Genomic DNA, 84,918 nt, shown 5'->3' with positions numbered 1-84,918 from the left:
CATCTGAATTCGTAGCAGAGGCGAAATGGTTTAGTTTGGCAATATCGATGCCGACATAGATCATAAGATCAACTCCTTTGTTAAAATTCACTGTGATTGTCCACCTAGTTTTATCATCATAAACTTGCGTGAGATGAAAACTCTAAGGCTTATCCAACTATAAATGATTCAGATAAAACTGTGGCAATACTCTCCTTAAAATAGTCAAAGCTATAGGAAATCATAAAAAGTCCACAGTGTTAAATTGATTATATCAAAATTGAAGAAAGAAAGGAGAGTATGCATGTATTTGGACTCAAATACATCATACAAGTTGTTATGAAAAGAGGTTCAAGGTTAGTTTCTAATACGTTAGTTTTGTTATTGACGGTTTTAGTTTTTTTGATGTTTGCATTTGTTGGAACGAAAACTGGGGCTGCTACATTATCTAAGCCTACCCATGTTTCTTGCTATGCAAAAACCTATAATTCAGTATCTCTAAAGTGGAATAAAGTAAAGAGTGCCAAGAGTTATGTGGTTTATAAGTATAACGATAGTGCTAAGGAGTATGATAAAATATCGGTCACCAGAAAGTCCAGTTATAAAATAACAGGACTGAAAAAAGGCACATCGTATCTTTTCGTAGTAAAGTCAGCAAAGACTACAGGGGGAACTGTTTTAAGTAAGCCATCACAGTCATTGTCCGTAACTACTTATTATCCTAAATCATATACGATCACAACATCGTCCTTACCGTGCAATAAGAAAATGCTGAAATATTCATATTATACAGCCCAGACAAAATCCTACTATACGATACGATCATATATGGAGTTGTTTGAAAAATGCGGTGGCGGTACATTGAGATTAACTTCAGGCGTTTATAGTGTGACGAATACTATTTTTGTTCCTTCAAATGTGACCATAATACTTGACAATGGAGCAAAGATTGTCAAATCTAAAAAGACGGGGTCAGGTCTTTCGCCTTCTCACTCGATTTTTCATCTTATCAGACCTAGCAAAGGAAAGAAATCAGGCGTGGTTGGCGGATATGGCGGAGAAAAGAATATAGTATTTAAAGGTAGCGGAAATGCTACGATGGATATGAAAAGCGAAACGGATTCCAACTGTATAGAGACTGGACACAATACTGATATAACCATTACCGGTATAGCCTTTAAGAATGCTAAACATGGACATTTTATCGAACTGGACGCATGCAAATCTGTAACGATAACTGACTGTAACTTCACAGGAATAGTAGGAGATGATGTTAGAGAGGCGATAAATCTGGATACGCCTGACAAGGCTACCGGAGGGTATACCGCTGTCTGGAGTAAATTTGACAAGACCGCAGATTACAATGTTAGTATCAGTGATTGTACTTTCTCGAATATGGGCAGATCTGTGGGCACTCATAACTACAGTTATGGACATCCACACAGACATATAACAATTACCAATTGTACTATGACAGGCATGCGCTCTTATGGTATCGGTCTGATGTATTGGGAGGATAGTTCAATAACAGGAAACAGTATAACAGGTTCGGATACAGCTATGAAGAGCAAGGCGGCGGGCATACTTGGAAAAGGTGTGACAAGTTGCACGATAAAAAATAATACTATAGATAATTATTACTATGGCATGTTATTTAAATCCGAGAAAAGTTCAGGATATCCAGAAATAAGCAATCATCTTACCCAAGATGAAATCAGCAATCTTAACCACAACACTGCAGACACGACGGGTTTTTATTATGATAATAACGATAGTGATCCAATAAGACTATATTTTAACAGATAAGACAACTTACTATTCAATATTGCCTTGCCTTGACAATAATCATTACCGGTTCTATACTTATTATCAGTGCAAAATATTGATTTGTTATGTTGTTGCGTGTAGTATCAAGTATGTTTACCTATACCAGACCAAGGCAATATGAGGGAGTAGGGATGAGTGTTAGATCGAATTTTTTAAAAATCGCTTTTTTTTCAATGGTCATGATCATGACTGTATTTTTATGTGCTTTTGGCAGTAATGAAGTCAGTGCGGCTTCTATTGCAAGACCTGCAGGTGTTAGTTGCTATAATAAAACTTACAATTCAGTTTCAATCAAATGGAACAAGGTCAAGAAGGCTAAGAGTTACGTCGTATATAAATATGACAGCTATACTAACCACTTTAAAAGAATATCTATTGTAAAAGGTAACACTAATGTAAAGTATACTGTCAAAGGTTTGACTAAGGGGACAGAATACAAATTTATGATCAAGTCGGCTAAGACTATTAAAGGAACTGGTGTCAGTAAATCTTCAGAAGTTGTTACCGAAACTACATATAAGCCGGAATCGTATGCAATAACACCGGATTCTTTACCTTGTAATAGCAATATGCTGAATTACAGTCATTATAATTCGCAAACCAGACTGTACTATACTATAAGATCATATATGGAATTGTTTGAGAAATGTGGAGGTGGTACGCTGGAATTGAGCGCAGGCACATATTATATCACCAATACGATATTTATCCCTTCTAATGTTACGATAATACTGGATGATGGTGTGGAAATGATTAAGGAAGAAAATACAGGCTGCGATATGGCACCTTCGCATTCAATGTTTCACTTAATAAGGCCAAGTAAAGGAAAGAAAGCGAATTCTGTAGGTGGATACAACGGTGAAAGAAACATTAAGCTAATAGGAAATGGATCGGCTACTATTGACATGAAGAGTTATGATAATTCCAATTGCATAGAAACGGGTCATAATTACAGGTTATCTATCGCGGGAATCAGTTTTAAAAATATAATGCATGGGCATTTTATTGAGATGGATGCATGTAAGTCAGTGACAGTAAAGAACTGTAATTTTTCCGGTATTACCGGTGATGATATAAGAGAAGCTATTAATCTGGACACACCTGATGAGGCTACAGGTGGGTATACAGCTGTGTGGAGTAAATTCGATAAAACAGCTAATTATAAAGTGAACATAAGCAATTGTACTTTTTCTGATATGGGCAGGTCTGTTGGAACTCATAATTATAGTTATGGACATCCACACAGATATATAAGTATCACTAATTGCACCATGACGGGCATGAGATCTTACGGAATAGATATGATGTATTGGCAGGATTCAACGATCACCGGTAATAAAATCACTGGATCAGATGATGCTATGATCAAGGGCGCCGGCATACTTGGTAAAGGTATTACCAGGTGTACAATCAAGGATAATATCATAGATAAATTTTACTATGGAATGCTGTTTAAATCAGAACAAAGTTCGGGGTATGCTGAAATCACTAACGACCTTTCTGATTCTAATATTTCGGATTTAAGTCATAATTATACGGGAGTTATAGGTGTTGATTTAAAGGGTAAAAATTATTCTGGCCTTTACTGTTCAGATGACTCTTCTAGTTGGATTCGTTTGCGCTTTAACAGATAATTTAAAATGAAATCACGAATCAATCGAGCCAAACAAGAGCTCCTTGCCTATGAAACAGCAGCAAGAAGCTCTTTTGATGATAAGTCATAAGTATTTGTATTTATACCCCTTGCATGGTATAATAAATAGATATATTTTTGTATAAGGATATGAAAGGTAAGAAATGAAAAGAGTAATAACATACGGTACTTTCGACTTGTTGCATTATGGTCATGTAAATCTTTTGCAAAGAGCCAAAGCGTTAGGCGATTATTTGATTGTAGCCGTTTCTACAGATGAATTCAATATGGATTCAAAAAATAAAAAGAGTTATTTCAATTATGAGGAACGTAAGCATTTAGTTGAAGCTATCAGATATGTAGATCTGGTAATACCTGAAAGAAGCTGGGATCAGAAAATAACTGATATTAAGGAATATAAAATAGACACCTTCGTAATTGGCGATGACTGGACCGGAAAATTTGATTACCTGAAAGAGTATTGCAATGTAGTCTACCTTGCCAGAACACCTGAAATCTCGACTACACAAATAAAGGCAAATCTGAAAAAGTAATCAACAGCAGGAGGAAATAATGTCACCGGAACAAAAAAGATTATTGAGTCTTTTCAAAGAAATAAATGATATATGTAACAGACACAACATCGTGTATTATATGGCTGGTGGTACCCTTATAGGTGCCATTCGTCATAAGGGATTCATACCATGGGATGATGATATGGATATACTTATGACCAGGGACAACTGGGAGAAGTTCATTGAGGTTACCAGAACTGATATACCTGAGAACAGAGTGCTCGAATGCCAGGAATTGGATAGAAACTATCCTAATATGTTTGGCAGATATACCGATGTAACTTCTACAGCAATTCATAATAATCAGGTCCTGGGAGATGGTATCTGCGGTTATGTAGTCGACATTCTTGTGCTAGATCCTATACCTGATAAGGAACATCATGAGAAATATACGGCTGATCTTATGTTATATTCTGATCTTGTTAATCCATCATTAAACTATAGTTATAGATTTGATGTTAACCAGAATCGATTTATGAAATATTACAAGCGAATGCAAAAAGAAGGAAAAGACAAAGTCCTTACAGAACTTGAAGATAAAATGTTCAGATATAATGAGGAAGATTGCCAGTATTACGTAATGAGATGGGGCGGAGCACCGTTTCTTTTTGATAAGGATATGTACGGTTCTTCCAGGTGGGGAGTTTTCGAGGGAGTTAAGTGTAGAATACCAGACAGAACTGCCGATTATCTGACATGGCATTACGGAGATGACTGGATGTATATACCACCTCATGGCGAACATGAATCTCATGATGCTATTTTTAGTTTTACAACCCAGTATAAAACCATACAAAATGATTATATGAGATATATTGATGTCCATAAGGTGCGCAAATCACTTATTAAAAGGAAGATGTTCTTTTTCAAGCATATGGATTCAAGACTCAGAATGAAGGATATGGAGGTTACTGCTATTGGGGTATCTGTTAAGATGGATACGCTGAAAGCAGTGGAAAACTGTGGCTTTGACATTTATGAGGCTTTGGATAATTGCGAATACGAAAAGATAAGCGAGTTATTCTCCGATTACTACAGTAAACAATTAAGCCGAAAAGTTATAGGGCGCGAGGACTATACAGGTATAAACAGATTCAGAAAACCGGGGTACTGCGATATAGGAGATGAACTTTTGTATCCGGCAGTAATGGTACTGATTCACACAGGACGTATAGCAAAGGCTGCCAGACTTTTGGATGTCAGAGAAATCAACAAAGGACCTTTAGACGATAAGCTTGCATCTGCAAGACAGTTGATAATGGACTTCAGAAAGGCTGTATCAGATGACGACCTTGGGCATAAAGACGAGTCCTTCGAACAAATGAAGTCGTTATATGAAAAATACAGTCATAATGATAATATCAATATGTTTTATATTGAACAGCTTTTAGAGCGTAATGATGTTATACTGGCCGAAAAGCTCTCAAAAAGGGCTCTGGACCTGTTCCCCAATAATGGAGTCTATATGAAGTATTTGGGCGATTGTATTTATGGCCAAGATGAGATGAAAGCCTTGAATATATATGCTGATGCGGTGAGCAATACAACGAATGGCGTTGTTTTGCTACAGATATCAGAAAGAGTAGAATCAAGAAAGACAGAACTTATGAGCAAAGCCGCTGCGGACCTTGATTTAGAATTGGCTAAATTGCTCACATTGCTTTCGCCTGATGATGTAGATCTGGTCAAACTGAAATATGATATCATGACAGAGACTACAAGCGATGGTTCAGAACTCGCCACAATCATTACTGAATTAAAGGATGAGTTGATTAAATTTGATATGGCTTCACCTATCAGGTCAGCTTTGAGCAACGCCTATATCAAACGTGGCGAGAGTGAGGCAACTGCCTCATTGAGAGTCTCTTTGGTTATGGCTTCGACTATAGACGAATACCATGAAATAAAAGATAAGGCTATTGAAATATGTCAGCAGCAACCGGATAGCCACGCATACAGGCTTCTGAGCGATGTGTATAATACATTGGGAATGACGACTGATGCAGACGCCTCTATGTCAGAGGCAGATAGGATGGAGAATTGATTGTATGAATGTTATCCAAAAGAAATCGTACGAATTGTTGAAAGAGGTAGACGACATATGCAATGAAAACGATATAGAGCACTATCTCGGGCCAACAGCTTTAGGCCTAGCAGCAACATATCAGGGTCATTCTGCCGATTCAATAAACCTGGATGTTATTATCCCAGCAAGTGAAATGCAGGCATTTGTAGATGCTGTCAATAAAGAAAACCGAACTGACAGAACGATAGATTATATGGGAAATTATAAGAACCACCTGTCATTCACTATAGAATATGTTGATAAAACCACTACTTTCCTTAATATGAAACAGGGAACAGATGTTTCATGTTATGGAGTAAAGGTGACGCTTTTACCTCTGCGTCGTGATGTTAAAGGCTTTAGCGGCACATGGGCAGGTGTTCTGGAAACAGGATGGGAATGTAATGGCTATCGGTTTACAAAGAACATCACTGTCAAGAGAATAATTGCTACAGGCATAGTGAGAATTGCAATGATAGTAGGCAAAGGAAGATTGGCCAGACATTTGTTCAAAAAACTTTGTAAGGTATATTCCGGAAGAAGTGAACTGGTCGCCTTCAAGAGACCAAAACAAAAACAATTCTTGGTAGATGGAAAATATTATGATTATCCAGTAAATGTCACATTTGAGGGCCGACAGTTCAAAGCTCCTTCTGATTTTGAGGCTATACTGAAGGCATTTTACGGTCCATTATGGAGAGAAAAACTGCTTTCTATGAATAAGGCATACAGTTCAACGATTATATCAAGCAGAGTACCGTACGAGGATTATTTGAGGGAATGCAGAGATAGTGGTCATGATATACGTGATTTGTTCGATGGAAATCGAAGGAATATGATAGATGGAGCTTTCGTATTGAAGGATTTCAAGGCTATGAAGCAAGCTATTTTAATAGCTAAAAGAAGTGGTGACAGGTTAAATTTTTACGAAGAATTTCAGCAAAAACGTGAAATAATACAAAACTTGTATTCGAATAAGAATTATGATAAACTAGCCTTAATTTTTGCTGAACACGAAGAAAAGACATTGTTCTATCTCAATAAAAAACTTGGCTTTTGTGTCAGTAAAGAGTACTTTGATATACAGTGCGATATTTTCAGATACGAGGGCAGAGGCTATATCATAGATAAGTTGACAAAGCTTATACCGGAAGAGCATTATAAACCAATCGTATAAATATAATTATACTTGATATAACGGAGGTAACAATGAAAACTAGTGACTATATTGCCGATTTTATGGTTGAACATGGCATAAGACATTGCTATGGATTTCAGGGTACAATGATAGCCCATTTGGTAGATTCAATTTGCAGAAACAAAAATTTAGAAAATCATGTTTGTTACAATGAACAGGGAGCAGCCTTTGCAGCTGTTGGTCAGGCAAAGGTCACCGGACAGGTGACATTCGCTTATTCGACCAGCGGGCCGGGAGCTGCTAATTTAATTTCAGGGATAGCAGACGCATATTATGACAGCACACCGGTAATATTCATTACCGGCCAATTGAATACATATGAGTATCTAAACGTACCTGGAATCAAACAACATGGATTTCAGGAGATGGATGTTATTGATACTGTCAGACCTGTTGTCAAGTATTGCGAAAAGGTAGAGGACGAACATGACCTCAGGCGCATACTGGAGCAGGCATATTATATGGCAACAGAGGGAAGAAAAGGTCCTGTACTCATAGATCTTCCTATGGATATGCAGAGAATGGAAATAGAGCCTTCACAGCTACCAGGCTTTGTTCCATGTGAAAATACAGATAAAACTCTGGATAGTGACGCTATAGCAGAAGATATAGTTAAGGCTCTGCACGAGGCTAAACGGCCGGTCATAGCTCTAGGCAATGGCGTAACCAAAGGAGACAGAGCAACAGTGCTGGCCATGATAGACAAGCTGGGAGTACCAGTGGTTACGAGCATGCTTGGCAGGGATATAATGTCTTATGATCATCCTTTGAACTTTGGATTCATAGGCGCAGGTTATGGCCACAGATATGCCAATATGATAGTACATAAGAAAGCAGACCTTATCATATCCCTGGGATGCAGTCTGTGCAAAAGGCAGACGGGTATGAAAACTGAGAACTTCGCAAGAAATGCCAGGATAATCAGGGTGGATATAGATCAGCATGAACTGGACAGAAAAATTCACCAGAATGAAGATTCATATCTGGGCGATTGCTGCTCAGTAATAGACGCTCTTAAAAACCAGAGTGTGTCGAAACTGGCTTCTGAAGAGTGGTTACAGGTATGCAATGATATAAGGACAGAACTCGAGGACTTTGACGACAGCTGTGATGAGCGTGAGCCAAATAAAGTTCTGGAACTCATAAGTGATTATACGGCAGATGCTAAAGTTATATGTTGCGACGTAGGCCAGCATCAGGTCTGGGGAGCGCAGTCATATAAAGTCAGAGACGACCAGAGATTGCTTTTCTCAGGTGGGCACGGTGCCATGGGGTTCTCGTTGCCTGCAGCTATCGGTGCGCATTACGCCTGCGATGCTCCTGTTGTGGCCATAGCCGGTGACGGCGCCATTCAGATGAATATCCAGGAATTACAGTGGGTATATCGCGAGCAGCTTCCTATAACAATATTTGTAATGAATAACAGGTCATTGGGACTCATTCAGCAGCAGCAGGATGATATCTTCGATGGGAGATATTACTCATCAGTTGCTGAAGGAGGTTATCTGACACCGGACTTCTGTGAAATAGGAAAGGCGTATAAACTCAATTCATATAAGGCCAAAGGCAGGGAAGAACTTGAAGCAGTATTGAAGAAACTTGATTTAAGTAAGCCTAATCTGGTTGATGTAGAATTGGATGTGAAATCACGGGCTTACCCTAAGACGTTCTTTGGTGAAGAAATGCATAATCAGAAACCGTATATGCCAGAGGAATTATTAAAGAGCATATTGGCAGAATAGGAGAAGAAGATGTCGAACATAACGGTGCTGACGTCCGGAACTTCCGGTATCGGCAGAGCTATAGCAGAAAAAATAATAAGCGAAGCCTCTGAAGGAGATAAGCTGATCATCAATTATGGTCATAATGACAAGGCTGCGGAGGAAATGAAGGAGAGTTTTCCGGAAAATAAACGTAGTATGGTGGACTTCATTAAGGCAGATATGTCAGACTATGATGAAATGCTGAAATTGGCCGAAAAAATCAAGAAGAAATATGACCACGTAGATTGGCTGGTCTTAAATACGGGCATAAGCACATATTTACCCTTTGATGAATACACATATGAACTCTGGGATAAGATAATGCGTACTAATGTAAACATCCCTGCGTTTCTTGTTAAGGAATTAAAGCCTATGATGGCAGAAAATGGAAACATTTTATTCATGGGTTCTCATGCAGGGCAGGCGCCGTATTCCTCGTCAATAGTATACGGAGTATCCAAGGCGGCAGTTATGTTTATGGCAAGAGATCTGGTTAAAGTTTTTGATGAACAAAAGGTATCTGTTAACGCTATTGCACCCGGCTTTATTGAAACAAGATGGCAGGACAACAGAAGCGATGAAAGCAGAGACCGTATCAATAGAAAAATCGCAGCACACAGATTTGGAACGCCTGAAGAAGTGGCAGAGTTGTGCTATACGGTATTGTCAAACGACTACCTTAACGGCAGCATTTATGATGTTCACGGTGGGTATGACTACTTTTAATCAGAAAATAGGAGGGGATTCACAATGAAAACTGTAATTACATACGGCACATTTGATTTATTTCATAAAGGTCATTACAACATTTTGAAGAGAGCTAAAGAAGAAGGCGATTATCTCATAGTAGGTGTGACCGGAGAACGATATGACACAGAGAGAGGTAAACTTTCTGTTAAAGACAGTCTGGCTACCAGAATAGAAAATGTCAGAAAGACCGGATTTGCTGATAAGATCATAGTTGAAGAATACCTGGGTCAGAAAATCCCGGATATAATCAAATACAATGTAGATGTACTGGTAATAGGATCAGACTGGAAGGGGAAATTTGATCACCTCAATAAATATTGTCAGGTAAAGTATCTTGAGAGAACCAAGGACATTTCCAGCACTCAGTTACGGGAAGAAATGCAGACATTTAAATTTGGTATCGCCACAGATGATCTATACGATAATGATAATGTTACAGAGCCTAAACACGTCAGTGGAATCCACGTAGAAAGCGTATTTTCTCCTGATAAGAAAACAGCTGATGAATTCTGCTCAGAATATGAATTATATAAGGGCTATACGGATTACGATGAATTCCTTAAAAGTGTCGATATAGTTTATGTTAAGGTAAAGAGAGAAGAACGTGCTAAATACGTTGAACGTGCGCTCTTACAGGGCAAGCATATAGTTGTTGATCCGCCTTGTACTTTAAGCCTTGAGGAAGATCACAGATTAAATAAACTGGCAGCTGAGCATCATGTGTTACTCTTGAATAATCTGCCAACGATTTATCTTCAGGCTTTTGGTCAGCTGTTATGGATGGCCAGAGGAAATCTTATCGGTGATCTGGTAAGCATCAAGATGAGCATAGCGAAAGAATCCTTCGATCCAAGATATGATCTGGATTTTTATGATATTGCATATTATCCTATGTGCGTAGCTGTTAAAATACTTGGTTATGATTATACCAGCTGCGATAAAAAATTAGTAAGGGATGAAGACGGTAATATCAATTATGCCATGATCAATGTCAATTATGAAAATGCTGTCGCTTCTGCAGAAATCAGCATGGATCCTGAAGTTACCGGAGGCATGACAATAATAGGTACCACAGGTACTATAATCGTCCCTGAGGATTGGTGGAGAGTCGGTTATTTCAAGTTGAAAACCAATGGCGAAAACAGTTACAAGCGCTATTGCTTCAATTTCGAAGGAAACGGATTCAGATATCTGATACAGGCGCTTCTTGGTATGATCAGATCAGATGAACCAAATTCAGAACGTATCACTGATGAAGAATCAGATGCTATAATCGAACTTTTGAATGATATCAGGTAGGGAATAGTGAAGAAAATCTTACTTAGAATATTTGTTCTGATGATGAATTTCATATATCTTTTCTTCAAGCCTTTGAAGCAAAAGAATAAAGTTACATTTGTCAGCAGACAGAGCAATACGGAAACTCTTGATTTTCGTATGCTCAGAGAAAATATAGAAAATAATAGTTCATTGCAGGTAGATGTACTGTGCAAAAAGCTGGACAAAGGTGTGGGAAATACTTTCGGGTATTTCCTGCATATGTTTTCACAGATGCACAGTTTCGCCACATCCAAGGTCATTGTGACGGATTCATACTGCATACTTCTTAGCATACTCAGGCACAAAAAGAACACTGCATGCATTCAGACATGGCATGCTCTCAGCGCTGTCAAAAAGTTTGGCTGTGAGACTGTTGGCAGAGAGGATGGATCTTCAGAAGTAGTTGCAACAGAAATGAAAATGCATCATAACTACGATTACGTTCTTTGTTCAAGCGATGTTACGGCTGAGTATTTCTGCAAAGGCTTTGGTTGTACCAAAGATAAAATCACCAAGATTGGTTTACCGAGAATAGATTATATTAATCAAAGAAAACCCGATATAAGGAAGGCGATATTCAGGAAATACCCTGAACTTGAAGATAAGAATAAGAAAAACATTATTTATGTGCCGACTATGAGACGTGGTAGAGGCGTAGACGTAAATGGGATAATAGACCGGCTTGATTTTAACAGGTTTAATCTGGTTGTACGTCTTCATCCACTTGAAATCGACAATGAGAGTTATGAGAAAAGAGAAGGAGTCATTTATGATAATGACTTTTTGTCATATGATATGCTGGAAGTAGCGGATATCGTTATAAGCGACTATTCGTCTTTTGTAGTTGAATCCAGTTTAAGAGATATTCCATTATTTCTGTATATTTATGATGTTAATGAATATGGAAAGTACAATGGACTCAATATGGATTTTGAGTCTGAAGCCATCGGGAAATATGCTTTCAGAAATTGCGATGAAATGATAAGCAGTTTCGATTCAGCGTATGATATGGATGCGCTTAGGATTTTCCGTAAGAAGTATGTTGATATAGATATGGCAGACTGTACTAAACAGCTTTCAGAATTTATCGAAAGGTTAGTCTATGAAAATTAAAAAAATAATAATGGATATTGCCAAAAGGAATACAACTTTCAGGAAATTCGCAAGAGGGGCCAGAGATAGGTTTGAACGGAACAAATTCGTCAGGATCAGGGATAAAACTACTACTGACAACAAACTGATATATTTTCAGACATTCAGTGGCAGGAGCTATGGAGATTCGCCTAAGGCTATATATAAAGAAATGCTCAAGGATGACCGATTCAGCGATTATTGTTTCGTATGGAGCTTTCTGGAGCCTGAAAAATACTCTTTCCTGGAAAATAACAGGAATACTAAGGTAATTAGCTCGAAAAGCGAAGAAGAACGAAAATATCTTGCAAGAGCAGGTTACTGGATATCAAACTATAGAATGCTTGATTACTACTGGCCTAAGAAGGACCAGATCTATGTCCAATGCTGGCATGGTACCCCGTTAAAGAGACTGGGTTATGACCTTGTCAAATCAGACAATGTAATGAATTCTATAGAAGAAATCAGAGAAAAATACAGAACAGATACTGAAAGATTTACTTACTTTTTGTCACCGTCTGCCTACGCCAGCGATAAATTCATAAGCGCATGGAATATGAAGGCTGCAGGTAAGGAAAATGCCATCATAGAAGAGGGCTATCCTCGCAATGATGAACTTTATACTGCCACTGAGGACGATATCAAGGCTCTGAAACGGGAAATGGGCATAGATGATATAGGCAATAAGAAGGTAATACTATATGCTCCTACATGGAGAGATAATCAGCATGTCAGTGGTGTAGGCTACACATATCAGCTTAATGTTGATTTTGATTATCTAAGGGAAAAACTGTCAGATGATTACATCATATTGTTCAGAGCCCACTACCTTGTGGCTAATAATTTCGATTTCGAGAAATACAAAGGATTCGTGTATAATGTTTCGGATCATGATGATGTGAATGGGGCTTTTCTTGTATCTGATATGCTTGTTACGGATTACTCAAGTGTATTCTTTGACTACGCCAATCTGAGGAGACCCGAAATATTCTATATGTACGACATGGAAGAATACAGAGATTCATTGAGAGGCTTTTACATAAGTACCGATGAATTACCTGGACCTATAGTAAAAAATGAATCAGCATTAGTAGATGCAATCAAATCAGCAAAGACAACGCCGGACGCAAAATACGAGGCATTTGTTAAAAAGTACGACTATAAGGATGATGGACATGCAGCAGAGAGAGTCATAGAAAAGTTATTCTTTGAAGACAGCAGAGAGTGAGGCCGATATGGGCGACAGGTTAGTGATAATAGACGGCAACAGCCTTATTAACAGGGCTTATTACGCTATGCAGAGACCAATGATAACCAAGGAGGGTATATATACTCAGGGTATCTTTGGGTTTTTGAATATGCTCGGCAAAATCATGGATGATTATGATCCTGACTATATGGCCGTCGCCTGGGACAAAAAAACGCCTACGTTCAGGCATAAGGCGTACGCTGACTACAAGGCCGGCAGGAAAAAAATGCCTACGGAACTTGCTATGGAGTTACCTTTGATGAAGGATATCCTTAATGCCATGAACATAGAAAACCTTGAAATCGACGGTTTCGAGGCTGATGATATTATAGGGACGGTGGCCAGGGCCGGCGAAGAAGAAGGGCTGGAGCCGCTTATTATAACAGGTGATAAGGATGCTCTTCAATTAGCGACTGATAAGACACATATACTCATAACCAGAAAGGGTATATCAGAATTTGACTTATATGACCGCGATAAAATGATAGAAAGATATGAACTTACGCCTGAGCAGTTTATCGACCTGAAAGGACTCATGGGCGATCAGTCAGACAATATACCCGGAATACCTGGAGTGGGTGAGAAGACGGGCATAAAACTGCTGAAGGAGTTTGGATCAGTGGCTGAACTACTGGCCAACACTGATAATATCAAGAATGAGAAGTTGAAGGCCAAAGTAGAGGATAACGCACAGCTTGCTGCCATGAGCAGAAAACTTGCTGAGATCAATACCAACGTGCCCATAGATTTCGATATCAAGGATATGAAGGTCACTGAACCGGATTACAAGTCCCTTGTAGAGATCTATAAGAAGCTGGAATTCAACAGTTTCCTGAAGAGACTGAATGTTACTTCAGAAGATCTTGGCGTGGAACCTGAAATGGACAGCAATACTGATAACTATAATAAACATGAAATCAACAGTGCAGATGCAGTAACAGAACTGGATATTATTCCCGACGATTCAGAAGTGGCAATAAAGATCTTTGGAGATCATAATCACGTAAGCGCTCCGTTGATCGAAGGTATCGCCATACTCTATGATAAAGAATACTATTACATATCTTCAGGCGGCGATACTGTCAAGGCGCTGGCAGAACTGTTGAACAGGAAAAAGTTCAGATTTATCGGCCATGACCTGGTAAAGGATTATTATGATTTATATAGTTGCGGAGCGGAAGATATAACCACAGCCTTTGATACAGCTGTTGCACAGTATGTTCTGGATCCGTCAAAGTCAACCTACGACATTAAAACCATGGCCCTTGAAGAGTTGCATTTTGATATTAAATCAGAGAAAGAAATGATGGAAGCCAGCGGCCAGACAGACCTGCTGGGCCAATCGGAAGCAGATTATGAAGACTACGGCCTGGACTGGTGCAGAGTTTGCATTGCTTTGTCACATAAACAGAAAGAAAGACTTGAGGCAAATAATCTCTCGCAACTATGCAATGAAATTGAATTCCCGCTGATACGGGCGCTGGCGTCTATGGAAAACTGCGGAGTTACAGTGGACAAGAGCATGCTCAGTGAAACGGGAATAAAACTTAAAGAAGAAATAGCAAAACTGGAATCTGCTATTTTTGAGATCTGCGGTGAGGAATTCAACATCAATTCGCCTGCTCAGCTGGGAGTCATACTTTTCGAGAAACTGGGTTTGCCTTCCGGAAAGAAGACTAAGCGAGGATACAGTACCAGCGCAGACGTATTAGAAAAGTTAAAAGATAAAAACTCCGTAGTGTCGATGATTCTGCAATACAGGACGATGACCAAACTCAACAGTACCTATGTGGAAGGTCTGAGTGGGCTTATAGGGAAAGACGGTAAGATCCACGCTCATTTCCAGCAAACAGTAGCGGCTACAGGAAGATTGAGCTGTACTGAGCCGAACCTGCAGAATATACCTGTACGTTATGAAATAGGAAGACAACTGAGGAAGGCCTTTGTTGCAGAGGAAGGGCACACCCTGATAGGCGCTGACTACTCACAGATCGAATTGAGAATAATGGCACACCTTTCAGGTGATGAAAATCTCATAAGCGCATTTAACAGCGGTGAGGACATACATAGAAAGACTGCTGCCCGTGTATTTGATATTGACTATGACAAGGTTACTTCTTTAGACAGAAGCAGGGCTAAAGCCGTTAATTTTGGCGTAATATATGGTATGAGCAGCTTCGGTCTTTCCGAGGAACTTCACATTACCAGAAAAGATGCGGAAAACTATATATCCGAGTACTTCGAAAAGCATGAAGCAGTAAAAAAATATCTGGATGATCAGGTAAAATCGGGGAAAGAGAAGGGGTATTCCCTTACCCTCTGTGGCCGCAGACGGTACATACCTGAAATAAATTCTTCGAATTATATGACGAGACAGTTCGGCGAGAGGCTGGCCATGAACAGCCCGATACAGGGCAGTGCTGCCGATATAATAAAGATAGCCATGAATGATGTCTATAAGGAATTGAAAGATAAGCGTATGAAGTCCACATTGATCCTGCAGATACATGATGAATTGATAATCAACGCTGTAGATGATGAATTAGACGCGGTGAAGGAGTTGCTGGTGAGGAATATGGAAAATGCCATGAAACTTAAAGTGAAACTCACCTGCGATCTTAACACAGGTAAGACCTGGTATGATTTGAAGGATTGATATATGAAAGTCATTGGTATAACAGGCGGGATCGGAACGGGAAAATCTACGGTCTCGGATTATTTAAAAGAAAAAGGATACTATGTTATAGACGCTGACCAACGGGCCAGGGACATGACTACGGCAAACACCCCCGCCACTGAGCGGATACTGGACGCCTTCGGCGCAGAATTTGTCGACAAAGACGGAAACCTGGACCGCGGAAAGCTGGCAAGGCTTGTTTTTGTTGATGCGGACAAAAAAAGACTCCTTGAGTCCATAGTCACTAAAGGTGTCATAGATTCTGTAAATGCTGAAATTAAGCATTTACGTTGCAGTGGTACTTATGATATAATATTTCTCGATGCACCGATACTTTTCGAGACCGGCGCTGAGGAAAGCGTAGATGCCGTATGGCTCGTAACCGCAGATATAGACACCAGAATAGAAAGAGTAATGGTCAGAGACGATGCTTTGAAAGATGACATATTAAACAGGATAAGCAGTCAGATGCCCGAGGATAAGAAGAGGGCCATGTCTCAGGAAATAATAGATAATTCGAAAGGGAAGGATGAGCTCTATCATCAGGTAGACGCCCTTATAAGTAAGTATGTTGAAACCGCCTAAAGATAATATAATATTGAGGACATTAGATTTTCTGCACAGTCACATCATTATTGTGATAATTGTTGTAGTGGTGCTGATCAGCGGTATTTCGGTCATAATTATGGCTAACTCAGATAGTACGACTACTTCAGACACTACATCGAGCGGCACTTCTGACTCCAAATATGTTACCAGCAACACGGTATACATCCCTATGCACAGGATAAGCTCTTTGAACCCACTATCCTCTAAGGATGATGATACATACTATATAACGCAGATGATATACAGTAGTTTGTTCGAGCTTGACAGTGATCTTAACATAAAGAAGGACTTGGTGTCGTCTTACACAACCCACTCGGGCAGTGTGTCAATAAAGTTAAAAAATGCTGATTTCAGCGATGGTTCGTCTTTGACTGCGGAGGATGTCATATATACAGTCAGAGAGATAAAAAGCATAGGCAGCAAAAGTCCATACTATGTTTATGCGAACAAAATAGACTCTGTTACTGGGTCAGGCAATAGCGTAACGGTTAGCTTTAAGAGCAGTAAAGATGCAGCTTTGGATAACCTAACTTTTCCTATAGTGTCAAGCAGTGATTATTCGAAGGATTCAGGATATAAACCAATGGGTAGCGGTCAGTATAAGTATTCTTCTTATGATAAAAAATCCTATCTGAAGCTGGTTCCGAATGAAGATTACTATGGAGATACAGCCAAGAATAAAATCAATTTCAAACTGTTGAGATACTATTCGAAGGCTATGTCTTTTGTTACTACAGACGCTATAACAGGCTATGTAAGCACCTCGAACACGGCTAAATCCGATGCTGAAGATAAGAACCTTAAATGTGCCGAGATCAAGTCTAACGAAGGAGAATATCTGGGATTCAACTTTAAAAACAGTGTTTTGTCACAGAAGAACATACGTAAAGCCATTGCCTACGCCGTAGATACTAAATCTTTGGTGAAGGATAATTACGGTGGAGATGCAATTACCACGGATACGATATTCTATCCGGGCTTTCTTGGAACAAAAAATAAAGGCGATCAGTACAAATATGATCAGTCTAAGGCTGTTAAAATGCTTAAGTCAGCAGGATATGCCGACAGTGATGATGACGGTATCCTGGAAGACAGTAAGGGTAAAGAACTTTCTCTGACATTGATCGTGAACAGTAACGACAATTCCAGAGCAGATGCGGCTGCAACTATCGGAGAAGAATTAACTAACATCGGAATTAAAATCAATCTTAAGAAAATCGGCTGGAGTGCCTATAAATCAGCCATTAAAAGCGGTGATTTTGATTTAGTAGTAGGAGGTTTTTCTTTCGATAAATCATATAATTTACGAGATTTGTTTGACAAAGGCAACGATTTGAATTATAGTAATAGTGTTGTCGTTTCGGCAGTAGATAAATTAGAGACGACACTTACTGCGGATGAACAGAAGTCAGCTTATGAAGACCTCAGAAAAGAGCTGGTCGATGACATCCCATATTATTGCTTGTGTTATAAGGAGTATTCTTTTATCACTGTGAGCAGGTTTACTTCCGATGTGAAGCCAACGTTCTTTGACCACTACCGTGGTATAAGCACATGGCAGTGGAAGAAGACAGTTACGCCGGATAAGGCTTCTGATACATATGAAGACAGCAATTAAGTAATGGCGCAAGGGCGCTGTTAAATGTGCGGCTGTGGCGGAATGGCAGACGCGCACGCTTGAGGGGCGTGTGGGCAACCGTGCTGGTTCGAGTCCAGTCAGCCGCACCATTTATTTTTTTATGCCGGCGTGATGGAATTGGCAGACGTGCAGGATTCAAAATCCTGTGGTGGTGACACCGTATGGGTTCGACCCCCATCGCCGGCACCATTAAGAATGATAGTTCACTTTTAGGAGGATTTTTATGAAGTTAGGTACTATTTTGTTAGCAACGAAGAGCACCACTGGATTCGCTTTCCAGATGCTTATCCTGGTTGCCTTTATTATCCTTATGTACTTCTTGCTGGTAAGACCGCAGAAGAAGAAGGAAAAGACTGTTAAAGCCATGAGAGATGCCATTAGAGTTGGTGATGAAGTAATCACTATAGGCGGTATCTGTGGTAAGATCGTTAAGACTAAGGATGAAACACTTATCATTCAAGTCGGTGCTGATAAGCTCAAGTTTGAAGTAATGAGATGGGCTGTATCTTCGGTAGTGTCCAAGAGCAACAGACCTGCTGAGTCAACAGCTAAGGAAGATTTCGACGATGATGAAGAAGAGACATCGCGTAAATCTGCTCCAAGAAGACTGAAGAAGGTTTCAAGCGATAAAGAAGAGTCGTCTGACGATGCGAAGAAGAGCGAATAGTAATTAATAGAGAAAGCAAATATTTAGAAAATCTCCTAAAGTTGGAGATTTTCTATTTTTTAGGTCAAAAAGAATACTATAAAACTTGAAGAAACGTTGAAAATGTAGTAAAATAAAGATTAATGTAATCATTTTTCCAGATAGGAAAAAATGAGAAAAAAAACGGAAGGTGAGAATGACAAAATGAATTCAAAAGTAAAAAAAGTCCTGAGTATCATCATAGTGATCCTCGTTGTCTTCGGTGCTTATGTGTCGGTATTCGGCATAGGCTCTGTGAAGAACATAAAGGATGAATTGACCTATGGTCTGGATATCAACGGCGGAGTATACGTTGTTATGCAGGCGAATACAGGGACACAGTCAGGTACAGCACTTACAGAAACTATGGATCGTACCAAGGAAGTACTTAACAGACGTGTAGACTCCATGGGCGTATCAAATGCGAATGTAAGTGTAGAAGGAAATAATAGATTAAGAATAGAAATGCCGGGCGTCAAGGACGCCAAGACAGCTATAGACAGAATCGGTCAGACAGCGAAACTGAGATTCACACTGGCAGACGGTACTGAGTACCTGACAGGTGATGACATAAAGAATGCATCGGCCGAATCAGATTCAGAAAACGGAGGATATAAGGTTGTCTTAGACTTTACATCCAAAGGACAGAGCAAATTTGCTGAAGCAACGTCACGATCTTCATCAGGAGATGTATCTGCAACAGTAACTGATACAGATGGAAATACAGTTGATAAAACTGCTATCGTGATATGGTTGGATAATAAAGTAATAAGCGCTCCAACGACAAGTAGTGAAATCAATAACGATTCATGTGAAATAACCTACGGAAGCGGCGGAGCCACTAAGGCAGAAGCAACAGAAACTGCAGCATTGATCAAGGGCGGAGCTCTTCCTGTATCACTTAAAGAGGTTTCATCATCAGTGCAGACTGCCACTATAGGCGCCAATGCTCTGAATAAGAGTATAGTGGCAGGAGCTATAGGCTTAGGTCTGGTATTTATACTGATGCTGCTGATGTATAACCTGTTAGGTCTGTTTGCAGATATAGCACTTACATTGTACATAATGCTCGTGCTTTGGATAATGTCGGCAATGGGCGCCGTTCTTACCTTACCGGGTATAGCCGGTATCGTACTTGGAATAGGTATGGCCGTAGATGCTAATGTAATCATATTCTCGCGAATAAAGGAGGAAATCGGCCTCGGCCGATCCATCCGGGTAGCCGTGGATCAGGGATTCAAGCATGCCTTGACTACGGTATTGGATGCCCAGATAACCACGCTGATCGCCACCGTAGTATTGTACGAACTGGGATCGACTACAGTTAAGGGATTTGCTGTAACATTGATGATAAGTATAGTAGTCAGCATCTTTACAGCTGTTGTTATTACACAGTTGTTCGTAGGTGCTCTGGCAGACAGTAAATTCGCAAGGAACGCATTCTTCGGATGCAAACCGGATGGAACTCCTAAGAAACTGGTAAAGAAGGAATTCCATTTCATAGAGAAGAGAAAGATATTCTATTGCATAAGTGCGGTAGTTATAATTGCAGGCCTCGTAACGCTGGGATTCAAGGGATTCAATTACGGAATCGACTTTACCGGCGGTACTATGATCCAGATGGATCTGGGACAAAAGGTAGCCATCAGTGAGGTTGAAAAAACAATCAAATCTTATGATTTGAATCCTGAAATAGTATATTCAGGCGCTGACAAGCATGAGGTCATCATCAAGACTACTAAAGCTCTTGATGCCGCGGGCCGTGACAAAGTACAGAAGACTATAGAAGAAAAATACAGCTTGAATGATGATTCTGTAGTGGCCTCAGAAGAATTTGGAGGCACCATAGGCAAGGAAATCAAGAATAACGCCGTCAAATCCATAATAATAGCGGCATTGGGCATGTTGCTCTATATTATATTCAGATTCAGATCATGGAAATACGGAGTTGCCGCTATAGCAGGTATATTACATGATGTACTGGTCATGATAGCGGTCTATGCCATATTTGGAATAACTGTGAACAACCCATTCATAGCAGCCATACTTACGGTAGTAGGATATTCTATAAACGATACTATAGTAATATTCGATCGAGTCCGAGAGAATTCGCATCTGATGCGAGGAAAGCCGACTATGCAGATACTGGATCACAGTATAAATCAGACCTTAGACAGATCGGTAATGACATCTATGACGACACTGATTTCCATTGTACCGTTACTGGTATTGGTATCTACACAGTTGTCGCAGTTCATACTTCCGTTGATGGTCGGAGTTGCTACAGGTACTTATTCTTCAATATTCCTGTGCAGTCCACTGTACTACGAGTTCAATAAGAAGGCGGAAGCTTCCAAGTATATGGCTCAGCAGAAAGCTAAGCAGAGAATAGAAGCTAAGAAAGCGGCCAAGGCTATGAAACTGGAGAAACCGCCAACGGAGGCCCAGATCGAAGCGCAGGTAGATGTTGAATCTACTGAAAAGAAAACAGAAACTGTAAAATCTGAAAAAGCTAACAAACCGGCGAGCAATTCCAAGAAAGGAACCGGCGGCAGCAAGAGCAAGAATAAGAAAAAAAAGAAAAAACACTGATAATTATTACCGGGAGCGGTCCTGATGGAGACAAAAGCAAAATTTTTACAAGAAATATCACAATATAAGGACTATGATACCGAACTTATTGGGAAGGCCTTCGATAAAGCTAAAGAGCTTCACGAAGGCCAGCTCCGTAAGAGCGGAGAACCTTATTTGATACATCCTATTGCCGTGGCGATTATCCTGGCCCAATTGGGTATGGATGATGCCACACTGGTAGGTGGACTTTTGCATGATGTCGTTGAGGATACGGAATACACAAGAGAGCAGTTAGTTGATGATTTCAGCGAAGAAATCGCTCTATTGGTTGATGGGGTCACTAAGTTGGGCGCCATCAAATTTGATAATAAGGAAGAAGCTCAGGCAGAGAACCTCAGGAAGATGTTTTTGGCCATGTCCAAGGATATTAGAGTACTGATAATAAAATTAGCAGACAGATTGCATAATATGAGAACCATCGAGTATATGCGGCCTGAGAAGATAATAGAAAAATCCAAAGAAACATTGGACATTTATGCGCCTTTGGCAAGCAGACTGGGAATTTATACGATTAAATTTGAACTGGAGGATATTTCACTGAAGTATCTTCATCCCCAGGAGTATGCTACTTTGAAAGCAGAAGTAACTGAGAAGAAGGAACAGCGAGAGAAGTTTATAAACGATGTCATTGAAGAAATCAAAGATGCTTTAGACACTATGGATATGCACTATGATATCATGGGCAGATCCAAGCATTTATACAGCGTTTATAAGAAAATGGTCCTGCAGCATAAACAACTTGACGAGATATTCGATCTTACGGCTATACGCGTTATTGTAGATAACGTACGCGATTGCTATGCAGTACTGGGACAAGTACACACTATGTGGAAACCTATTCCGGGAAGATTTAAGGATTACATAGCAATGCCTAAGCCGAACATGTATCAGTCACTGCATACTACAGTTCTTGGAGACCATGGGGAACCATTCGAGATACAGATACGGACCTATGAAATGCATAGGGTAGCTGAATATGGTATCGCTGCTCACTGGAAGTACAAGGAAGGTGACACATCCGGCAATCAGAACAATGAAGATATGAAACTGGCGTGGTTACGTCAGACCCTGGAGTGGCAGAAGGATCTTAATGATCCTAAGGAGTTTATGGAAACACTGAAAATGGATCTCTTTGCTTCTCAGGTTTTCGTATTTACACCAAAGGGAGAAGTAATAGATCTTCCGGCAGGGTCAACTCCGTTGGACTTCGCATTCAAGATACATACAGATGTAGGTTGTCGTTGCGTAGGAGCTAAAGTCAATGGAAAGATGGTAACCATAGACCATGAACTGAATAATGGCGATATAGTTGAAATAGTGACATCATCAAATTCCTCAGGTCCAAGCATAGACTGGTTGAAAATAGCCAGGAGTTCTACTGCCAGAAACAAGATACGCCAATGGCTTAAGAAACAGAACAAGGGCGATGACGTAGCTAAGGGCAAGGATGCCTTGGATAAATTCATAAGGAAGAAGGGCTATGATCCGCAACTGGTAGCTAAATCAGCTTATCTTAACAGTGCTACTAAAGAAATGAAGTTTGCTACCCTGGAAGAAGCATATACACAGATTTCACAGGGAGGAACACTGCTGAGCAAATTCGCAAACATTTTGTTCGGTTACTTTGACGAGGATGTTAAGAAAGAACAGAAACGTCAGGCTGAAAAAGAAGAAGCTCTTCAGGTGAATAACGCCAAAAAAGAAAGAGCTGAGAGACAGAGGAGAGAAAACCCTGGCATAATTGTCAAGGGCTCCACATATAAGAATCTTATGATCAGAATATCCAAGTGCTGCAATCCTGTGCCGGGAGATGAGATAATAGGATTTATTACAAAGGGCAGAGGAATATCAGTTCACCGCAAGGATTGTTCTAACATACAGGCTTTGCCGGAACATGAACAGGCAAGATTCATAGATGTAGAATGGGAAGATCTAAAGGTGGGCAAGTCATATGCTGCCGATATAACTGTACTGGGAAATGACAGAAAGGGCATATTCTCCGATATATCCAGGGCTTGTGAAAATCTGGATATAAATATCGAGGGTGTGAATGCTAAGTCAGATAAGGACGACAGAGTGCGTATAACATTGACGTTATCTATTACCAGTACTCAGCAAATGCAGAAAGTGCAGAGAACACTTAGAAATGTACCTGGGGTAACCAGCGTCTATAGATCTAAGTCATAAGGAGGATACATGAAAGTATTCAGATATACGACGGGACCTATAATGGTCAATACATACTTGGTATATGATGAGACAGGCAAAGGATTTATCGTCGATCCCGGCGGCTACAGCAAACAACTAGCCGAGAAGATCAGAGAGGAAAGACTGGATGTTGAGTACATCATAATTACTCATGGACATGGAGATCATATGGGTGGAGTCGACGAATTCAAGGCTGAGTTTCCACAGTTGAAGGTCATAGCTTACTGTGGAGAAAAGGATTTCCTGGAAAACGCTGACCTAAACAGTTCCATAGAATTATTCGGAAGGCCGATAACTGTTAAGGCTGATAAATTTGTTAAGGATAGAGAACAGTTGGAAGTAGGCAGCATGGAACTTACATTTGCTTTTACGCCAGGTCATACACCAGGTGGAATGAGCATAATCATGGAAGGCTATGTCTTCAGCGGAGACACGCTGTTTAATTCTTCTGTGGGAAGAACGGATTTTTACGGCGGTGATTTCGGAGCTTTGATAAAGTCCATCAGGGAAAGGCTATTCGTACTTCCTGATAACACGGTGGTATTGCCGGGACATATGGAAAAAACTACGATTGGATATGAGAAGGAGAACAACCCATTTGTCAGATAATGGATTTAAAATAAAAATTAAGATTCACGGATTCAGCAAGCTTAGCCTCATGCGAGAACTGATAGATGAGTTCGTATCGCCGACTAACTATGAATTGCTTGAAGACGATGGATTTCTAACGGATTCGGCTCTTCATGTCAATCTTGAGGGAAGCCATGATAAGGATGAAATAAAGAGGGAATTGTTCAGTAAGTTATCAGCAATCACAGGAAAGAGGCCTGACTGGGGAATATTGACAGGCGTCAGACCGGTAAAACTAGCCGGAGAAATAATACACAACAGTTCTCGAGAGGAAGCATTGGACGTGCTTGTTCGAGAGTACTTTCTCACTGAAGAGAAAGCAAAACTCATTGTAGATACATATAGTCACCAATATAATAGTTATGGTAACCCGAGCAAGAACACAGTGGGAATATATATAGGAATACCATTTTGTCCTACCAGATGTCTCTATTGCTCCTTTGCATCTAACCAGGTGCCGGGGTCAGAAATCGAGAGGTATATGCCCGCCCTATTACATGAGATAGATTACGTGGGTAATGCTATGAAAGCCAAGGGCGACAGACCTGAGACCATATATATTGGCGGTGGAACCCCTACGACATTGACGGCTGAGCAACTTGACAGAATGCTGGTTGCGGTGGAAAAGAATATGGATCTGTCAGAACTGAAGGAGTTCACTATAGAAGCGGGCAGGCCGGATACTATTACTGAAGATAAACTTATGGTCATGAAAGACCATGGAGTGGGCAGGATAAGTATCAATCCACAGTCAATGAAGGCGAGGACTCTTGAATTAATAGGCCGAAGCCATAGCCCGGAGGATATAGTAAAAGCCTTTGACCTGGCTAAATCAATAGGCTTTGGATCTATAAATGCAGACCTTATTGCAGGTTTGCCGGAAGAAGACAGCCATGACTTCAGTGAAACTCTTGACAAGGTCATAAAGATGGGAGCAGATAACATAACAATCCACACTCTGGCCGTAAAGAGAGCTTCAAGATTGAAAGATATAGATGAAGATTACCACTACAGAGTGGCGGAAACAGTTGGGAAGATGCTGGCGGAAGCACGGCAGAAACTCAATAAGGAAGGTTTTGGGCCTTATTATTTATACAGGCAAAAGCACATGGCCGGATTCTTCGAGAACACCGGATACTGCAGAGAAGGCAGCGACTGCCTCTACAATATCAGGATAATGGATGAACATCAGACCATACTTGCTTTAGGAGCGGGAGGTATTTCCAAGGTTTATTATCCATCGACAGATAAGCTGGAGCGTATACCTAACGTCACTAATTATGAACAGTATATAGATCGCATAGACGAAATGTGCGAACGTAAAGATAATAAATTTTTTACACAGGAGGTAATATAAATGTTAACAAACGCGCCAAAAGGCACCAAGGACATAATGCCGGATCAGGTCTACAGATGGCATTATGTAGAGAAGAAGTTTGCTGAGATCTGCGCAAGATACGGCTTTAAAGAAATAAGGACGCCGGTATTCGAGCATACAGAACTTCTCACCAGAGGCGTTGGTGATACTACAGATATCGTACAAAAGGAAATGTATACTTTCAACGATTTTGGCGGCAGAAGTCTGACTCTTAAGCCAGAGGGGACTTCACCGGCAGTCAGGGCTTTCATTGAACGCAAAGCATACGCTGAAGTTCAGCCTACTAAGATATACTACGTAACGCCTTGCTTCAGATATGAAAAACCTCAGTCGGGCCGACTTCGCGAGTTCCATCAGTTCGGAGTGGAAATATTCGGAACTCCTAATATGCTTGCTGATACAGATGTTATCTGCATCGGAAATGATTTCCTGGCGGAAATGGGTATCAAGGACGTAAAACTTGAGATCAACAGCGTAGGCTGCCCTAAATGCAGAGCTAAACACAGAGAGGCGTTGCGGGAATTTCTGAAGCCTCATTACGATGAACTTTGTGATACATGCAAGGACAGATATGAGAGAAATCCTATGAGGATAATCGACTGCAAATCTGAGATATGCCAGGACATAGTAAAGGATGCGCCTATGATGGTTGATTTCCTTTGCGACGACTGTAAGAAGGCTTTCGAAGACGTGCAGAAAAACCTGGATTCCATGGGAATCGAATACACAATCAATCCAAGAATCGTAAGAGGTCTGGACTACTACACTAAAACTGCTTTCGAATTTGTTTCTACGAGCATCGGCTCGCAGGGAACTGTTTGCGGTGGCGGACGTTATGATGACCTGGTTGAGGAACTTGGAGGACCACCGATCCCGGGAGTAGGATTCGGATTGGGCATTGAGCGGCTACTTATGCTGATGGATGCTAACGGAGTAGAGATCCCTAAACCTGAACCTGTGGAAGTCTTCATCGTTACTATGGGCGAGGCGGCCAAGGCAGAAGGGCTTAACATACTGAGAAAACTACACCAGAAGGGTCTCAAGGCTGAAATGGACGACTTGGAAAGAAATGTAAAAGGTCAGTTCAAATATGCAGCAAGACTGGATTCCAAATATACAGTAGTTATCGGAGATGACGAAATAGCCAAGGGAATAGTACAGGTCAAGGATATGGCCAGTCATGAACAAAAGGAAGTTAAGTTGTCAGACCTGGTAAACGAGTTGACTAAATAGATTATAGGAGAGCGTGAGAAATGTCACAATTATATAAAAGGACACACATGTGCGGCGTCCTTAACATGAACAATATCGGAGAAGAAGTCGTACTCAATGGATGGGTAGCTAAGCAGAGAAGCTTGGGAGGGCTTATATTCGTTGATCTCAGAGATAAAACAGGAATCGTTCAGATAACATTCGACGATACTATTCCAAAGAATATCTTTGATCTTGCAGAAGGTCTGCGAGGCGAATATGTAATAGGTGTAAAAGGTAAAGTAAGAGAAAGGGCTTCCAAGAATCCCGATCTGCCAACAGGAGATATAGAGGTCATAGCAAGTAATCTGGTCATTTATTCTGAGGCCGAAACTCCGCCTATTTATATTAAAGATGACGATAATGTTGATGAAAATCTCAGGCTCAAGTATAGATATCTGGATTTGAGGAAGACTCATATGCAGAGAAATCTTACATTCAGACATAAGATAACCAAACTTGCTCGGGATTATTTCGATGAGCAGGGCTTTACAGATGTTGAAACTCCAATGCTGGAAAGATCAACACCTGAAGGCGCCAGAGACTATCTGGTACCAAGTAGAGTCAGCCCCGGACAGTTCTACGCTCTGCCTCAGTCACCACAGCTGTTCAAGCAGTTGCTTATGGTTGGCGGAACAGATCGCTACTTCCAGATCGCTAAATGCTTCAGAGATGAAGATCTGCGCGCAGACAGACAGCCTGAATTCACACAGATAGACTTGGAAATGTCCTTCGTAGACGTAGATGACGTTTTGGCTATCCAGGAGGGATTCCTTAAGAGATTGTTTAAGGAATTAATGGACACAGACATTGAACTTCCTCTAAGGCGAATACCTTATGATGAAGCTATGGAAAGATATGGTTCAGACAAGCCTGATACGAGATTTGGATTCGAACTCGTGGATCTGAGCAATAATGAAGCTATTAAAAATACAGAGTTTAAAGTATTCGCAGATGTTCTGGCCAAGGGTGACGATATCAGAGGTATCTGCATTGACGGCGGCTCTGAGAAATTCAGCAGGAAAGACCTTGATAAGCTGGCGGATTCTCTGAAGTCATATGGCGCAAAAGGCATGGTATGGCTCCGCGTGGAGGCTGATGAGTATAAGTCATCGGTGAATAAATTCTTCGACCAGGCCCAGTTGGGTTCAGTCGCAGGCGAATTCAATGCTAAAGCAGGTGACCTGATCCTGATCGTATCAGATAGATCAAAGGTTGTCTTTGACAGTCTTGGATTCCTGCGTCGTCATATTGCAGGCCGTATGGGATTATTAGATGACAAAAAGTTCAACCTGCTTTGGGTCACGGATTTTCCGATGTTTGAGAAAGACGATGAGACAGGCGTTGTTAAGGCTATGCATCATCCATTCACTCATCCAAAAGATGAGGACATACCTAAACTTGACACTGATCCAATGAGTGTTAAAGCAGACGCCTATGATATAGTATTGAACGGCGTTGAACTTGGAGGAGGAAGCATCAGAATCCACGATAGAGATCTGCAAGCTAAGATGTTCGATATTCTTGGTATATCCAAGGAGGAAAGTCAGCGTAAGTTTGGATTCCTTCTGGAAGCCTTCAAATATGGAACACCGCCTCATGGCGGATTGGCCTACGGCTTGGATAGGATGGTAATGCTCCTGGCTGGTGAAAGCAGTATCAGAGACGTAATGGCATTCCCGAAAAATCAGAATGCACAGTGTATGGTCAGTGATGCACCTAACACAGTAGATGAAGCTCAGTTAGATGAATTAGGAATCAAATTAAAGTAGATATGAATGAAATAGGCATTTTAGGCGGCAGCTTTGACCCATTCCATTTGGGACATCTGTCTATAGCTGAAGCAGCCATAGAAGAACTGAATCTGACTAAAGTGATTCTGATACCTACCAAGGTAAGCCCATTTAAACTAGGAAAAAAAATGGCTAGTGAGAAGGACAGAGTTGCAATGACTCGTCTAGCCGCTCAGGAAGATGAGAAATTTGAAGTATCTACTATAGAAACTGACAGGAGCAGCGTTTCCTATACATATAAAACGCTGGAATTGCTTCAGAAATCAATGGAAGATACTAAAATCTGGTTTATGATGGGAACGGATTCATTTGTAAGCCTGGAAAGCTGGTACAAGGGACATGAACTTCTTGAGGAGTATTCCTTTGCAGTCGCAGCAAGACCGAGGTTCGATGTTTCTGTAGTAGAATACAAGGCTGATAAATACAGTGAGAAATATGGAGCAGAAGTAAAGATCCTTCATAACAGAATGCTGGATATTTCTTCAACAGAAATAAAAGAAGCAATCAAGGAGGGCAGATCCATAGGCGAATATGTTCCTCAGAGAATCGAAAGGTATATCGATGAACACGGACTCTATAAATGAATATATTGAAAAGCATTTCTCTGAAAAGCGGAGAGTACACACGGAAGGTGTGAGAACTACAGCTATCAGACTTGCTGAAAAATACGGAGCAGATCCGAAAAAAGCGGAAATTGCAGCTCTGTACCATGATATGTTCCGCGGTGTAGATAAGGAAACACTGAATAGAAAAATTGACGAGTTGGGGCTTCCTGACAGATATAGAGATAATCCCAATCTGGCCCATGGCAAACTCGCAGCTTTGATCATGGAGAGAGATTTCGACATAAAAGATCAGGACATACTCAATGCCGTCAGCTTTCATACCACAGGAAGGCCAGGAATGTCTCCTCTGGAAAAAGTAGTTTTCATAGCGGATGCCATTGAACCGGGGCGAGATTACCCCGGTGTCGAAGAACTGAGAAAGCTCGCAGACGAAGACATAGACAAAGCCTGCCTTTTGTCCCTGACCAGAACAGCCGAATACGTTTTGGATCAAGGTAATTACCTTGACGAGGACACATTGCACGCTAAGGAATATTTTGAGAAAATTTTAAAGGAGAAAGTAATGGACAATAAAAGTCTGGCCATGGAAGCAGCTCATGTACTTGACGCTAAGCAGGCCATAGATATCACTATAATCGATGTATCCGAGAAGTCATCATTCGCAGACTATCTGATAATTGCCAGCGGTGGTTCAGAAAGACAGGTAGGAGCGCTGGCCGACTCGGTTGAAGATAAATTTGCAGAAAGCGGCATATTGCCGAAGAGTATAGAAGGAAAACAGAATTCCGGTTGGATGTTGATGGACTATGGCGACATAATAGTTAATATTTTCAGCCAGGAAATGAGAGAGAAGTATAATATCGAAAAGGTGTGGGGAGACTGCAACTTTTTAGATATAGAGTAATATAGTCAAGGAGAAGAAAATGGAAGAAAAGTATAATCACAAGGTGATTGAAAGCAAATGGCAGAAGTACTGGAAAGACAATGAGAGTTTTAACACTCTTGATGATGAGACCAAAGAAAAATACTATGTGTTGGAAATGTTTCCTTATCCTTCGGGTAAGCTTCACATGGGTCATGTGAGAAACTATTCCATAGGTGATATAGTTGCCAGATTCAAGAAAATGCAGGGCTTTAACGTACTTCATCCGATGGGTTTCGACTCTTTTGGACTACCGGCAGAGAATGCTGCCATCAAACATGGCGTGGAGCCATCTAAATGGACATGGGACAATATCCATGAAATGGAAGACCAGCTTAGAACACTGGGACTTTCCTATGACTGGGACAGGGAAGTGCAGACTTGCAACCCTGACTATTACAAGTGGATGCAGTGGATCTTTATCCAGTTTTATAATAAAGGTCTTGCATATAAAAAAGAGAATCCGGTGAACTGGTGCCCGAGCTGTCAGACGGTGCTGGCAAATGAACAGGTAGTTGACGGTTGCTGCGAACGCTGTCATACACCTGTTGGAAAGAAGAATCTTTCCCAGTGGTATTTCAAGATCACGGATTACGCAGACAGGCTGCTTGAAAACCTGGATAAATTACCTGGATGGCCAAACAAAGTGAAGACCATGCAGAAGAACTGGATAGGTAAATCTATCGGAGCCAACATCGATTTCAAGATCGACGGCACTGATAAAGAGATGCGTGTCTTCACCACACGTGCGGACACACTCTTTGGCTGTACCTATATGGTAATGGCCCCGGAGCACCCTTATGTTATGGAACTGGTAAAGGGTACTGAATACGAGAAACCTGTTAAGGAGTATCTTGAAAAAGTTCAGCATATGAACGAAATCGAGCGTACTTCAACTTCTAATGAAAAGACAGGCGTATTCATCGGTAAATATGCCATAAATCCGGTCAACGAGAAAAAAGTTCCGATTTTTATTTCAGACTACGTTCTCATGGGATATGGTACAGGAGCTATTATGGCCGTACCTGCTCATGACCAGAGAGACTTTGATTTTGCTAAGAAATTCGATCTGGACATAATACCGGTTGTAGATTCCAAGGATCCTGACATAGATGTCAATGACCTTAAGTGCGCTTTCGCAGCAGAAGGAACTATGATCAATTCAGCTCAATTCAACGGTATGAACAATCGCAAGGCAATCTCTGCCATGATAGATTGGCTCGATGAAAAGGGTATAGGACAAAAGACAGTTAATTATAAACTTCGTGACTGGCTCATTTCGAGACAGAGATATTGGGGCACACCGATCCCGATGATCGAATGCGAAGACTGTGGATGGGTTCCAGAGAAAATAGAGAACCTTCCGGTTATGCTGCCTACAGATGTTGAATTCACAGGTAAAGGAGAATCTCCGCTTACTACTTCTAAAACATTTGCAGAATGTACTTGCCCAAGGTGTGGCAAGAAGGCCAGACGTGAGATGGACACAATGGATACCTTCCTTGATTCATCATGGTACTTCCTCAGATACTGTGATCCCAAGAACGATAAAGAAGCGTTCAATAAGAAAAAGACTGATTACTGGATGAGCGTAGACCAGTATATCGGTGGAGTAGAGCATGCAATACTTCATTTGATGTATTCCAGATTCTTTATGATGGCTTTACATGATCTCGGTCTGGTTAGAGACGAGGAACCATTCCAGAACCTGCTTACACAAGGAATGGTAAACAAAGACGGAAAGAAAATGAGTAAATCTCTGGGCAATGTCGTTAGCCCCGAGGAAATCATAGAAAAGTACGGAGCTGACACAGCCAGGCTTTTCATTTTGTTCGCAGCACCTCCCGACAGGGAGTTGGATTGGTCAGACGCAGGCGTTGAAGGAAGTTACAGGTTCCTCAACAGAGTATGGCGTCTGGTTTATGAATTTGTTACTAAGTATGATGTCAAGGAAGATACATATGAAGTGATAAGTGAAGACGACAAGAAGTTAAATTATATGTTGAATACGACAATCAAGAAAATTACCGATGATGTTAGCGGACGCTTCAGCTTTAATACGGCTATAAGCTCCATTATGGAATTGGTAAATGAACTTTACAAGTATAAGGAATTAAAGAATATCAACCAACCATTACTTGCAGATGCTATCAATAAACTGGTGATAGTATTGAATCCATTCACGCCTCATATATGCGAGGAAATGTGGCAGGAATTAGGTCACAAAGGTTCCCTGGCAGATGTTTCATGGCCTGAGTATGATGATAGCGCACTGGTACAGGATACTATCGAGATCATAGTTCAGGTAAATGGAAAACTCAAAGGTAAGATGGATGTGCCAAGCGGTTTGGATAGAGCAGCCTTAGAGAAGGCTGTAAATGATAACTTGGAGATCAAAGCGTTGTTAGAAGGTAAGAACATCGTCAAGACTATAGTGGTTCCTGAGAAGCTTGTAAATTACGTTGTCAAGTAAGGGGAATCTATGAGAGATTTTAACAGTAAAAAGCCTGATAATCCAACGCCGACTCCAAGAAGATCGGGTGGCTCAGGCAATAATAACCAAAACAGGCCAAAACCCAGAGTGAATAATCAGGGCAATGGCAATGGTAATAACAATAATCGTGGTCGTAACCATAATGGTAATGGTCACAATCAGAATAATAGTAACCGTAGATCCGTAAATCACAGAAATACTAATGTGAAGGATATAGGTGCAGAGCTTGGACTCACTGAACGTAAAAACGTTCCTATGAAAAAGAAACTGGAAAAAAGTGAAAGAAAGCCTGTTAAGAAAGCCGAGAACATTAAGATAATACCTATAGGTGGACTTAATGAAATAGGCAAGAATATGACCATCCTGGAGTACAAAGATCAGATACTGGTCATTGACTGCGGAATGTCTTTCCCGGAAGATGAGATGCTTGGAATAGATGTGGTCATACCGGATTTCAGTTATCTGGTAAAGAATGCTAAGAAGGTCAAGGGTGTTGTAATAACCCATGGCCATGAGGATCATATTGGCGGTGTGCCTTATCTGTTAAAACAGATAAACGTGCCTATTTATGGGACCAAGCTTCCTTTAGGACTGATAAAGAACAAACTTGATGAACATGGACTCAAGGGCGACTTGAGGCCTATAAACGCAGGAGATAAGTTTAATGTCGGTGAATTCAAGGTAGAGGCAATTAGAACGACTCATTCAATTGCAGATGCCATATGCCTCTGCATAGAAACGCCGGCAGCCAGAATATTCCATACGGGAGATTTTAAGATAGACTATACACCTGTAGATGGCGAACCTATAGACTTTGCTAAACTTGCTGAACTAGGCAAGAAGGGCGTTGATCTTATGATGGCGGACAGCACTAATGTGCTGAGGCCAGGGTTTACGCCGTCAGAGAAGGTAGTTGGCGAGACTCTTGATGGTATATTCAGGGAAGCAAAGAATAGAATACTGATAGCCACTTTCTCTTCTAACGTACATCGTGTACAGAAGATCATAGAATTGGCTGCAAAATACGGCAGAAAGTTTGCAGTTTCCGGGAGAAGTATGGAAAACGTAGTAACTTTGGCCGTAGAACTTGGTTATCTGAAGATACCGCCGGGATCATATGTGGATCTTAACAAGACCAAGAACATACCGGATAATGAACTGGTAATAATAACCACAGGAAGTCAGGGAGAGCCAATGTCCGCATTATCAAGGATGGCTGCTGACGAACATAGAAATGTCAAGCTCAAGAAAGGTGACATGGTAATATTATCGTCAACACCCGTACCTGGAAACGAGAAGACTGTTTCAAATGTAGTGAATAAGCTTTATGAAAAAGAAGTTGAAGTTATTTACAATGATATAGCTGACATACATGTTTCCGGACACGCTTGTCAGGAAGATCTGAAGTTGATGCATTCACTGATCAAACCGAAGTTTTTCATGCCGGTACATGGTGAGCATAGACATCTGGTAAGACATGCCAAGCTGGCTCAGGAATTAGGTATGAAGAAGGATAATATCTTCGTTTTGGACAATGGAGATCAGCTTACAGTCGATAGAAAGAAAGCCATTCAGTTTAAGAATGTTGTCAGCGCCGAGGACATCCTGGTAGATGGACTTGGAGTAGGTGATGTAGGAAATATCGTTCTGAGAGACAGAAAGCTTCTTTCAGAATCAGGACTCATAATAGTGGCTGCTGCCGTAGATCGCAGCAATGGTACTATAGTATCCGGTCCGGAAATAGTATCCAGAGGATTCGTCTATGTTAAAGAAAACGAAGACCTTATGGATAACATGAGGAAAGTCGCTTATGATTCTATAGAAAAGAATCTGAAGGGCGGTTTCAAGGACTGGAGCACTATTAAAAATGGAGTTAGAGATGATATGCGTAAGCATATATTCAGTAAAACTAAGAGAAGCCCAATTATTCTTCCGATTTTCCTGGAAGCGTAGTTGGCGGAATGGAGTAAATTATGAACGTATATGAACAGGCGCACGGACTTGCTCAGTCCATAAGAGAATCAGAAGAATATAAGCAATATCAGGCATTAAAAGTCAAGATCGACCAGAACCCAGAGATATCATCTATGATCAAAGATTTCGAAAGAAAGAACATGGAACAGCAGACTAAGCAGATGATGGGTGAAGAAATGCCTCAGGACATGGCTCAGCAGGTTCAGGACCTGTATAGCATACTGATGAAAGATCCTTCTGCAGCTGAGTATTTGCAGGCTGAGATGAGGTTTTCTCTTATGATGAGCGATGTGTATAAAGTGCTGGCAGAAGCTGTAGGACTTGGCAACGAGTAAGATTTTTGATATAATGTAAGACTAGGAACGTTAATTAATTGATTTAAATATAGAAGGAGATAAGAAACCAATGATCAGTGCAGGAGATTTTAGAAAAGGTATTACCTTTGAATTAAACGGAGAGCCCCATGTAGTGCTGGATTTTCAGCATGTTAAACCTGGCAAGGGAGCAGCTTTCGTAAGGACTAAGTATAAGAATATCCTTACAGGAGCAACCAGAGAGGATGCATTTAATCCTGATGATAAATTCCCTAAGGCTCATATAGACACCAAACAGATGCAGTATCTGTATAATGACGGTGAACTTTATTATTTCATGGATCAGGAGACATTCGAACAGGTACCTATTTCTAAAGAGGATGTTGAAGATGCAATCAAGTATCTGAGAGAAAATGATGAAGCAACTATTAAGTTCTATAATGGAAATCCTTTCCAGGTAGAGGCTCCGAATTTTGTTGACCTGTTAGTAACAGATACGGAACCGGGTGTTAAGGGCAATACTGCCACAAACGTAACGAAAGCAGCTACTGTTGAGACAGGAGCAGTCGTTCAGGTACCTATTTTCATAGAGACCGGAGAGAAAATACAGATAGATACAAGGACAGACGAATATCTCGGAAGATCCAAGTAAGGAACAAGAAGGGACGTATTCTTACGTCCCTTTAGATATTTCTACTATTTGTATGATTGAGAGGGTTATATGAGTAAAAGGACCACAGTGCTTAAGAATCCGACAGTCAAACTCTTTGCTATTATCTTAATATTAGTAGTGTTTGCCTTTGTTGGTTGTCTTATTGCCTTGAATCAAATGGCTAAGGCATACGATCCAAGTGATAAAACAGTAGTGACTGTTACGATCCCATCGGGTTCTACTACAGAATCCATAGGCCAGATACTGGTCAAGAAAGGCGTTATAGAGTCAGCAGATGCCTTCAAATACTATTCCAAATTCAAAAGCTATGATGGCAATTATAAGGCAGGGAGCTATGCACTGTCTGCTTCGTATTCCATGGATAAGATAGCTAAGATAATTGAAAGCGGAAAGACAAATGATATTACATTCACTATACCTGAAGGGTATACAGAGTACGACGTAGCTAAGAAACTATCCAAACTTGGCATAGTTAATAAGACTGAATTCACCTCATTATTGGAAGGCGGTAGCTTTACAGGTAAGTATTCATTCCTGAAAGGTGCTCAGAGCGGGAGTCATAATCTTGAAGGTTATCTTTTCCCAAGCACTTATTCAGTAGCTGCTAATGCTGATGGAAGTACTATAATCAATGCTATGTTGAAAAAGTATGATTCCATATTTACAGCTAAGTATAAAGCCAGAGCTAAGAAACTTGGCTACACAGAAAATGAAATAATCATAGTAGCTTCCATTATCGAGAAGGAAAGCGGTGTTGATAAAGACAGGGCTAAAATAGCCAGCGTCATATACAACAGACTAGATGATGGTATGCCATTACAGATGGATTCAACGGTACAATATGTGCTGGGACTAGATAATAACAGGAAGAAAGACCTTTCCAATGATGATACAGAGGTAAATTCGCCTTACAATACTTATCAGAATACAGGACTTCCACCGGGACCTATTTGTTGTCCCGGCGAAGCTTCTATAAAGGCCGCTTTATATCCTGCTGACACTAAATATATGTATTTTATCCTCAGCGATAAACTAGATGATTCAATGTCATTTTCAGTTACTTATAAACAGTTTCTTAAGGATAAAGATGCTTACTATGAAGCAAGAGATAAGTCAGAGAAGGATAACGATTAGTTGATGGATATTACAGATACACAGGTCAGAGATTATTTCAACAGTTTCTATACTCCCATAGATGACAGGCTGATTTCATTTCGCCAGGTTGGCGAGAGGGGAATGGTGCCTATCATCCTCAAGGAGACAGAATCAGTTTTGAAAATGCTTTTGGATATGAAAAAACCCGAGAAGATTTTGGAAATAGGCACAGCCATCGGGTATTCGTCTACTTTTTTCGCGTTATATTGTCCTGAGGCCAGAATCTATACCATAGAAAAAGACGAGTATGCTCACAAGGCGGCTGTTTCCAATATAAGCAAAAGTGCCTTGGATGACAGAGTGACATTGCTTATGGGTGACGGTCAGGAACAAACAGAAAAACTCAGAGATGAGGGGGTTGATGGCTTTGATTTCGTATTTATAGATGCGGCAAAAAGTCATTACAGGAGATTCCTGGAAAGTGCCGTTACAGTATGCAAACCAGGAGCAGTTCTGGTTTCTGACAATATACTAATGCATGGCATGACGGTTACGGAAGACTGTGATCCTAGGGATAAACATAAGTCCAACATAAGAAAAATGCGGGAATACGTTGAATTTATATGCAGGGATAAAAGGTTCCATACTACGCTTTTTTCTGTAGGTGATGGTTTGGCAGTGTCGATATATATGGGGAAAAATGAATAAGATAGAATTACTGGCGCCGGCAGGCGACCTTGAAAAACTTAAGATAGCTATAGTCTATGGTGCTGATGCTGTGTACTTTGGCGGTGAGATGTTCTCCCTGAGAGCCGGGGCCGGCAACTTTTCTGTAGAAGAAATGAAAGAAGGTGTAACCTTCGCACATGAACGTGGAAAGAAGTGTTACCTGACTGTAAATATTTTCGCTCACAATGAAGACATTGAACCATTGGGGAAATATTTAAATACCATAAAGGATATTGGAATAGACGCCTTTCTGGTATCTGATCCGGGAGTATTCGATCTGATAAGAGAGCATGATCCCGATGCAGTGATACATCTTTCTACTCAAGCCAATATGACAAACTATAAGACGGCAGGATTCTGGTACAGAATGGGAGTCAAGAGACTGGTCACAGCAAGAGAACTTACTTTTGAAGAAATAAGACTACTTCGCAGCCATATACCTGAAGACATGGAACTTGAATCATTTGTTCACGGAGCTATGTGCATATCTTATTCGGGCAGATGCCTCCTCAGTAATTTTATGACGGAGAGAGACGCTAACAGAGGACAGTGCGCTCATCCTTGCAGATGGCAGTATAGCCTGATGGAAGAGAAACGGCCGGGGGAATATTACCCTATCGAGGAAGATGACCGTGGCACATATATAATGAACTCAAGAGATCTATGTATGATCGAACATATACCTGAGTTGATACAGGCGGGCATATGCAGTGCCAAAATAGAAGGTCGTATGAAGAGCATATATTATGTGGCTACAGTTGTACATGCCTATAGACAGGCAATAGATGCGTATTACGCTGACCCAGATAACTATGAATTCAATGAGGAATGGTTGACAGAATTAAAGAAAGCCAGCCATAGAGAATTCACTACGGGTTTTTACTTCAATCAACCTACAAATCTGGATCAGAATTATCAAACGAGCGCTTATAACAGAGAGTATTCATTTGTTGGCATAGTGAAGAGTTATGATGAAAGCACAGGTTACGCCATAGTCGAACAGAGAAATAAAATGACTGTAGGTGAAGAAATAGAGGTATTCGGGCCGGATATCAGTTATTTTAAACAAAAGGTAACTGAGATGTACGACTTTGAAAGCGGTGAGGCAATAGAATCAGCACCTCATCCACAGGAAATATTGAAATTTAAAATGAACAAACCGGTAAGGCCGGACTATATTTTGAGAAAAAGAATCACTAAATAATGATAATTAAGGAGTGTGATCATTAATGAACCCTGACCCCAGCAATTTAACATTGTTACTGTTAACAATTGCATTAATAATTGTGCTTAATGCCATCGTAGTTCTTTCGAACTCTTCGATGAAAGCAGTAAGCCGGAGTAAAGTAAGACATATGCTCGAGGATAAGTCTGAACCAAGAGCGGTCAGACTTGAGAAATTACTTGAAAAACCGTATAAATACAAATACACCAATCGCACTATGAACTATGTTCTTGCTGCCATGGGTCTGTTGCTTGTCTTGTATCTGCCTTATAACAAGATAGCATCAGTAGCAATATACCTGGCTTTGCTGATATCTTTAAGTGAGATATTACCAAGGAAACTGGCTCGTCAGCACAGCGATACTCTGTCGCTGAAGTTTGCCGGTATACAGACATTTATGTGCATAATACTAACACCTGTTACAGGATTGCTTCTGGTATTTGCGAACCTGTTTCTTAAACTTTTCAGGCAGAAGACAGATGTTGACGATAAGGACTTTTCAGAAGATGAAGTTATGTCAATGCTGGAAGTTGGACAGGAAAGCGGAGTCATTAAAGAAGAAGGAAAGAAAATGATAGGCAGCATATTTCAATTCGATGATGAGCTTGCCTACGAGATAATGACACCTAGAACGGATGTTTTTCTTATAGATATCAATGATCCTCCGGAAGAATATCTGGATGAATTGATGCAATTACGCTATTCCAGGATACCTGTGTGTGAAAATGAGCCGGATAATATAATAGGCATACTGCATATCAAGGATTATCTGATAAAAGCCAGGGAAGAAGGTTTCGATAAGGTCGATATTAAGTCTATATTGAGAAGGCCCTATTTCGTCCCTGAGACTAAGAATATTGATGCCCTGTTTTTCGAACTACAGAAGGAAAAACAGCATATAGCTATTCTTATAGATGAGTACGGCGGGTTTAGCGGTATTGCTACTATGGAGGATATCATAGAGGAAATCGTAGGTGATATCGACGATGAATATGATGAGGAAGACGAGATAATAGAAAAACTCGACGAATCCAACTATCTGGTAGACGGTAATGTGGATCTGGATGATATAAACGAAGAACTCGGAACACATCTTGAGTCTGAAAACAGTGAGACTATCGGAGGTTTCCTGATAGACATAATAGGAGAAATACCTCAGGATGGATATGTAAACCGAGCTATCAAATATGAGAACTATGTATTCACTATCCTATCAGTCAAAGAACGCAGGATAGAAAAAGTACGGCTTCACATAGATGAGCCTGATAAAGAAGAAAGTTCTGATAAAATAAGTGATAAGGATGAACAGTAATGTCTGACAGCAATAGACCTACAGAAGAAGAACTGATGAATATAGCCGTTAAGGCCGCTACTAGTGTAGACGGAGTAAGCGGAATGGGCGTTACACTGACAAATACCCTGAAGAGCATACCGGTAATCGGTACGCCGGTCAAAGGAGTTAAATTTTCGGTTGTAGATGAGAAGCTTGTTGTTGACCTATACATAAAAGTGATTTACAAGGTCAAAATACCACAATTAGCTTGGGACATACAGAGCACAGTTAAAAAGGCTCTGGAGGAAGTCATAGGAAGTAAGATTAAAGAAATCAATATTCACGTCCAAGGCGTGGATCTACCTGAGGAGGAAGATAAATAATGAATAGGACAGACGCCAGAGAATTCATGATGAAAGTTTTTTATCAGATGGACATGAACAATGATTACGATGAATTGTCTTCAGAGAAGTATCTATCAGAAGGAAAAATCGGTGTTCAGCGTGAATACTGCGAGAGGCTGTGTAAACTAATCTGCGAAAACAGAGAAGCCATAGACACGGAAATAGAGAAATACAGTATCGGCTGGTCAATAGACAGAATGCCTAAGACAGACATTGCCATCTTGCGGCTGGCAGCATGTGAGATATCCTATATTGATGATGTTCCACCAGCCGTAGCTATTAATGAGGCCGTGGATCTTGCCAAGAAATACGGTACGGATCAGTCACCGAAGTTTGTCAATGCTATTCTTGGAAATATTGTTAAAGAAGGATAACAATGAGAGAGGAAACAGTTTGGTATAGTCTGGGAATAGATACCAGCAACTATAGAACATCTATGGCTTTAACCGATAACAGGGGTAATATCATATCAAATGTACGAAAGCTATTGGAAGTGCCAAAGGGGAAAAGGGGTCTGAGACAGTCAGAAGCCCTTTTTCAGCATATTATCAATCTACAGTATATAAGCGAAGAAGTCCTGGGAAATCTGAATGATGACATGAGAAAAAATATAGTCTGCGTATCTGCTTCCAGTAGGCCGAGGCCTGTAGAAGGATCATATATGCCTGTATTCAATGGCGGCGTAAGCCTTGGAAAATCACTGGCTGCCGCTTTAGGAGTGGCTTATTATGAGTTTTCACATCAGGAGGGGCACATCGAGGCAATACGACATTATTCGGCATTTAAGGACGTAGACAGATTCGTTTCCTTTCATTTTTCCGGAGGTACTACAGAAGCGATTCTGGTGGATACTACCATGGATCCTGTGAACTATGAAATAGTAGGAGGCAGTAAAGATATCGCTTTAGGCCAGCTTATAGACAGAGTAGGCGTATCCTTAGGCATGAAATTTCCCTGTGGAGAAGAGATGGACACGAGAGCATGCACATACAATGGCAAAATGGTGGAACTGCCTAAAATCAAGACAGATACTGGATTTTTCAATCTTTCCGGTATAGAAACAAAATGTCAGCAACTTGTAGGGAAAGTCGACAGTGACAGTTTGATAACTTCGATTTTTAATAGTATAGTGACTGTTATAAGCGATGTGACTGAAGAAATAGGGAATGAATACGATATAAATGATTTCATATATGCAGGTGGCGTTTCGTCAAGTGATTATTTAAGGAAGCATTTAAATGAAAGATGCAGTCGCAATATATGTTTTGGTAATAAAGAGCTATCCGGAGATAATGCAGTTGGAGTAGCTTTACTCGGAGGGAATACTTATGGCCATAAAGCCTATCAGTGTAACACAGTTAAATGAATACATTTCGCGTGTATTAAGCACAGATCCTCTGCTTACTAATGTCACAGTCCATGGAGAGGCATCAGGTGTCAAATACCACTCAAATGGATTCATCTATTTTTCTCTGGTAGATCAGTCGGCCAAAGTAAATTGTGCTTTGCCGGGAGAGTACGCAAGAGACTTGAAATATGAATTGCAGGACGGTATGGATCTGAACATAAACGGCTCCTTACGCCTTTACAAAAAGAATGGTTCCTATTCGATATTCGTAAGAAATGTGGAAATCTGTGGCGAGGGAAGCCTGGCTATAGCCTTTGAGCAGATGAAAAACAAACTGCAAAATGAAGGACTTTTTGATAAATCTCACAAAAAGCAATTGCCTGCATTCCCATATAAAGTCGGCGTAATTACTTCTGCCACCGGAGCTGCGGTAAGAGATATACTTAAGATAATAAAGAGCCGGAACAATGTGGTAGATATAGTAGTTTTCCCGGTCTTAGTACAGGGGGACGGAGCAGCGCCTCAGATATCTCACGCAATAGATATAGCAAACGAGAAATTTGATGACATTGATGTCCTTATTGTTGGACGTGGCGGTGGCGCCGCAGAAGACCTGTGGGCGTTTAACGAGGAAATCGTAGCTCACAGCATATACGATTCACGCATACCTGTAATATCTGCAGTGGGCCATGAGATAGATTTCACCATATCTGATATGGTGGCAGATGTAAGAGCTGAGACGCCTACGGCAGCAGCACAGATAGCAGTGCCGGATACGACTGAATTACAGAATAATATTGATGATATGAAGAGACAGATGAGTCTGGAACTCAATAACAGAGTCATGTTCAATGCTATGAAAGTTGAAAACATGATGAAAGACATCAGAGATTCATTCAATAACAGAATAGAGATGGCGCGCAATCAGGTAGGAAGCCTGAAAATGCTCTTAACCGAGAATGATCCCCGCAGGATATTGGAAAATGGCTATTCCATAGTGGAAAGCAGCGGAGGAAAAGTCATCACTGATGCGAAAGCTATAGATAAATCGGATAAATTTAAGTTGATTTTCCACAAAGGATGGGCATATTGTACTATAATAGAGACAGGAAGTGATAAAGATGGCGATTAATGGCGAGAGTTTTGAGACTTCTCTTGAAAAACTGAGGGAGATGTCAGAAAAAATCAAATCACCGGAGACCGATCTTGAGGGATCTATCAGGTGCTATGAAGAAGGAATGAAATATTACAAGAATTGTGAAAAGATCTTGGCGGAAGCCAAACAGAAAATCGAGACCTTTGAGTTAGAACAATAAGGACGGTGTATGATGAGAGAGAATTATGATGAATATAAACAGATGATAGATGAGCATCTGTTAGATTTTATGCCTAATATCAACAATATGAGTAATCCCTTATATGAGTCAATGAAGTATAGCCTTACGGCCGGTGGGAAAAGGCTGAGGCCGGTTCTACTACTGGCTTCCTGTGAATTTGCCGGAGGCGATTCCAAAGACGCCCTGACATTTGCGTGCGCTATGGAGTATATACAGACGTATTCTTTGATCCACGATGATCTTCCCGCTATGGATAATGATGATTTTCGGCGGGGTGTACCAACGAATCATAAGATATACGGGGCAGGCATAGCCACTCTGGCAGGCGACGGCCTTCTAAACACAGCCTTTGAGATAATGTATAAGAACATGTTGCTTTATTTCGACAGTCAGCTGGAGCTTAAGAAGCGTATAAATGCGGCATATGTCATTGCTAAAGGAGCAGGTGTAGGCGGTATGATAGCCGGTCAGGTCAGCGATGTGGAGTCTGAGAGTAAAGAACCGTCTAATGAAATGCTTGAATATATACACGTGAACAAAACAGCTGCTTTGATTGTCGCGGCAGTGAAAGCCGGTCTTTATATCGGCGGCGCTGATGACGCGATGATGGAAAAGATGACCATTTATGCTGAAAATCTCGGTTTGGCTTATCAGGTGGCAGACGATATTCTCGATGTGAGAGGCAACGCGGAGGAGATGGGCAAGGGTACCGGCGAAGATGAGAAGAACGCAAAACTCACATATGTTTCCCTTTGCGGTATGGAAGCTGCAGAGAAGAAATTACACGAATTGACTGAGAATGCTGTTAACGCTATAGCCGATTACTATGATAATGCAGAATTTTTCCGCGATCTGGTTCTGAAACTAGAAAGCCGTACGAAATAGAGGGACCTTAATGAAAAGAAATTTGGCAGAATATAATTTTCCCGAAGATCTGAAGAATATGTCGGGAGAGGAACTTGAGTTGCTTTCCTACGCCATACGTGATTTTCTTGTAGATAAGATATCGCTTACCGGCGGACATTTAGCTTCTAATCTTGGCGTGGTGGAGTTGACTATAGCGTTACATCGCTTTTATGATTGCCCGAAAGATAAGATAATATGGGATGTAGGTCATCAGTCATATGTTCATAAGATATTGACAGGCAGAGCGAACAGATTCGATACCCTGAGACAGACAGGAGGCATGAGTGGTTTCCCTAAATCAGGAGAGAGCGAATACGACGCCTATGATACCGGCCATTCGAGTACATCGCTGTCAGCAGCAGCAGGAATGGCAGCCGCAAGAGACATCAAGAATGAGGATTATAATGTAGTTGCGGTGATTGGCGATGGTTCACTGACAGGGGGTATGGCTTATGAAGCTCTCAATAATATCGGGGCTTCCAAATCCAAAGTTATCGTTATATTAAACGATAACGGAATGTCCATATCACGCAACATAGGCGGAATATCTAAACATCTTGGCAAACTCAGGACTTCTAACAAGTACTTGGATGCCAAGAAAAACATAAAGGAAAACATCAGCAGGATACCGGCTGTAGGTGAAGGCCTTGCCAAGGGGCTCTCCGGAGCAAAAGACTGGCTGAAGTATGCCTTGCTCTCCGGAGGAGTAATGTTTGAGGAGCTTGGTTTCACTTATCTGGGACCTATAGATGGCAATGACATACCTTCTGTCCTGGGAATTCTGGAACAGGCGCAAAACGTGCGCGGGCCTGTATTTATCCATGTCATGACCAAGAAGGGCAAGGGCTACAGGAACGCTGAGCTGAATCCCAATAAATACCATGGTATAGGCCCATTTGACCCTGAAACGGGTGCAGAAAAGTTCCCTGCAGGAGTCACATCGTCTAAGGTTATGGGTGAAACACTTGTTAAACTGGCAGATGATGACGATAGAATAGTTGCAATTACGGCGGCTATGGGTACGGCTACAGGACTCGCTGAGTTTGCAGAAAAATACCCCAAACGGTATTTTGACGTGGGCATAGCAGAAGCCCACGCGGTTACCTTTGCTGCAGGACTTGCCAAGTCAGACATGAAGCCGCTGGTGGCAATATACTCATCCTTTTTACAGAGAGCATACGACCAGATTGTTGAAGACGTTTGCCTTCAGAATCTGCCGGTAGTTTTTGCTATAGACAGAGCAGGGCTTGTCGGTGCAGACGGTGAGACTCATCATGGACTACTGGATATAAGCTATCTGTCGTCTATACCAAATCTTACTATATTATCGCCTTCAGATGGAAACGATTTAAAGGCAATGCTCAGTTATGCATTTTCTCTGAATTCTCCCGTGGCCATCAGATATCCGAGAGGTAATTGTGATTATGACGAGAACAGAGAGGAAACATTCAATGGCAGGAATGTCAGGCTATCATCCGGCAAGGATGTGGATATTTGGGCAGTAGGTTCTATGTTGAAAAGAGCAGAAAAAGCCAAGGAATTATTGGAATTAAGAGGAATACATGCCGGAGTAGTCAGCGTGCGCACTATTAAACCTATAGATATGTCAGTTATAAGCAGCAACTGCAGAAACATAGTTACCATAGAAGATGGCACAGCCCTTGGCGGATTTGGTGAGAAACTGAGCGCTCTGGTGCCCGCTTCCATCAAGGTGACAAACTTTGGTTGGCCGGATAAGTTCATTGAACACGGTTCATGTGATGATCTTTATAAGTTATATAAACTTGATGGAGAATCAATTGCGGAAAGGATAAGTGACCGGTTTGAAGGAAAGGCTTGATGTGCTTCTGGTGGAAAGAGGCTATTACCAGTCAAGAGAACGAGCCAAAGCTTCAATTATGGCTGGCGTTGTATTTGTAGAAGGCCAGAGAAGCGACAAGGCAGGCACTAAGATAGATACAGAAGCCACTATTGAGGTCCGTGAGGATTCATGCCCATATGTAAGCAGAGGCGGCCTTAAACTTGAAAAATCCATAGAGACATTTGATCTGGATCTGAAAGATAAGATATGCATGGATATAGGCGCGTCTACGGGCGGGTTTACCGACTGCATGCTTCAGAACGGCGCATCCAAGGTTTATTCTATAGATGTTGGATATGGACAGCTGGCATGGAAACTGCGTACGGATCCTCGTGTAGTCAATATCGAGAAATGCAATGTCCGATATCTGGATCCTGCACTTATAGAGGATCCTATAGATTTCATCAGTATAGATGTGTCCTTTATTTCTCTGAAACTGATACTTCCTGTAGCAGCCAGAGTGCTGTCAGAGGAAGGGACTCTCGTGTGCCTTGTAAAACCTCAGTTTGAAGCAGGCAAGGAGGAAGTGGACAAGGGATCCGGTATTATAAGAGATGAAAAAATACATGAACAGGTCATAGAAAAATGCGTAGGATATGCTGAGGAGAACGGCTTCGTTCCTTATGGACTGACATTTTCTCCTGTTAAAGGAGCAAAAGGTAACAGAGAATTCCTTTTATATGTTGGCAAAAATGAAAATATGCGTTATAATTTATCTTGTATACAAAGGGTCGTTAAATGCTCTCATGAAGAGCTAAAGTAAAGTTTTATAAATAAAAAGGAGACTGAGAGAAATGAAACTATCAAAGAAAGTTGAATCGATGCAATTTTCACCGATCAGAAGATTTAATCCATTTGGTTTTAAAGCCGAAGCAGATGGCAAGAAGGTATACCATCTGAACATTGGACAGCCGGACGTAGAAACACCAGAATGTTTCATGGACGCTATCAGAGCATATGACAAGAAAGTCATCGCTTACGCTGAATCAGGCGGAATCAATGACCTTCGTGATGCTGTATGTGACTACTTTAAAGGTTACAATATGGACTTCGCACCTGAAGATATCATGGTAACTACAGGTGGTTCTGAGGCTTTGAACATGACTTTCCTTACTATACTAAATGAGGGAGAAGAAGTTCTTATTCCTGAACCATTCTATACTAACTATCATACATTTGCTACAGCTGCAGGTGGAAAGGTAGTTCCTATCACTACCAAGACTGAAGATGGATATCATTATGCTGACAAAGATCAGATCGAATCCTGCATCACACCTAAGACAAGAGCTATCTGCTGCCTGAATCCGGGAAATCCTACAGGAACAGTACTTACTCTTGACGAGATGAAACTAATCTGCGAGATCGCTAAGAAACATGATCTTTGGATAATCGCTGATGAAGTATACAGAGAGTTCGTATATGATGGCAGAGAGATGGCTTCCTTCGGTATGCTTCCTGAGTATTCCGACAGAGTTATCATCATAGACTCAGTATCCAAGAGATATTCCGCATGCGGAGCAAGAATCGGATTCGCTATCTGCAAGAATAAGGAATTCAATTCTGGAATGATGAAGATTGCTCAGGGAAGACTGTGCGTTTCAACTATCGATCAGGTAGGAGCTGCAGCTCTGTTCAGAATGCCTAAATCATATTATGATGAAGTCAAGGCTGAATACTGCGGAAGAAGAGACGTAGTTTACGAAGAACTCATGAAGATCCCTGGAGTTGTTTGCCAGAAACCAGGCGGAGCTTTCTATCTGACAGCCAAATTGCCGGTAGATGATGTTGAGGATTTCCTGATGTTCCTGCTGACTGAATTCGATGATCACGGCGAAACAGTTATGTTCGCACCGGCTGCAGGATTCTATGCAACACCGGGTCTGGGCAAAAACGAGATGAGAATAGCATACGTTCTGAATCAGAAAGATATGAAGAGAGGAACTGAGCTTATCAAGTTAGGCCTGGAGGCATATAATAAGAAACTCGGAAAATAATACTAATCTGAAGGAGCAGAAAATAAGATGAAGTTATCCCCGATGATGGAACAGTATAAAGGAATAAAAGAACAGTATAACGACTGTATATTATTCTTTAGACTGGGTGACTTCTATGAAATGTTCTTTGAGGATGCCAAGCTGGTTTCACGCCTGCTTGAACTGACACTTACAGGTAAAAACTGCGGTATGGAAGAGAGGGCTCCTATGTGTGGAGTCCCGTTCCATGCCGCAGATTCTTATATAGAGAAGCTTGTAAAGATGGGATACAAGGTGGCTATATGCGAACAGCTGGAGGATCCGGCCACGACTAAGGGAATGGTGAAAAGGGGAGTCATACAGATAGTGACCCCCGGCACAGTGACTTCCAGGGCCATGCTCAAGGAAAATGAGAACAATTATCTGGCGTCGGTCTATTTAGACAAAGACGGCATGTCAGTCTCTTATTGCGACATTTCTACAGGAGAACTATACACAACAGAAAAAAATACCGGTTCAAACCTCATTGAGGATCTAATTAACGAGCTGGTGAAAATTAGCCCTAAAGAAATAATAATCAATGAAGGCTTTGTTGAACTTTGCGATGAGGACGAAATCAAGGCTTACACGGACGCATTCATTCACGCAATGCCCAACTCGTATTATTCTAAAAAAGCCGCAGAAACGTCAATTAAAGCCCAATTCGGCCATATATCCATGACAGCCCTTGGCATAGACGGCCGCCATTTTTGTATATTATCAATCGGCGCTTTGCTGGCATACCTTTTGGAAACACAGAAACAGAATTTAAAACAACTGACCAGATGTCAGTTTTATGAAATAGGAAATCACATGGCTTTGGACAAGGCGACTATCAGAAACCTTGAAATCACAGAGACATTGTATGATAAAAAAGTACAGGGATCCTTACTGGGAATCCTTGACAATACCAACACCGCTATGGGTGGCAGAAAACTGAAGCAATGGCTCAGAGAGCCGCTGAATTCATCAGAAGAGATAAACGACAGGCTTGACGCCGTAGAAGAACTCGTAGATCAGCCTATGGTACTGAATAACCTCTGCGAAGGCCTGAAACATGTTTATGATTTTGAAAGACTGGCAGGACGTATTGCCTCAGGCAACGCCAACGGCAAAGATCTCATATCCCTGCGCAATTCCATAGGTGTACTTCCTGAAGTTAAGGAAGCACTGGGATATGCAGCCAGTGAACTGCTTACGCAGCTCAGCCGGGATATCTGCGATCTCAGCAAAGTTTTTCATCTTATTGACGATTCGATTTCTGATGATCCGCCGTTCACCATCAAGGAAGGCGGAGTCATAAAAGATGGTTGTTCCCAGGAACTGGATCAGATGAAACTGTCCATAAAGGATGCCAAACAGTGGATAGCAGAGCTGGAGAATAAGGAAAAGAAACGGACAGGTATCAAGAACCTGAAAGTAGGATACAATAAAGTATTCGGATATTATATCGAAATCAGCCGGTCCAGTGTGGACCAGGCTCCTGATGATTATGTCAGGAAGCAGACTCTGGTAGGAGGGGAGAGATACATAACCCCTAAACTTAAGGAAATGGAGTCTATAGTTCTTAATGCTGAGACTAAGATAAATCAGCTGGAATATGAGATATTCTCTCAGATAAGAGAAGACATAGAAGGCTACATAGCTCAGATACAGCAGACATCCCAGGCAATAGCCGTACTGGATGTGCTTTGTTCCTTCGCAAGCGTCAGCACCAAACTCGGTTACATCAGACCTGTCATAAACGATAGCCTCACCATAGAAATTGAACGAGGCCGCCATCCTGTCATAGAGCAGACCACGGAGCAGGGACTTTTCGTATCTAACGACACCTATCTAAACGATTCGGACGCCAGTATGCTCATAATCACTGGACCTAATATGTCCGGTAAATCAACATATATGAGGCAGACAGCACTGATCGTGCTTATGGCTCAGGCAGGATGCTTCGTTCCGGCGGAGAAAGCCGTTATCGGCGTCGTCGACAGGATATTCACCCGTATAGGCGCCTCAGACAATCTGTCCCAGGGTCAGTCCACATTCTATGTGGAGATGAGTGAACTTGCTTACATTCTCCGTAATTCCAAGGAGAGAAGTCTCATAATCCTGGACGAGATAGGTCGCGGAACCAGTACCTATGACGGCCTGTCCATAGCCTGGGCAGCCGTAGAATACCTTTGCAACGAGAAGAAACACATACGCACGCTTTTTGCGACTCATTACCACGAGCTGACTGTCCTGGAGGATGAGATCAAAGGCGTACGAAATCTCAATGTGGACGTTTCTGATGAAGGCGGGGACGTTGTATTCCTGCACAAAATAGTGCCTGGCCCGGCCAGCAGAAGCTACGGTATACATGTGGCTAAGCTTGCCGGTGTGCCGGCTAAACTGCTTATGAATGCTGAGGATAAGCTGGGAAGGCTTGAGGAAGAGGGCTCTCATGGGTCAGTCACAACGGCTTTCCAAAGTGAGTACTCTCGTGAGAAGGATCATGTGGCAGAACAACAGCTGTCTCTATTCGCCGAGCCGGATCCGGTCATAGAACAGTTGAAACAGCTGGATCTCATGGAAGTTACGCCTTCACAGGCCATCAAGATATTAGAAGATCTGAAGGAACTTATAGATGATTAGAGTTTTAGAAAAAAACATATCAGATAAAATAGCGGCGGGGGAAGTCATAGAACGCCCGGTTTCCATAGTCAAGGAACTCCTTGAGAATTCTATAGATTCAGGGGCCGATACTATTTCAGTGGAGATAAAGAATGGCGGCAAGACCTTCATACGCGTTACGGATAACGGTTGCGGCATAGAGGCAGATCAGGTTGAAACGGCCTTTCTTCGTCATGCCACAAGCAAAATTGAGACTGTGGCAGATCTGACTTCCATAAGCAGCCTGGGATTCAGAGGAGAAGCTCTGGCCAGCGTAGCTGCAGTTACGCAGACTACCCTTATAACGAGACCGGAAGCTGAGAAAACCGGACGCAGACTTCTTATAAACGGCAGCGAAGTTGTTGAGAATGTTCCTGTTGGCTGTCCTCACGGCACTACTATCATAGTTACAGACCTGTTCTACAACACTCCTGCAAGAAGACAGTTCCTTAAGTCCGATTCTGCCGAAAGCGGCATGATAATAGATCTCATGTCAGAAATGGCTCTGGCCTATACTGACATAAAGATTCAATTCATAAACAATGGGAATGTACTGTTTGCAACGGCAGGAGATAGTTCCTTGAAGAAAACCATCATGACGGTCTATAGACAAAGAGAATATGATGATCTGGCAGATGTAGATTTTACAACTCCTGGTTTTACGGTGACAGGCTGCATTTCCAGGCCATCCTTGTCCAGGAGCACCCGGCGGGATCAGATATTCTTCGTAAATGGCAGGATCGTAAAGAGTAAAGTAATAGAAAAGGGCCTTTCAGAAGCCTATAAGGAGAGGCTTTTTAAAGGTCGTTACCCTGTAGCCTTCTTGTTTTTGGAGACGGATCCCGCCTCTGTAGACGTGAACATTCATCCTAACAAGAAGGAAGTACGCTTTCACGATGACAAGGCTGTTGAACTTGCAGTGAAAGAGGCAGTTATAGACGCACTTGGTACAAAAGAGGCCATGGCAGGTGCTGCTGATTATTTCATAAAGCAAAGCAATGCTGAAAAAGCAAAAGACAAGCCGACTCCCGAACAAGTTGACATAAAACAAATACTGTCAAGCAAAAGAGAGACCTCCGAAGTCAGCGATAATATAGTCAAATCAGAGAGATCTGTTCCACAGGCAGAAGCAGCACCACAGGAAATGACTTCCAAAAGCCATATACTTGTTGAAGAGACTAAACTAAAACCTTTTGATTTCAACAATCTGACAATAACCGGCTGCATTTTTGATACATATATCACAGCAGTAGACGGCGAAGATTTCTATATGATAGATCAGCATGCGGCCCATGAACGTATTTTCTACGAGAAGCTTGTTGGCCAATATGGCGCTGATGAAAAGGTGAGACAGATGATACTGACACCATTTACAGTCGACGTGCCTCTGTCAGTTAAGGAAAATCAGTATGACTGGCTTGATTCTCTGAGAGATATGGGATATCTCATAGAAGAATTCGGACCAAATTCATATATAGTCAAGGAGATACCTGACTTCATGGAAATATCCGAAGCTGAAAACTTTGTTAAAGACTACATTGAAAATGTAAGCGAAAGAGATGACCTTGGCAACACCGTTGTCATAGACAAGCTCATAACCAGGTCGTGCAAAAGCGCTGTAAAGGCTCATGATCACTTGTCTGCGGCCGAGATACAAGCCCTTATTGACCAGTTGAAACTCTGCCGCAATCCATTTTCCTGCCCTCATGGCAGACCTACATTTATCAGGTTCTCCATTTATGATATTGAGAAAATGTTCAAGAGGGTCTGATATGGATAAGATAGTTGTGATTTGCGGACCTACAGCAGTAGGAAAAACTGAATTTGCCATAAAAACTGCCTTGGATATCAATGGGGAAATAGTCTCCTGCGATTCCATGCAGCTTTACAAATATATGGATATCGGCAGTGCCAAGCCAACGGCTGAAGAACGGGCTAAGGTAAGACATTACCTGGTCGATGAAATCGATCCTTCTGGGAGTTTTTCTGTAGTCAAATATCAGTCAATGGCTAAATCAGCCATAACAGAAATAATTGCCAAAGGTAAAATTCCGGTAATTGCGGGAGGTACGGGCCTTTATCTTAATTCATTGCTCTATGATATGGACTTCAGTACGCCGCCAAGAAATAATGATTACAGGGAATCTCTCTTCAGAGAAGCTGAAGAGAAGGGACCTATGGCCATTTATGATAAACTGAAAAAAATAGATCCTGATGCAGCGTCCAGGATACACCCTAACAATATCAAGAAGGTGGTCAGAGCCTTGGAAGCATCCGAATATGGAGACGGGGTCAAGGATTTCGCAACAGGACCTGTTCCGACTAAGGACTATGAAAGTATTCTCATTGGTCTTGCAAGAAATCGTGAAGAGCTTTATGATAGAATAAACAGACGGGTAGATATGCTCCTGGATGAGGGACTGGTGAATGAAGTGAAATCCCTTATGACTATGGGGCTTGATAGTGACGATATATCCATGAAAGGCATAGGATATAAGGAAATCATTGGTTATCTCAATGGAGAATATAACATAGATGAAGCTGTAAGGCTCATTAAGAGGAACACTCGTCACCTGGCCAAACGACAGATGACCTGGTTCAGAAGATATAAGAATATGAAATGGTTCAACATATCTGATTATGCAGACGAAGAAGAGTGTATGGGAGACATACTCATATGGCTGAGAAAACGAATAAAACCGTAAGAATCCATAATAAGAGCGACAAACCCGATAATATCGTAGAAAAGGAAAATGAGATATTTCAGGAATGCGAAGACCTTGAAGCACAGATGCCTAAGTTTCTGCGCAGCTTTTTCGTATATCTGAAGGGAAACGTGCTTCCAATGACAAGGCTTGCTTATCTACATGATATCAAATTCTTCTTTACATATCTATTAGAGGAGACCGACCTCATCAAAGGAGACACAATAGATAAGATAACATTGAAGGAGCTGGATTCAGTCAGAGCAGTAGATGTGAACATGTTCTTGGATTACTGCCGTAAATACAAGGTTGAGACCGACAAAACCATAACTATATACGAGAATCATAATAAAACTCTGGCCCGTAAGAAATCTTCCATATCGGTCATGTTCAAGCATCTGTATCGAGAAGAAATGGTATCTAAGAACATAACTGACGGCTTCGACCCGATCAAAGTGCCGAAAGCCGGAGAGCGGGAGATCAAGGCACTGCAGGATGACGAAGTCATGGTCATGCTTGACGCTGTATCAACGGGATCGGGCCTGACTAACCACGAACGTTCCTACTGGGAGAAAACGAAAAAGAGAGACAAGGCAATTCTCATTTTGTTCCTTACTTATGGCCTGAGACTATCAGAACTCCAGCAGCTGAATATTTCATCATTCAACTTCAGCCGGGGCGAATTCAAGATATACAGAAAGCGTGGCAAGGAGTCTATAATGCCTATGAATAATTCGGTGACTATGGTAATAAACGACTATATAAACCACGAGAGAGCTGATGACAGCAGTTTGGATCCGGAATATAAGGATGCGCTGTTCTTATCACTTCAGGGCCGAAGAATGACGGAGAGACAAATACGTGAGCTTGTCAAGAAATATACTTCAATAGCTATGAAAACATCCCGCAAGAGTGGTTATAGCCCTCATAAACTCAGGGCCACGGCTGCTACCAGCCTTATAGGCAGGGGAAACTCAATATATGACGTGGCGGCTCTGCTGGATCACGAACAAGTTACTACAACACAGCTATATGCCAAGCATAAGGCAAATGTCAAACGTGATCTGGTCCATGATATGGAGTGGGAAACTGAGCGACAGGAAACTGAAAAGGATAAACATGAATAAACTAAAATCATACAAAGGCGACATCATTCTGGTTTTGGCTGCCCTGGTCTACGGTAGTGGACTTGTAGCACAGAAAGACGGCATGAATAATCTGGGGCCCTTTACATTTACGGCAATCAGGTTCATAATGGGTGGAATCGTACTGATACCTGTTGCAATGATAGTCAGGAAACATAAATCGCCTGAACAAAAAGCGGCTGAAATGCCTGTCAGAAAGATGCTTAAGGGTTGCATCGCAACGGGATTTGTTCTTACGGCCATGGTCGTTGCTCAACAGTACGGGCTGCCATATACAACTGTAGGTAAGGCGGGCTTCATATCAGGCCTATACGTAATTTTGACGCCTATAGCAGGTGTGTTGTTCCTGAAAAGAAAGATAAGCCCGAGGATATGGGTCGCAGCAATAATATCTGTTGTTGGATTCTACTTCCTAAGCCTTAGCGGCGGAATCGACAACATCAACCGCGGTGATGTTCTCATGCTTATTACAGCAATCGCAGGCACCATATATCTGTACACTATAGAATATTTTGCGGGAAAGGCTGACACCTGCATATTCACCTTATTGCAGTTCCTGGCAACAGGCGCTATCTGCCTGCCTTTCGCGCTGATACTTGAGACATGTACATTGCACGATATATATCTGGCCATGTGGCCGCTATTATACGCCGGTTTAGGCATCTGCGGCGTCGGTTACACATTCCAGATGCTGGGACAGAAATATGTAGAGTCAGAAAGAGCAACTATACTGCTTAGCCTGGAAACCCTGTTTTCACTGCTATCTGGCATGATATTACTTAACGAAGTCCTGACATTCAGAGAATATATAGGCTGCGGCCTTATGTTTGCCGCAGTTATGCTTGCAGAAACTAACTCAAAACCGAAAAAAATAGATGAGGAGATCTATAAACTATGAACGACATTACAACTTTATTAGCGGAAAAATTCAATATAAATGAGAAAGTACTCGATCAGGTCGGAAAATCAGAGAAAGCAGTGGGGGACAAGTTTGCAGCTCTCGATGAGATAAAGGCATATAATCAATATAAGGTATTGGCTGCTTTACAGAAGAACCGCATATCAGACAGACATTTCAGCTGGAATACTGGCTATGGTTATGATGATGCCGGTAGGGAAGCCGTAGAAAAGGTATATGCTGACATTTTCCATACGGAAGCGGCTCTTGTCAGGCCAACGATAGTAAACGGCACTCACGCGCTTGCTATAACCCTCATGGGTATACTTCGTCCTGGCGATGAAATGATTTACTGCACAGGCGGCCCTTACGACACTCTTGAGGAAGTCATAGGGATCCGCGGTGAGAACAAAGGTTCACTGAAGGATTTCGGGGTAAAATACAAACAGGTTGAACTTTTGTCTGACGGCTCCATAGATCTGGAAGGTGTCAGGAATGCCATAACAAAAAATACTAAGATGGTCTGTGTTCAGCGGGCAACGGGCTATAGTTGGCGTAATTCCATTACGGTAAACCAAATAGAAGAATGGGCTGATTTTGTTCATGAAATCGATCCTAATATAGTATGTATGGCTGACAACTGCTACGGCGAGTTCCTTGACATTAAAGAACCTACCGATGTAGGTGTTGATGTTATGGCGGGCTCACTGATCAAGAATCCCGGCGGCGGACAGGCTCTGACAGGCGGTTATGTATGCGGTAGAGCGGACTTGGTGGAGGCTATTTCCTATAGAATGACATGCCCTGGCATAGGCGGCGAATGCGGCCTTACCTTTGGCCAGACCAGAGGCGTGCTACAGGGATTATTTATGGCGCCGACCGTTGTAAATGCTGCACTGAAAGGAGCTGTACTTTGTGGCCAGGTATATAAAGACCTGGGTTATGACATACGGCCTGGCGTTGACGATCAGCGAAGCGACATAATACAGTCAGTCAAACTCGGATCGCCGGAGGCTGTAGTTGCCTTTTGCGAAGGCATACAGGCGGCAGCGCCTGTGGATTCCTACGTAACGCCGGAACCATGGGACATGCCGGGCTATGAAGACAAAGTTGTAATGGCTGCGGGAGCCTTTGTACAGGGTTCTTCAATAGAATTAAGTGCGGACGCGCCTATACGGCCGCCTTATATAGTTTATTTTCAGGGTGGTCTCACCTATGAACATTCTAAACTGGGAGTTATGATGTCCATGGAGAGACTTATGTCGAAAGGTTTGCTAAAGGGGGAACAGTAAACTATGGATGACGTAAACAAAAGGGAAAAAGAGAACATTAAAGAGAATATGAGTGCAGGGGAGAAGCGCGCGAAAAAATGGAATACTATACTTACAATAGCCAAATTTGCCGTATTGATAGTGATCCTTATTGGGATACCTGCCTATATTATTATTTTCAAGCAAGATGTAATAACACAGTTCAAGTCTTTAGATGAAGCAACTAATTACCTTAGAGGTTATAAGAAAATAGGCGCGATCGCCTATATAGGTGCGCAGATACTGCAGATAATCATAAGTGTTCTGCCGGGTCAGGTATTTCAGGTGGCTGCAGGGTTTATGTTCGGATTCCTGCCGGGTCTGGTACTATCTCTTACAGGAGCGATCCTCGGTTCGACAATAACATACTATCTGGCCAGGTTTCTGGGTGCGGACGCCATGAAACTCTTTCTTGGACAGGATAAAATGCAATACTTTCTTGAACGGCTCAACAGCGAGAAGGCATATGTAATAATATTTCTGATTTATTTGATACCTGGTCTGCCTAAGGATCTGGTTTGCTATGCTGCAGGAATTTCCGATATGAAACTGAAGCCTTTCCTGATACTTTCAACGGTCGGGCGTATACCGGGCATGTGCGGAAGTCTGCTCTTCGGCGTCATGTATCTGAATAAGAGTTACACAGGAATGATCGTTGTTGGAGTTATTTGCGCCATAATATTGGTATTATGCCTGATATTCAGAAAACGTCTGACAGGTGTAATAGATAACATATATAAAAAGATATCCGAATAATTTATTACAGAGGAGTTGTGTATATGAGATTCTATAATTTACCGAGAATCATCAGATTATCTTTTACTATTATAATAGTATTATGCCTGACTATTATTTATGTACCTTCATCAAATGAAGCCTTTGCCGGTAATATTCCGTCGAAAGTTTCTTCATTGAAAGCCTCGGGGATTTCTTATAACACCATCAGCGTTACATGGAAGAAATCCTCAAATGTGAGTGGTTACAGGCTTTACAGAGCCACCAGCTCCAAGGGCAGATACACACTGATTGCGACTCCATCTGCTTCAGTCACATCGTATGCAGACGTTAATATTACGACTGGCCGTGCCTATTATTACAAAATAAGGGCTTATAAGTCTTCAGGCTCCAGGGTTTTCTTCGGGAAGTACACCTCGGCTGTGAAAGCCGTTGCAATTCCCGGCAAGCCACAGTTGCTGACCGTAATATCGGAAAAACCAGGCGTAGTTGATATGACCTGGTCAGCAGTGGACAGCGCGACAGGTTATGCTATTTATCGTCGCACATCTACAGGTTCATATTCAAAAACAGGTACGACTTCTGAAACCAGTTATACTGACTCAGCTGCTGTTCAGGGTACTGAGTACTATTATTATGTCAGAGCTTATATGACAGTAAAGGGCAGGGATGTATATAGCCACAAGTCTTCAGAAAAGTCAATTATTGCATTATCAGAATTATCTACGCCTTCTATAGAAGCCACAGCCTATGCTAAGAAAATCAATAAGATAACCTGGAATGCTGTGGATGAAGCTGACGGCTATGTGATTTACAGCAGACTCAGCACGAAGGCTTCATATAAGAAACTGGCTACAGTAACATCCAATAAATATACTGACGATAAGCTTCTGCCGCGTACTAAATGGTATTATAAAGTCAGAGCTTATAAGACCAACAGCGATGGCAGCCATACATACAGCGCTTATTCAAATGTCGATAAGGTAGTGACTGAAGGACATCTGGTGTTCATCAGCTGTGGCCATGGTGTCGATGATAAGGGCAGGTGGGACAGCGGTTGCTGCTATGGCGGATATCAGGAAGCTAAACTGATGCTTCCTATTACAAAAGCCATGGTAAAATATATGCGTTCTTACGGGGTTTCTGTAATAACTGATGCTGACAATAACAATGACATGAATGTCAACCTGTGCATACGCAGAGCTAACAAATATCCTGTTGAGACTTACTTGGATATACACTGTGACTGGTATGGCGCCAAAAGCGGCACGCAGCCCCTTTACAGGTCTGCAGCTGATCTTAAACTGGCCAAATGTCTCAATAAGAGCGTAATTTCTAAAATGCATTTACGGACCAATGGAATCACATACAGAACGGATCTGAAAGGTTTGAATCTAACTAAGGCACCTGCTGCATGCTTATTTGAAACAGGTTCTATCAGGTACGAACGCAAGATATTTACTAAGAAATACGATGCCTACGGCAAGGCTTTAGCCTTGGGATTATGCGATTATCTAGGCGTAGATACAACTAAAGCAAACAAATAGAAGCTACTGATAAACAATTGCTCCAAAATAATGCGAACAATTGTTTATTTTCCTCTTGACAGCGAACATATATTCTGCTATTATAATGGTACGAACAAATGTTCCAAGAGGTGAGAGCGATGAAGAAGTATAGAATAACATCTAAAATAAGATTTACAGTATTTGCAGTTATAGTAGCATTGTGCATATTTACCGGGATCAGTACTATAGCCGGCAATAATATAGCCAGCAGTTCATCTATGACACAGTATCAATGTGTAGAAATCGAATCCGGAGATACGCTTTGGAATATTGCTAAAGAATATAAACCGGATAATAAGGATGTCCGTCAGGTGGTTTACGATATATGTGAAGCTAATGATATGTCAGCAGAAGATCTGAACGTTGGACAGAAAATCATAATACCAGTATATCAATAAACAGTGTCTCAATCAAGAGATTGAATTTTTATCATACTGCAGAGAAATGTCACCGAGAGGTGGCTTTTCCTGTATTTATCAATATTTACAGGATTTCGCAGCGACCGATTATACCAAGAGGGGAAATAAAATCGCTTAAAACGCAAATTAGAGCCTCAATATTTGCAAGTATTGAAATACCAACGGTTACAGGATATAGAGCAGACGTATACCAGCAGAAAAGCGCCAGATTGAGTGCGTTCTTTATTTGTATATAATAACATTTCCCAAAATTAAGATTTTAGGAATAATTTAGTCTTCTGAATAAGACACCGTACCCGAGGAATCGTTCTTCCCCCATTCAGGTACGGTGTCTGTTTTTCCCTTAGGATTTAGTCTTAATTTGAATTATTGCTGTTCGTTTTACTACATTTTATCGATTTCATCCTGTGAGAGAAGCTTGATTCCGGCTTCTCTGAAGACTTTATTGGCTTTCTCTGTATCCTGAACACGGATAATTATATATGCTTCGTCTTTTTCTCTTGTTATGAAAGCATATGTATATTCTAGGTTTATGTCATTGGCTGCAAGTACATCAAGTATCTTGACAAGGCTACCCGGTTTATCCGGGATCACTGCTGCCAAAACCGGTGTTACCCTGTATACATAACCCTCATCTTTCAAGACAGTGGCAATTTTATAGTTGTCATCTACTATTATTCTGAGGACGCCGTATTCAGGCGTTTCAGCCAGGCACAGTGCCTTCATACTGATATCATTTTTCTGTAGGATCTTGGCAAATTCAGTGAGCATGCCAGGTTTATTCTCCAGAAAAACGGAGATTTGTTTAACTTCCATAATTTACCACCTTTCTATATATTCCGCTTGTCTATAACTCTCTTAGCCTTGCCCTCACTGCGTTCTATGGTTTTCGGAGCAACAAGTCTCACGTCCACATAGATGCCGAGCATCGACTTAAGAGCATTCACAAGCTTCTTTTCTCTCTTTGAAACTTCAGACAGTTCATCGGAGAACATCTCATTGGTGATTTCTACCTGCAGTTCGATCTTATCACTGTTGTTTTCACGGGTGACTGTAATCAGGTAGTTGGCCGGATATCCCTCGTTCATGAGAACGGTCTCTATCTGGCTTGGGAATACGTTGACTCCCTTGACTATGAGCATATCATCGCTTCTGCCCAGAGGTTTGGACATTCTCTTGAAAGTCCTTCCACAGGCGCACGGTTCATTATTGAGTATGCAGATATCCTTTGTCCTGTAACGGATAAGAGGAAATGCTTCTTTGGTAATGCTGGTGAATACCAACTCCCCTTTTTCACCGTCAGGTACAGGTTTCCCTGTTTTCGGATCGATAGTTTCAGCAATGAAGTTATCTTCATTGATATGCATACCATCTTGTTCCTGACATTCATATGATACACCCGGTCCTGATATCTCTGTCAGGCCGTAAATATCGTAAGCCTTGATGCCAAGTTTATCTTCTATATCGTGACGCATTTCCTCGCTCCAGGCTTCAGCGCCGAATATGCCGGCTTTCAAGTTTATCTGGTCCTGCAGTCCTCTTTCGCAGATGGTCTCTGTCAGGTATGCGGCATATGAAGGCGTACAACAAAGTATTGTAGAATGCAGGTCTGTCATGAACTGTATCTGTCTGTCAGTGTTTCCTGATGACATAGGCAGCGTCAGAGAGCCTAATTTATGGCTTCCACCGTTAAATCCAGCTCCACCAGTGAACAGGCCGTAGCCATATGAAACGTGAACGACATCTTCCGGTGTGGCGCCGGCTGCTACCAGCGCTCTGGCGCAACATTCGTCCCACATATCTATATCATTCTGCGTGTAAAAAGCCACTACCCTCTTTCCTGTAGTGCCACTGGTAGACTGTATCCTAACGCAGTCCTTGAGGGGCATTGCCAGCAAACCATAGGGGTAAGCTTCTCTAAGATCATCTTTGCTCATAAAAGGCAGCTTGTAGAGATCTTCCGTCGACTTGATATCGCCGGGCTCCAGCCCTATAGCCTTCATTTTGTTCCTGTAGTATTCAACATGGTCGTATACGTGTTTTACGGTACGAACCAGTCTTTCATCCTGCCACGCCTTGATTTGTTCGCGAGGCGCAGTCTCAATATCCGGTTGATAGCAATTGTTCATATATTAGTTAATTTCCCTTCTTGTTTATTTGATAAGATTGCATGTTTCTTCATAGGCTGCTTCTAATTCGCCATATGAATCTCTGGCCTTCTCGAATTCATTGGCTCTGATAAGTTCGACTGTATTACAGCAGGCTTTATACAGCCTTGTCATTCCAAGGTTCCCAGACACTCCCTTCAGAGTATGAGTAGTGTTCAGGGCCTCTTCTTTATCGTTTTTATCAAAAGCAGGCTTTATAGTTTCGAAAGTTTTATCCTTAAGAAATGTACCTAAAAATTCTTCGTACATTTCTTCGCTTCCACCAAATCTTTCCAAAGTCCCTTCTGTGTCAAATCCGGCATCTTTCAACGTTTTCATAAGGTCATCCTTCATGACTTACCTCCTTACATTATTTGAAATATTCTACTGCAGATTCGAATATCTTCATATCATAGATTCCAGGCACATTCTTATATAGATCTTTACCTATCCTCTCTGAATGTCCCATCTTTCCAATTACCCTTCCATCTGGTGATGTTATGCCTTCGATAGCGTAATATGAACCGTTAGGATTGTATTGGATGTCGGAAGTAACCTGCCCGGCCATATCTACATACTGAGTCAGTATCTGACCATTATCAGCAAGTTCTCTGATCAAGCTGTCCGGTGCGATGAATCTTCCTTCACCATGAGATATTGGAACCATGAAAACATCGCCGGCGTTTACCTTGGACATCCATGGTGACTTATTGGAAGCCACTCGAGTTCTGACGATCTTAGATTGATGACGTCTGATTTCATTGAATGTCAATGTCGCGCTGTTTTCATCTGTTTCTACTATTTTACCATAAGGCACAAGCCCCAGTTTTACCAAAGCCTGGAAACCATTGCAAATACCGGCCATGAGACCATCTCTGTTGTCCAGAAGATCTGTTACGGCTTCTTTTATCTCAGCATTTCTGAAGAAAGCTGTTATAAATTTGCCGGATCCGTCAGGCTCATCTCCTCCTGAGAATCCGCCAGGAATGAATATGATCTGCGACTTTCTGATGCCAGCCGCAAATTCTTCTACTGACTTGGCTACAGCCTCTGATGAAAGGTTGTTTATAACAAAGATCTCTGGGTCTGCTCCTGCGTCTCTGAAGGCCTTGGCTGAGTCGTACTCGCAGTTTGTGCCCGGAAATACCGGTATCAGTACCTTAGGAACAGCAATTGTAGTCTTAGGGTGAACTTTATCCTTACTGTTAAATGTGAAAGTATCGAGCTTTTTCAGTTCCGGCTTGATGTTGCATTTATATACTGGCTCCAGTTTATTCTCATAAGCCATGTAGAGCTCTTCCATAGGCAAAGCATTGCTGCCCCACTCCATGGTGTTTCTGGCTGTGGTTTCTCCCAGCAAAGTAGCATTATTACCTTCTATATTGACATTTTTATCTGTTTCAATAACGAAGGCACCGTAATGATATCCAAATATATCATCTAAGGACAGCTTGTCATCATATCTGAAACCTATTCTGTTGCCCATGGACATTTTCAGTACAGACTCTGCAACACCGCCATATCCCGGCGTATAGGCTGCTTTAATGAGTCCGTTATAATTCATAGAGTTCATAGTAGTGAATATCTTCTTGAGTGACTCACCTGTAGGTAAACCATCTTCATCATATTCAGGAGTTAACAGAATACATTTACTGTTAACGTCTTTAAATTCAGGAGTGATTATCCTATCGGCTTTATCAGTTGTGACCGCAAATGATATCAATGTCGGCGGGACATCTATGTCCTCAAAGGTTCCACTCATTGAATCTTTGCCACCGATGGCGGCTACTCCCAGTTCCTTTTGTGCTTTGAAAGCACCTAAAACCGCTGCCATTGGCTTGGCCCAGCGTTTGCCATCATTACCAGGCTTTTCGAAGTATTCCTGGAATGACAGATATACGTCTTTAAACGAAGCCCCTGTAGCAATAAGTTTGGAAACTGACTCTACTACTGCCAGGTAAGCACCGTGATATGGGCTTGCGCTGGATATCATAGGGTTGAATCCCCAGGACATAAGCGAGCATGTATCCGTATGTTTTTTCTCTATGGATACCAGATCGACCATTGACTGTACCGGCGTTCTCTGGTATTTGCCTCCGAAAGGCATCATAACAGAGCCTGCACCTATGGTCGAGTCGAATTCTTCTGACAGTCCCCTCTTGGAGCAGACGTTCAAATCTCCTGCCAGATCCATATAGTCTTTCCGGAAATCACTGCCGTGTTCCTTTCTGAAGTCTGTATGCTTAGGAATTTCAATATTTATGTGTTTCTCTGCGCCGTTGGTATCCAAGAAAGCCCTGGAAATATTCACTATTGCTTTACCGTTCCAGTATTCTCTCAGATATGGATCATCCTTAACAACTGCGACTCTAGTAGCCTCAAGGTTTTCTCCCTCAGCCAGCTTGCAGAAGGCATCTGCATCTTCTGCAGCAACTACTACGGCCATTCTCTCCTGGGACTCGCTGATTGCCAGTTCGGTACCATCCAGTCCTTCGTATTTCTTGGTCACAGCGTTTAAGTCTACTTCCAGTCCATCGGCAAGTTCTCCGATAGCAACGGAAACCCCGCCTGCTCCGAAATCGTTGCAGCGTTTGATCATTTTAGATGCTTCAGGGTTTCTGAAGAGCCGCTGAAGTTTCCTTTCCTCTGGGGCGTTGCCCTTCTGGACTTCTGCGCCACAGGTCTTCAGCGATTCAAGTGTATGTTTCTTAGAAGATCCTGTAGCTCCGCCACATCCATCTCTTCCGGTCTTTCCACCGAGAAGGATTACTATGTCGCTGTCTACAGGTCTTTCTCTGCGAACGTTTTCTGCAGGGGCTGCCGCTATGACAGCGCCGACTTCCATCCTCTTAGCTACATAGCCTGGATGATAGAGTTCGTCTACCTGACCAGTCGCAAGTCCTATCTGATTTCCGTAGGAACTGTACCCGTCAGCGGCTGTGGTCACCAGTTTACGCTGAGGCAGTTTTCCTTTCAGAGTCTCAGACACTGGCTTAAGTGGATCTGCTGCGCCGGTAACTCTCATAGCGCCATAGACATAGCTCCTTCCTGAAAGCGGATCTCTGATGGCTCCGCCTATGCAAGTAGCAGCACCTCCGAAAGGCTCGATTTCAGTAGGATGATTATGAGTCTCATTCTTGAACAAAAGGAGCCATTTTTCGGTCTTTCCGTCAACGTCTACATCCATTTTTACAGTGCAGGCATTTATTTCCTCTGACTCATCCAATTTGTCCATAAGACCTTTAGATTTCAAGTATTTAGCTGCCAGTGTACCTATATCCATAAGTGTTACAGGCTTGGTCCTGTTTAGTTTTTCACGGGTTCTGATGTAGTCTTCATAGGTCTTCTGTATTTCAGGATCCTCGAATGTCACACTGTCTATAGTCGTATTGAAAGTCGTGTGGCGACAGTGATCCGACCAGTAAGTATCTATTACCTTGATCTCTGTTATAGTTGGATCCCTGTGTTCTGATTTGAAGTAGTTTTGGCAGAATTCCAGGTCTCCCCTATCCATTGCAAGACCATATTCCTTGATGAATTCGCCGCATGCCTCATCATCCATATTGTTGAATCCATCCAGAGTCTTGACTTCTGTAGGGATATCGTAATCTGTCTTTAAAGTGTCATACTCTTCCAGTGAAGCCTCTCTTGCTTCCACAGGGTTAATAACGTAGTTCTTAATAGTATCTATATCCTTATGGCTGAGATCACCTTTCATTATATAAATCTTAGCAGTTCTCACTACAGGTCTCTCGCCTTTAGAAATGAGCTGTATGCACTCTGCTGCTGACTCAGCTCTCTGATCGAACTGTCCCGGCAAATACTCTACAGCAAATACCTTGTCTGAATCGGAGATATTCAGTTTATCATATGCGTTGTCTACCTGAGGCTCTGAAAATACAGTAGTTTCTGCATATTTAAAGAGATTTTCTGGAAGATTTTCAACATCATATCTATTCACTATTCTCAGGTCGTCGAAATCATTCAACTGGAACAGACTGATCATTTCCTTCCTCAGAGATTCAGCTTCGCTGGCAAATTCATCTTTCTTTTCTACATAAATCCTGTAAACCATTATTTACCCTCCATTGCTTTTAGTGCTTTCTGGCCGATATCGTGTCTGTAGAATCCATCTTCAAATGATATCTTCTCTACAGACTTGTAGGCTTTATCTATGGCTTCTCTTATATCGCTGCCGCGTTCAGTTACTCCCAAGACCCTGCCGCCGTTGGAACGCAGTGAACCGTCAGCTTCGACGGTAGCTCCTGCGACATATACATTTTTCACATCCTCAGGTATGCTTATAGGATAACCCTTGCCATATGACCCCGGGTATCCCTTCGTTGCCATTACTACACAGCAGGCAGCATCCTTAGCGAAGGAAACCTTTGCACTTGACAGTGTTCCCCTTGAAACATGCAGGAATATATCCATAAGGTCGCTGTCCAGTAACGGCAAGACAACCTGTGTCTCAGGGTCTCCGAATCTGCAGTTATATTCTATGACTTTAGGTCCTTCTTCCGTAAGCATGAGGCCGAAGTACAGGCAGCCGGAAAAGCTTCTGTTCTCCCTGTTCATGGCTATCATCGTAGGCAGGAATATCTCTTCCTCGCACTGATCTGCAATTTCCTGGGTGTAATAAGGATTCGGAGCTATGGTTCCCATGCCGCCAGTATTGAGGCCTTTATCGCCGTCCTGAGCCCTTTTATGGTCCATAGAGGATACCATAGGTATCAGTGTCTTTCCGTCGGTAAATGACAGAACTGAGACCTCTGGGCCTGTAAGGAATTCTTCTATGACCACGCAACTGCCGCTGTCGCCGAACATCTTATCTTCCATCATTGATTCTACGGCATTTCTGGCAGTATCTCTATCTTCCGCTATTATGACGCCTTTCCCCTTGGCAAGACCGTCAGCTTTGACAACTACAGGTATCTTGCAGTCTTCAACATACTTCAGAGCAGGCTCCATTTCAGTAAACACCTCGTACTGAGCAGTAGGAATGCCATATTTCTTCATAAGATCTTTAGCGAAGGCCTTGCTTCCCTCTATTATGGCTGCATCCTTGTGGGGTCCGAAGCAAGGTATCCCCTTGTCTTCCAGCATATCCACCAGACCCATTACAAGGGGGTCATCAGGAGCAACTACGGCAAAATCCATCTTGTTTACTTTTGCGAAATCTACAATGGCGTCGAGATCTTCTGCGCCTATATTTACACAGGTTGCGTCAGCGGCGATACCGCCATTGCCCGGCAATGCGTAAATCTCATCCACCTTGGGACTTTCTTTGATCTTTTTGATTATAGCGTGCTCTCTACCGCCACCGCCTACGACCATTACTTTCATATTGATTCCTCCCTTGTCATCAGTGGTGGAACAGGCGCATACCTGTAAATGCCATTACCATATTGTATTTATTGCAGGTATCTATGACATTCTGGTCGCGCACTGAACCTCCCGGCTCTGCTATATAAGTTACGCCGCTTCTTGCGGCTCTTTCTATGTTGTCACCAAACGGGAAAAAGGCATCGCTTCCAAGAGCTACGCCTGTTATAGTCTTCAGATATTCTTTCTGTTCTACCTTAGTAAACGGTTCGGGTTTCCTTGTGAATAAATTCTCCCATGCGCCATCCCTAAGTATTTCTTCTGGCTCTGTGCCCAGATATGAATCTATGGCGTTATCCCTCTCAGGTCTTCTGATATCCTCTTTGAAAGGAAGGTCCAGAACTTTATCGGCCTGTCTCAGGTGCCAGAAATCAGCCTTGTCACCTGCAAGTCTAGTGCAGTGGATTCTGGATTGCTGGCCGGCACCTACGCCTATGGCCTGCCCATCCTGAACAAAGGCTACTGAGTTGGATTGCGTATATTTCAATGTGATCAGGGCTATGACCATGTCGCGTTTAGCTTCTTCAGTCAGAGTTTTATTATCAGTTACTATATTGGTAAAGTCATCAGTTGTCACAGAGTAGTTGTTTCTGCCCTGTTCGAATGTGACGCCGAAAACTTGCTTATGCTCTTTCACGGCAGGTACATAATCAGGATCTATCTTGATTATATTGTAATTGCCCTTTTTCTTGGTCCTGAGTATTTCCAGGGCTTCATCAGTGTATCCCGGAGCTATGATGCCGTCAGATACTTCCCTTTTCAGCAGTGTAGCCGTTGTAGCGTCGCAGATGTCGCTGAGAGCGGCAAAATCTCCAAAGGATGACATTCTGTCGGTGCCTCTGGCTCTTGCGTAGGCTGTGGCTATGGGCGAGTCGTCAAGTCCCTCTATATCGTCAACAAAACACGCTCTTTTCAGTTTATCGCCCATCCTGACGCCTACTGCGGCCGATGTAGGACTGACATGCTTGAATGACGCTGCTGCCGGCATTCCAAGGCAGTCTTTCAGTTCCTTTACAAGCTGCCAGCTGTTGAATGCATCCAGGAAGTTAATGTATCCAGGCTTGCCGTTGAGTATCTCAACAGGAAGATCTGTTCCATCGTCCATAAATATCCTGGCCGGTTTCTGATTTGGGTTACATCCGTATTTTAATTGGAATTCTTTCATGGAAGCCCTCCTAGCTTATTTGTTCTTATTGATCAGGCGATTTTCCGCCTTTCCTGTTGCTATGTCTACATATCTCGTATATAAAGATATCTTATTGTCTTTATCGAGATTATTCCATATTTCATCAGTGAAATCATCTATACTGTCAGGTATCAGTACCCTTTCTGGCTCACCCATGAAAGTAGGTATGGGATCGCCGTCAGTGATATATGTGTGGATGAAATGCCCCAGGCCCGCCTTGGCGTTGTAATTAAAGAAATACCTGCTGCATTGACTGCCTTCTGCATCAAGGCTCTTTAATATGCTGATTTTATATCTGAAGCCATCTTTTTCTTCGAAATTCAGGACGCCGCTTATTCTCGGAGTCCAGTTAGGGCCGTCAGGTTCGAATTCTCTCGTCATAAGAGCATCCTCGAAACTTCCTCCCTCGATTCTGTATCTCTCAATGGTATCAGTCTGATCGCCGTTTGTCACTATGATCTCATGATCGATCTTCCTTATCGGATAATATATTATCAGTGAAGGATCCTCGACTTTAGATTCGTCGAATGGCTTGATCATCAGATCATCCTCCTGCTCCACAAATACTCTGTTTCTGCTGTTTTCCGACCTGCCCATGATAAAATATGCTATAGCCGCCTTTTCACCGTCCTCACTGCGGCCGATCACCAGTCCGCGGCCCACATAAGGGTTTCCGGACAGATATTCCTTCATAGGTTTAGTTTCATATACGTCCATTATCTGATTCCTTTCATGATTTCATAGGATATTTTCTCTGTGGCCTGCGGAAGCAGTATCCATTCTGCCTGGGTCATTACTCTCTTCTGAAGTATTTCAGGAGTGTCCCCGTCCATTACATCTACGGCTTTCTGTGCTATTATTTCTCCGCCGTCGGTTACCTCATTAACAAAATGTACAGTGGCGCCTGTCACCTTGACTCCGTAGGCCAGGGCTTTCTCGTGGACATGGAGTCCGTAGCAGCCGTCCCCACAAAAGGAAGGTATCAGTGCAGGATGGATATTGATGATCCTGCTTCTGTATTCGTTTATGAATTCCGGGCTCAGTATTTTCAGAAATCCGGCCAGAACTATGAGTTCTATGCCCTTTTCTCTGAAAATATTCAGAATATCGGATTCACCTGTCATGATCACAGCTTCAATGCCATTCTGTTCAGCCCTTGTTAAAGCATAAGCATCGCTTTTATTTGATGCTACCATGACGATCTCACCGCTTTTGATAATACCGCTTTTTTCAGCGTCTATCAAAGCCTGAAGGTTAGTACCGCCACCGGAAACCATTACTGCTATTTTGGTTTTGGAACCTAGCATATTACTACACCCTCTTCTGATTCTACGGTTTCACCGAGGATATATGCATCCTCCCCTGCCTCATGAAGTGTAGCCAAAGCTTTCTCGGCATCTTCCGGTGCTACTATGCATGTCATTCCTACGCCCATGTTATAAGTGTTGAACATATCTCTTTCAGGTATGTTGCCCTTAGCTGCCAGCAAATCGAATATCGGAAGCACTCTGATAGCGCTTCTTTCGATTTTAACGCCCATACCCTTTGGAAGGCTCCTTGGTATGTTTTCATAGAAGCCACCTCCTGTAATGTGTGCGACAGACTTGACTGTTACTGCGTCGAACAGCTTCAGCATTGGTTTTACATATATTTTAGTCGGCGTCAGAAGTGTTTCTCCAATAGACTTTCCACCTAGTTCAGGATATTTCTCACTGAGGTCTGCGTTTTCCACATCGAATACCTTCCTTACGAGAGAGAATCCATTGGAATGAATGCCAGATGAAGGAAGACCGATGAGTACATCGCCGGCCTTGATGTTTTCTTTGTTCAAAACCCGGGATTTATCAACGACTCCAACAGCGAAGCCAGCCAGGTCGTATTCATCTATAGGATAAAATCCTGGCATTTCTGCTGTTTCGCCTCCAATGAGAGCTGATTCGGACTGAACACAACCCTCTGCTACGCCGCTTACTATCTGAGCGATTTTGTCAGGATAGTTCTTACCGCAGGCTATATAGTCCAGGAAGAACAAAGGTTTAGCTCCTACGCAAATGATGTCGTTCACACACATGGCAACGCAGTCGATGCCTACAGTGTCATTTTTGTCCATGAGAAAAGCCAGCTTTAACTTAGTTCCTACGCCGTCTGTGCCGCTTACCAGGACAGGTTCGTTGATGCCCTTCATATCAAGATGGAACAGCCCGCCGAAGCCCCCAAGGTCCGACGTGTCGCCGAAAGCCATGGTCTTGGCAATGTGCTTTTTCATAAGTTCTACCGACTTGTATCCGGCTGTGATATCAACGCCGGCATCCTTATAACTTTCACTGAAACTCTTAGCCATTTTTCTCTCCTTACTCTTTCTCACTGATTTTCTTTTCGAATCTGTCTTTCTCGCCTTCTGTTGGTATGGCCGTAGCGTAATTTCCGCTGAAGCAACCGTCACAGAAGCCTTCTCCCGGCTTATTGCCGATCAGCATATTCAAATGATTTATATCCAAATATCCCATACTGTCTACGCCAATGACCTCTGCTATCTGCTCTAGAGGATATTTGCAGGCAATGAGATTTTCCTTAGAATCGATGTCAGTTCCATAATAGCATGGATTCGTAAAAGGAGGTGCTGACGATCTCATATGGACTTCTGTGGCACCGGCTTCTCTCAGCAACCTTACTATTCTGGCGCAGGTAGTGCCGCGAACGATAGAGTCATCTACCAGGACTACCCTCTTGCCTCTGACTGTGTCAGCAAGTACATTCAGTTTGATTCTGACTTTGTCCTCTCTGACCTTTTGTCCCGGCGCGATAAATGTACGGCCGATGTATTTGTTCTTAATGAAGCCTATTCCGTAAGGTATGCCCGATTGTCTTGCGTAGCCTATAGCGGCATCAAGACCAGAATCAGGAACTCCGACTACAACGTCAGCCTGAACAGGATGCTCCATAGCCAGACATGCTCCGGCCTTGACTCTGGCACCGTGCACGCTCTTTCCCTCGATTACAGAATCAGGTCTTGCAAAGTATAAATACTCGAAAATGCATATCTGATGTGGTTTTTTATTGCAATGGTCATCTATATTCCTGACGCCGTCAGCATCGAATATTACTATTTCTCCAGGTTCTATATCTCTTATATATTTAGCTCCGACTGCGTCTAAGGCGCAGGTTTCTGAAGCTACTATGTAAGTTCCGTCATCTCTCTGACCGTAACAAAGAGGTCTGTAACCATACTCGTCTCGGACTGCTATGAGTTTGGACGGTGACATGATCACCAGGGAATACGCTCCCTGAAGTTTATTCATAGCTTTATTGACGGCTTCTTCTATAGAATCGCTGTGTATGCGTTCTTTAGTAATGATATATGAGATCACTTCCGTATCACTGGTAGTATGGAAAATCGATCCTTCCATTTCAAGGTCATGACGCAATTCATATGAATTTACAAGATTTCCGTTGTGGGCAAGAGCCATGCGCCCTTTATGATGATTTACTAGTATAGGTTGGGAATTCAGCCTGTCATTATGGCCTGTAGTACCGTAACGCACATGACCTACAGCCATCTGTCCCTGTCCCAGATCTTCGATATTCTGTTGTGTGAAAACATCGTTTACCAATCCCGTATCCTTGTAACTGTTAAAGATACCGTCATCATTGACAACTATGCCGCAACTTTCCTGACCTCTGTGCTGTAAGGCAAAGAGCCCGTAATATGTAGTGCTGGCCACATCCTGTGTTTCTGTACCGAATACGCCGAATACGCCGCATTCCTCTCTTAAACCGCTCATTTGTCTCTCCTATTTATTAAACTTATCTTCAACTGCTTTATTTTTCGAAAGGACTTTATCTGCTGCTGCCTTTCTCTGGGCATCTAATTTAGCTGCGAGTTCTGCGTCTTCTATAGCTATCATCTGGGCAGCCAAAAGCCCTGCGTTCTGTGCTCCATCTATGGCCACAGTTGCTACAGGTATTCCGCCGGGCATCTGAACTGTAGATAGCAGTGCATCCAAACCGTCTAACGTTGACGATTTTACAGGTACGCCTATTACAGGCAAAGTCGTGTTGGCTGCTAAAGCACCGGCAAGATGGGCTGCCTTTCCTGCTGCCGCAATAATTACTCCGAAGCCTCTTTCTCTTGCGTTTGCAGAAAAGTCTTTAGCTTCTGCAGGAGTTCTATGGGCCGAATAGACATGTACCTCATACGGCACACCTAATTCTTCCAATGCATTGATTGCTTTCTCAACTACTGGCAGATCGCTGTCGCTGCCCATTATTATTCCAACTTTTTTCATATGTATCTAACCTCCAAATAAACCAAAAGTATCTATAGACAACTTTATCATAGATACTTTTTGTCTTCAACATTCGTTCAGCAAAAAGTAGAATAAATGCAAGAATTCTTTACGATTTATTGATAAATCAGGTGAAATCGCGAACTATATTATGGCGTTATGGTATTATAGTTCGTAATCAATGGGCATCAAGATATGACTGTAAAATTAATACTGCAGCCTGCTTATCTATGACTTGTTTACGTTTTTTTCTGCTCACATCTGCCTCGACAAGTACTCGCTCTGCCTGTACGGTAGTTAGTCTTTCATCCTGCCATATGATTTCTATGCCTTTCATGGCTGTACTGCGCATTTTATTCTCAAGCATAGTGCCGAATTCACGTACCTTTCCTGTCTGTTCGCTGTCTGTTCCATTCATACTGAGAGGAAGTCCTATTACTATGCCATCGCAATCGTATTCTCTGACCAGATCCAGGACTTTACCAGTATCCTTACGTATGCCTACTCTATCTAAAGTAGTGACTCCCTGGGCTGTTATGCCAAGAGGGTCACTGACAGCTATTCCGACGGTCCTATCACCTACATCAAGTCCGATTTTTCTCATTTTCCTACCTCATAATAAAAAAACGGCAAGCTAACATAATAACCTGCCGTCTTCAAGACGTTATTTTTTCAGATACTCTTTCAGTATCTCTTCAACCAGATCATCTCTGTCTATGCGGCTTATCATAAGTCGCGCATTGTTATGACTGGTAATGTACGAAGGGTCGCCTGACAAAATGTAGCCGACCATCTGATCGATACCGTTGTAACCTCTTTCCTCCAGGGCATCATAAACTGTCTCGAGGATCTCCTTAGTTGTTCTTTGCTGTGTTTTAGTAGCATCAAACATTATAGTCTTCTTATTATCCATGTTACGACCTCCTTTGAACCTATTATACTATGATAACAACTCTTCTGCAACCTTAAATGCGTTAGAAATTCCTGAAGGATCCTTACCGCCGGCTTGAGCCATATCAGCTTTACCTCCACCTCCGCCTTTCACAGCCGGAGCTATTTTCTTGATCATATTTCCTGCGTGATAGCCTTTATCAAGCAGATCATCTGTTACAGAAACAAGCATAGTTACCTTGCCTCCGCTTACAGTTGCAAATACCATTACAGTACTCTGATTCTTCGCCTTTATTTCATCAGACAAGCTCCTCAGATCTTCTATTTTCATATCCTTGAATTCTTTAGTTATTAATTTGATATCGCCTATGTTCTCAGCTGCCGATACTATATCATCTAGTTCAGAACCGATAGCATCTTTCTTCATGTCATCTAATTCTTTTCTGGATTCCTTCAACTCGTCCATAAGGCCTGCAGCCCTGGTTACTATTACATTAGGACTTGCCTTTACTATCTGAGCGACCTCTTCTATAGTATTCTCTGCTTTCTTAGCCGCATCCAGCACACCGGTGCCCGTATAAGCTACGATTCTTCGAACACCAGATGCCACACCGGTTTCAGAAACTATCTTCATAGAACCGATCTGCCCGATATTAGCGACGTGTGTGCCTCCACACAGTTCCTTGCTCCATTCGCCGCAATTTACTACGCGGACCTTATCGCCGTACTTTTCTCCAAATAGAGCCATAGCACCCATAGTCTGAGCTTCTTTCATGGAAGTTTCTACCGTATTGACCGGTAAGAACTCGCAGATTTTTTCATTTACGATATTCTCGACCTTTATTAAATCTTCCTTAGAAACAGCTTCGAAGTGAGTGAAATCAAATCTCAGTTCCTTCTCATTGACGTAGGAACCAGCCTGCTCTACATGATTACCAAGTACTTCTCGCAATGCCTTCTGTAAAAGATGCGTAGCTGTATGGTTTCTGGCTGTCTTATTCCTCTTTACTACATTCACATGGCATTCTACAGTTTCTCCACAGTTGATACTGCCTTCAACTACCGTGCCCTTGTGGGCATATATTCCCTGTGTCTTGGACACGGACAAAATCTGTACCTTGCCCTCTTCGGTTGACATAAATCCGTTATCAGAAACCTGACCGCCGCCTTCAGCATAGAAAGGCGTTTTGTCAAGGTAGACTATCACATTCTCCCCTGCACTGGCGAACTCAGCTTCCTCACCTTCTTTATATAATTTAAGGACCTTACACTGATCCACCAAATCATTGTATCCGGTGAATTCAGTCTCTGGAACATCTACAACTATGTCGGCATCTTTCCATGCTTCCTCGTCTGTAGATTTCCTGCCGGCTCTGGCTGTTTCCTTCTGCTGCTTCATGTTTTCATCGAAACCTTCCACATCAGCTGTCATATTATTTTCCTCAAGGATCTCCTCAGTAAGTTCCAGCGGGAATCCATAAGTGTCGTAAAGCTTGAATGCCTTATCTCCACTGAGTACGGTCTTATTTTCCTTCTTCATATCATCGATGCATTCAGTTATTATAGAGCATCCCTGATCCAAAGTAGTAGCAAATTTACATTCCTCAAGGGATATTATCTTCTTGATATAATCCTGTTTTTCCAAAAGTTCAGGATATGCCTCTTTGGATACTTCTATGACTCTATCAGCAAGTCCCTGCAGGAAATTACCTTCAATTCCGAGGATACGGCCGTGTCTGGCTGCTCGTCTTATGAGTCTGCGCAAAACATAGCCTCTGCCTTCGTTTGACGGTATGATGCCGTCTGATATCATGAACACCATAGAACGCATATGATCCGTGATTATTCTCATGGAAACGTCTGCCTTAGCGTCCCCCGCCTCATATTCTTTGCCACATAGGTCTACTACGCCGTTAAGAATGTATCTGATAGTATCTACATCAAAAATAGAATCTACATCCTGCATTACGCAGGCCATTCTTTCAAGTCCCATGCCTGTATCTATGTTAGGATGAGCAAGATCAGTGTAGGATCCATCTTCTTCTTTAGAGAACTGCGTGAATACATGATTCCATATCTCGATATATCTGTCACATTCGCATCCGGGTCTGCAATCCGGCTTACCACAGCCATATTCAGGACCTCTGTCGAAAAATATCTCAGAGTCAGGACCGCAAGGTCCCAGACCTATTTCCCAGAAATTATCTTCTTTGCCGAGACGTACGATCCTGTCGTCAGGAAGACCTATGACATCATGCCATATTCTATATGCTTCATCATCATCCAGGTATATAGTTGCCCAGATCTTATCCGCTGGCATTTTCAGGTATTCGGTCAGGAATTCCCAGCCCCAGGTAAGTGACTTTTCCTTGAAATAATCACCAAAAGAGAAATTGCCCAGCATCTCAAAGAACGTGCCGTGTCTGGAAGTGAGTCCAACATTATCTATATCACCCGTTCTTATACATTTCTGACAGGTAGTCATTCTCTTAGCCGGTGGCACTTCTGCTCCGGAGAAATAGTTCTTCAAAGGAGCCATTCCAGAGTTTATTATCAAAAGAGATTTATCGTTCTTAGGTATAAGTGAAGCGCTCTTTCCGGGATAATGATCCTTACTAACATAAAAATCCCTGAACATCTTCCTTATTTCATTTAAGCCTAGCTTTTCCATATATAATATCTTCCTCCAAAATTACAACAATGATTTATTATACTATAAACCCTTGAATTTTTCAATTATACTTATTATATCCTTCTCCACAGGGGTAATGTCAGTGGCCTCGAATGAATATATCTTCAGTTTTGATTCTGTCCCTGAAGGCCTGATTATAAGAGTACTGCCCTTCTCCAGGTCAAACTGTATCACATCCGCCTTTGGAAGGCCCGTATTTTCATTGTAATCGATTTTATCTACTATTTTCAAACCACCGATCGAATCATTGACTTCGTCTCTGAAATAAGCCATGATCCTATTCATTTTATCGGCGCCCTCCGCGCCGTTGAAGAAGTAATTTCTGGTCTTATCTACGCAGACTCCATATTTATCGTAGAGTTCGTTCAATCTGTCTATCATATCTTTTCCATGGGATTTATGATAAGCTGCCATTTCTAATGTGATCATAACGCCGCTTACGCCGTCTTTATCACAGATGAATGGCGATATGAGATACCCGTTGCTTTCTTCGAAACCGTAATAGTATTTATTTTCATCATTTTCAGATTTAAGATCCGATATGATTTCTCCTATATACTTGAAGCCTGTCAATGTGTTTACTACTCTCAGTCCATTATCGCGGGCAATTTTCCCTGCAAGGGGCGAAGATACGATGCTGTTGACCATTATCTGACCAGCCTCAGGAGGCCTCATATGACAAAGGTAATCCAATATCAATATCCCCAGTTGATTTCCTGTCAGAAGCGTGCGCATGCCGTCGTGGTATATGGCAGTTCCTATTCTGTCCGAGTCAGGATCCGTAGCAATAATAATGTCTCCGCCTTCAGAATCCAGATATTTGAATGCCTGGTCATAGGCCAGTATCCTCTCTGGATTTGGTGCCGGGCAGGTAGAAAATTTTTCGTCCGGGTATTCCTGCACCTTCACTATATCGTAATTTTCAAAGCCTATGCCTTTGAAAACGTCTTTCACATATTTACGTCCCGCCCCGTTAAGTGGCGTGTATATCACTTTCAGATCATTGAGAGTGTCATGTTCCAGCTTTGTGGTCATTGAAACTATTTGCTTAACAAAGCTCTTGCCGACTTTATTATTAACGGTAATCACTCCGCTTGGGTCATAATTGATGCCATCGAAATAATCCAGCGATTCTATTTCATCCAGAATAAGATCCGGCTCATGGCCCACTATCTGATATCCATATTTATTATATACTTTATATCCGTTGTAATCTTTAGAGTTATGACTGGCTGTCACCATTATTCCCATATGACATTTCAAATATGATATGGAATAGGAAAGTACCGAAACCGGTGTTATCTCCGGGAATAGGTAAGTCTTGATACCGTTACCATGTAACACGGCCGCAGTCTCCTTAGCATAAAACTCAGAGTTTTTTCTGCTGTCATAGGATATGACAACAGACGGCGCAGAGTACCTTTTGTTCAGGTAATTTGCCACGCCCTGGGTAGCCCTTCTGACTACATAACCGTTGATCCTGTTAGTACCAAGGCCCATAAGGCCGCGCATGCCCGATGTACCAAAAGAAAGGTGGGTATAAAAAGAATCTAATACTTCCTCCTGATTTCCACCTAGTGCCTCAAGCTGCTTCTGAGCCTCATCATCGCCCATAGTGTTGAGCAGCCATCTTTCATATTCAGTTGTCGCTATTGCTTTTATTTCATTAATATCCATATCGTTATTCTATCACATCTATTATAGTAATTATATATCCATAATGTGAGGATTTAGTAATCACTTTCTATAAGTCCGCCGCCTATTACGTAGGCGCTTTCCTCTTCGCTGTCCTTAGCGTAGAATACTATGGACTGGCCGGGTGTTGCTGCGCGTTGTGCTATATCAAAAGTTGCTATGACTCTGCCATTGTCTCCAGCCTTCAATGTGCACGGTGAAAGACCGGCTCCATAGCGTATCTTAGCCAGCAGGCAATCATTATCAACGGTCTCAGGTATTCTTTCTGTAGAATCTGCAACAAAGAAATTGCTGTGGGATACGACATTTTCCTTGAACAGGTCTTTATTGCTGCCTAAGGTGATAGTATTTCCGGCTGGGTCAATCTTTGTAACAAAGGCTGACTTGCCCAGGTTCAGGCCCAGGCCTTTACGCTGGCCAACGGTATAATAAAGCAGGCCTTTGTGTTTGCCGATGACACTGCCGTCACTGTATATAAAATCTCCCTGTTCGCAATGAAAACCGCGATCTTCTATGAAATCCACGTAAGCTTTCTTTCCATCTTCTATGAAGCAGATTTCCTGGCTATCCGCTTTATCTGCAGAAAACAGCTTATGTGACTTTGCAAGATTTCTCGTTTCTTCCTTGTCCTGAAAATTGCCTAAAGGAAATATGATTCTGGATAGTATATCCTGCCCTAGTCGATATAGCATATATGACTGATCTTTCCTCAGACTTGCCGCCTGTTGAACATAATATCTGTCATACCGATTTATTATTCTGGCGTAATGACCTGTAGCAATGTAATATGCGCCTAATTCATCAGCCACATCTATAATGGTCTTGAATTTTACGTTTGGATTGCATACGACGCAAGGGTTAGGCGTATGCCCAATACTGTATTCCCGGCAAAAATCACTGATTACTACCTTTTCAAAAATGTCAGATACATCTCGATGGACAAAAGGTATGTCTAACTGTTCTGCCGCCTTAGCAGCAGCTTCTATGTCAGAACTTCCGTCTCCCATCACATCTAAAAAAAGACCTATGACTTCATAGCCCTTTTCCTTCAACAACAAAGCGGCGGTAGTGCTGTCCACTCCGCCACTCAGTCCAAGTACAACTTTATTATTCCGTAGCTCCTTCATCGTCATCATCCTCATTTGGATCAAATCCTTCTAGTCCCTTATATGTCTTATTATTCTTCTGAGCATAATCATATATGGCAGATTTGATTGCGTGATCAGCCAGAACCGAACAATGTACCTTAACTGCCGGCAGACCTCCAAGTTCATCGATGATTTTCTTATTGCTTACTTCCAAAGCATCTTCAACAGATTTTCCTATGATCATAGTTGTAGCCATGCTTGATGAAGCAATGGCGCTTCCACAACCAAAGGTCTTGAATTTAGCATCTGTAATTATGTCGTCCTTAACTTTTATCTGGACCTGCATCATATCTCCGCAGACAGGGCTTCCGTAAACGCCTGTACCGTCTGCATCTTCTATTTCTCCTACATTTCTTGGATTCATGAAGTGATCCATTACTGTATCATTATATAATCCCATTTCTACCAGCCTTTCTTACTGTTGACTGAGGATATCTCTCTCAATCTTGATACTACCTTTGTCAGGCAATCTATTACATAATCAATGTCTTCCTTAGTGGTGAAATCACCTACTGTGAACCTTATAGTGCCGTGTATCATCTCATCAGGAACTCCTATAGCAGCCAATACATGTGAAGGCTTCAAAGATTTAGATGAGCAGGCTGATCCTGTAGATACAGCGATGCCAAAACTATCCAGCAGTAGAAGAATCGACTCACCTTCAATATATTCAAAGATTACATTAGCATTTCCCGGATGTCTGTGTTCCATATTTCCGTTCACAACCACATCAGGGATATTCTTCTTTATCTGATCCAGGAGATAATTCCTGATATCTGTACAATGTTTGATATGCTTATCAAGATTCTCGCCTGCCAACTCAGCGGCTTTTCCGAAGCCTACGATGCCTGGCAGGTTTTCAGTTCCTGCCCTCTTGCCCATTTCCTGAGCTCCACCGTGGATAAAACTAGGGATCTTGATACCTTTACGCATATACAGAGCTCCCTCGCCCTTAGGTCCATATATCTTATGGGATGACATTGACATCATATCTATGCCCATTTTCTTAACATCTATATGTGTGTTTCCCAATGCCTGAACTGCATCTGTATGGAACAGAATACCGTGGTCATGAGCTACTTTAGCCAGTGCTTCCACAGGTTCTATAGTTCCTATCTCATTATTAATAAACATTATGCTTACCAGAATCGTGTCAGGTCTGATAGCAGCCTCCAGGGATTCAGGAGTTATCGTTCCGTCTTTCTCACAATCAAGATATGTAACCTCGAATCCATTTTTCTCAAGGAACTGGCAGGAATGCAATACTGCATGGTGCTCGATCTTGCTCGTGATTATGTGATTACCTTTTCCTTTGGTCTTCATTGCGTTGGCAACGCTGAAGAGGGTCCAGTTATCAGCTTCACTGCCGCCACCTGTGAAATAAACTTCCGCAGGATCTGCATTTATCAAACCGGCTACCTGTGCCCTTGCCTTATCTATGGCCGCCTTAGATTCAAGGCCTATAGTATAAAGGCTGGATGGATTGCCGAATTTTTCAGTATAATATGGAATCATTTCTTTTAAGACTTCTTCTTTGACCGGTGTAGTCGCCGAATAATCGAGATAAACTCTTCTGGTCTGACTCATATGTTTCTACTCCCTTTCTAAACTTACTTTGTAGATTATACCATATTAAGCAGTTTTCAAACAAAAAAAGAGGATGTTTTTTTGAAAAACTCTCCCCTTTTTCATTGCATTTAACTTAATTCATCTTCTATCTCTACAACGTAGTCATTCTTATCTCGGCCTTCTTCTTTTTCGATGCCTTCAACTATCTCGATCTGATCCAACTGAGCTTTCAGATTCGCCTTGAAGGAATCTATGTATTCCCTGCGCAAAAGTTGTTGCTCAGCCTTTTCATCTTCAGTTAAACCCGAGGTTTTCGACTTTCTGGATAGCTGGTTTATTCTGTTAATTTTTTCTTTTGTAATCATATAATAATTCTCCCTTGCAAGCAAGGTACATTATATCAAAACTTGCCTGACCTTTCAATACCGATCTTCCATGCCAGCAATCCGATAAATTCACTGTATTTGGAAAAATATCAAAAGGAAAATGTTGAAATTTCAACGATTTTTACCTACCCAACCAATAAAAACATTTAATTATTTATAGGGTTTCTAAAGCAATATTTGATTCGATTATTATATACTATTTTAACCATAAAATCAACCCACCATACTTGCCAATTTTACATAATATTTTGCCGTTTTACCTGTTGTGGATTCCGAAATATCATACTCAATTAAATTAGCATTTCTTGTAACACATTTGCAAGTAAATGTACCTAGCCCGTTATCGATGGTAGATTCATAATAACTACTTGCCACACCATTATTATTTAATGTAATATTCCATACTGGACTTGTTACGCCATCAATACTACAAGTAAATGTTACCGCACTATATCCCTGTTTCAATTTATAATCGCTGGTTTCGTTATACGCTGGTGTCACAACAATATCTGCCACAACGGGTTTTGCATTAACGGTAACACTAACTGTATCGCCAATCGCTATATCATTATCAGTTGCTTTATACGACCCACTTACTTCACAACAACCAACTACAAGCCCCTTAATGGTATTAGTGGAATCCACACTTGCTATGGTGGTGTCTGATACGCTCCAATTAATAGTTGGCGTTTCGGTCATAGCAACACCATCTTTTAATACTGATACCGTTAATTGGCTGGTATCGTCCTGATTGAGTGTAACGGTGCTTTCTGTTATATTGGTTGTATAAATAGATGGTTTGGTTTCGTAACGCCACCTGTCAGCAATGCCATTTGTTGTATCGTCATAGGTCGTATCAATGGCAGAACGGGTTAAATGTAGTTCTATCACGCCATTCTGCTCTATCATATCATTGACTTTCCACGCCATCTGATTACCGCCGACATAAAGACGGTCATTTAATAATATATTTTTAGATTGGCTGGTTAACGGCAACTGTAAATGCAAAGAACTTTGGGAAGTGATTATATCGCTATCTATTTTTAAAGATTGGGATATATCATCCGATATACCATAGAATGATGTAAGGGTCGCCTTAGTATTATCAAGTGGATTCTTGACCATAATTTCAATTAACTGGTTGCATTTCTGTAATGTTGATTTCTGATATACCGTTGATTCTTCGGTGATAACCTTTTGGGCTATAAGTGGTATTGTGTCAATCAACACTAAATCGCCCTGATTGACCTTATCAATAGCCGTGTATAATGTTGCGAATTGTTTACCTTCGCCACTATTATTAATACGGAAAAATCCTTTAACGATACCACCGTTTACTTTAATGTCTATGCCCTCACGTTCAAGTGTCGTGATAAACATTCTTTCATTTAGTGTACTCATATCACGCCCCCTTAATTACGATAGAGGTAACATATAGGGTTACTATCATTTACACCATTGGCAGATAGTTCATTAATCCTGTTATCTAATCGGTGGATTCTATCTTGTAAGGCGTTGTATGCCGATGATTGAGTAGTATACTCGGTCTGAACAGTCATATAATAGTCAATATTATTCGATAGTGATTCTAATATTTGCTTGACGGTTTCTAATAATGCTTTCATACAATAATCTTTTTCAAATGTAGCCGTTGATGTTAAGCCGTTTTCGGCTAATAACTCTGCATATTGTTCCTGACTAAAATATAATCTATTGCCCATTTCCAGCAATAATCTTTCTTCATTTGTCATTTTTTCATCTCCTTATATATCTTGTAAACCCTAATTTTTCAATGGTTAGGGTTGGTTTTCAATTTTTTGATGTGGGAAAAAAATGGGTCTGCTAAAGCGGTTTTTTGGGTTTTGGGGTGCCACAAACGTTGAAATTCCAACGGTTACAGCGATTTTGACCCCTTTTTTAACACTAATTTGTGTACTAACACTAAAAATACCATACTAATTTAGTATTAAACACAAATAATTATAGCCCAAATATCCCATCTAATCAGACCCTCTTCAACATTGATTATTCACGCCAATTTTGAACTATTCCCAAAATCGTTCTTTTGGGAAATGTATATAATACCCATAAATCGTTGGTATTTCAATATATACAAGCAATTTGCATAGTAAAATACTTATATAAATCTATTATACAAGCCAATATTAAAGTAAAATTGCCCTGTTATTCCTTATATATATGCACGATTCGTGTATAGACACCACCTATTCTACTACCCAGACCAATACTAATAGTGGTTATAATGGTTTATTATAGCCACTATTCTAAAAATCACAACGATCGTTTTTGATTTATCAGATTCAAGTAATTGGAATAGGTTTAGATAATCAAGTAAATACTTGCAATCAAATCAACACACACACGCCCTATTATCGCCCTTAATAGTTAAAGGTATAATCTATCGTTAATCGTATTAAAATCGATAATAGATACCATTTTAAGCCCCATTCCTATTAAATCCTACCCTTAGAATGTCTGCTAATCGTTTTCGGATTAGGGATTTAGTATTTGGGTTTGATTGTCACCCTAATAATAATAAGTGTATTTATTGTCAACCATTACTTACTATCGTTGGAATTCCAACGGTTGTAGAATTTTGATTTTTATATTTAGGTTGGTGGGTGGTGGGTGGCGTGACGGTCAGGGTTGGCGTGATTCCGTCTTAAAATCGTTGGTATTTCAAGGGTAATCGGGAAATCACTAATATAAATATTATCCCATTATCACCTTTATATTTACTATTGGTTGATAATAACATATATATTGTATACCATAATATTTACCACCACTATATATAGTATATCTATTACCCTTTAATTACCTACCACACCAGTATGTTGTTGGTTAGACGCCTCTAACTCCCTTTCAAGTTCCCTTTGAACATCCGTTATATACGGCGAAACCCTCATAGCAGTTTCTCTCGACATAATACCCAACTCCATTTGTGTTTTAATATCAGATATAATACTACTATCATCAGCAGGTCTATTATAGTTAAATGATATTTCAATATCATTAAAGTTATCATTAACCAACATACCAATATATTCTAACCTCTTATAAAATCCTTTTAAAAGTTCATAACTTGTTTTCTTCGCTAAGTTATCGGCACAATTAAAAAGTAACTTCAAACTAACCTCACTAACATTAGCAACGTTACTTTGTCCGTATAATACACTAGGTACTTGTGCTATCGTATAGAATTGATTAAGCAGATTATCTAATATTACACTAATCGCTGGCGTATCAAGTTGAGCAGTCGCCCATTTGTATTCACCACCAGATTCAATGTTCAATACTGCACCAGTAATATCTTTATCAACACTTGCATCTACCCTATCACCCACGCTAACACCTAATGGGTTAAGTGATAAAGTAGACACGCTATCACTCATTTTAGATAGTAACCCCTCTATCTCGTCTATAATAGGCATTAAATCGTTAACAATACTAGCCCCAAAATAACCACTTCTGTCTAGGTCACCGCAAGTATAATGTATCGGCAGACCCGTTGGGTTATTGTATTCACCCGTAAGCGTACCATTAACATATTCGCTTACTTTATCCGTATCGTATACAGTTTTGTATTCAACGTTGTTTGAATTGTCTATCATATATTCGACGAATTGAACGTACTTACCACCATCGTCATAGATAGGATAAGCGTATTCAGGTCTGATTCCCTTTGATTTTACAACTCCATCTTCATCCTTATAAACATACTCATAGGCGTTGCCATAAGTATAAATATCTTTTGCTATCTGATAATTGAATATTTCACAGTAGGAGCCCCAGAGCGGATCTATGATCCGCTCCAGTAACTCTCTTAAGAAAACCACCGGTTCTCCTCATGGCCCCACATTGACATCATAGTTTTGAATTACGTGAGTAATATTCTCGCATATTCATAGTTCCTGTCTCGATCCAGTATGCAGAGTAAGCGTATCTGTCAACTA

General features: G+C 41.6%; 70 protein-coding genes and 2 tRNA genes. 50 read left to right on the top strand and 22 right to left on the bottom strand.

Annotated elements, in window-relative coordinates; genetic code table 11:
* Positions 1 to 279: 279 nt before the first annotated feature.
* From EV211_RS02780 to yneA, 50 genes are all read left to right on the top strand, one after another.
* On the top strand, positions 280 to 1,785 hold the full coding sequence (locus EV211_RS02780; RefSeq protein ID WP_133527909.1) for a fibronectin type III domain-containing protein: 1,506 nt from the start codon (positions 280 to 282) through the stop codon (positions 1,783 to 1,785).
* Positions 1,786 to 1,937: 152 nt separating this feature from the next.
* On the top strand, positions 1,938 to 3,440 hold the full coding sequence (locus EV211_RS02775; protein WP_166635348.1) for a fibronectin type III domain-containing protein: 1,503 nt from the start codon (positions 1,938 to 1,940) through the stop codon (positions 3,438 to 3,440).
* A gap of 163 nt (positions 3,441 to 3,603) precedes the next feature.
* Positions 3,604 to 3,993, top strand: a complete 390-nt coding sequence (gene tagD, locus EV211_RS02770; RefSeq protein WP_133527907.1) for a glycerol-3-phosphate cytidylyltransferase — start codon at positions 3,604 to 3,606, stop codon at positions 3,991 to 3,993.
* 19 nt (positions 3,994 to 4,012) lie between these two features.
* Positions 4,013 to 6,058 carry a LicD family protein gene (locus EV211_RS02765; protein ID WP_133527906.1) on the top strand — a complete coding sequence of 682 codons (2,046 nt, stop codon included), beginning with the start codon at positions 4,013 to 4,015 and terminating at the stop codon, positions 6,056 to 6,058.
* A 4-nt stretch (positions 6,059 to 6,062) separates the two neighbouring features.
* On the top strand, positions 6,063 to 7,256 hold the full coding sequence (locus tag EV211_RS02760) for a LicD family protein (RefSeq protein ID WP_166635347.1): 1,194 nt from the start codon (positions 6,063 to 6,065) through the stop codon (positions 7,254 to 7,256).
* Positions 7,257 to 7,288: 32 nt separating this feature from the next.
* Entirely contained in the window at positions 7,289 to 9,019 is a 1,731-nt protein-coding gene (locus tag EV211_RS02755; protein ID WP_133527904.1) for a thiamine pyrophosphate-binding protein, read from the top strand.
* 9 nt (positions 9,020 to 9,028) lie between these two features.
* Entirely contained in the window at positions 9,029 to 9,766 is a 738-nt protein-coding gene (locus EV211_RS02750; RefSeq protein WP_133527903.1) for an SDR family NAD(P)-dependent oxidoreductase, read from the top strand.
* A gap of 24 nt (positions 9,767 to 9,790) precedes the next feature.
* A complete protein-coding gene (locus EV211_RS02745) occupies positions 9,791 to 11,089 on the top strand; it encodes an adenylyltransferase/cytidyltransferase family protein (protein ID WP_133527902.1) in 1,299 nt (432 codons plus the stop codon).
* A gap of 6 nt (positions 11,090 to 11,095) precedes the next feature.
* Positions 11,096 to 12,223 (top strand): CDP-glycerol glycerophosphotransferase family protein, encoded by a 1,128-nt coding sequence (locus tag EV211_RS02740; protein ID WP_133527901.1) that lies wholly within the window; start codon positions 11,096 to 11,098, stop codon positions 12,221 to 12,223.
* Positions 12,213 to 13,469, top strand: a complete 1,257-nt coding sequence (locus tag EV211_RS02735; RefSeq protein ID WP_133527900.1) for a CDP-glycerol glycerophosphotransferase family protein — start codon at positions 12,213 to 12,215, stop codon at positions 13,467 to 13,469. The genes EV211_RS02740 and EV211_RS02735 overlap by 11 nt, the downstream gene beginning before the upstream one ends.
* Positions 13,470 to 13,476: 7 nt before the next feature.
* Positions 13,477 to 16,146: a DNA polymerase I gene (polA, locus tag EV211_RS02730; RefSeq protein ID WP_133527899.1), complete on the top strand. Its 2,670-nt coding sequence runs from the start codon at positions 13,477 to 13,479 to the stop codon at positions 16,144 to 16,146.
* Between the two features lie 3 nt (positions 16,147 to 16,149).
* Positions 16,150 to 16,752: a dephospho-CoA kinase gene (gene coaE / locus EV211_RS02725; protein WP_133527898.1), complete on the top strand. Its 603-nt coding sequence runs from the start codon at positions 16,150 to 16,152 to the stop codon at positions 16,750 to 16,752.
* 13 nt (positions 16,753 to 16,765) lie between these two features.
* Positions 16,766 to 18,394 carry an ABC transporter substrate-binding protein gene (locus tag EV211_RS02720; protein WP_166635346.1) on the top strand — a complete coding sequence of 543 codons (1,629 nt, stop codon included), beginning with the start codon at positions 16,766 to 16,768 and terminating at the stop codon, positions 18,392 to 18,394.
* A gap of 28 nt (positions 18,395 to 18,422) precedes the next feature.
* Positions 18,423 to 18,504, top strand: a tRNA-Leu gene (locus tag EV211_RS02715).
* Between the two features lie 13 nt (positions 18,505 to 18,517).
* A tRNA-Leu gene (locus EV211_RS02710) sits at positions 18,518 to 18,604 on the top strand.
* A 34-nt stretch (positions 18,605 to 18,638) separates the two neighbouring features.
* Entirely contained in the window at positions 18,639 to 19,082 is a 444-nt protein-coding gene (gene yajC / locus EV211_RS02705; RefSeq protein WP_207667978.1) for a preprotein translocase subunit YajC, read from the top strand.
* A gap of 183 nt (positions 19,083 to 19,265) precedes the next feature.
* Positions 19,266 to 21,692, top strand: a complete 2,427-nt coding sequence (gene secD, locus EV211_RS02700; protein ID WP_133527896.1) for a protein translocase subunit SecD — start codon at positions 19,266 to 19,268, stop codon at positions 21,690 to 21,692.
* Between the two features lie 24 nt (positions 21,693 to 21,716).
* Positions 21,717 to 23,921: a RelA/SpoT family protein gene (locus EV211_RS02695; RefSeq protein ID WP_133527895.1), complete on the top strand. Its 2,205-nt coding sequence runs from the start codon at positions 21,717 to 21,719 to the stop codon at positions 23,919 to 23,921.
* A gap of 9 nt (positions 23,922 to 23,930) precedes the next feature.
* Entirely contained in the window at positions 23,931 to 24,551 is a 621-nt protein-coding gene (locus EV211_RS02690; RefSeq protein WP_133527894.1) for an MBL fold metallo-hydrolase, read from the top strand.
* Positions 24,541 to 25,929: a coproporphyrinogen dehydrogenase HemZ gene (hemZ, locus tag EV211_RS02685; protein WP_166635345.1), complete on the top strand. Its 1,389-nt coding sequence runs from the start codon at positions 24,541 to 24,543 to the stop codon at positions 25,927 to 25,929. The genes EV211_RS02690 and hemZ overlap by 11 nt, the downstream gene beginning before the upstream one ends.
* Entirely contained in the window at positions 25,930 to 27,183 is a 1,254-nt protein-coding gene (gene hisS / locus EV211_RS02680; protein ID WP_133527892.1) for a histidine--tRNA ligase, read from the top strand. It begins immediately after the preceding gene.
* Between the two features lie 20 nt (positions 27,184 to 27,203).
* Positions 27,204 to 28,973 carry an aspartate--tRNA ligase gene (gene aspS / locus EV211_RS02675; RefSeq protein WP_133527891.1) on the top strand — a complete coding sequence of 590 codons (1,770 nt, stop codon included), beginning with the start codon at positions 27,204 to 27,206 and terminating at the stop codon, positions 28,971 to 28,973.
* Between the two features lie 2 nt (positions 28,974 to 28,975).
* Positions 28,976 to 29,578, top strand: a complete 603-nt coding sequence (gene nadD, locus EV211_RS02670; RefSeq protein WP_133527890.1) for a nicotinate (nicotinamide) nucleotide adenylyltransferase — start codon at positions 28,976 to 28,978, stop codon at positions 29,576 to 29,578.
* A complete protein-coding gene (gene yqeK, locus EV211_RS02665) occupies positions 29,556 to 30,464 on the top strand; it encodes a bis(5'-nucleosyl)-tetraphosphatase (symmetrical) YqeK (RefSeq protein WP_166635344.1) in 909 nt (302 codons plus the stop codon). Before nadD ends, yqeK begins: the two co-directional genes overlap by 23 nt.
* Before the next feature lie 19 nt (positions 30,465 to 30,483).
* Complete coding sequence (gene leuS / locus EV211_RS02660) at positions 30,484 to 32,955, top strand: leucine--tRNA ligase (RefSeq protein ID WP_133527888.1); 2,472 nt, start codon at positions 30,484 to 30,486, stop codon at positions 32,953 to 32,955.
* 9 nt (positions 32,956 to 32,964) lie between these two features.
* Positions 32,965 to 34,929: a ribonuclease J gene (locus EV211_RS02655; protein WP_330564517.1), complete on the top strand. Its 1,965-nt coding sequence runs from the start codon at positions 32,965 to 32,967 to the stop codon at positions 34,927 to 34,929.
* A 20-nt stretch (positions 34,930 to 34,949) separates the two neighbouring features.
* Positions 34,950 to 35,285 (top strand): YlbF family regulator, encoded by a 336-nt coding sequence (locus EV211_RS02650; RefSeq protein ID WP_133527887.1) that lies wholly within the window; start codon positions 34,950 to 34,952, stop codon positions 35,283 to 35,285.
* Between the two features lie 70 nt (positions 35,286 to 35,355).
* Complete coding sequence (gene efp / locus EV211_RS02645) at positions 35,356 to 35,916, top strand: elongation factor P (RefSeq protein ID WP_133527886.1); 561 nt, start codon at positions 35,356 to 35,358, stop codon at positions 35,914 to 35,916.
* Positions 35,917 to 35,985: 69 nt separating this feature from the next.
* On the top strand, positions 35,986 to 37,071 hold the full coding sequence (gene mltG / locus EV211_RS02640) for an endolytic transglycosylase MltG (protein WP_133527885.1): 1,086 nt from the start codon (positions 35,986 to 35,988) through the stop codon (positions 37,069 to 37,071).
* Positions 37,072 to 37,074: 3 nt separating this feature from the next.
* The gene (locus tag EV211_RS02635) at positions 37,075 to 37,740 is read left to right on the top strand and encodes an O-methyltransferase (protein ID WP_133527884.1); all 666 of its coding nucleotides are present in this window, start codon (positions 37,075 to 37,077) and stop codon (positions 37,738 to 37,740) included.
* Entirely contained in the window at positions 37,733 to 38,965 is a 1,233-nt protein-coding gene (locus EV211_RS02630; RefSeq protein WP_133527883.1) for a peptidase U32 family protein, read from the top strand. Before EV211_RS02635 ends, EV211_RS02630 begins: the two co-directional genes overlap by 8 nt.
* A gap of 25 nt (positions 38,966 to 38,990) precedes the next feature.
* On the top strand, positions 38,991 to 40,298 hold the full coding sequence (locus EV211_RS02625) for a hemolysin family protein (protein ID WP_133527882.1): 1,308 nt from the start codon (positions 38,991 to 38,993) through the stop codon (positions 40,296 to 40,298).
* Entirely contained in the window at positions 40,298 to 40,642 is a 345-nt protein-coding gene (locus tag EV211_RS02620; RefSeq protein ID WP_133527881.1) for an Asp23/Gls24 family envelope stress response protein, read from the top strand. The genes EV211_RS02625 and EV211_RS02620 overlap by 1 nt, the downstream gene beginning before the upstream one ends.
* Positions 40,642 to 41,037 (top strand): transcription antitermination factor NusB, encoded by a 396-nt coding sequence (nusB, locus tag EV211_RS02615; protein ID WP_133527880.1) that lies wholly within the window; start codon positions 40,642 to 40,644, stop codon positions 41,035 to 41,037. The genes EV211_RS02620 and nusB overlap by 1 nt, the downstream gene beginning before the upstream one ends.
* Positions 41,038 to 41,039: 2 nt before the next feature.
* Positions 41,040 to 42,029 (top strand): tRNA (adenosine(37)-N6)-threonylcarbamoyltransferase complex transferase subunit TsaD, encoded by a 990-nt coding sequence (locus EV211_RS02610; protein WP_133527879.1) that lies wholly within the window; start codon positions 41,040 to 41,042, stop codon positions 42,027 to 42,029.
* Positions 41,992 to 43,143 (top strand): exodeoxyribonuclease VII large subunit, encoded by a 1,152-nt coding sequence (gene xseA / locus EV211_RS02605; RefSeq protein WP_133527878.1) that lies wholly within the window; start codon positions 41,992 to 41,994, stop codon positions 43,141 to 43,143. The genes EV211_RS02610 and xseA overlap by 38 nt, the downstream gene beginning before the upstream one ends.
* A complete protein-coding gene (gene xseB / locus EV211_RS02600) occupies positions 43,133 to 43,327 on the top strand; it encodes an exodeoxyribonuclease VII small subunit (RefSeq protein ID WP_133527877.1) in 195 nt (64 codons plus the stop codon). The genes xseA and xseB overlap by 11 nt, the downstream gene beginning before the upstream one ends.
* A 9-nt stretch (positions 43,328 to 43,336) precedes the next feature.
* The gene (locus EV211_RS02595) at positions 43,337 to 44,233 is read left to right on the top strand and encodes a polyprenyl synthetase family protein (protein ID WP_243108533.1); all 897 of its coding nucleotides are present in this window, start codon (positions 43,337 to 43,339) and stop codon (positions 44,231 to 44,233) included.
* Between the two features lie 10 nt (positions 44,234 to 44,243).
* Positions 44,244 to 46,094 (top strand): 1-deoxy-D-xylulose-5-phosphate synthase, encoded by a 1,851-nt coding sequence (dxs, locus tag EV211_RS02590; RefSeq protein WP_133527876.1) that lies wholly within the window; start codon positions 44,244 to 44,246, stop codon positions 46,092 to 46,094.
* Positions 46,078 to 46,878 (top strand): TlyA family RNA methyltransferase, encoded by an 801-nt coding sequence (locus tag EV211_RS02585; protein ID WP_133527875.1) that lies wholly within the window; start codon positions 46,078 to 46,080, stop codon positions 46,876 to 46,878. The genes dxs and EV211_RS02585 overlap by 17 nt, the downstream gene beginning before the upstream one ends.
* A 31-nt stretch (positions 46,879 to 46,909) precedes the next feature.
* Positions 46,910 to 48,109 carry a pyridoxal phosphate-dependent aminotransferase gene (locus EV211_RS02580; RefSeq protein ID WP_133527874.1) on the top strand — a complete coding sequence of 400 codons (1,200 nt, stop codon included), beginning with the start codon at positions 46,910 to 46,912 and terminating at the stop codon, positions 48,107 to 48,109.
* Positions 48,110 to 48,136: 27 nt separating this feature from the next.
* Positions 48,137 to 50,758: a DNA mismatch repair protein MutS gene (mutS, locus tag EV211_RS02575; RefSeq protein WP_133527873.1), complete on the top strand. Its 2,622-nt coding sequence runs from the start codon at positions 48,137 to 48,139 to the stop codon at positions 50,756 to 50,758.
* A complete protein-coding gene (mutL, locus tag EV211_RS02570) occupies positions 50,751 to 52,547 on the top strand; it encodes a DNA mismatch repair endonuclease MutL (RefSeq protein ID WP_133527872.1) in 1,797 nt (598 codons plus the stop codon). Before mutS ends, mutL begins: the two co-directional genes overlap by 8 nt.
* Before the next feature lies 1 nt (position 52,548).
* Positions 52,549 to 53,481, top strand: a complete 933-nt coding sequence (gene miaA, locus EV211_RS02565) for a tRNA (adenosine(37)-N6)-dimethylallyltransferase MiaA (RefSeq protein ID WP_133527871.1) — start codon at positions 52,549 to 52,551, stop codon at positions 53,479 to 53,481.
* Complete coding sequence (locus tag EV211_RS02560; protein ID WP_133527870.1) at positions 53,454 to 54,608, top strand: tyrosine-type recombinase/integrase; 1,155 nt, start codon at positions 53,454 to 53,456, stop codon at positions 54,606 to 54,608. The genes miaA and EV211_RS02560 overlap by 28 nt, the downstream gene beginning before the upstream one ends.
* A complete protein-coding gene (locus EV211_RS02555; RefSeq protein ID WP_166635343.1) occupies positions 54,601 to 55,524 on the top strand; it encodes a DMT family transporter in 924 nt (307 codons plus the stop codon). The genes EV211_RS02560 and EV211_RS02555 overlap by 8 nt, the downstream gene beginning before the upstream one ends.
* Positions 55,521 to 56,816, top strand: coding sequence for a methionine gamma-lyase family protein (locus EV211_RS02550; RefSeq protein WP_133527868.1), 1,296 nt, complete (start codon positions 55,521 to 55,523; stop codon positions 56,814 to 56,816). The genes EV211_RS02555 and EV211_RS02550 overlap by 4 nt, the downstream gene beginning before the upstream one ends.
* Before the next feature lie 3 nt (positions 56,817 to 56,819).
* Positions 56,820 to 57,590 carry a TVP38/TMEM64 family protein gene (locus EV211_RS02545; protein ID WP_133527867.1) on the top strand — a complete coding sequence of 257 codons (771 nt, stop codon included), beginning with the start codon at positions 56,820 to 56,822 and terminating at the stop codon, positions 57,588 to 57,590.
* Between the two features lie 23 nt (positions 57,591 to 57,613).
* Positions 57,614 to 59,116, top strand: a complete 1,503-nt coding sequence (locus EV211_RS02540; RefSeq protein WP_133527866.1) for an N-acetylmuramoyl-L-alanine amidase — start codon at positions 57,614 to 57,616, stop codon at positions 59,114 to 59,116.
* A gap of 119 nt (positions 59,117 to 59,235) precedes the next feature.
* Positions 59,236 to 59,535, top strand: coding sequence for a cell division suppressor protein YneA (gene yneA / locus EV211_RS02535; protein ID WP_166635342.1), 300 nt, complete (start codon positions 59,236 to 59,238; stop codon positions 59,533 to 59,535).
* A gap of 405 nt (positions 59,536 to 59,940) precedes the next feature.
* Here yneA and EV211_RS02530 read toward each other — a convergent pair whose 3' ends face one another.
* From EV211_RS02530 to EV211_RS02425, 22 genes are all read right to left on the bottom strand, one after another.
* Positions 59,941 to 60,372: an ACT domain-containing protein gene (locus EV211_RS02530; protein ID WP_133527864.1), complete on the bottom strand. Its 432-nt coding sequence runs from the start codon at positions 60,370 to 60,372 to the stop codon at positions 59,941 to 59,943.
* A 14-nt stretch (positions 60,373 to 60,386) separates the two neighbouring features.
* On the bottom strand, positions 60,387 to 61,685 hold the full coding sequence (locus tag EV211_RS02525; protein WP_133527863.1) for a phenylacetate--CoA ligase family protein: 1,299 nt from the start codon (positions 61,683 to 61,685) through the stop codon (positions 60,387 to 60,389).
* A 24-nt stretch (positions 61,686 to 61,709) separates the two neighbouring features.
* Positions 61,710 to 62,057, bottom strand: coding sequence for an Hpt domain-containing protein (locus EV211_RS02520; protein WP_133527862.1), 348 nt, complete (start codon positions 62,055 to 62,057; stop codon positions 61,710 to 61,712).
* A 16-nt stretch (positions 62,058 to 62,073) separates the two neighbouring features.
* Entirely contained in the window at positions 62,074 to 65,778 is a 3,705-nt protein-coding gene (locus tag EV211_RS02515; protein ID WP_133527861.1) for a phosphoribosylformylglycinamidine synthase, read from the bottom strand.
* Positions 65,778 to 67,049, bottom strand: a complete 1,272-nt coding sequence (gene purD, locus EV211_RS02510; protein WP_133527860.1) for a phosphoribosylamine--glycine ligase — start codon at positions 67,047 to 67,049, stop codon at positions 65,778 to 65,780. Before purD ends, EV211_RS02515 begins: the two co-directional genes overlap by 1 nt.
* A gap of 19 nt (positions 67,050 to 67,068) precedes the next feature.
* Positions 67,069 to 68,253 (bottom strand): phosphoribosylaminoimidazolecarboxamide formyltransferase, encoded by a 1,185-nt coding sequence (locus EV211_RS02505; RefSeq protein ID WP_133527859.1) that lies wholly within the window; start codon positions 68,251 to 68,253, stop codon positions 67,069 to 67,071.
* Positions 68,254 to 68,268: 15 nt separating this feature from the next.
* Positions 68,269 to 68,991, bottom strand: coding sequence for an IMP cyclohydrolase (locus EV211_RS02500; protein ID WP_243108532.1), 723 nt, complete (start codon positions 68,989 to 68,991; stop codon positions 68,269 to 68,271).
* Positions 68,991 to 69,581, bottom strand: a complete 591-nt coding sequence (gene purN, locus EV211_RS02495) for a phosphoribosylglycinamide formyltransferase (RefSeq protein WP_133527858.1) — start codon at positions 69,579 to 69,581, stop codon at positions 68,991 to 68,993. The genes EV211_RS02500 and purN overlap by 1 nt, the downstream gene beginning before the upstream one ends.
* Complete coding sequence (purM, locus tag EV211_RS02490; protein WP_133527857.1) at positions 69,575 to 70,615, bottom strand: phosphoribosylformylglycinamidine cyclo-ligase; 1,041 nt, start codon at positions 70,613 to 70,615, stop codon at positions 69,575 to 69,577. Before purM ends, purN begins: the two co-directional genes overlap by 7 nt.
* A gap of 10 nt (positions 70,616 to 70,625) precedes the next feature.
* Positions 70,626 to 72,056 (bottom strand): amidophosphoribosyltransferase, encoded by a 1,431-nt coding sequence (gene purF, locus EV211_RS02485; protein ID WP_133527856.1) that lies wholly within the window; start codon positions 72,054 to 72,056, stop codon positions 70,626 to 70,628.
* A 9-nt stretch (positions 72,057 to 72,065) separates the two neighbouring features.
* Positions 72,066 to 72,560, bottom strand: a complete 495-nt coding sequence (gene purE / locus EV211_RS02480; protein ID WP_133527855.1) for a 5-(carboxyamino)imidazole ribonucleotide mutase — start codon at positions 72,558 to 72,560, stop codon at positions 72,066 to 72,068.
* A gap of 178 nt (positions 72,561 to 72,738) precedes the next feature.
* Positions 72,739 to 73,164: a Holliday junction resolvase RuvX gene (gene ruvX, locus EV211_RS02475; protein ID WP_133527854.1), complete on the bottom strand. Its 426-nt coding sequence runs from the start codon at positions 73,162 to 73,164 to the stop codon at positions 72,739 to 72,741.
* A 60-nt stretch (positions 73,165 to 73,224) separates the two neighbouring features.
* Positions 73,225 to 73,473, bottom strand: coding sequence for an IreB family regulatory phosphoprotein (locus tag EV211_RS02470; protein ID WP_133527853.1), 249 nt, complete (start codon positions 73,471 to 73,473; stop codon positions 73,225 to 73,227).
* 27 nt (positions 73,474 to 73,500) lie between these two features.
* Positions 73,501 to 76,122, bottom strand: coding sequence for an alanine--tRNA ligase (gene alaS / locus EV211_RS02465; protein ID WP_133527852.1), 2,622 nt, complete (start codon positions 76,120 to 76,122; stop codon positions 73,501 to 73,503).
* A 42-nt stretch (positions 76,123 to 76,164) separates the two neighbouring features.
* Positions 76,165 to 77,820 (bottom strand): phospho-sugar mutase, encoded by a 1,656-nt coding sequence (locus EV211_RS02460; protein ID WP_133527851.1) that lies wholly within the window; start codon positions 77,818 to 77,820, stop codon positions 76,165 to 76,167.
* A gap of 53 nt (positions 77,821 to 77,873) precedes the next feature.
* Positions 77,874 to 78,980, bottom strand: a complete 1,107-nt coding sequence (gene mnmA / locus EV211_RS02455) for a tRNA 2-thiouridine(34) synthase MnmA (RefSeq protein WP_133527850.1) — start codon at positions 78,978 to 78,980, stop codon at positions 77,874 to 77,876.
* Complete coding sequence (gene nifU / locus EV211_RS02450; RefSeq protein WP_133527849.1) at positions 78,946 to 79,386, bottom strand: Fe-S cluster assembly scaffold protein NifU; 441 nt, start codon at positions 79,384 to 79,386, stop codon at positions 78,946 to 78,948. The genes mnmA and nifU overlap by 35 nt, the downstream gene beginning before the upstream one ends.
* Positions 79,387 to 79,388: 2 nt before the next feature.
* Positions 79,389 to 80,573 carry a cysteine desulfurase NifS gene (gene nifS / locus EV211_RS02445; RefSeq protein ID WP_133527848.1) on the bottom strand — a complete coding sequence of 395 codons (1,185 nt, stop codon included), beginning with the start codon at positions 80,571 to 80,573 and terminating at the stop codon, positions 79,389 to 79,391.
* Positions 80,574 to 80,683: 110 nt separating this feature from the next.
* Complete coding sequence (locus EV211_RS02440) at positions 80,684 to 80,920, bottom strand: DUF896 domain-containing protein (RefSeq protein ID WP_330564512.1); 237 nt, start codon at positions 80,918 to 80,920, stop codon at positions 80,684 to 80,686.
* Positions 80,921 to 81,154: 234 nt separating this feature from the next.
* Complete coding sequence (locus EV211_RS02435; protein ID WP_133527847.1) at positions 81,155 to 82,342, bottom strand: Ig-like domain-containing protein; 1,188 nt, start codon at positions 82,340 to 82,342, stop codon at positions 81,155 to 81,157.
* An 11-nt stretch (positions 82,343 to 82,353) separates the two neighbouring features.
* Positions 82,354 to 82,692, bottom strand: a complete 339-nt coding sequence (locus EV211_RS02430; RefSeq protein ID WP_133527846.1) for a hypothetical protein — start codon at positions 82,690 to 82,692, stop codon at positions 82,354 to 82,356.
* Between the two features lie 1,083 nt (positions 82,693 to 83,775).
* The gene (locus EV211_RS02425; protein ID WP_133527845.1) at positions 83,776 to 84,801 is read right to left on the bottom strand and encodes a phage portal protein; all 1,026 of its coding nucleotides are present in this window, start codon (positions 84,799 to 84,801) and stop codon (positions 83,776 to 83,778) included.
* Positions 84,802 to 84,918: the final 117 nt, after the last annotated feature.

Source organism: Aminicella lysinilytica, assembly GCF_004362975.1.
Classification (GTDB): Bacteria; Bacillota; Clostridia; order Peptostreptococcales; family Anaerovoracaceae; genus Aminicella; species Aminicella lysinilytica.
The sequence above is the reverse complement of the archived record's forward strand: the minus strand, read 5'-3'. Positions and strand labels throughout refer to the sequence as shown.

Excerpts from the sequence above, each read along its gene's own strand:
- EV211_RS02780 (WP_133527909.1), top strand. The coding sequence starts at position 280 with ATGCATGTATTTGGACTCAAATACATCATACAAGTTGTTATGAAAAGA.
- EV211_RS02775 (WP_166635348.1), top strand. The coding sequence starts at position 1,938 with ATGAGTGTTAGATCGAATTTTTTAAAAATCGCTTTTTTTTCAATGGTC.
- tagD (WP_133527907.1), top strand. The coding sequence starts at position 3,604 with ATGAAAAGAGTAATAACATACGGTACTTTCGACTTGTTGCATTATGGT.
- EV211_RS02765 (WP_133527906.1), top strand. The coding sequence starts at position 4,013 with ATGTCACCGGAACAAAAAAGATTATTGAGTCTTTTCAAAGAAATAAAT.
- EV211_RS02760 (WP_166635347.1), top strand. The coding sequence starts at position 6,063 with ATGAATGTTATCCAAAAGAAATCGTACGAATTGTTGAAAGAGGTAGAC.
- EV211_RS02755 (WP_133527904.1), top strand. The coding sequence starts at position 7,289 with ATGAAAACTAGTGACTATATTGCCGATTTTATGGTTGAACATGGCATA.
- EV211_RS02750 (WP_133527903.1), top strand. The coding sequence starts at position 9,029 with ATGTCGAACATAACGGTGCTGACGTCCGGAACTTCCGGTATCGGCAGA.
- EV211_RS02745 (WP_133527902.1), top strand. The coding sequence starts at position 9,791 with ATGAAAACTGTAATTACATACGGCACATTTGATTTATTTCATAAAGGT.
- EV211_RS02735 (WP_133527900.1), top strand. The coding sequence starts at position 12,213 with ATGAAAATTAAAAAAATAATAATGGATATTGCCAAAAGGAATACAACT.
- polA (WP_133527899.1), top strand. The coding sequence starts at position 13,477 with ATGGGCGACAGGTTAGTGATAATAGACGGCAACAGCCTTATTAACAGG.
- coaE (WP_133527898.1), top strand. The coding sequence starts at position 16,150 with ATGAAAGTCATTGGTATAACAGGCGGGATCGGAACGGGAAAATCTACG.
- yajC (WP_207667978.1), top strand. The coding sequence starts at position 18,639 with ATGAAGTTAGGTACTATTTTGTTAGCAACGAAGAGCACCACTGGATTC.
- secD (WP_133527896.1), top strand. The coding sequence starts at position 19,266 with ATGAATTCAAAAGTAAAAAAAGTCCTGAGTATCATCATAGTGATCCTC.
- EV211_RS02695 (WP_133527895.1), top strand. The coding sequence starts at position 21,717 with ATGGAGACAAAAGCAAAATTTTTACAAGAAATATCACAATATAAGGAC.
- EV211_RS02690 (WP_133527894.1), top strand. The coding sequence starts at position 23,931 with ATGAAAGTATTCAGATATACGACGGGACCTATAATGGTCAATACATAC.
- hisS (WP_133527892.1), top strand. The coding sequence starts at position 25,930 with ATGTTAACAAACGCGCCAAAAGGCACCAAGGACATAATGCCGGATCAG.
- aspS (WP_133527891.1), top strand. The coding sequence starts at position 27,204 with ATGTCACAATTATATAAAAGGACACACATGTGCGGCGTCCTTAACATG.
- nadD (WP_133527890.1), top strand. The coding sequence starts at position 28,976 with ATGAATGAAATAGGCATTTTAGGCGGCAGCTTTGACCCATTCCATTTG.
- yqeK (WP_166635344.1), top strand. The coding sequence starts at position 29,556 with ATGAACACGGACTCTATAAATGAATATATTGAAAAGCATTTCTCTGAA.
- leuS (WP_133527888.1), top strand. The coding sequence starts at position 30,484 with ATGGAAGAAAAGTATAATCACAAGGTGATTGAAAGCAAATGGCAGAAG.
- EV211_RS02655 (WP_330564517.1), top strand. The coding sequence starts at position 32,965 with ATGAGAGATTTTAACAGTAAAAAGCCTGATAATCCAACGCCGACTCCA.
- EV211_RS02650 (WP_133527887.1), top strand. The coding sequence starts at position 34,950 with ATGAACGTATATGAACAGGCGCACGGACTTGCTCAGTCCATAAGAGAA.
- efp (WP_133527886.1), top strand. The coding sequence starts at position 35,356 with ATGATCAGTGCAGGAGATTTTAGAAAAGGTATTACCTTTGAATTAAAC.
- mltG (WP_133527885.1), top strand. The coding sequence starts at position 35,986 with ATGAGTAAAAGGACCACAGTGCTTAAGAATCCGACAGTCAAACTCTTT.
- EV211_RS02635 (WP_133527884.1), top strand. The coding sequence starts at position 37,075 with ATGGATATTACAGATACACAGGTCAGAGATTATTTCAACAGTTTCTAT.
- EV211_RS02630 (WP_133527883.1), top strand. The coding sequence starts at position 37,733 with ATGAATAAGATAGAATTACTGGCGCCGGCAGGCGACCTTGAAAAACTT.
- EV211_RS02625 (WP_133527882.1), top strand. The coding sequence starts at position 38,991 with ATGAACCCTGACCCCAGCAATTTAACATTGTTACTGTTAACAATTGCA.
- EV211_RS02620 (WP_133527881.1), top strand. The coding sequence starts at position 40,298 with ATGTCTGACAGCAATAGACCTACAGAAGAAGAACTGATGAATATAGCC.
- nusB (WP_133527880.1), top strand. The coding sequence starts at position 40,642 with ATGAATAGGACAGACGCCAGAGAATTCATGATGAAAGTTTTTTATCAG.
- EV211_RS02610 (WP_133527879.1), top strand. The coding sequence starts at position 41,040 with ATGAGAGAGGAAACAGTTTGGTATAGTCTGGGAATAGATACCAGCAAC.
- xseA (WP_133527878.1), top strand. The coding sequence starts at position 41,992 with ATGGCCATAAAGCCTATCAGTGTAACACAGTTAAATGAATACATTTCG.
- xseB (WP_133527877.1), top strand. The coding sequence starts at position 43,133 with ATGGCGATTAATGGCGAGAGTTTTGAGACTTCTCTTGAAAAACTGAGG.
- EV211_RS02595 (WP_243108533.1), top strand. The coding sequence starts at position 43,337 with ATGATGAGAGAGAATTATGATGAATATAAACAGATGATAGATGAGCAT.
- dxs (WP_133527876.1), top strand. The coding sequence starts at position 44,244 with ATGAAAAGAAATTTGGCAGAATATAATTTTCCCGAAGATCTGAAGAAT.
- EV211_RS02580 (WP_133527874.1), top strand. The coding sequence starts at position 46,910 with ATGAAACTATCAAAGAAAGTTGAATCGATGCAATTTTCACCGATCAGA.
- mutS (WP_133527873.1), top strand. The coding sequence starts at position 48,137 with ATGAAGTTATCCCCGATGATGGAACAGTATAAAGGAATAAAAGAACAG.
- mutL (WP_133527872.1), top strand. The coding sequence starts at position 50,751 with ATGATTAGAGTTTTAGAAAAAAACATATCAGATAAAATAGCGGCGGGG.
- miaA (WP_133527871.1), top strand. The coding sequence starts at position 52,549 with ATGGATAAGATAGTTGTGATTTGCGGACCTACAGCAGTAGGAAAAACT.
- EV211_RS02560 (WP_133527870.1), top strand. The coding sequence starts at position 53,454 with ATGGCTGAGAAAACGAATAAAACCGTAAGAATCCATAATAAGAGCGAC.
- EV211_RS02555 (WP_166635343.1), top strand. The coding sequence starts at position 54,601 with ATGAATAAACTAAAATCATACAAAGGCGACATCATTCTGGTTTTGGCT.
- EV211_RS02550 (WP_133527868.1), top strand. The coding sequence starts at position 55,521 with ATGAACGACATTACAACTTTATTAGCGGAAAAATTCAATATAAATGAG.
- EV211_RS02545 (WP_133527867.1), top strand. The coding sequence starts at position 56,820 with ATGGATGACGTAAACAAAAGGGAAAAAGAGAACATTAAAGAGAATATG.
- EV211_RS02540 (WP_133527866.1), top strand. The coding sequence starts at position 57,614 with ATGAGATTCTATAATTTACCGAGAATCATCAGATTATCTTTTACTATT.
- yneA (WP_166635342.1), top strand. The coding sequence starts at position 59,236 with ATGAAGAAGTATAGAATAACATCTAAAATAAGATTTACAGTATTTGCA.
- EV211_RS02530 (WP_133527864.1), bottom strand. The coding sequence starts at position 60,372 with ATGGAAGTTAAACAAATCTCCGTTTTTCTGGAGAATAAACCTGGCATG.
- EV211_RS02525 (WP_133527863.1), bottom strand. The coding sequence starts at position 61,685 with ATGAACAATTGCTATCAACCGGATATTGAGACTGCGCCTCGCGAACAA.
- EV211_RS02520 (WP_133527862.1), bottom strand. The coding sequence starts at position 62,057 with ATGAAGGATGACCTTATGAAAACGTTGAAAGATGCCGGATTTGACACA.
- EV211_RS02515 (WP_133527861.1), bottom strand. The coding sequence starts at position 65,778 with ATGGTTTACAGGATTTATGTAGAAAAGAAAGATGAATTTGCCAGCGAA.
- purD (WP_133527860.1), bottom strand. The coding sequence starts at position 67,049 with ATGAAAGTAATGGTCGTAGGCGGTGGCGGTAGAGAGCACGCTATAATC.
- EV211_RS02505 (WP_133527859.1), bottom strand. The coding sequence starts at position 68,253 with ATGAAAGAATTCCAATTAAAATACGGATGTAACCCAAATCAGAAACCG.
- EV211_RS02500 (WP_243108532.1), bottom strand. The coding sequence starts at position 68,991 with ATGGACGTATATGAAACTAAACCTATGAAGGAATATCTGTCCGGAAAC.
- purN (WP_133527858.1), bottom strand. The coding sequence starts at position 69,581 with ATGCTAGGTTCCAAAACCAAAATAGCAGTAATGGTTTCCGGTGGCGGT.
- purM (WP_133527857.1), bottom strand. The coding sequence starts at position 70,615 with ATGGCTAAGAGTTTCAGTGAAAGTTATAAGGATGCCGGCGTTGATATC.
- purF (WP_133527856.1), bottom strand. The coding sequence starts at position 72,056 with ATGAGCGGTTTAAGAGAGGAATGCGGCGTATTCGGCGTATTCGGTACA.
- purE (WP_133527855.1), bottom strand. The coding sequence starts at position 72,560 with ATGAAAAAAGTTGGAATAATAATGGGCAGCGACAGCGATCTGCCAGTA.
- ruvX (WP_133527854.1), bottom strand. The coding sequence starts at position 73,164 with ATGAGAAAAATCGGACTTGATGTAGGTGATAGGACCGTCGGAATAGCT.
- EV211_RS02470 (WP_133527853.1), bottom strand. The coding sequence starts at position 73,473 with ATGGATAATAAGAAGACTATAATGTTTGATGCTACTAAAACACAGCAA.
- alaS (WP_133527852.1), bottom strand. The coding sequence starts at position 76,122 with ATGGAAAAGCTAGGCTTAAATGAAATAAGGAAGATGTTCAGGGATTTT.
- EV211_RS02460 (WP_133527851.1), bottom strand. The coding sequence starts at position 77,820 with ATGGATATTAATGAAATAAAAGCAATAGCGACAACTGAATATGAAAGA.
- mnmA (WP_133527850.1), bottom strand. The coding sequence starts at position 78,980 with ATGAGGATGATGACGATGAAGGAGCTACGGAATAATAAAGTTGTACTT.
- nifU (WP_133527849.1), bottom strand. The coding sequence starts at position 79,386 with ATGGGATTATATAATGATACAGTAATGGATCACTTCATGAATCCAAGA.
- nifS (WP_133527848.1), bottom strand. The coding sequence starts at position 80,573 with ATGAGTCAGACCAGAAGAGTTTATCTCGATTATTCGGCGACTACACCG.
- EV211_RS02440 (WP_330564512.1), bottom strand. The coding sequence starts at position 80,920 with ATGATTACAAAAGAAAAAATTAACAGAATAAACCAGCTATCCAGAAAG.
- EV211_RS02435 (WP_133527847.1), bottom strand. The coding sequence starts at position 82,342 with ATGAGTACACTAAATGAAAGAATGTTTATCACGACACTTGAACGTGAG.
- EV211_RS02430 (WP_133527846.1), bottom strand. The coding sequence starts at position 82,692 with ATGACAAATGAAGAAAGATTATTGCTGGAAATGGGCAATAGATTATAT.